The sequence below is a fragment of the Massilia sp. LXY-5 genome (genome assembly GCF_059801075.1).
Genome location: NZ_JBNNEH010000002.1, coordinates 57672 through 173014, shown reverse-complemented (window position 1 = coordinate 173014; position 115343 = coordinate 57672). Strand labels below are relative to the sequence as shown.

Here is a 115343-nt window from a genome sequence, read left to right as displayed (position 1 = left end):
CCAGCCGTTGCTCAGGCCCTTGCTCACCGTGGTCAGATCGGGCTTGAGTTCGAAACGGGCCTGCACCGACCCGGGGGCGGTACGAAATGCTGTCTTGACTTCATCGAGAATGAACAGCGCGCCGTGGCGATGCGTCAGGTCTTGCAGGGCCTGAAACCGTTCTCGCGTCGGCGGCAATACCATCTCCGGCGCCAGGATGACGCCGGAGATTTCGCCAGGAAAGACGCTGAACAGGGCCTCGAGCGAATGCGGATCGTTGGCGTTGAACTCCAGCACCTGTGCGTCGAGCCCGGCGGGAACTGAATTCTCGAGTGGCAGACACCAGTCGTGCCAGCCGTGATAACCCGCCCGTGCGACACGGCGGCGCCCCGTTGCGCGGCGGGCGATGCGCAGGGCGGCAGTCGTCGCTTCGCTCCCTGTCTTGAGTACCACGGCCATGTCGGCCGCGTCAAACTGCGCGACCAGCGCTTCAGCGAACAGCACGTGCTGCGGACGATTCATCGACAACAGCGAGCCGCGCTCGAGCTCCTCGCGCGCCGCCGCGTCCACTTCAGGGTCCGCGTAGCCGAGCAGAAACGCACCGAAGGCCATCAGATAGTCGATGTACTCGTGCCCGTCGACATCCGTGATCCGGCAACCAAAGCCGCGTTCGATATACATCGGCGAGCGCTCGGGCGTCGTGAGCACCCGCCCCGACAGGTGGTGGGCACCGGGAATGACGCACTGGGCGCGCCCGAGCCACGCCTGTGAAGAGGGAAAGCGTCCTTCAGTCATGTTTCTGCCTCAATATTGCCTGGCCTACGGTGCGGCCCTGCCCGCAGGCTTCCCTGTTACGAAGCGAAAGGGCCGGCATTGCGATGAGAAGACGCCGTCGCTCACTGGCGAAGTGACTCAGCCGATCGTCGAACATCGCAGGGCGTTGTGGTTTTGAGTCTGTTGTTCCTTGTAACTCTACCTCATCTTAATTTACATGAAATCACTATTCGTCGTTGCACGACAGCGGTGAGTTGGTCAAATCGGCGCAGTACAAGCTCAGATGTGGGGAGAGACCTGGACGGTGGAGGAAAGGAGAGCATGGATGAACCTTGCAATGTGCGTTGCCTTGCAACATACATTCCAAGGTGCGTGGTCGTGAGAGGGGATGGAAAACAAGCAGAGCCTTACCAGGCTTCCTGGCCAAAGATCAGGCAGGTCGTCGTCGCATGCGCATACAGCTTGCCGTCCGGCCCGACAATCCGTCCCTCGGCAGTGGCCACCTGGCGCCCTGCATGGATCACCTTGCCTTCGGCGCGCACGAAGGGCACGTCCTTGTTCAAGGCACGCACCATGTTCACCTTCAGTTCCAGCGTCGTGTAGCCCTTGCCGGCCGGGAGCGTCGTGTGCACGGCGCAGCCCACGGCAGAATCGAGCAGCGTGGCGAACCAGCCGCCATGCACCGTGCCGAGCGGGTTGTAATGCCTGAGCTGCGGACGGCCCTGGAAGACGGCGACGCCTGGCCCCATGTGGATCGGCACGAAGTCGAGCGTCTCGCCGATGGGCGGCGGCGGCAGCTCGCCGGCAAAGATGGCCTGGAACATCTCCATGCCCGACAGCTTCCGCACCTGTTCCTGCGCCGCGACACCGGGCGCGAGCAGGCGCGCACGCACGGACTGCTCTTCCCTCTCCCACGTAGCGATGACTTCGTCGAGCTCCATCCTTGACTCCCCTGTTGGTTTTATTGAACGATGAGATAGCGTACAGGAAGGGGCGACATTCTGCCGGCACCCGCCTGCGCTCGACGAATCAGCGGATCATCGACTCCCACACCTTCTGCAGCCGCTTGGCCGACACCGGCATCGGCGTGCGCAGCTCCTGGGCGAACAGCGAAACCCGCAGCTCTTCCAGCATCCAGCGGAACTCCGTCATGCGCGGGTCGTTCTGCTTGCCCGGCTGCTTGGAGATGCGCTGCCACTGGCTGGCGGCGTTCTGCCATTCAAGCATCAGTTGGCTGTCGCGCGACGGATTGCCGCGCAGTTTTTCCAGGCGCACGTTCATCGCTTTCAAATAACGCGGGAAGTGGGCCAGCTGGCTGTACTCGTTGTCGGCGATGAAGCGTTTGTGCACGAGGCCTGCCAGTTGCTCCTGCATGTCGGTCGCAACCGCCGGCGGCAGGCCTTTCAGGCGCTTCGGCATGCCGTGGAACTCGCTCAAGATCGCACCCACCAGGCGCGCGATCTCGTTGATCAGCAGGCCAATGCGGCCCTTGCCCTCGTCCTTGCGCTTGTTGAACGAGGCCGCATCCGTCGGCAGCGGGTCCTGCAGGCAGGCGATGTCGATCGCCTTCTGCACGATCTGGTCGCGCAGCTCTTCCTGCGAGCCGACCGTCATGAACTGCATGCCCATCCCCTGCAGGCCCGGGATGTTCTTCTCGGCGAATTTGAGCTGATCCTTCAGCTGCAGCGCGAACAGGCGGCGCAGGCCGATGCGGTGGGTGCGCGCGGCGACATTCGGGTCGTCGAACACTTCCAGGTCGCAGTGCGTGCCCTTGTCGACCAGGGCCGGGAAGCCGATCAGCGTCAGCTTGCCCTGCGTGATCTCGAGCAGCTCGGGCAGTTCGCCGAAGGTCCAGCTGGTCAGATTCGTGTGCTGGCTGACGGCCGGCGCGGCCGCTTGCGGGGCCGCTGCCGGCGCAGCGCCCTTGCCTTTGGCCGCCGGTGCCGCCACCGCGATGGGTGCGGCATTCCTGCCCGCGCCCCAGGCCGCAGGCGTCGCCACGTTCGTTCGTGCCGCGCCCAGTGCCGCCGGCGTGGCCTCCGCCATCTTCTGGAAGCTCTCGCGCGCCTGGCTGCCCAGTTCCGCCTGCAGGCTGGCCAGGTTGCGCCCCATCTCGAGCTGGCGCCCATGCTCGTCGATGATCTTGAAATTCATGAACAGGTGGGTCGGCAGCGTCTCCAGCTTGAAGTCGCCGGTCAGCACGTTCACGCCGGTCTCGGCGCGCACGTCCGCGATCAGCACGTCGACCAGGTCGCCGCGCCCGAAGGCCTTGGCCGCGTGGATGCGCTCGACGAAGCGCGCCGCGTAGTCCGGCAGCGGCACGCAATGGCGGCGCAGCTTTTGCGGCAGCGATTTCAACATCAAGTGCACTTTTTCCTTCAGCATGCCCGGCACCAGCCAGGCCGCGCGCTCTTGCGGGATCTGGTTCAGCGCGAACAGCGGTACCGACAGGGTCACGCCGTCGCGCGGGCTGCCCGGCTCGAAGTGGTACGAGAGCCCCATCTCGATGCCGGTGACGTTCATCGTCTTCGGGAACAGCTCCGTCGTCACGCCGGCCGCCTCGTGGCGCATCAGCTCTTCGCGGTTCAGGTACAACAGCTTCGGGTTGTCGCGCGCGGCGTCCTTGTACCACTTCTCGAAGCCGGCGCCGTTCACCACATCCTTCGGGATCTCGGCGTCATAAAACGCCGCGATCAGCTGCTCGTCGACCAGCACGTCCTGGCGCCGCGACTTGTGCTCGAGGTTCTCGATCTCTTTGACGAGCTTGTGGTTGTGCGCATAGAAGGGCTGGCGCGTTTCGTAGTCGCCCGCGACCAGCGCATCGCGAATGAAGATTTCGCGCGCTTCGTAGGGGTTATGCAGCGCGTGATTGATGCGCCGGCCGCTGTAGACGACGATGCCGTACAGGGTCGCGCGTTCCAGCGACGAGACCTGCGCCGGCTTCTTTTCCCAGCGCGGTTCGCCCCAGGATTTCTTCAGCAGGTGTCCGCCGATCTTCTCGATCCATTCGGGCTGGATCTGGGCGATGCAGCGCGCGTACAGGCGCGTGGTCTCGACCAGTTCGGCCGCCATGATCCAGCGGCCCGGTTTCTTGGTCAGCGAGGAACCCGGCCAGATGTGGAACTTGATGCCGCGTGCGCCGAGATAGGCGCCGCCCGGCTCGTCCTCGGCCTTGAAGCCGATATTCCCCAGCAGGCCGGTGAGCAGCGCCAGGTGCAGCTGCTCGTAGGTGGCCGCCGCCTCGTTCAGGCGCCAGCCCTGCTCGCGCACGATGGTGAGCAGTTGCGAATGCACGTCGCGCCACTCGCGCAGGCGCACCTGCGACAGGAAGTTGGCGCGGCAGTTCTCCTGCAGCAGGCGGTTGGTTTTCTTGTGCTCGATCGCGTCCTCGAACCAGTTCCAGATCTTGATAAAGCTGAGGAACTCGGACTTCTCGTCGGCGAATTTTTTATGCTTCTCGTCGGCCTGCTGCTGGTATTCCATCGGCCGGTCGCGCGGGTCCTGCACCGACAGGGCCGAGGCGATGATCAGCATCTCGGTCAGGCAGTTGTTGTCCAGCGCGGCCAGGATCATGCGGCCCACGCGCGGGTCGAGCGGCAATCGCGCCAGCTTGCGGCCGAGCGGCGTCAGTTCGTTGGTCTCGTCGACCGCACCGACTTCCTGCAGCAGCTGGTAGCCGTCGGCGATCGCGCGGCCCTGCGGCGGCTCGATGAAGGGGAAGGTCTCGACGTCCGTCAGGTGCAGGGACTTCATGCGCAGGATGACGGCGGCCAGCGAGGAGCGCAGGATCTCCGGGTCCGTGAACTTCGGACGCTGGAGGAAATCGTCTTCCTCGTACAGGCGGATGCAGACGCCGTCGGCCACGCGGCCGCAACGGCCGGCGCGCTGGTTCGCCGCCGACTGCGCGATCGGCTCGACCTGCAGCTGTTCGACCTTGTTGCGGAAGCTGTAGCGCTTGACGCGCGCGAGACCCGCGTCGACCACGTAGCGGATGCCGGGCACCGTCAACGACGTCTCGGCCACGTTCGTCGCCAGCACGATGCGGCGCGCGTTCGTCGTGCGGAAGACGCGGTCCTGCTCCTCGACCGACAGGCGCGCGAACAGCGGCAGGATCTCGACGTGCGGCGGATGGTGCTTGCGCAGCGCTTCGGCGCAGTCGCGGATCTCGCGCTCGCCCGGCAGGAAGACCAGCACGTCGCCCTGTCCCAGGCGGCACAGTTCATCGACGCCATCGACCACGGCGTCCATCAGGTCGCGCTTTTCACGTGCCTGCTGCGCCTTCGGTGCCGGCTTGTTGTCGACGCCGCCGCCCGCCATGACAGGGTCGCGGTCGACCGGGCGATAGCGGATTTCGACCTTGTACAGACGGCCCGAGACCTCGATCACCGGCGCCGGCTTGCCGTCGCTTGAAGCGAAGTGGCGCGCGAAGCGTTCGGCGTCGATGGTCGCCGAGGTGATGATCACCTTCAGGTCGGGACGTCGCGGCAGCAGCTGCTTCAGGTAGCCGAGCAGGAAGTCGATGTTCAGGCTGCGTTCGTGGGCCTCGTCGATGATGATCGTGTCGTAGGCTTTCAACAGCGGGTCGGTCTGGGTTTCGGCCAGCAGGATACCGTCGGTCATCAGCTTGATCGACGCGCCCGGCTGCAGCGTATCGTTGAAGCGCACCTTGTAGCCGACGTGTTCGCCCAGCGGCGTGCCGATCTCCTGCGCGATGCGTTTCGCGGTGGAGGACGCGGCGATACGGCGCGGCTGTGTGTGGCCGATCAGGCCCTTTTCGCCGCGGCCCAATTGCAGGCAGATCTTCGGCAACTGCGTGGTCTTGCCGGAACCGGTTTCGCCGGAGACGATGACGACCTGGTTCTCGACCAGCGCCTTGGCGATTTCCTCGCGGCGGCCGGAGACAGGTAAATCCTCGGGATAGGTAATTGGCGGCAGCGGCGTCTGTACGCGCGCTGCGCGCTGCGCTTTCGGCTCACGCGGTGGGCGTTCGCCCGGGGCACGCTCGCCTTGCGGCGCCTTGTCTTTTGGCGGCCGCTGGCCGCGTTGCGCACCCTGCCCGCCCTCGCCCGCATGCCGGCGTTCGCCCTTGGTCTGCAAAGCGCCGTCCGGCGTCTGCGTCATCGGTGCGCGCAACTCGCCGGCAGCACGCTCGCGCGGCTGCCTGGCTTCATTGCTTGGGACTGCTGCGCGCGCCGTATCCGGCTTAGGCTTGTTACTCTGTTCAGACATTGATTTTTACGAGGTATTTGGTGCGCAAGTCGCGCAGCGAATTATAATGCGGCAAATGGAAAACCCTACCCAATTCGTCCAGTGGCTGCGCTCTGTCGCGCCGTATATTCATGCCTTTGGCGGCAAGACCTTCGTCGTCGCCTTCCCCGGCGAACTGGTCGCCGCCGGCGCCTTGCCGGTACTGGCGCAAGACCTGTCTTTACTCGTCGCCCTCGGCATCCGCATCGTGCTGGTGCACGGCTCACGGCCGCAGGTGGCCGAGCAGCTCGGGCTGCGTAACGTCGAGGGGCGCTTCCACAACGGCGTGCGCATCACCGACACCGCGGCGATGGAATGCGCCAAGGAAGCCGCCGGCGAACTGCGCCTCGATATCGAAGCGGCCTTCAGCCAGGGCTTGCCGAACACGCCGATGTCGAATGCCCAGATCAGCATCGTCTCCGGTAACTTCGTCGTCGCCCGTCCGCTCGGCGTCATCGACGGCATCGACTTCGAGCTGACCGGCATGACGCGCAAGATCGCGGCCGACAAGATCGCCCCGATCCTGCAGACCGAAGACAACCTGGTGCTGCTCTCGCCGCTGGGCTTCTCGCCCACCGGCGAAGTATTCAACCTGACGATGGAAGACGTGGCCGCCACCGCCGCGATCGCCCTGCATGCCGACAAGCTGATCTACATTACCGAGACGCCGATGATGTCCGACGCCGCCGGCGAGGAAATCCGCGAGCTGTCCTCGCACCAGGCTGAAGCCGTGCTGCAGGCGAACTTCCTGCCGCCCGACGCCGCCTTCTACCTGCGGCATGCGATCAAAGCCTGCAACAGCGGCGTCGACCGCGCGCACATCGTGCCGTTCGAGATGGACGGTTCGGCCCTGCTCGAACTGTTCACCCACGACGGCGTGGGCACCATGATCAGCCACGAGAACCTGGAAAGCCTGCGCCAGGCCACAATTGAGGACGTCGGCGGAATTATCAAGCTCATTGAGCCTCTGGAAGCGGACGGCACCCTCGTCTACCGTGGACGCGAGCTGATCGAGCGCGAGATCGAGCAGTTCTCGGTCATCGAGCACGACGGCGTGATCTTCGGCTGCGCCGCCCTGTATCCCTTCCCGGATGCGAAGATGGGCGAGATGGCTTGTCTCACCGTCAATCCGGACGTGCAGGCCCAGGGCGACGGCGAGCGCATCCTGAAGCACATGGAAAACCGCGCGCGCGCCGCCGGACTGACGAAACTGTTCGTGCTGACCACGCGCACCGCGCACTGGTTCAAGAAGCGCGGCTTCCAGCCGGCGACCGTGGACGACCTGCCGAAGGACCGCCAGCACATGTATAACTGGCAGCGCAAGTCACAGGTTTTCATCAAGTCTTTATAATCGCGGTTTTATCTCATACCGAATCAGGAGCACTCACATGGCCCGCACCGTCCACTGCGTTAAATTGAACAAGGAAGCCGAAGGCCTCGATTTCCCGCCTGTCCCGGGCGAAATGGGCAAGAAGCTGTACCTGTCGGTCTCGAAGGAAGCCTGGCAGGGCTGGCTCAAGCACCAGACCATGCTGATCAACGAAAACCGCCTGAACCTGGCGGACGACCGCGCGCGCAAGTACCTGGCGACGCAAATGGAAAAGCATTTCTTCGGCGAAGGCGCCGACCAGGCGATGGGTTACGTGCCGCCGGCACCGTAAGCAGCATCCCTTCCGGAGCGGGCGGGGGTTTTCCCGCCCGCTCCGCCCACTCCTCCCCTTTTACCCGTCACCCGAGATCCAGCGCGATCTGCTCGCCCCCTTCGGGCGGATAGGTGATGCGCGTTCCATCCACCTTTGCAAATGGCGTCAGTGCGGCCGGCTTGCGCTTGCCCGGATTGATGATGTGCTCGACCGGGATCCCGCGCACCAGCAGCGCGTCGGCCACCAGCGAACGGTGGCAGCGCCAGGGTACCGATTCGGCGCACATCAGCACGCAGCGCTTGCTGCGGGCCAGGTCGATCACGGCGTCCACGTTCTTCGCGAATTCCGGGGTCTGCATGTAGTCGGCATAGCCCCGGAACGAGGTATTGCGCCAGCCGCTGTTGGGCGAATCCTTCCGGGGCCGACGCAGCCCGCCCAGGCCCGGCATCTGGCGGTATTCGATACCGGCTTCCTTCAAGGACAGCGGCAGCTGGTCCTGGCCGAACTGCGGGTTGTGGCGCGACTTCGGCACCGTGCGGATGTCGAGCAGGAGGGCGACCTCGTTTTGCCGCAGCAGGTCGATGAATTCCTCGATCGGCCGGTTCGAGTGGCCGATGGTGCAGACGATTTCCGTGTTCACGATACGACTCCCGATGACGAAATCGTATTCTCGCGCGGATGAGACTTGGCCGGCGCCGCGGAGCTCGTCGTAGAATGGGGCGTCGTCCCTAACGGTCCCACAAGAACATGAACATGCTCGCCGCCTTCGACAACCTGCTGATGGACGACCGCCCGCGCATGCTGGCCGGGCTGCGGCGCGGCCTGATCGAATTCCTCTACTTCGGTTTCAAGAACGCGCGTTCCTGCCTGTTCGTGTTCAGCTTCATGGCCATCGTCCTGCTGATGCCGCGCGCCGGGCTGTTCGGCATTCCACGCTACGATCTGCTGCTGCTCGTCGCCCTCGGCATCCAGTTCTGGATGGTGTACGCCAAACTCGAAACCTGGGACGAACTGAAGGCCGTCTGCCTGTTCCACATGGTCGGCTTTGCGCTGGAGGCGTTCAAGGTATCGGGCAGCATCCAGTCCTGGAGCTATCCGGATTTCGCGTACACCAAGCTCTTCGGCGTGCCGCTGTTCGCCGGCTTCATGTACGCCTCGATCGGCAGCTATATCGTGCAGGCCTGGCGCATGTTCGACCTGCGCATTCGCCATCACCCGCCCTACTGGATGGCGGCGACCATTGCCCTGCTCATCTACGCGAACTTCTTCACCCATCATTACATCGGCGACTACCGCTGGTACCTGGCCGCCTGTGCGCTGGGCCTGTATTCGCGCACCGTCGTCATCTACCGCCCGCTCGACCGCGACCGCCAGATGCCGCTGATGCTCGGCTTCGTCCTGATCGGCTTTTTCATCTGGCTGGCCGAAAACATCGGCACCTTCTGGGGCATGTGGCGCTACCCGAACCAGCTCGGCGCCTGGTCGATCGTCCACATCAGCAAATGGAGTTCGTGGTCGCTGCTGGTGATCATGAGCTTCACCATCGTGGCCAGCCTCAAGCACATCAAGAGCAAGATTCACATCGCGGAGGCGTGAGCATGAAAACCGTCAGCAGCAAGGCAGTCCGGATCGCGAAATGGGCGGCGATCGTCGTGATCGTGCTGTTCGTCGTAACCCGCATCATCCGTTTCGTGCTGCAGTAGGCGGCAGAAACAAAGCCCGCGCACTGCGAAGCAGATGCGCGGGCCGATGTGCTGCCGACCTTGCGGCGATACGGCTTACTTCTTCGAGGCGTCCTGCATCTTCTCGCCGGCACGCTCCAGGCCCTGGCCGGCCTTGTTGGTGACATGGGCTGCGCCGGCTTTGGCGTCGGCCGCGGCTTCGCGCGATTCCTGGCGCACTTCGGCACCGGCTTCCTTCATGTTCTGGTTGGCGCGCTCGGCGGCGTTTTCCATCTTGTCGCCGGCACGGTCGGCAGCGGCAGCGGTGTTTTCGGCAGCGCGTTCGGTTGCGTTACCGACAGCGCTGGCGGCTTCGCGGGTATTCGCGGCGGCGGCGGCAGCCGAGTTGTCGATGGCCTTGCCGGCTTCCTGTGCAGGACCGGTCGATGGATCGTGATCGGCTTTCTTGCAACCGGTGGCGGCGACAGCAACGGCGAACATCAGGGCGGTAATGGCGGTCTTGTTCATGGTTTTGCTCCTTATCAATTTGTTGTCATTAGATTACACGTTTCCATAAATACAGGCCGCACGTTACAGTTGTTACAAATACATCATCCATGTTGTGCCGTGCACGGATGCGCTGCGGGCGTGGCATGATGCGCGAATTACATGAACGGAAACGCCGTGGCAGCCACCATCCTCCCCTCCGAAGTCGAATTCATCGCCATCCGCGCCCAGGGTCCCGGCGGCCAGAACGTCAACAAGGTCTCGTGCGCGGTGCATGCGCGCTTCGATATCGGCGCCTCGTCCCTGCCGGCCTGGGTCAAGGAACGCCTGCTGGAGATGCGCGACACCCGCATCACGCGCGAAGGCGTGCTGGTGCTGAAAGCCCAGCAGTCGCGCAGCCTGGAACAGAACAAGGAAGATGCGCTGCAACGCCTGCAGGCGCTGGTCGATGCGGCGGCCGTGGTGCAGACCGTGCGCCGCCCGACGAAACCGACGCGCGGCTCGCAGCGGCGCCGGCTGGACGAGAAAACGCGCAGCGGCCAGGTCAAGGCGCTGCGCGGCAGGGTCAGCGAATGATCACATCTTGCGGCACTGTCTCAATTCGCAGCGCGCCATGAACACCTTGCCGTCGCCGCACTGCAGGCGGTACACCTCGACCGGCCCCGGCTCGGTCACCAGGCCCGCACCCTGCCCGACGCAGGCATGCTGGCGCGCCAGCTGCTCGACCGTGACGGACGAGACGCCGACGCGATAGGGTACGCGCTCGATCGGCACGCCGTTGGCGTCGACCAGCTGCGGCGCCGCCTTGACCGCGACCGCGCTACCCGGCGCAGACGGCGCCTTCGCCCCGAACATCGAACAGCCGCCCAGGACGGTTGCAATCGCCAGCGCCAGCAGTGCTTTCATCGTGTCTCCGAAAGGATCAGAAGCTCAGGGTCTTGACGCCGTCCGCCATGCCCAGCAGGCAGACGTTGGCGCCCTGCTTCGCGAACAGGCCGACCGCGATCACGCCGACGATGCCGTTGATCTCGGTCTCGAGTGCGACCGGATCGGCGATCTGCAGGCCGGCCACGTCGATGATCTCGCCGCCGTTGTCGGTGATGAAGGCTTCATCGCTGCCCGCTTTCGTGCGCAGTCGCGGCTGGCCGCCGAGTGCCGCCAGCTTGCGCATCACGACCGCGCGCGCCATCGGGATCACCTCCACCGGCAGCGGGAACTTGCCCAGCGTGCCGACCAGCTTCGAACCGTCGGCGATGCAGACAAAGCGCTTCGATACCGAGGCCACGATTTTCTCGCGCGTGAGCGCCGCGCCGCCGCCCTTGATCATCGCGCCCTGCTCGGTGATCTCGTCCGCGCCGTCGATGTAGACGGCAATCGACTCGACCTCGTTCAGGTCGAACACGGGAATGCCGTGGCCGCGCAGGCGCGCCGCGGTCGCTTCCGAGGAGGCGACGGTACCCTTGATACGGTCCTTGATCTTCGCCAGTTCGTCGATGAAGAAATTCGCCGTCGAGCCGGTGCCCACGCCGATGATTTCGCCGTCGACCACGTAATCGATGGCGGCGCGTGCCACGGCTTGCTTGAGTTCGTCTTGAGTCATGATGTCTGCAATGGAAAGATGGAATGGCGACATTTTAACGGATCGCCACCGCCATCTCGACGACCTGCGTGACCGGCGCCACATGCATATCCGATTTACCGCATGCATATCCGTTTTGCATTGCCGAGAAGACAAAAATCCCGGAGACTGGATTGATTGCTATTTGACATCTATTCAGACAGGCGGAACGATGAAGATCTTCACCAAAAAGCGCGCGCTGGTGGCTGGCGCCCTGCTCGTGGCGGGTGCGGCGGCCTTTGCGTATGCCAGGCACGGCAGCGAGCCGAAGACGCCGCCGCTGAAATACCGCGCCAGCGCGGTCGATACCGGCAGCATCACGCATACGGTCACGGCCACCGGCACCATCAATCCGGTGGCGCTGGTAAATGTCGGCTCGCAGGTTTCAGGCACCGTTGTCGAGCTCAATGCCGACTTCAACGACCGCGTGAGGAAGGGGCAGGTGCTGCTGAAACTCGATCCGACCATCTTCAATGCCCAGGTCGGCCAGGCACGTGCCAGCGTCGCCTCCGCGCAGGCCAACCTGCGCCTGGCCCTGGCCAGCTTCGAGCGCAACAAGCAGCTGGTGGCGCAGAATTTCGTGTCCAGCCTGGCGCTCGACCAGTCGCGCCGCGAGCTGGACGTGGCGCGCGCGAACCAGCAGCTGGCCGAGGCCCAGCTGGCGCGGGCGCTCGCGGACCTGAACAACAGCGTGATCCGCAGCCCGATCGACGGCGTCATCATCAAGCGCACGATCGACCTCGGGCAGACCGTGGCGGCCTCGTTCAACACGCCGAACCTGTTCCAGATCGCGAAGGACCTGACCAAGATGCAGATCGATACCAGCGTGTCGGAAGCCGACGTCGGCGCCCTGAAGGACGGCCTGCCGGCGCGCTTCGTGGTCGACGCCTACCCGAGCCGCGAGTTCAACGCCACCATGCGCCAGTTCCGCCTGGCGCCGAACGTGGTGCAGAACGTCGTCACCTATAACGTCGTGCTCGACGTCGACAACAATGACGAGCTGCTGAAACCCGGCATGACGGCGCAGGTGCGCCTGGTTGTCGACAACCGGCCAAAGGCCCTGCGCATCCCGACCGCGGCCCTGCGCTTCCGGCTGTCGGAAGAGGACCAGGAAAAGGAGCGCAAGGCGCTGGCCGCGGAGAAGGCGAACGGCGCCGCGAAGGAACCCGCGAACGCCGCGCCGCTCGACGACGACTTGGCCCTGCAGAACACGGGCGAAACGGCGCGCATGTTCAAGGTGTATAAACTCGATGCGAAGAACCAGCCGCATCCCGTGGACATCCGCATCGGCCTGTCCAACTTCCGCTATACGGAAGTCGTCAGCGGCGACCTGAAGGCGGGCGAGCGCGTGGTCACCCGTTCGGTCACGCCGGCCCAGGACATGTGATGACGGCCGCATCCTCCGACACCCTGATCGACATCCGCTCGGTTACCAAAGCCTATGTTTCCGGGAGCGTCGAGACGCCGGTGCTGTTCGGCGTCGACCTGCGCGTGGAGCGCGGCGATTTCATCGCGGTGATGGGCCAGTCGGGTTCCGGCAAATCGACCCTGATGAACATCCTCGGCTGCCTCGACCAGGCCAGCGGCGGCGATTACCTGCTCGACGGCCTCGATACGCGCGCCCTCTCGCGCCCGCAGCTGGCCGAGATCCGCAACCGCACCATCGGCTTCGTGTTCCAGAGCTTTAATCTCATCAAGCGCATGAGCGTGCTCGAGAACGTGGCGCTGCCGCTGATCTATGCGGGCGTGGCGCGCGGGCGGGCGCTGGCGAAGGCGAAGCAGGAACTCGAGCGCGTGGGACTGGGAGAACTCGGCAAGCGCACGCCGAACCAGCTCTCGGGAGGACAGCAGCAGCGCGTGGCGATCGCGCGCGCGCTGGTCGGCGACCCGCCCCTGATCCTGGCCGACGAACCGACCGGCAACCTCGACACCCAAACCAGCGACGACATCATGCGCGGCCTGCAAACGCTGAACACGCAGCGCGGCATCACCATCGTGCTGGTCACGCACGAACCGGACATCGCGGCCTGGAGCCGGCGCCTGGTGCGCCTGAAGGATGGGCGCGTGCTGTACGACGGCCCCGCCGCCGAGGGCCTGCGCCAGCTCGCAGCCAGCCACGAGCAGCTGCTTTCCGGGAGCCCGGCATGAAGCTGCTCCAGGTGATGGTCGAGGCCTTCCGCTCGATGGCGGCGAACCGCCTGCGCACCGCGCTGACGATGCTCGGCATCGTGATCGGCATCGCCTCGGTGGTGCTGATGCTGGCGCTGGGCGACACCATGCAGCGCTTCGTGAAGAAGGAAATGGAGGCGCTCGGCACCAACATGGTCTATGTATTCCCGGGCGGCGACCGCACCGAGGCACAGCGCATGCGCAGCGGCGCGGCGCCCTCGCTCACCCTGCTCGACGCGCAGGCGCTGGACCGCCTGCCCAGCCTGGCGGGCGCGGCGCCGGCGCTGCAGGGCAGCTTCAAGCTGGCGGCCGGGAACGAAACCTCGGGCAGCCTGGTGCACGGCGTGACGCCGGCCATGTTCAAGATCCGCAACTGGAAGGTCGAACAGGGCAGCATGTTTACCGACGACGATGTGCGCGCCGCCGCGCGCATGGTCGTCATCGGCCAGAAGGTCGCGGACCAGTTCTTCTACCGCCAGGACCCGCTCGGGCGCTACCTGCGCATCGAGAACGTCGCGTTCCAGGTGATCGGCGTGCTGCAGGGAGAAGGACGCCAGATCGACGGCGGCGACCTGTCGGAAATGGTGCTGGTGCCGATCACGGCGGCACGCGCCTACATGGTGCGCGGCCCCTTCCCCGACAACGTGCACTACATCGCGGCCCAGGGCAAGAGCGAAGGCGTGCTGGCCGATGCGGTCGAGGACATGAAGGAAACCCTGCGCGACCGCCACCGCATCAAGCTCGACGACCCGGACGACTTCCGCCTGCAGAACATGGCCAGTTTTGCCGCCACCGGCGCCAAGATCACCACCGGCATCGCCGCCCTGCTGGGCGTGATCGGCGGCATCTCCCTGGTGGTCGGCGGCATCGGCATCATGAACATCATGCTGGTCTCGGTGACGGAACGCACGCGCGAGATCGGCATCCGCATGGCGATCGGCGCCAAGCCGCGCGACATCCTGCTGCAGTTCCTGGTCGAGGCGGTGGTGATCTGCCTGGCCGGCGCCGCAGTCGGGATTGCGATCGCGGCGACCGGGGCGGCGGTGATCACGAAGCTGGCCGAGTTCGACGTGAAGGTGGGATTGAGCGCCGTGATCGTGGCCTGTGCGTTCGCGACGGCCGTGGGAGTGTTCTTCGGGTTTTATCCGGCACGAAGGGCGTCGCGCTTGCTGCCGGTGGATTGCCTGCGGCACGAGTAAGAGGCCGGGAAAGGACGGATGCATGAGGTGCGCGATGAATACGGCGGCGCTGGCAACCCTGGTCTGGCTCGGCGGACCGGCGACGGCGGCCGACTGGACGCTCAGGCTGGATGGCATCGGGCCGCTGCGAATCGGCATGCGTTTCGATGAAGCGAATGCCGCCGTGGGCAGCCGGCTCGCGGCAAGCGACCCGTCGCTGCAGGCTTCGCCAGGATGCGACGAGATCCCCCTTCCCATGCATCCCGGCGTCAGCCTGATGTTCATCGACGGGGTGCTCAAGCGCGTCGACGTATTTGCGGCAGGAACGAGGACGGCGAACGAGATCGCGGTCGGCGATCCTGTCGCCCGCGTCCACGCCATCTACCCGCGTGCCAGGCGCGAAGATCATTTCTACAATAGCGCTGAGCAGTACCTGACGGTCGACTCGGCCGACAGCCGCTATTCGCTCCGCTTCGAAACCGAGGGCGGCAAGATTGCGCATTTTTACGCCGGCGCCAGAGAACAAGTGCGCTATGTGGAAGGGTGCCTGTGAAAGAGCGCACCTAATTGATTCCAATAACAGATGCTTGCCTTCCGATAAGATTCATATCCCTGTTTTAAATATGTGATTCGTTTTAAATGGGGATTTAACTAATTTTCCAATGGGAATAAATATTCAAATAGTGAATGACTATTTATATTATTTTAACAGTATGCATAATTCATAATTTACCCCTGTATTTACACTAGAATTCATTCAGGCTCACTCTCGAGCCCGTCTGTAAAATATAGGGGATAATAATGAAAACCACACGAAAGCTGTCTCGTCTTTTCCAGTCTGCAATTCTAGTGGGAGCCTGTATTGCCACATACAATACAGCGCTTGCCCAAGGGAAAAACGGCACGACCCTGGCGGCCTACAAAACGATTGATATCTGCGCGGTGTCTGACGGCAACTGGCGTTATTCGGGGCTGATCACACTCTGGAACGAGGGCGCTGTGGATACCGTGGGCCTCGCCATCACGGACCAGATCCAGTACAAGACCGGAACCGACTGGGTCGGCGGTCCATATGTCAATCTAACCGTTCCAAGCTTCATCCCTGCCGCCACCACTGATGGCACCGCGACCGTCATCTCATATTCGGTTGACAACCTGCCTCTTCCGGGCACCATCCGGAACGTAGCCTCCATCACCATCATGAACCATTCCGGTGCGCTCGGCATACCCAAGGGACCGGAACCGAAAGCCACCTTCCTGGGCGAGGTGAAGCCTTGCGACTCCGTGGACACGGGCGGCTGCAGCTATACCCAGGGATACTGGGGAAGCAAGCCGAACGTTGTCTGGCCTTCTCCGTACGATCGCAGCGCGATGTTCTATTTGAGCGGAAAAACCTGGCAGGGAGTCATGGACAGCCCGGTAAAAAGCGCGCCGGGATATTATCAACTGGCGCAACAATATATTGCCGCGGTATTGAATGTCGCGAATAACGCATCTGCGCCACAAGGCGTCACATCCACCATCTCGTCCGCGGCGGCCTGGCTGACCGTTACCAGTCCCGCCGCTTGCAGTACCAAAGGAAGCTGCGGCATGCAAAAGGACTGGGCCGCCACACTGGCGCAATACAACGAAGGCAGTTACCCAGGCGGCCCTAAACACTGTGAGTAAGCTTTGCTTTCATACGCATCGCATGTTTAGCTAATTGGGCCTGGCGCCACACCCCGGTAGCAGGCGACTCTTTGCCAGGCAGAAGCGCGCGCGATAGTGGGTCGGTGTCGCCGCGCTTTTGCCGGGACGGGTTTCGATGTGTACGGTATAAGCAACCGCGCCTTCCAGCGTGGCCGCGGGCGTCTGCGGCAGTGCCGGCACCCGTCCGCCATACGGGATACACATGCTGAAACTGACGGGAAAGGTCCGCTCGCGCGGCATTGCCATCTGCCACAGGATGCGCCCCCCTGCGCTCACCCTGATAGCATGGAAGTCAGGTGTGCCGCCGCGTTCTTCCTCGCGTTCCGAGATCGTGAAGCACGGTAGCCCATTGGCATCCATCCGCACCTGTGCTTCGCCGACACGGCGCGTTGCCTGCGCGGGGAGCAGGAGCAGGCCGGCAAGGCACAGGGTCAGAGTTCGCTTCATCACGGGTTCGGAATGCAGGAGGGGTGGGCAGGAATAAGCCTAATTTGTTGCCGTAGCGCAGTATTGATGAGGATCAAACCTGGGAGGCCGGGCGGGCGAATGCGGCCGGCTCGACAAGGCTGTGCAAGGGATCGACAGCTGTTTGAACGTGTGGGCGGCGTTTCAGGCAGCCTGATCGCGCGCGGTCAGTTAGAGCCGCCCACCCTACGAAACGCGGCGACGCAGCGGCAGGTAAGCCAGGCGCCGGGCGAGACCGCGATGCAGGTTGGTGCGGCTGGCGGGGTCGGCCAGGAAATGCGAGAGGACCTGTTCGTACAGCGCCAGCTGTCCGGCATAGCGCCGCTGGCGCATCGCCTCCGGACGCTGCAGGAATTTCAGCACGAAGTAATCGGCCAGCAGGTCGCCCTGCGCTTCCATGTTGTAGTCGGCCAGCGTGGCGTCTTCATGCAGATCGTAGTGGTAAGGCAGCGCAATGCGCACCGCCCCGCGCAGGCGTACGGGGTAGCCCAGCTGGTGCTGCCAGACGTGCACCATCTCGTGCATGAACCAATGCTGGCCGGTGAGGCTGGCCTGCGCGTAGTCGTCGAGGAAGCAGGAATGGTGGAAGTACATGCTGCCGTTCGGCGTCATCGCGCAGTTCTTCGGCTGGAAGGGCATGTAGCGCCGGCCGTGGATGCGCACGCGCTCGTAGTCGACGGCATCGCGGAACAGCAGCGAGGCCATGGCGATTTCGCCTGCGGTGAGGGGACGCCACCGCTCTGAACGCGGGCGACGAAACGGTAGGGCATCCATTGCTTGCTTTTGTGAGATTGAGAAGCATGGCAATCTTAAAGCAGATCGCTCGAATGCCGTTTTAACACAGCTTCCTGGACACCAATGCCTCACAGTCGTCTGCCATTGGCGTCTGCCTGAAGCAATGCGCTCACAGGGCCGGTGCGCGAAGGTCGTGGCTGAAGCGCGCCGACAGCACGCGCAGGACTTTGTCGATGTCGACCGGCTTGGTAAGGTGGAGGTCGAAACCCGCCTCGAGGCTGCGCGCCTGATCGGCCTCGCTGCCCCAGCCGGTAAGCGCCACCAGCACGCGTGCCTGGGCGCCCGGCAAGGCCCGTAACAGCGATGCAGTCTCGTAGCCATTCATGCCCGGCATGCCGATGTCGAGGAACACCACCGCAGGGTCATGCCGCTTCACCATCTCTACCGCTGTCTGCCCGTCGTACGCGAGGAGTACCGCGTGGCCGCTCGTTTCCAGCACCATGGCCATGGTCTCGGCCGCGTCGCGGTTATCGTCGACGACCAGCACCCTGTAGCGCTCGATGGCGCCGGGACTCGCCGGCGGCGCGGCCCCGACCGGCTCCGGCGCGTCCGCACGCGGCAGCCAGATGCGGAACAGGCTGCCGGCGCCCGGGCCGGCGCTCTCGGCGACGACGCGGCCGCCGTGCATTTCGACCAGGCCCTTGACGACGCTCAGGCCGATGCCCAGCCCACCCTGTGCATGGCCCAGGTGCTGCTGCACCTGCGCAAACCGGTCGAACACGTGCTCGATCATATCGGGCGGGATGCCGATGCCGGTGTCGGCCACCTCGATGACCAGCATGCCCGGCTGGTCAGCCTCGCCTCCGCGCAGCGCCACGCAGCCTCCGCGCGGCGTGTACTTCGCCGCGTTGTTCAGCAGGTTGCCCACCACCTGGACCAGCCGGGTCGAGTCCCCCATGACCCATAGTGCAGGATCCACACCTTGCCAGATGACCCGATGGCCCTGCGCGTCGAGCAGAGCCTGCACGCCCTCCAGCGCTTGTTCGAGCACGGACTGCAGTGAAAGCGGATCCTGCCGCAACAGGATCTTGCCCTGCCGGATGCGCGCGATGTCGAGCAGGTCGTCGACCAGGTGCACCATGTGATCGAACTGGCGTTGCATGATGCCCAGCACCTGGTCCGCCTGGCTCGGCAGGCCGCCTTTGATATGCTGCAGCAAGTGCAGCCCGGTGCGCAGAGGTGCGAGCGGATTGCGCAACTCATGTGCGAGCGTGGCCAGGAATTCGTCCTTCTGGCGATCGGCTAGCTTGAGCGCCTCGCGCGTGCGTACGTAGTGGGTAATGTCGACACAAGCGCCGGTCATTGTCCGCGCGCGGCCAGTCGGGTCAAGGAAGGTCCGGCCACGATCGTACAGCCAGTGCACCGACCCATCCGGGTACACCACCCGGAGCTCCATCTCGAAATCGTCACCGTGATCGCGGCAGCGCTCGCACCGGCGGATCACCTCGGCGCGGTCGTCCGGGTGAACCAGCGCGATGAATTGGTCGAGGCTACGCACCGCCTCGCCGGGGCGCAGGCCGAACAGGCGGTCGAGCGCGCCATCCCAGGTGAGCCGGTTGTCCTGGATGTCCCAGTGGAAGGTGCCGGTGCGGCTGGCTTCCAGGGCCATCTCCATCGCCAGTTCGGTGGTCTTGCGGCTCGTGATGTCCATCGCCGTGCCGTTGGCGCGCACGCAGCGGCCGGCGGCGTCGAATAGTCCGCGTCCCTTGGCCGCAATCCAGCGTACCCGGCCGTCGTCGCGTCCCACCGCGCGGTACTCGACGTTGTAAAGCGCGCGCCGCTGCGGATCGCAGGCCGCCGCAAATGCGCCGGCCACTGTCGCCCGGTCGTCCGGATGCAGGCCCGCGTAGAAGTCGTCCAGCGACAGCGCTTCATCGGTCGTGATGCCGAACATGCTACGCAGCCCCGGCTGCCAGATCAGGCTGCCCTCGGGCACGTTCACATCCCAGAACGCGATTTCGGAAGCGTCCGTGGCCAGGCGCAGGCGTTCTTCGCTCTCGGCAAGGGCCTGCTGCGCTGCGCTCGCGGTGCGTGCATTGTCGGCGAGCATTACCGTCGAGGTGGTTTCGATCGCCGCGCAGAAGATGCCCGCGACCTGCCCGTCGTCATCCAGCAAGGGGGTGTAGGTGAAGCTGAAATAGTGCGGTCCGGGCGTCTCGCGGCTGGCCAGCCTGAACGGCCTGTTCTCGAATGACAGCGACTCGCCGCGCATGACGGCCTCGTTCAACAAACGTAGTTCGTCCCAGATCTCGCTCCAGACCTCGGCCATCGAATGGCCGAGCGCAGCGGGATGCTTGTCGCCGAGGATCGGGATGTAGCCGTCGTTGTAGAGCGAGATGTGGCCTGGCCCCCAGGCGATGAACATGGGCTGCTGCGCACGCAGCATCAGGCTCACGGCTGTCTTCAAGGACAGAGGCCATGATTCGCGTCGACCAAGCGGCGTTGTCGACCAGTCGTGGCTACGGATCAGTGCGCCCATAGCGCCGCCGCCGCGGAAGTGCGGCTGGTCATGGGGTTCGATCATTGGCAGGCTCGATATGTTGGCGGCGCAGGCGCGATTTGCACAAGTTGGTTGGGTTACGTCTGAATCTTCGGGACAAATGATAACACTCGACCCGGTCGCTCCCTGACTGCGGGACAGTGTAGCCGAGTAGTTGCCCGGTTCCAGTGGCCAGCGAACTAAAGAATGGCCACTACGGAAACCCACATCTCGAACCGCTGCACCGGTCACAACGATATGCTACTCCGGCCGATCCAGTCGCAACAACACTGCCGCCATCATCCTGGCAATATCCTTCCTTACCACGTTCGTTCCGATTATCCCCGGCACATCGAACTTCGGCACGATGGTCGCGTTGTATGCCACCCTGGTGCCGGTGGCGCCGGCCAAAGGACTCAGCTCCCAGCTGGCGCGGTAGACTTTCATGTCGCCGTCGACCAGACTGATGTCGATGCGATCCGGCGCCCGTTCATGCACCTGCACCACCAGGCGGATGGTCCGGCTGAAAAACAGAAAGCGGGCGGTGCCCAGCTGTTCGACAATGAGGCTGTCGCCATCGCGGGACACGACGCGCGCGCTTTTCAGATTGGGCAGGTAATCGGCAAAATGGTTGTAATCGGTGAGGACACGCCAGACAGCGGCCGGCGCGGCCGCCACCGTGCCGCTCGAAGCGATCTGGTAGACCTTGTTCCCTTCGGCGGCGTCGACGCGCTCCACGTTCAGTTCGAACCTGGGCGCGCCAGGCTGCGCTGCCACCGGGGCGGCGCTCCAGGCCCACAGGGCGCACCCGAGCAGGAGCATGTTTGCAATGCGATGTAGCATGCGCCGAGCGTAACATGTGGATGGGCTTGCGTCACACGATTGCAGCGCGCTGCGTTGGCGAATGGCCTTCAGCGCCGTGCGACGACCTGGTAGCGCACCTCGAGCTCGTCCTGTACCGACAGCAGTCCGCCCCCTACCGAAAACGGCGTGATGCCGAAATCCGTTTGCTTCAGGCGCGCCGTTCCGCTCGCGACGACCTGGGCCGGGTCGACCTGGACCGTGGCCGGCAGCGCCAGCCAGCGCGTGACGCCGTGCAGCGTGACGGCGACGCGTAGCCGGCCGTCGGCCTGCTGCTGCGCATGCAGCGTCACCAGCGGATAGCGCTGCGCCTCGAGCACCGGACCGAGCATGTTGGTGCGCGTGCCCTCGACCGCCGGTGCCGAGGGTTGCTTGTCGATGCCCGCGTCGCGCAGCAGTTGCGGCTCGTCGACGCTCATCTCGTCGAGACGGAAAGAAAGGTCGGCGCTGCCCGCGCCAGGTGCGACCTGGCCCGCCAGCGTGCGGCTGGCCACCACGTGGTCGTGTCCGAGCCGCGCCATCAGGCCTGCGCGGCGTACCGTGACGGCCACCAGCGAGGCACGCGGATCGACTGCGTAGACGGCGGCACCACCGGAAGCCGCCCCGGCGCGGTAGGGGCTCGAATCGGTTCCCGGGCCCGGCGCCGGCGGCGCCAGCTGCTGCCCGCAGGAGACCAGCAGCAGCAACGGGAGGAGGCGCAGCATGGCGACCGGCCCGGGTGCCATGATGCGCTTCATGCGGGCTTACTTGCGCAGGGCCGCTGCGGCTTTCGCCAGCTCGGTGATGCGGTTCCAGTCACCGGCCATGATCGCATCCTTCGGGGTCAGCCACGAACCGCCGACGCAGGCCACGTTTTTACACGCGAGGAAGGCGGGCGCGGTATCGATCGAGATGCCGCCGGTCGGGCAGAAGGTCACGTCCGACAGCGGACCGGCGATCGCGTTGAGCATGCCGACGCCGCCCGCCGGCACCGCCGGGAACAGCTTCAGTTCACGGAAACCGGCTTCGCGCGCCGCCATCACTTCCGACGGCGTCATCACGCCCGGCAGCAGCGGCAGGCCGCTCTTTTTCGCCGCTTCGATGAGGGCGGGCGTCAGGCCCGGCGAGACGCCGAACACGGCGCCGGCGTCGCGCGCGGCGGCGAATTCCTCGCCTTGCGTCAGGGTGCCGACGCCGACGATGGCGCCTTCAACCTGCGCCATGTCGCGAATGGCCTGCAGGCCGTGGGCGGTGCGCAGGGTCACTTCCAGCACGCGGATGCCGCCTGCCACCAGGGCTTTTGCCAGCGGCACGGCGTGGGATGGATCGTCGATGGCGATCACGGGGATCACGCTCGCCGAGCGCATGATGTCGAGTACGGTCATGGTCATGGTCATGCTCACTTCGGGGTTTTGAACAGGAAGTCTTCGTCGGAGCCGGGCATGATTTCGCCGCTGTCGGCGCCTTCATGCAACGGTACGGTGGTGTGGCGTGGCGAAGGCAGCGGGAAGGTCGCCGCGCCCTCTTCCGCCACGCTGCTGTGATGGCGGAACATGCCGAACAGGTCGCGGCCCATGCCGATGTGGCTGGCGGAGATGTCGGCCGTGACCTGCTTGCGCTGCTCCCAGACCTCGGCCGGGACCAATGCTTCCAGGGTGCCGGTGGCGGCGCAGACGCGGATGATGTCGCCGTCGCGCACCTTGCCGAGCGGACCGCCGGACAGGATCTCCGGCGACACGTGGATCGCCGCCGGCACCTTGCCCGACGCGCCCGACATGCGGCCGTCGGTGACCATCGCCACGCGGTGGCCGGCGTCCTGCAGGTTCGACAGCGCAGGCGTGAGCGCATGCAGTTCCGGCATGCCGTTCGCGCGCGGACCCTGGAAGCGGATCACGGCGACGAAGTCGCGGTTCAGGTGCCCCGCTTTATACGCATGCATGAAGTCTTCCTGCGAATTGAAGGTCAGTGCAGGCGCTTCCACGGTCTGGTGTTCCATCTTGACGGCCGAGACCTTCATCACGGCGCGGCCGAGGTTACCCTTGACCAGCACCATGCCGCCGTTGCTGCTGAACGGGTTCGAGGCCGGACGCAGCACGTCTTCGTCGCCGCTCTGCGCGGGCACGTCGCGGAACACGGCGTTGCCGGCTTCGTCCAGGAAGGGTTCCTTGCAATGCTTGCGCAGGCCGTGGCCGAGGATGGTGTTGACGTCTTCGTGCGCCAGGCCCGCATCCAGCAGTTCGCGGATCACGAAACCAGGGCCGCCTGCGGCCTGGAAGTGGTTCACGTCGGCGTCGCCGTTCGGGTAGATGCGGGTCAGCAGCGGCACCACTTTCGACAGTTCGTCGAAGTCGTTCCAGTCGATGACGATGCCGGCGGCGCGCGCGATGGCAACCAGGTGCATCGTGTGGTTGGTCGAGCCGCCGGTCGCGTGCAGCGCGGCGATGGCGTTGACGATGCTTTTTTCGTCGACGACGTGCCCGACCGGCATGTAATGGCCACCCTGCTGGGAAATCGCCACCGCCTGCTGCGAGGAGGCGCGCGTCAGCGCGTCGCGCAGCGGCGTGCCCGGCGTGATGAAGGCCGAACCCGGCAGGTGCAGGCCCATCATCTCCATCAGCATCTGGTTGCTGTTGGCGGTGCCGTAGAAGGTGCAGGTGCCGGCGCTGTGATAGGACTGCGATTCGCACTCGAGCAGCTCGTCGCGCGTGGCCTTGCCCTGCGCGTAGAGCTGGCGCACGCGCGCCTTCTCTTTATTCGACAGGCCGGTGGTCATCGGGCCGCCCGGCACGAACACGGCCGGGATATGGCCGAAGTGCAGCGCGCCGATGAGCAGGCCCGGGACGATCTTGTCGCAGATGCCGAGGTAGAGGGCGGCGTCGAACATGTTGTGCGAGAGCGCGACCGCGGTCGACATGGCGATGGTGTCGCGCGAGAACAGGGACAGTTCCATGCCCGGCTGGCCTTGCGTGACGCCGTCGCACATGGCCGGCACGCCGCCCGCGAACTGGGCCACGGCGCCGATGTCGCGCACGGCGTCCTTGATAATCTTGGGGAAGTATTCGAACGGGTGGTGCGCCGACAGCATGTCGTTGTACGAGGAGACGATCGCCACCGATGGCTTCTTCTGCTCGCGCAGTTTCAGTTTGTCGTTCTCGGGGAAGGCGGCGAAACCGTGGGCCAGGTTGGTGCAGGCGAGCGCGCTGCGCTGTACGCCGCCAATCCGCGCCGCCTCGAGGTGCGCCAGATAGGCCGCGCGCGAGACGCGGCTGCGCTCGATGATCCGGTTCGTTACCTTTTCAACTACGGGGTGCAGCGCCATAATCGTTCCTTCGAAATTGGATTCTGAAATTTTACTACGAAATGGGAATGGGATTGTGGCAAAGGCTCGCTTTTCGACTTGCCGCCGTGCGTAACGCGTGGGCTCGGGGAGCCCACCCTACGGTGCGCAACCTCCCGGGAAACAAAATTATCTTGTTGGCCGCTGTGTAACGTAGGGTGGGCTCCCGAGCCCACGCGTCAACACCGCCCGGTCAATGGCAATGCTATCAACACCGACAGCGTCCGCACGCCTCGACGTGTAGTGAATTTACTTCCCATTCCTGTATCATTCGATAATCTGTTCAAAACAACATCGCCCGCTCAACATGACCGCCATTCCACTGACCAGCACGCCCAGCTTCCAGGCCCTCGAAACCCACGCCGTCGAGGCCGAAGACTGGGAGATGCGGCATCTGTTCGCGGCCGATCTGCAGCGCTTCGAGCGCATGTCGATCGAGGCCGCCGGCCTGTTCCTAGACTATTCAAAAAACCGCCTTGACGGGCGCACGCTTGAACTGCTCGCAAGCCTTGCGCGCGAGCGCGGCGTCGAGGCGCGCCGCGACGCGATGTTCGCCGGCGAGAAGATCAACAACACCGAGAACCGCGCCGTCCTGCACACCGCCCTGCGCGCGCCGCGCGATGCGCAACTGAGCGTCGACGGCCAGGACGTCAGCGCCGACGTGCACGCCGTGCTGGCGCGCATCAAGACCTTCACCGATGCCGTGCGCAGCGGCGACTGGCTCGGCCACACGGGCAAGCCGATCACCGACATCATCAACATCGGCATCGGCGGCTCCGACCTCGGCCCGAAGATGGTCTGCCTGGCGCTGCGCCAGTACAGCCATCCGAGCCTGACCATGCACTTCGTCTCCAACGTCGACGGCCACGACATGGACGCGGCGCTCGAGAAAGTGAACCCGGAAACCACGCTCTTCATCATCGCCTCGAAAACGTTTACGACGGCCGAGACCATGATGAATGCGCAGACCGCGCGCATGTGGTTCCTGGCCCATGCGCAGGAAGAGGCGCTTGCGAAACACTTCGTCGCGGTCTCGACCAACGTGGAAGCCATTAAAAAATTCGGCATCGACCCGGCCAACATGTTCCCGTTCTGGGACTGGGTGGGCGGCCGCTATTCGGTGTGGTCGGCGATCGGCCTGCCGGTGGCGCTCGCCGTCGGCTTCGGTTATTTCTCGGACTTCCTGGCCGGCGCCCATGCGATGGACCAGCATTTCCGGACCGCGGCAGTGGAAGAAAACATGCCGATGCTGCTGGCCCTGGTCGGCTTCTGGAACCGCCAGTTCCTCGGCTGTACCTCGGTCTCGATCGCGCCCTACCACCAGGACCTGAACCGCTTCCCGGCCTACCTGCAGCAGCTCGACATGGAGAGCAACGGCAAGCGCGTGACGCGCGAGGGCGAGCCGGTCGATACCCCGACCTGTCCCGCCATCTGGGGCGAGCCGGGCACCAACGGCCAGCACGCCTATTTCCAGCTGCTGCACCAGGGCACGGACGTGACGCCGATCGATTTCATCGCCGCCCTCCGTCCGGCGCACGAGCTGCAGAACCACCACACCGCCCTGCTGGCGAACTGTTTCGCCCAGTCGGAAGCCTTCATGAAGGGCAAGACGATCGACGAAGTGCGCCTGGACCTGCAGGGACAAGGCCTGTCGCTGGGCGAGATCGAGCGCCTGGCGCCCCATAAGACCTTCCCCGGCAACCGGCCGAGCAACACGATCCTGATGGAATACCTGACGCCGGCCACGCTGGGCGCCCTGATCGCGCTCTACGAACATAAAACCTTCGTGCAGGGCGTACTGTGGGACCTGAACAGCTTCGACCAGTGGGGCGTCGAACTGGGCAAGGTGCTGGCCAAACAGGTCGAGGCAGAGCTCAAGGGCGAGCCGCGTCCGGAACAGCACGACAGCTCCACCAATGGCCTGATCGCCCGCGCCAAGGCCGCGGTTTGAGCACGAACGTGAGTGACACCATGAAAACCGTGAAAATCGACGTCATCCACGACGAAGCGATGCAGGTGGGCGAGTGCCCATTCTGGCACGACGTGGAATCGGCCCTGTACTGGGTCGACATCAATGGCATGACCGTGAACCGGGTGCACCCGGCGAGCGGCAAGTTCTCGTCCTGGACGATGGCCTCCGAACCCTCGGCGATTGCCGCCGACGGCGACAACAACCTGGTCGTCGCCACGCGCCTGGGCTTCGTGCGCCTGAACACGACCAGCGGCGAGATGACCGACATTTGCCCTGCCCCCTACGACACGGCAATCACGCGCTTCAACGACGGCCGCGTGGATCCTGCCGGGCGCTTCTGGGTCGGCACCATGTACGAACCGCGCGACAAGCCGGCCGCCGACATGTACGTGCTCGAGCGCGATAGGCTGCGCCTGGCCTGGTCGGGCAACATGACCAATTCGAACGGCCTGGCCTGGACGCCGGACGGGCGCACCATGTTCCATGCCGATACCACCAGCCACCGCATCGACGTCTACGATTTCGATGCCGCGACAGGAGAGGTGGCGAACGGGCGCAATCTCGTGACCTTCTCGACCGACAAGACCTCGCCGGACTATGGCGGGCGTCCGGACGGCGCCGCGGTCGATGCCGAGGGCAATTACTGGGTCGCGATGTTCGAGGGCGGGCGCTTGCTGAAGCTCTCGCCGACGGGCGAACTGCTGCGCGAGATCGAGCTGCCGCTGCGCTGCCCGACGGCCGTCGCCTTTGGCGGGGCCGACCTGCATACCCTGTACGTGACCAGCGCCAGCCATGGCCGCTCCGCCGCCGAGCTGGAACAGTATCCGCTGACGGGCAAGGTGCTGTGCATGCGCATGGATGTGGCCGGGCAGGTGCAGGCCGAATACAAGCGCTGATCGTTTCACATGGTGGGCGGCTCCACCCGCCGGCTTGCGCTTACGCGGCCTCGACGCCGCCCACGCGTTCAACCGGCCGAAAACTGTCGCGGTATTCATCCGTGCGTCGAACGCGTGGGCGGCGCAAATCTCTTCGCTGATCAGGCGGCATGGTGGAGCCGCCCACCCTACGCGAACGCGCCGTTCGCCACGCTTGTGGCACCATAAACCGCATTCACGTAGTAGAGTTTCTTGCCAAGAGCATATTCATGTAGTAAATTTACATGCACTGCCCTTCTCACTATCTGCGACTGACCACACTATGGCAATTTCCGATTTCGACCTCGTCCTCTTTGGTGGCAGCGGCGACCTTGCAATGCGCAAGCTGCTGCCTGCAATGTATGCACGCGATGTCGCCAGCGACCTGCCCGCCAGCGCACGCATCATCTGCGTGGGCCGCGACAAGATGCCGCAGGACGAATTCCTGAACTTCGTCGACAGCCACTCGAAGCAGCACATCAAGGACCAGGACAGCGTCGACGAGAACAAGTGGCAGCACTTCCTCGAGCGCATCACGTATATCGACCTGGACGCCACCGACGCCGATACCTTCGGCCCGCTGGTCGAAGTCCTCCGCAAGGACGACGCGATCACGCGCGTCTACTACCTGGCCACCCCGCCCCACCTGTTCGCCCAGATCTGCGACAACCTGGCCGCCACCGGCCTGGCGACCCCAAGCTCGCGCGTGGTGCTGGAAAAGCCGCTCGGGCGCGACCTGGAATCCGCCAAGCAGATCAACCTTGATGTGGGCAAGGTCTTCGCCGAATCGCAGATCTACCGGATCGACCACTACCTCGGCAAGGAGACCGTACAGAACCTGCTGGCGCTGCGCTTCGGGAACGTCCTGTTCGAGCCATTGTGGCGCCGCGAATGGATCTCCGACGTGCAGATCACGATCGCCGAGAAGATCGGCGTGGGCAACCGCCTCGGCTACTACGACAACTCGGGCGCCCTGCGCGACATGCTGCAGAACCACCTGCTGCAACTGCTGTGCATCGTCGCGATGGAGCCGCCGACCTCGATTTCTCCGGACGCCGTGCGCGACGCCAAGCTGCAGGTGCTGCGTTCGCTGAAACGCTTCACGCCGACCACGCTGGCGCAAAACATCGTGCGCGGCCAGTACCGCGGCGGTTTCGTGGACGGCAAGGCCGTGCCGAGCTACCGCGACGAGCCGGACGCGCCGAAGCAGTCGAAAACCGAGACCTTCGTCGCCATGAAGGCCGAGATCGACACCTGGCGCTGGGCCGGCGTGCCCTTCTACCTGCGCACCGGCAAACGCATGGCCGACCGCCTGGCCGAGATCGTCGTGCGCTTCAAGCAGATCCCGCATTCGATTTTCAATCAGCCGACGTCGAGCTTCCAGCCGAACAGCCTGGTGATCCGCCTGCAGCCGGACGAGGGTTTGTCGCTGAACCTGATGGCGAAGACCCCGGGCGACAGCATGCGCCTCAAACAGGCGGAACTCGAACTCGATTTCCGCGAGCAGTTCAAGGCGCCGCGCATGGAAGCCTACGAGCGCCTGCTGCTCGACGTCCTGCGCGGCCAGCTGACCCTGTTCATGCGCGGCGACGAGCTGGAAGCGGCCTGGGAATGGGTCGAACCCATCCTCGACCACTGGGAGCAGGACGACACCGCGCCCGTGCCGTATGCCTCCGGCACCTGGGGCCCTGCCGCATCCTCCGCTCTGATCGGCCGCGACGGCCTGCAGTGGCGCGAAGAAGCGCTGCCCGAGGACTGACCCGATGCTGCTCGACTCGATCCGCACCCAGCTCGATTCGCTCTCGAAGTCCGAGAGAAAAGTCGCGCTGGCCGTGCTGGAAGCGCCCGCCGCCACCGTCAGCCAGAACATCACGGCGCTGGCGAAAAGCGCGCAAGTGTCGGAGCCGACCGTCGTGCGCTTTTGCCGCACGCTCGGTTACGACGGCTGGCACGAGTTCAAGCTGAAACTGGCGCAGGGACTGGCGCTGGCTTTGCCGAGCGCGAACGAGCAGCCGGCCCAGGACGATCTCGCGGCGGACCTGGTGAACAAAATCTGCAGCCGCTCGATCAACACCCTGCTCGACCTGCGCAACAACCTGAATGCCGAGTCGGTGCAAAAGGCGCTCGACATCCTGTCGCGTGCCAAGAAAATCGAGTTCTACGGCCAGGGCACGTCCGGCATCGTCGCCGCCGACGCCCAGCACAAATTCTTCCGCTCGGGCGTGCCCACCGTCGCTTACGCCGACCCGGCGATCCATTCGATCGCGGCCGCCCTGCTGCGCGAAGGCGATGCGGTGGTGGCGATCTCGCAGCGCGGTAACAATCCGCAGCTGGTGCGCTCCGCCAAACTGGCGCGCCGCGGCGGGGCCGACGTGATCGTGCTGGCGCCGTCGGGCACCCCGCTGGCGGACATGGCGTCCGTGCTGATTCCGATCGACCTGGTGTTTAACATCGACCCCTACACGCCGATCTCTGCGCGCCTGGCCTACCTGGTCGTGATCGACGTGCTGGCCGTGGGCCTGGCGCTGCAGCGTGGGCCGGAATTCCGCAAGAAGATGCAGAACGCGCAGAAGGCGCTGCAGGAATTCGACATGCAGTTCGATTCGTTCATCGGCTAGGCAGGGTACTTAGCGGCCTGCTTCGGCCAGTGCCTGGCGTACCAGCGACTGGGCCGCCCAGATGCTCGCGGCCACGGCCTCTTCCCTCGATGCGCCCGCAACGTCGCGCATCGCCAATATCGCTTCCGTCCCCATCGTCATCGCCAGGGCCGTGCGCAAGCGCGACCTGGCGGCGTCATCGAGCCGGTCGGCGAGACTGGCCACAATCGGATCGATGTAGTTCATCCGCCTTGCCATCCGTGCGGGCCGCTCCTCCGAGGCATTGTCCAGCCACATCTGCATGAAGGCGCGCTCGACGATATGCACCCCCGCCTCGTCCCCCAGCAGCAGCCGGTTCATGGCGTCGGCAGCGCGCCCGGCCGCCTGCACCGGCTCGGCGCCGGGCGCCATCACTTCATCGAGCGGGACGACGCCGCGCCCAAAATAGGCTTCATGGATGAGTGCATCGACCGAAGGAAAGTAGCGGTAGGCGGTGGCGCGCGACACCATGGCCTTCCTGGCGATGTCCTGCAGCGTCGGCTGCTGCCCGGCCTCGCTTAAAACGAGTGCGGCATCGAGCAGCGCCTGGTAAGTGCGCTGTTTCTGGCTGGCCCGCCCCGCCTGGAGATTGGTGCGCGATACCGTGGAAGGCGGCTGGATGGCGCTTGACGTTTGGTTTGGCATGGTCTAAAAATAAGACAGGCGTCTCATATGAGACACCTGTTTATTATAGCCAAACGAGGCTTTTCTACACATATTCAGGAAAAAATCATGGCTGTGTTGACACAATCTCAATTCGATTCACTGATCGACCGGCATTTCCGCTATGAGGCGGAGGACGATGTCGACGGTGTGCTGTCCACGCTGGTAGACGATCTCACCCACGACCTGGTGGGCTGGCCGGCCGGCGTCTCGCGCGACAAGCAGGCAGCGCGGGCATTCTATGACCAGATGTTCGCAGACCTTGCGGGCGAAAAGGTAACGCCCGTCAAGCGCCTGTACGGGGAAGACTTCGTCGTGGACGAGAGTATCTGGCACGGGCGGGCCGTCGGCAACCCGATGGGCATTCCCGGCCACGGCAGGCCGCTCAGTTTCCGGATCCTGCACATTTTCGAAGTCGCCGCAGACGGCAGGATCAGGCGCGAAAATGTCTGGCTCGACCAGGCAGCGATTATCCGGCAGCTGTCGGCGCCGGTCGAGCCGGTCGCCGTCCCGGCCTGAACACGCTTGTCGTCTTTGCCTGGAGCTTGAAATGGCCATTACCAATGTAGCTGCCGGTACCAATGTTCATGAGATCGCCGACGGCGTCTATCGCATCAATACGCCGGTGGGCCTGGTACCGGGCGGGTTTTCATTCAACCAGTACCTGGTCGTGGATGACCAGCCGCTTCTGTTTCATACAGGGCCGAGAAAGATGTTTCCCCTGGTGAGGGAGGCGGTCGAAAGCGTCATTCCCGTCACCCAACTGCGGTTCATTGCCCTCTCGCATTTCGAAGCGGATGAATGCGGTTCGATCAACGAGTGGCTGGCGGCCGCTCCGCAATCCGTTCCCTTGTGTAGCCGGGTGGCGGCCATGGTCTCGGTCAACGATTTCGCGGACCGGCCCGCCCACGCAATGGGCGACGGCACCGAGCTCGTGCTGGGCAAACGTGCGGTCAAGTGGCTCGACGCACCGCATTTGCCCCATGGCTGGGAAACGGGCTTCCTGATGGATACCCGGACCAAAACGCTGTTCTGCGGCGATCTGTTCACCCAGGGCGGCACGGGTGTCGCCGCATTGACCGGCGACGACATCCTGGAGAACAGCGAAGCATTTCGCCAGCCCATGGATTATTTTTCGCATTCGACCAATACGCGGCAGCTGATCGAACACCTGGCCGCCGAATCGCCCGGCACCCTGGCATGCATGCACGGCAGCGCCTGGCACGGCGATGGCGCCAGCCTGCTGCGTGCGCTCGGTGAACGGCTCATGAGCAGCCCATCGCCGCAATGACGATGCCCTGCGGCCCCCGGCCTTTGCGCCGGCGGGCCTGCGCTGCCGCCGCTGTAAACAGATATTCCCCCGGTGCCTGAGGAAAGCCAGGCCCTGCTTTGACCGTATAATGCCTTTTTACCAAAAAGTCATGTCATGCGGTCGTCCCCTGGTTTGGCCCTCTCCTTGCGTCGACTGCTGGTCCTGCTCAGCGGGATCAGCCTGCTGCCGCTGGCCCTATTGGGCCTGTGGTCGGTCCACACGGCCAGCCAGTACCAGCAGCGCGAACAGGACCGGGCCATGCTCGACGTGGCGCGGGCCCTGTCGAGCGCGGTCGATGCGGAACTCGACGGTTCGATCGCGACGCTGGCCAGCCTGGCGCGTTCGCCGGCCATCGGCGCCGGCGACCTGCGGTCCTTCTACGATATCGCGCGCGACCAGGTCAAGGCCCAGCCCGAGTGGCTGGCGATCATCCTGGCCGATGCCAAGGGCAACATCCTGTTTCGCACCACCGATCCCTACGGCGCGGCCGCGGGCCACATAACCGATCCCGAAAGCCTGCGCCAGCTGCTCGCCGTGCAGCGGCCCCTGGTCGGGCAAGTCACGCGCGGCCAGCGCGGCCGCGTGGCCTTCCCGGTGCGGGTGCCGATCCGCGACGAGGCGGGCCGGCTGTATGCGCTGACCGCCGTCATCAAGCCCGACCGCATCCTGGGCGTCGTCAAGCGCCAGCAGGCACCCGCCGATTCCATCATCTCCATCATCGACGCCTTCGGCTCCATCGTGGCGCGCTCGAAAGAACAGGACAAGCGGGTCGCCACCGCGCCCGGTCCCGGGCTGGCAAAGCTCATGCGCGACAAGGGAGTCGAGGGCACCGGCGACACCGTCAACCTCGATGGCGCAAGCATGAGCAGCGCCTTCACGCGGATATCGCGTCATGGCTGGACGGTGGCGGTGAGCGTGCCGAAGCCCGCCATCGGCCCCGTTTCACTGAAGGGCATCACCCTGTACGGCTGGGGCCTGGCGGCCTCGCTGCTGGCCTGCATCGGCATCGCTTCCCTGCTCTCGACCCGCATCGCGCGCAGCTTCGCCAACCTCGAACGCGGGGCCGCCGCCCTCGGCGCCGGCAAGCAGGTCGAGGTCGCGCCCTCGCGCATCCGCGAGGTTGCGCTCATGGGCCGGGCGCTGGAGGCCGCCGCCGCGCAGCACGCGCGGCACGAGCAGGAGCGCTCGCGCCTGCTCGCCTCGCTCGAAGAAGCCCTGTCCGCCAGCCGCGGCGCCAGCCTGGTGAAGGACGAATTCCTCGCCGTGCTCGGGCACGAACTGCGCAACCCATTGAGCCCGATCGTCGCCTCGCTCGACCTGATGGACCTGCGCGCCGACGGCGCCAGCCTGCGCGAACGCACCATCATGCGGCGCCAGGTGAACCACCTGAAACGCCTGGTGGATGACCTGCTCGACGTGTCACGGATCACCTCCGGCAAGATGCAGCTCGACCTGCGCCCGCTGAACCTGGCCGACGTGGTGTATCACACCGCCACCAGCCGCCCGGGACGGCCGGTCGAGCTGACGGTGCCGGACACGCTCTGGGTGCAGGGCGACGAGAGCCGCCTGGCTCAGGTACTGAACAACCTGCTGTCGAACGCCGAGCGCTTCGGCGAGGGCGCGACCCGCGTCGTCCTGCGCGCCGACGGGCATACGGCGCGCCTGGAGGTAAGCGACGACGGCATCGGCATGGGGCCGGAACTGCTGGCGCGCGTGTTCGAGCCGTTTTACCAGGCGCCGCAACAGGTGGCCCGCATCACGGGCGGCCTGGGACTGGGTCTGGCCATCGTGCGCAAGATCGTCGAACTGCATGGCGGGCGCGTGTGGGCGCACAGCGACGGTCCCGGTACGGGCAGCCGCTTCGTCGTCGAGCTGCCGCTGATCGACGCCCAGGCGCCGCTGCCGGCAGCGGAGCCGGTGCAGGCCAGCAGCGGCAGGCAGGTGCTGGTGGTCGACGACAATGTCGACGCGGCCGCGACGACGGCGCATATCCTGGAACAGTTCGGCCACACGGTGCAGGTCGCGCACACGGCGGCGGCCGCGCTGGCGCTGTGCGCCAGCTACCGGCCGGCGGTCGCCATCCTCGACATCGGCCTGCCCGACATGGATGGCTATGCGCTCGCCGCCGCGATCCGCAGACTGGGCGGCGCGCCGCGCCTGGTGGCGCTGACCGGCTACGGCCAGAAGGCCGACGTCGAACGCGCGGCCGGCGCCGGCTTCGACCTGCACCTGACGAAACCGGCCTCGCTCGAGGACCTGGAACGCGCGGTGGCGGACAGCACTGCGGTGATGCCGTGAGCGGACGAAAAAAGCTGACGTTCTGGGGCGCCGACGCCGACGACGACAGCCTGGTGCGCGACGTGATCGCGGGCCGCAAGACCGTCACCGCCGACACGGTCGAGGATTACTACAAGGGCTATGGCGAACTCGGCGACGGCGGCTACGTCGCGGGCGACATCATCGACGTGTTCGACCTGCGGGGACGCCTGCGGTGCACGATCCGCGCGACGAAGGTGGAGATCATCCGCTTTGGCGACATACCGGAAGCCGTGTGGCGCGGCGAGACCTTTGCCAGCGCGGAGGAATTCCGGAAGGTGCACGTGCGCTGTTTGCCGCATCTGGAGCTGCATGACGACTTCGAGTTCGTGGCGCTGCATTTCGAATTGCTACATGGGTAACAGCGCTCGCGCCGGAGCGTCCAGCCCGGGCCGGGATATGGCAATGCGATGCGCGGTATATCCCAAGCCAGTACAAGGTCAGGCGTGCTGGCTGTAAAATAGCGGTTTTCGTCCAGCTCCACGACCCGTCCATGCACATCAATCCAGAACGCAGCACCCGTCCCGATTACGACCTGCTGGTACGCCAGGTAGTCAGCGTGCTGGAGGGCGAACGCGACCTGACCGCGAACGCTTCCCAGTTTTCCGCGCTCGTCTACGACACCCTCGCCGACCTGAACTGGGCCGGCTTTTACTTGACCGTACCGTCGAAAAAGGGAGAAGGCCAGGATCTGCTGGTCGGGCCCTTCCAGGGCAAGCCGGCCTGCGCGCGCATTCCGTTCGGGCGCGGCGTCTGCGGCACCACTGCCGTCGAGCGCAAAACCATCGTGGTGCCGGACGTGCATGCGTTTCCGGGGCATATCGCCTGCGATTCGGCCTCGAACTCGGAGATCGTGCTGCCGGTGATCAAGGATGGCAAGCTGGTCGGGGTGTTTGATATCGATAGTCCAGTGCTGGATCGGTTCAGCGAAGAAGACCGCGTGGGACTGGAGGCGATGGTGGCAGCCTTTACCGAGGCGACGGATTGCTGATTGGCGTTTCGGCCGTTCAGGCGCTGTACCGCGTGGGCACAAGTGCCCACCCTACGGTGCAAAGGACATTCGACATTATTAAAATTTAGGCAAATTATATGAACCAACTCGAACAACTGAAGCAATACACCACGGTCGTCGCCGACACCGGCGATTTCCAGTCCATCAAAGCCTATGCGCCGCAGGATGCGACGACGAATCCGTCGCTGATCCTGAAAGCCGTGCAGAAGCCGGAATACCTGCCGCTGCTGCAGAAGGCCGTGGCGGAATCGAACGGCGGCTCGACCGAAGAGATCGTCGATCGCCTCCTGATCGCCTTCGGCGTCGAGATCCTGAAATTCGTGCCGGGCCGCGTGTCGACCGAGATCGACGCCGCCCTCTCCTTCGATACCGAAGCGACCGTTGCCAAGGGCCGCGAACTGATCGCGCTGTACGAAGCGGCCGGCGTGTCGCGCGAGCGCGTGCTGATCAAGATCGCCTCGACCTGGGAAGGCATCCGCGCCGCCGAGATCCTGGAAAAGGACGGCATCCACTGCAACCTGACCCTGCTGTTCTCGCTGTGCCAGGCGGTTGCCTGCGCCGAAGCGGGCGTGCAGCTGATTTCGCCTTTCGTCGGCCGTATCTACGACTGGTACAAGAAATCGAGCGGCACGGATTACACCGGTGCCGACGATCCGGGCGTGCAGTCGGTCAAGCGCATTTACCAGTACTACCGTGCCTATGGCTACAAGACCGAAGTCATGGGCGCGAGCTTCCGCAACACGTCGCAGATCCTGGAGCTGGCCGGTTGCGACCTGCTGACCATCTCGCCGGACCTGCTGCAGAAGCTGGCCGACAGCGATGCGCCGGTCGAGCGCAAGCTGAGCCAGGAAAGCGACGCCCCGGTCGAGAAGATCGCGGTCGACGAGAAATCGTTCCGCTTCATGCTCAACGAAGACGCGATGGGCACCGAGAAGCTGGCCGAGGGCATTCGCGCCTTCGTCGCCGATTCGAAGAAGCTCAAGAAGATGATCGAAGAGATGCGTTGATCTCCAGCCGCCAGGCTTGGAGTCGATGAGGACGCCGGCGCAATGCCGGCGTTTGTTTTTTCGCCGGTGCGGAATCATTGGTTTGCAAGCGCTGCGGCCAGGACACGCGCATGCCCCAGGCTGATGCCGTACCGCGTGGACACAAGTGCCCACCCTACGGTGCGCCGCTGCCGACGTCTATCTTGATCGTTGGCCGATGTGTAACGTAGGGTGGGCTCCGGAGCCCACGCGTGCACCGGCCGCGCCGACGCGGTCGTGCCAAAGTCAGCGGGTGCGGATCCCGTCGAGCATGGTGCCGATCATGTTGCCGCCCAGGTCGATCAGGCTGAACGAGGTTGGTTCGAACATCCAGTTGCGGATCAGGCCATCCATCAGGGCCCATAGCCCGGTCGCCAGCAGCTGCGGATCGACGTCGGCCCTGATCTGTCCGCCGGCCTGGGCCAGCTTGAGGCGCTCGACCACCTGCTCCATCATTTCCCCCTTGCTCTGGCGGCGGCGCACGCGCACGGCGTCCATTTCGCTGACGAACTCGACTTTCAAGGAGGCGATCTCGAGCACCCGGCGGGCTTGCGGGTTGGTTTCCGTCACGCGGAAGATCTCAATGAAATACTGGCGCAGGTCGGCCAGCACCGTCGTCGCATCCGACTTCCCCAGGCTGCTCAGCGCACACTCGAAGGGCAGCGTCACCCTTTCCATCATGGCGTTGAAGAGCGCGCCCTTGTCGTCGAAATGCCAATAAATCGCGCCGCGCGTCACACCGGCCTGGGTTGCGATATGCTGCAAGGTCGTTCGCGAGACTCCTTGCTCAACAAATAATTTCTCCGCAGCATCCAAAATGCTGTCGCGTGTGGCCGCTGCTTCTTCTTTTGTCCTGCGGGCCATGTCTTCTCCGTTTTTTGGTGGTCCTGCACGTTAAACATACACTCGTGATAGTATATAAAAAAGTCCGTAAAAGCCAGTGATGCAACCGTGTGCGGGACCTGTGAGGTTCTGGGGCGGGTGCATCTTTTCCAAAAAACCAGAAGGAAGCACGTAATGCGCTCTGCCCACTCCTCTCACCTGACCCTCACCCGGATCGCCGCCTGCACGCTGATGGCCGTGACCCTGCTGTCGGCCTGCGGCAAGAAAGACGAAGCCCAGGCCGGTCCTGGCGCCGGCGCCAAGATGCCCGCGCCCGAAGTCGGCGTCATCACCACCAAATTCGAAACGGTCGCCCTGCAGACCGAACTGCCGGCCCGTGCCGAACCGGTCCGCGTGGCCCAGGTGCGCGCCCGCGTCAACGGCGTCGTGCTCAAGCGCCTGTTCACCGAGGGCGGCATGGTCAAGGAAGGACAGTCGCTGTTCCAGATCGACCCGGCTCCGTACCAGGCACAACTGGCCGCTACCCAGGCCGACCTCGGCCGTGCCCAGGCCACGCTGACCCAGGCGACTGCCCAGGCCGAGCGCTACAAGCCACTGGTCGAGGCCAACGCGATCAGCAAGCAGGAGTATACCAATGCGGTCGCCGCGCAGAAGCAGGCGGAGGCAGCCGTGGCCGCTTCGCGCGCCCAGGTGCGCATTGCCCAGATCAATTCCGGCTACGCCAACGTCAATGCGCCGATCTCGGGCCGCATCGGCCGCGCGCTGGTGACCGAAGGCGCGCTGGTGTCCGCCGCAGAGGCGACGCAAATGGCGCTGATCCAGCAGACCGACTCGATGTACCTGAACATCACCCAGTCGGCCGCGGAAGTGCAGCGCCTGCGCAAGCAGGCCGGTGGCGGCGCGAAAGACGCGTCCGTCACCGTGCTCCTCGACGACGGCAGCGAACTGCCGACCCGCGGCAAGCTGCTGTTCTCGGACGTGACCGTCGATCCGGGCACGGCCCAGGTCACGCTGCGCGCGACGGTGCCGAACCAGGATAACGCCCTGTTGCCGGGCCAGTACGTACGCGTGCGCATCGCCCAGGCCCAGCTGCCGAACGGCATCGTCGTGCCGCAGCAGGCCGTTACCCGCGGCGGCGCCCAGGGCGACACCCTGATGGTCGTCGGCGCCGACAACAAGCCGACGCCGCGCACCGTCAAGATCGCATCGGGGCAAGGCTCGAACTGGGTCGTCACCGAAGGCCTGAAGGAAGGCGAACGGGTGATGGTCGACGGCTTCCAGAAGCTGCAGATGCTGCCGCCGGGTACGCCGGTCAAGGCAGTGCCATGGCAGGCGAGCACGCAGACCACGGCAGCTGCTGGTTCGGCGCCAGCCGCACCAGCAGCTGCGCCATCTGTCACCAGTGCCGGCCAGGCCGCCGCCGCGACGGCGCGTCCGCTGCCTGCTTCGGCGCCGTCGGGTTCCACCGCGGGCGCGGCGCCTGCCACGGCGTCGACCCGCTAAGCACTCCAGGCACAGAACAGGACTATTGCAATGGCACGTTTCTTTATTGACCGCCCTATTTTCGCCTGGGTGATCGCGCTGTTTATCATGGTGGTCGGCGCGGTCTCGATCACCCAGCTGCCGATCGCCCAGTATCCGAACGTGGCCCCGCCATCGATCGTGATCAATGCCGCCTATCCGGGCGCGTCGGCACAGACCCTGGAAGACTCGGTCATCTCCGTCATCGAACGCGAGATGAACGGCTCGCCCGGCCTCGTCTACATGGAGTCGAGCAGCACCGCCAACGGCAGCGGCTCGATCACCCTGACTTTTGAAACCGGCACCAATCCGGAACTGGCCCAGGTGGACGTCCAGAACCGCCTGTCGCGCGCGGCGCCACGCCTGCCGGCGGCGGTGAACCAGCAGGGCGTGCGCGTCGACAAGGTGCGCGCGAACTTCCTGCTGTTTACCATCCTCTCCTCGGACGATCCGAAGTGGGACCCGGTCGCGCTGGGCGACTACGCCTCGCGCACCGTGCTGCCTGAAATCCAGCGCATCAAGGGCGTCGGTACCGCGCAGCTGTTCGGTACCGAGCGCGCCATGCGCATCTGGGTCGATCCGGCCAAGCTGGTGGGCTTCCGCCTGTCGCCGGCCGACGTCAACAACGCCATCCGCAGCCAGAACGCCCAGGTGGCCTCCGGTACCATCGGCGACCTGCCGCTGGCGCGAGGCCAGGAAATCACAGCGACCGTGGTCGTGACCGGCCAGCTCTCGACCGTCGAACAGTTCGGCAACATCGTGCTGCGCGCGAATCCGGACGGCTCGACCGTGCGCCTGCGCGACGTGGCCCGCATCGAGCTCGGCGCCCAGGCCTACAGCCCATCGGCACGCCTGAACGGCAAGCCATCCACCGGTATCGGCGTGCAGCTGGCGCCGTCGGGCAATGCGCTGGAAACGGCACGCCTGGTACGCCAGCGCGTGGACGAACTGTCGAAATTCTTCCCGAAGGGGATGAAGGCCACCGTGCCGTTCGACAGCTCGAAGTTCATCGACATCTCGATCGAGCAGGTGGTGCACACCCTGGTCGAAGCGCTGGTGCTGGTGTTCCTGGTGATGTATCTCTTCCTGCAGAACTTCCGCTATACGATCATCCCGACCATCGTCGTCCCGGTCGCGCTGCTCGGTTCCCTCGGCACATTATTGGCGCTGGGCTATTCGATCAACGTGCTGACCATGTTCGGCATGGTGCTCGTGATTGGTATCGTCGTCGACGATGCGATCGTGGTCGTCGAGAACGTCGAGCGCATCATGTCCGAAGAAGGCCTGCCGCCGCTGCAGGCGACCCGCAAGGCCATGGGCCAGATCTCGGGCGCCATCATCGGCGTGACCGTGGTCCTGATGTCGGTGTTCGTGCCGCTGGCCTTCTTCGCCGGCGCGGTCGGTAACATCTACCGCCAGTTCTCGGTCGTCATGGTGTCCTCGATCGCCTTCTCGGCCTTCCTGGCGCTGTCGCTGACGCCGGCCCTGTGCGCGCACCTGCTCAAACCCGTCGAAGCCGGCCACCACCACGAGAAGAAGGGTTTCTTCGGCTGGTTCAACCGCCGCTTCGCGCGTACCGCCAAGGGCTATGAGGGCTGGGTCGGCAAGCTGATCCGCGGCTCGGGCCGCGCGCTGGTCGCCTTCGTGCTGGTGATCGGCCTGGTGACGCTGCTGTTCACGCGCCTGCCGAACTCCTTCCTGCCGAACGAAGACCAGGGCTATGTGATCGCCAACATCCAGCTGCCGCCGGGTGCGACGGTCGAGCGTACCAACGAAGTGATGCGCACCGCCGAAGCCTTCATCATGAAGCAGCCGGAAGTGGCGAACATGGTCAGCGTGCTGGGCTTCTCGTTCTCGGGCTCCGGCCAGAACATGGCGCTGGCCTTCATTCCGCTCAAGGACTGGAGCGAGCGTAAAGGCGAAGGCTCGAGCGCGCAGGCAGTTGCCGGCCGCATCATCGGCGGCCTGTCGGGCGTGCGCGACGCATTCATCTTCGCATTGAGCCCGCCGCCGATCCCGGAACTGGGCCGCGGCACGGGCTTCAGCTTCCGCCTGCAGGACCGCGGCGGCAACGGCCACAACGCCCTGCTGGCAGCCCGTAACCAGCTGCTCGGCATGGCATCGCAAAGCAAGATCCTGACCGGCGTGCGTCCGGAAGGCCTGGAAGACGCGCCGCAGCTGATGCTCGACATCGACCGCGACAAGGCACAGGCGCTGGGCGTGACGTTTGACGCGATCAACACCGCGATCTCGACCTCGCTCGGTTCGAGCTATGTGAACGACTTCCCGAACGCCGGCCGCCTGCAGCGCGTGGTGGTGCAGGCCGATGCGAAGGACCGCATGCAGCCGGACGACCTGCTGCGCCTGAACGCCATGAACGTGCAGGGCAACCCGGTACCGCTGTCCTCGTTCGCGTCGACCAAGTGGGTGACCGGCCCGATGCAGACCCTGCGCTACAACGGCTATCCGGCGATGAGCATCTCGGGCGACGCCAAGCCGGGCTATTCGACCGGCGACGCGCTGGCCGAGATGGAAGCCTTGGCAGCCAAGCTGCCGCCCGGCTTCGCCTTCGAGTGGACCGGCCAGTCGCGCGAGGAACAGCTCTCCGGCGGCACGATGGGCATCCTGATGGCCTTCTCGCTGCTGGCGATCTTCCTGGCCCTGGCGGCCCTGTATGAAAGCTGGTCGATCCCGGTGGCGGTGCTGCTGGTCGTCCCGTTTGGTATCCTCGGCGCGGTGCTGGCGGCGATGCTGCGCAGCTATCCGAACGACGTGTACTTCAAGATCGGCCTGGTGACCATCATCGGCCTGGCGGCGAAGAACGCGGTGCTGATCATCGAGTTCGCGAAAGACCTGCAGGCGCAGGGACGCTCGCCGATGGAAGCGGCGATCGAGGCGGCGCACCTGCGCTTCCGTCCGATCATCATGACTTCGCTGGCCTTCATCCTCGGCGTGCTGCCGCTGGTGATCGCAGGCGGCGCCGGTTCGGCCTCGCAGCGCGCGATCGGTACCGGCGTGATGGGCGGCATGATGACGGCGTCGACGCTGGGCGTGCTGTTCGTCCCTATGTTCTTTGTCGTGGTGCGCAAGATCTTCAAGGGCAGCGAACGCCAGCGCAAGAAGTACGCCCACGAAGAAGACACCAGCAAGGTTATCGAGGAAAAAATCTAAATGAAGACACTGGAAAAAGCGCTCAAACTCATCGTTACTCCGCTCGCGCTGTCGATGGCGCTGGCAGGCTGCATGTCGCTGGCGCCGAAGTATGAGCGTCCGGCGGCCCCGGTGGCCCAGGCCTTCCCTGAACTGCCGAAGAGCGGCGGCACCACGCTGCCGACGGCCACCACGGAAGCCCCGGGCAAGCTGGAATGGCAGCGCTTCTTCGCCGACGCGCGCCTGCGCCAGCTGATCGGGCTGTCGCTGGCCAACAACCGCGACCTGCGCGTGGCGATCCTGAACATCGAGCAGGCACGCGCCCAGTACCGCATCACGCGCGCCGACCGCGTGCCGACCGTCTCGGCCATCGTCAACGGCAACCGCCAGACGACGGGCGAAGACAAGCCGATTTCGAGCGTCTACCAGGCCGGCTTCGGCGTCTCGGCCTTCGAACTCGATCTGTTCGGCCGCGTGCGCAACCTGTCGGAAGCGGCGCTGGCGCAATTCCTCGCCACCGAGGAAGCGCGCAAGACGACGCAGATCAGCCTCATCGCCCAGGTGGCCAACACCTACCTGACGATGCTGGCCGACGAGGAACTGCTGGCGATTACCGAGCAGACCCTCAAGACGCGCGAAGAGTCGGACCGGCTGACGCGCCTGCGTTTCGAGAACGGCGTCGTCTCCAAGCTCGAACTGCAGCAATCGGTCTCGCTGGTGGAAACGGCACGCGCGACCTATGCGCAGTTCCAGCGCCAGCGCGCCCAGGACGCGAACCTGCTGACCCTGCTGGTGGGCCAGCCGCTTCCTGAAAACCTGGCGCCGGCCACTACCCTGGCCGCCACCGAACTGCCCGACCTGCCGGCCGGCATGCCGTCCGACCTGCTGGCCGCCCGTCCCGACATCCGTGCGGCCGAGCAGCAGCTGATCGCGGCGAATGCCAACATCGGCGCGGCGCGCGCGAACTACTTCCCGCGCATCTCGCTGACCGGCTCCGTGGGCAGCGCGAGTACGGAACTGTCGGGCCTGTTCAAGAGCGGTTCCTTCGGCTGGACCTTCGCACCGCAGGCCGTGCTGCCGATCTTCGACCTGGGCCGCATCCGGGCCGGCGTCGACGCATCCAAGGCGGGCCGCGACATCGCCGTGGCCCAGTACGAGAAGTCGATCCAGACCGCGTTCCGCGAAGTGGCGGATGCACTGGCCGGCCAGGCGACCTTCAGCGAACAGCTGCGCGCCCAGCGCGCCGTGGCGCTCGCCGAGCAGGACCGCTACAACCTGTCCGACCTGCGCTACCGCAACGGCGCGGCCAGCTACCTGGACCTGCTGGACGCCCAGCGTTCGCTGTTCCAGGCGCAGCAGCTGGCGGTGCAGGCGAATTTGCAGCGCCTGCAGAACCAGGTCACGCTGTACCGCGTGCTCGGCGGCGGCTGGAGCGAACAGGCGTCAACGGCACAGGCGGCGCGCTGATTTTACGGCGCCGTTGCACAACGCAAACCGGGGCACCTGCCCCGGTTTTTTTATGCCGCCGAGCCCATTACCTCGGTCGGAACATGCGGAAATGCTGGGTCGCGTCGACCGAAAAATAGTCAGCCGGCCCGCCGCCGCGCAGCACGTGCCCGGCCGCGGCGGTGTCGTAGATCCCCTCCTTCAGCTGCGACTGCGCGATATGCACGCCGACGACTTCGCCCAGCACCAGCCAGGTCGGCACCTGGGCGCCGGCGGCGGTTTCCAGCTGCAGGATCTGGGACAGGCGGCATTCGAAGGACACCGGGCTCTCGGCCACGCGCGGCACCGAAATCAGGCGCGAGTCGGCCGGCGTCAATCCGGCCAGCACGAATTCATCGGTTTCCGGGGGCACCGGTGCGCAGGTCTGGTTCATGGCCTCGGCCAGGGGACGGGTGACCAGGCTCCATGCGAATTCGCCCGTCTCTTCGATATTGCGCACCGTGTCCTTGTAGCCGATGCTGGCGAAGCCGATGATCGGCGGCACGTAGTTGAAGGCATTGAAAAAGCTGTAGGGCGCGAGATTGAGCACGCCCGCGCTGCCGCGCGAGGAAATCCATCCGATCGGACGCGGACCGACGATAGCGTTGAAGGGGTCGTGCGGCAAGCCGTGGCCGTTGCGCGGTTCGTAGAAATGGATCGGGTCAGACATGGGGGACTCCGTTGGCTGGAGTCGCAACGATACCTGATCCGCGCCGGATCCGCCGGTGTACCTCGAGCGCCGGACGGGGCGCGCGCAAGCGTGATGTGCGCGCCTCCGCAACGAAACCTCAGCGCTGCGCCATCCGCGAGGACAGCACGACGACCTGCGCCAGGCGCGGATCGGGCACATAACTCATCGTCATGTCGTCGCCGTAGCTCCCCTGGTTGAATTCCATCGTCACGTTGCCGTCGCGCGAGACGAATTTGTCCGGCGACACCGCAAGCAGCCGGATCGGCTTCTGGTTGTCGATTTTCGCATCGATGTGACGCGTACCGGTACGTACCTGCATTCTCCAGCCGTTCGACATCGCATAGCTCCCGGCCACCCTCTCGGCTTCATCGGCAAAGAGCAGCACGGGCTTGATGGGCGCCGTCACCTGCACGGTCGAGGCCGGGACAGAGTCGGCTTGCGGATACGGCAGGTTCTGGGCACTTGCGCTCGCGGCCAGCACGAGCAGGGAGGCAGGAAGTAACAGGGAGAGGGGACGCATGATCATTCCTTCGCAGAGCGACGATAGGTCTTCGGGCCGGGCGCCGCGCCGTTCAGCGTGATGTCGGGGCCGTAGGATTACCGCAATGCGGACGCTACCCATTGCGGATATCTCAGTCTAGGGCGGCGTCTGCTTACAACAAGGGCCGCGTGCGCTGCATCACGAAACAATCTCGTTTGGCAGAAAATCGGATCGACAAGAAATGACACAGAACCGGCACCCGCATGCCGGTTTTCGTATCGTGATGGCGTCAACACAGCGGGGCGCGTCCGCCGCACCGGAGCTGGCGGAGCGCCTGCGCACGCAGGTGAGCATGCCTGGCTTATTGGCAGGATTGCAAGCGATGGACCGCACACGCAACAGCGCCACGTCCGCATCGGCCCTGCTTTTCGAGCTACTTCGTCTCGCCCAAAAACATTTCTTGCAAATCGTTGAGGAAGCGCTGCCCGAGTCCGGTCGGGCGGATCAGCTTGAAGTCGCGGGTGATGAGTCCCTTGGCCTCGGCGGCGTCGAGGGCGCGGCTGATCGCGGTGATGCTCATGCCGGTGCGCTCGCCGAACAGGTTCGGGTCGAAGCCGCCGGTGAGGCGCAAGGTGTTGAGCATGAATTCGAAGCCCATGTCGGCGCGGGCAATTTCGTGTTCTTCCTGGACCGGATTGCCGCGCTTCGCCGCTTCCATGAAGGAGGCCGGCTGCTTGTAGCGGGCCTGGCGCAGGATGCGGTGCGGGAAGGAAATCTTCGAGTGCGCGCCGGCGCCGATGCCGAGGTAGTCGCCGAAATTCCAGTAGTTCAAATTGTGGCGCGCCTGCCGGCCCGGCTGGGCGTAGGCCGACACTTCGTAGTGGTCGTAGCCAGCGGCTGACATGGTCTCCGCGATCATGTCCTGCATGTCGGCGCTGGTGTCGTCGTCCGGCAGCGCGGGCGGGTACTTGGCGAAGACCGTGTTCGGTTCCATCGTCAGGTGATACAGCGACAGGTGCGGCGGCGCGAACGAGAGCGCGGTTTTGATGTCGTGCTCGGCCTGGGCCAGGGTCTGCGAAGGCAGCGCATACATCAGGTCGAGGTTGAAATTCTCGAACGTCGAGGTCGCGATCTCGACCGCGCGCAGGGCTTCGCGCTCGTCATGGATGCGGCCCAGCGATTTCAGGTGTTCGCCGTTGAAACTCTGGATGCCGATCGACAGGCGGTTCACGCCGCTGTCGCGGTAGTGGCGGAATTTTTCGATCTCGAAGGTGCCGGGATTGGCCTCCATCGTGATCTCGGCGTTGATTTCCAGCGGCAGCAGCGTGCGCACGTCGGACAGCAAACGGTCCAGGCCCGCAGCCGACATCAGGCTCGGGGTGCCGCCGCCGATGAAGACCGTGTGGATCTTGCGGCCCCAGATCAGGGGCAGCGACTGCTCCAGGTCGAGGCGCACCGCGTCCAGGTATGCCTGCTCGGGCAGTTCGCCCTTCGCTTCGTGCGAATTGAAATCGCAGTAGGGGCACTTGCGCACGCACCAGGGGAAGTGGATGTAGAGCGACAATGGCGGCAAGGCCGTCAGGTTCAGTGCGCCCGGCTGCAGGTATTGCAGGGCCGCGGTGGCAGCATTACGCGGCTCGCCCGCTGTTGTACCTGCGACTTTAATCGGGATCATTTCAGTTTCTCGACCAGTGCGCGCAGGGCCTGGCCTCGGTGCGATCGCGCGTTCTTTTCCGCCGGGGTCAGCTCGGCCGTGGTCTTGCCCAGGGAAGGAATCAGGAAGTAGGGATCGTAACCAAAACCGTTCTCGCCGCGCGGCGTGTCGATGATTTCGCCGTCCCAGCGGCCGTCGGCGATGATCGGCTGCGGGTCGTCGGCATGGCGCACGTAGACCAGCACGCAGTAGTAATAGGCCGATTTATCCGCCTTGCCGGCCAGGTCCGCCACCAGTCTGGCATTGTTGCGCGCGTCCGATTTCGGCTCGCCCGCGAAGCGCGCCGAATACACGCCCGGTGCGCCGCCGAGCGCGTTGACGCAGACGCCGGAGTCGTCGGCCAGCGCCGGCAGCCCGGTCAGGCGGGCGGCGTGGCGCGCCTTTTCGAGTGCGTTTTCGACAAAGGTCGCGTGCGGCTCCTCGGCTTCCGGGACGTCGAATTCGCCTTGCGGGTGCAGGGTGAAGCCGATGGGGCCGAGGATTTGCTGGAATTCCTTCAGTTTGCCGGCGTTGTTGGAGGCGAGGATGAGGCGTTGGGTCATGGTGAGGGCTGGCGGAGAAACGAAGGGTGTATTTTACCCCCTTCGCCGAGCACGTAGGGTGGGCACTCTGTGCCCACGCGGTCGTGCAGATGCGTCTCGCACATCGATTTTCGGCCACGCCAGCACGAATCATACGGTGATACCCCGTGGGCACGAGTGCCCACCCTACACGATGCCGAGCGCGCCTTTCTGCAGCCGCACCAGCTCGGCGATTCCGCCCTGCGCGAGGTCCAGCAGGCGGTTCATGCCCGCGCGGTCAAAGGCGACGCCCTCGGCCGTGCCCTGTACTTCGATAAAGTGGCCGGCTTCCGTCATGACAACGTTCATATCGGTATCGCAGCCCGAATCTTCCACGTAATCGAGATCCAGCACCGGCATGCCCTGGTAGACGCCGACCGAGATCGCGGCCACGAAATGCTTCACTGGCACGGCAGGCAGCAAGCCGCGCGCGACCAGCGCATTGAAGGCGTCGTAGGCGGCGACCATGGCGCCGGTGATCGAGGCGGTGCGGGTGCCGCCGTCGGCCTGGATCACGTCGCAGTCGAGGTGCAGGGTGCGCTCCCCAAAAGCTTCCAGATCGAAGGCGGCGCGCAGCGAGCGGCCGATCAGGCGCTGGATCTCCTGGGTGCGGCCGGACTGCTTGCCGCGCGCGGCTTCGCGGTCCATGCGGGTGTGGGTCGAACGCGGCAGCATGCCGTATTCGGCCGTCAGCCAGCCCTGCCCTTTGCCCTTCAGGAAGCCCGGCACCTTCTCTTCGATGCTGGCGGTGCAGATCACCCTGGTGTCGCCGCATTCGATCAGCACCGAGCCTTCGGCGTGTTTCGTGTACTGGCGGGTGATGCGGATGCTGCGCAGCTGGTCGACGGCGCGGCCGCTTGGACGGGATGCAAAGGTCATGGGAGCTTTCGTTATTTGAGTAGTTGGGACGATTTTTCGATCGCCTGGTTGATTTCGGCGATCGCCTTTTCGATTTCGTCTTCGTCGAAGGGATCGGCATCATGGGCAACCGCGGCATTGCTGATCGTGCTGCTGACCTGGTCCTCGGGCAGCAGCTCGGTCGAGATCACGTCCGGGCCATTCGCCCCCGCATGATCGGCGCCCTGCCAGCTGATCGCCAGCGCGGTCGTGTTGTCGGCGCGCGGGCCGCCGATGGCCACCGCCATCGACACGAGCTCCGGCACCGCCTGCACCACGGTCTGGCTGGCGAGCTTCTGCACGATCTCGGCGTCCGGCACCATCGCCCATAAGCCGTCGGAACAGAGCAGCAGCACGTCGCCCGCTTCCAGGCTGGCCTGGCGCGACAGCTCGATGCGCGGCGCCGTGGATGCACCGATGCAGTTATACAGCTTGTTACGGTCGGGGTGGGTGGCGCGCTCGGCGGGACTGGCCAGGCCCTTGGCGATCAGGTATTCGAGGTGGGAATGGTCGCGCGTCTGCGCCAGCACCTGGTTACCCCGCACCCAGTACAGGCGCGAGTCGCCGCAGTGGGCCCAGACGGCGCAGTTGTGCTGCACCAGGCAGGCCACGACCGTGGTGCGCGGGCTTTCCGGCAGCTGGTGGCGCGCGGTGTAGGCGAGGATGTCGCGGTGCGCCTGTTGCAAGGCCTCCTCGAGGAAGCGCTCGGGTTTCCTGATATAGGGGCGGGCCTGCATCTGGAACATCATCGACAGGGTCTGCATGGCGATGGTCGCCGCGATCTCGCCATGCTGGTGGCCGCCCATGCCGTCGGCCAGCACCAGCAGCAGCGCGTCGCGCGTGAAGCAGTAGCCCATGCGGTCCTGGTTGACCTTGCGTCCCCCGATATGGCTGTGCTGGTAGACGGAAAACTGCATCGTGGGCTCCTGGTTGCCTTCGTAAATGGGACTACTTGCCTTGGCCGCCGGCGCGCTTGAGGCCAATGCGCCCGAGCAGGCCCCGCAGCCCCCCTTGTCCGCCGGGCGCGGGGGCGGCCACTTCCTCGGGCTCGGCCGCGAGCGGCCTGGCCGGCGCCGCCTGCAGCACCTTCTGCACGGCGAACACGCTCTGCGGACGCGCCATCGGGTCGAGCGCGAGGCAGGCGCGCACCATCGCCAGCAGTTCGGGCGAATAGCCGGCTGCCAGCTGGTCGAACTGCGCATCGAGCTTGTCCTCGAGCCTGCGCGCGTCGGCCGCTTGCGGCGGCACGCCCGTCATGCAGGCGTACATGGCGGCGCCGAGGCTGTAGATGTCGGACCAGGGCCCGAGCGGCGTGCCTTTCGCATACAGGTCGGGCGGCGCGAAACCGGGCGTGTACATGGGCGCGAGCATCGGCGCATCGCTCTTGATCGCCTGGCGCGCCGCGCCGAAGTCGAGCAGGATGGGCGAACCGTCGCTGCGCAGGTAGATGTTCGCCGGTTTCAAATCCAGGTGCAGCAGCTTGTTGGCATGGGTTTCGCGCAGGCCGCGGCAGACACCGTCGAAGGTTTTACGGATGAACCCTTCGCCGAGGCGGCTGCCTTTACCCACCGCGCGTGCAATCTGCTCCTGCAGCGACTGGCCGGACTCGTAGGCCATCACCATGTACACCGTGTCGTTGGCGCGGAAGAAGTTCACGATGCGCACCACGTTCGGATGGTTGATGCGCGCCAGCGCCCTTCCCTCCTCGAAGAAGCACTTCAGGCCGATGCGAAACAGCGGCTGGTTCGGCCTGGCGATGGCCGGCGCCAGTTCGCCCGGCTGGCGCAAGGCCAGCGCGCTCGGCAGGTACTCCTTGATGGCGACCGCACTGCCCTCGGCATCATATGCAAGATAGACAATACTGAACCCGCCAGACGCGATTTTCTTTACAATGCGATATCCCGCAATCTCCAGCCCTTCCGGCAAGGGTGCGTTATTTTGTGCGGCCATACTGAAGAGTTCCTTGCATAACACGGCGATTGTGTGGATAAATGTCGGACTTGTAAAGAATAAAAAACCGGGGACTTTAGTGAGCATTTCTAGCATGACAGGCTATGCGGTGGCCACCAGCGAAGGCGCGGCGGGCACCCTGACGATCGAAATCAAGAGCGTCAATTCGCGCTTCCTCGATCTTCAGTTCCGTATCAACGATGAATTGCGCGCGCTGGAACCGGACCTGCGCGCCGCCATCATGGCCGCGATCACGCGCGGCAAGGTCGAAGCGCGCCTCTCCTTCGGCCGCAAGGTCGCCGGCGGCGCCCAGGCACTGAACCAGGAATTGCTGGCCGACCTGGCACGGCTGCAAGCGGAAGTCTCGCAGCACTTCGCGCAAGCGCAGCCGATGTCGGTGGCCGAACTGCTGCGCTGGCCGGGCGTGGTCGAGGAATCGCATATCGGCCAGGAGTCGCTCCAGGCCGACGTCGCCGCCCTCACCGCCAAAACCATCGCCGCCTTCGTCGACAGCCGCCGCCGCGAAGGCGCGGCCCTCGAGCAGATGCTGCAGTCGCGGATCGATTCGATGGAAGCGATCGTCAAGCGCATCACGCCGCTGATCCCGCAAGTCATTGCGCAGTTCCAGCAAAAAGCGGTCGAGCGCATGCAGGACGCGCTGGGCCTGGCCGGCCACGGCAACCCATCGACGCTGACGCGCCAGGAAGTGTTCGAGCGGATTCGCCAGGAAGTCACCCTGTACGGCATCCGGATCGACGTGTCCGAGGAATTGTCGCGCCTGTCGGCGCACCTGAACGAGACCCGGCACATCCTGAAAAAAGGCGGCCAGGTCGGCAAGCGCCTCGACTTCATGATGCAGGAACTGAATCGCGAAGCGAATACGCTGGGCGCCAAGGCCTCGGTGAAAGAGCTGGCGGATGCGTCGATGGAACTCAAACTCCTGATCGAGCAGATGCGGGAGCAGGTGCAGAACCTGGAGTAATAACTATTTGACTACGCGGTGCGGGGATACCCGGGCCGCTTGAACGCGTGGGCGGGGGACCCGCCCACCCTACGGGTATATCAAACCTGTAGGGTGGGCGGGTTTCCCGCCCACGCGTTCAGCTATATGATGAACAATCGCGATTAGAAACAAAGGAACCACCCATGATCACCACCGCTTTCTCCGGCAGCCTGTTCGTCGTCGCCGCCCCTTCCGGCGCCGGCAAATCGACCCTGGTCAACGCGCTGCTGGCGCAGGAGCCGGGCATCCAGCTGTCGATCTCGACCACCACGCGTCCGCCGCGTCCGGGCGAGCAGGATGGCCGCGAATACCATTTCACGACCGCCGAAGATTTTGTTGCGCGCGCCGACCGCGGCGAGTTCCTGGAATGGGCCGAAGTGCACGGCAATTACTACGGCACCAGCCGCCTGACCGTGGAAGAGAAAATGAAGACCGGCACCGACATCCTGCTGGAAATCGACTGGCAGGGTGCGCGCCAGGTGAAGAAGCAGTTCCCCGATGCGTCCGGCATTTTCATCCTGCCGCCGTCGATCGAGGCGCTCGAGCAGCGCCTGCACAAGCGCGGCACCGACGAACCGCACATCATCACGCGTCGTTTGCTGGCCGCGGGAGGCGAGATCGCTCACGCTCCCGAGTTCGAATATGCTATCATCAACGAAGAGTTCAACGTCGCCTTGGCCCAACTGCAGGCGATCGTCCAGGCGACACGTTGCCGCTTCGCCCAACAGGCTGCCCGCAACGCCTCGCTGTTTGCCCAGCTGGGAATCCACGCGCAACAACCAAAGTAATCGCTAGCGTCGCCCTGCGGCGCTACCTTTATTGTCTATTCAGGAGCTACACATGGCCCGCATCACCATCGAAGATTGCCTCAAGAATATCCCTAACCGCTTCCAGCTGACCCTGGCCGCGACCTATCGCGCACGCCAGCTGCTGCAGGGCCATACCCCGAAAGTCGAAGCGAAAGACAAGCCGACCGTCGTCGCCCTGCGCGAAATCGCCGCCGGTAAGGTCGGCGTGGAAATGCTGAAAAAAGTACCAATGTAAGACCCGGGTTCAGCCTCTCCTGTACGCCAGACTGTGTCGACCCCTTATTCTGTTATTCTGTCACCACACTGCGGCTGATCGACATAACGTATGAACCTGTTCCCTCCGGACTCGACACATTCAGGCAACACCCCCACCCGGGCCAAGCGCCCGGGCAAGCCGCAAGAAGTCCCCGAACCGCCTGCCCCCGGCGTTGCCTCGGTCACCCAGCTGGTCAACCAGCTGTCGGAATACCTCACACCCGTCGAACTCAAGAAGGTCAAGGAAGCCTACCGCTTCTCGGACGAGATGCATCTCGGCCAGGTCCGCAAGTCGGGCGAGCCCTACATCTCCCATCCGATCGCCGTCGCCGAAATCTGCGCCGAGTGGAAGCTCGACGCCCAGGCGATCATGGCCGCCCTGCTGCACGACGTCATCGAAGACCAGGACGTCAAGAAGGAAGAGCTGATCGAGCGCTTCGGCCCGCAGGTGGCGAACCTGGTCGACGGCCTGTCCAAACTGGAAAAGATCGAATTCCAGAGCCTGGTCGAAGCGCAGGCGGAAAACTTCCGCAAGATGCTGCTGGCCATGGCCTCGGACGTGCGCGTCATCCTGATCAAGCTGGCCGACCGCCTGCACAACATGCGCACGCTGGGCGTGATGGCGCCGGCGAAAAAGCGCCGCATCGCCGGCGAGACGATGGAAGTGTATGTGCCGATCGCGCACCGTCTCGGCCTGAACAACATCTACCGCGAACTGCAGGACCTCGCCTTCTCGCACCTGTACCCGCTGCGCTACCGCACCCTCTCGAAGGCGGTGAAGGCGGCGCGCGGCAACCGGCGCGAAGTGGTCAAGAAGATCCTCGAGGCGGTGAAGAACACGCTGTCCATGGCCGGCATCCATGCCGAAGTCTACGGCCGCGAGAAGACCCTGTTCGGCATCTATAAAAAGATGCGCAACAAGCACCTGTCGTTCTCGCAGGTGCTGGACGTGTACGGCTTCCGCATCGTGGTCGATACGGTGCCCAACTGTTACGTGACCCTCGGCACCCTGCACGGCCTGTACAAGCCGATGCCGGGCAAGTTCAAGGATTACATCGCCATTCGCAAGCTGAACGGCTACCAGTCGCTGCACACCACCCTGATCGGCCCCTACGGCACCCCGGTCGAATTCCAGATCCGCACCCAGGACATGCACCGCACCGCGGAAAGCGGCGTGGCTGCGCACTGGCTGTACAAGACGGGCGACCAGAACATGTCTGACCTGCAGCAGCGTACCCACGCCTGGCTGCAGTCCCTGCTCGACATCCAGCAGCAGACCGGCGACTCGGCCGAATTCCTGGAGCACGTGAAGGTCGACCTGTTCCCGGATTCGGTCTACGTGTTCACGCCGAAGTCGAAGATCATTGCCCTGCCCAGAGGCGCGACGGCGCTCGATTTCGCCTACTCCATCCACACCGGCATCGGCGACCACACGGTGGCGGTCAAGATCAACAACGAGACCCAGCCGCTGCGCACCGAGCTGCACAACGGCGACATCGTCGAGATCGTCACCGACCCGGATTCGCGCCCGAGCCCGACCTGGCTCAGCTATGTACGCACGGGCAAGGCGCGTTCGGCGATCCGCCACTACCTGCGCACGATCAACGTCAACGAGTCCGTGGAACTGGGCCAGGAACTGCTGGCACAGGCGCTGGCCGCCCGCAGCATCGAGCCTGAGCTGGCGTCGAGCACAGTGGAAAAACTGCTGGCGGAATCCTCGGCCAAGTCGATGGACGAACTGTACGCCGACATCGGCATCGGCAAGCGCATGCCGGCGCTCGTCGCGCGCCATATCTTCGGCCTGATCGAAGGCGAGTCGGACACCGTGCCGTCGAACCTGCCACTGGCGGCCGACATCGACCCGGTCACGATCTACGGCAGCGAAGGCGTCTCGGTGCAGCTGGCGCCCTGCTGCCTGCCGATCCCGGGCGACCAGATCACCGGCCAGCTGCGGCGCGACCAGGGCCTGGTCGTGCACACCTGCGACTGCCTGCCTGCCAAGCGGCTGCGCGTCAAAGAGCCGGACCGCTGGATCGCCGTGCAATGGGGAGAGGAGCTGAACCGCCGCTTCGACTGCCGCATCCGCCTGTTGATCAACAACGAAAAAGGGATTTTGGCGCGCGTGGCGGCCGAGATCGGCGAATCGGACGGCAACATCACCTATGTCGGCATGGACGAGGACGACGAGAACATGATGACGCAGCTGCGCTTCACGATCCAGGTGAAGGACCGGGTACACCTGGCGCACCTGATCCGCAACCTGCGGCGCGTCGCCGGCGTCAACCGCGTCGAGCGCGAGCGGGCCTGACCCATCGCGGCCGCGCGCTCTGCGGAGCCGCCGCACCTGGCGCCGCCGACCTGGACGGCGCATCCCTTCCCTGCCCCGCAGAGCTCATCCTTTTGTTTCCTGTAACCAAAAGTGTAGTTTTTTTCTATACACGGTCGATGTTTGCGTACTTACGGCCTGAACAATGGTATATTTTTTATATCATATGCGGGTTGGATAATTCACCCGCCATCGATTCCAAAACTAGGGATGCACGACAGGTTGCGCGACTGTCGATGCGATGAATCGGTATAAGCACCAGAATCGAATGCGGCTGTGCCCCTGTCGGGCGGAATCGTTCACTTATACTAGCGCGGAGGCCATGTGGGCAACGCATACCGCGACGACACGTCCATTCTGGCGGACGTGGATGAATTGACGCTGGTTGCGAGGATGCGCGTCGTCCTCGCCATTGCAACACTGTTGACGATCAGCATTGATGCGGACGGTTTGGGTAATCCGCATCCGCTGACCTTGCTGGTGTTCTATGCCTATACGGCACAGAGCGCGGTCATCCTGATCCTGCGCGAAAGCGGGCGTGACATGCGCTATCCGAAGCTGGCGCACTGGCTCGACGTTCTCTGGTTCGGCATGCTGCTGGGCCTGACCGGACCGCTGTCGGGCTTCTTCTTCCTGTTTTTCTTCCCGATCGCCATCGCCGCCTTCCGCTGGGGGCACGACGAAGGGGCACGCGTCACCCTGGCCGGTACCGCGCTGTTCGTGCTGTCCACCCACGGCCAACCCGGCCATGCGATCCTGGCCAACGTCCTGCTGCGCGCCGCCTTCCTGCTCGGCCTGGGGCTGATGGTGTCGCGCTGGGGCGAAGTACTGCTCAACGGCCGACGCCGCATCGCCCTGCTGCGCGACGTCAGCCGCCTGTCGAATCCACGTTTCGGGGTCGACCATACGATCGCCTCGGTACTCGAACAGACCCGGGTCTTCTTCGGCGCCAGCAGCTGCCTCGTACTGGTCCGCGACGGCGCGACGGACGAGTGGCGCCTGCGCTCGGCGGGGCCGTCCTCCTCCGGCCAGGCCTGCGGCCACTGGCTGCTGGACAAGCAGATCGCGGCGGTGCTGGCGGCACTGCCGGCGCGCGTGAGCGCGGTGTACAACGCGCCCCTGCTGCCCGCCCTGCCCTGGCCGGCCGCGCTGCACACGCGCGACGAAGGCGCGGCCAGGTGGCAGCGGGCAGCGGCCGACGCCGGGATCGAGGTCGCCGACCTGCTGGGCGCGCGCAGCTTCATTTGCGCACCGGTCCCGTTGCGCCGCGACGAGGGCCGGATCTTCGTCGTCTCGCCGCGGCGCGACCTGTCGCAGGACGACGCGGACTTCCTCGGCCAGATCGCCGCCCAGGCGTTTCCGGTCATCGAAAACATCGAGCTGCTCGACCGCATGGCCTCGGACGCCGGCCGCCGCGAGCGCCAGAAATTCTCGAACGACCTGCATGACACGACGGTGCAGCCGTATATCGGCCTGTCGCATGCGCTGCAGGCGCTGGTGCGCAAATCCGACCAGGACAGCCCGATCGCCACCGAACTGCGCCAGGTCGCAGCCATGGCGGACAATTTCGTCCGCGACCTGCGCCAGTTCGCGCGCGTGGTGACCAGCAGCGCGCCGTCCGGCGAACGCGCCTTCGCGCTGGCCCTGCGTTCGCACGCGGCCGAGTTCAAGACCTGCTACGACCTCGATATCGCCCTGCACGGGCACGATACGCTCGACATCAACGACCGTCTCGGCGCCGAGGTATTCCAGCTGGTCTGCGAGGGAATGAGCAATATCCGCCGTCATACGCGCGCGGCCCGGGGCGCGGTGTACCTGCACCGCAACAGCGGCTGGCTGCATATCCGGATCGAGAACGAGTGCCCCGCGGGCCCGCCGCCCGCGTTCGTGCCGCGCTCGATCTCGGAGCGGGCGGCTTCGCTTGGCGGTTTCGCCTACGTGGGTGCAGCCCAGGGCGCCACCACGGTCCATATCGACATCCCGGTCTAGCCCACGATGCCGCTCACCGTACCCGCCCCCATCACCGTCCTGCTGGTCGACGACCACAAGACCATGCTGTGGGGCCTCGAGCGCCTGGTCGGCAGCGAGCGCAGCGGCATGAAGGTGGTCGCCACCGCCGGCAACCGCGAGGAAGCCCTGGCGCAGGCGGCCATGTACGGACCCGACGTCATCCTGCTCGACATCGACCTGAACGGCGAATGCTCGCTCGACTTCCTGCCGGCGCTGCTCGTGAGCGGCATCTCGCGTGCGCTCGTCTTCACCGGCATGCGCGACCAGGCCACGCTCGACCGCGCGATCCTGGCCGGGGCGCGCGGCGTGCTGCGCAAGGACGCGCCGGCGGAAGTGGTGCTGCGCGCGATCGAGAAGGTACACCAGGGAGAAATGTGGGTGGGCCAGGACATGATGGCGCGCATCTTCGGCGAACTGACCCGCGCACGCGCGCCGGCGCGGCGCGACCCACACCAGGAAAAACTCGATTCGCTGACCCCGAAGGAGCGCCGCATCGTCGACGCCATCGTGGCCGGCAGCGGTGTCACCAACCAGGCGCTGGCCGACAGCCTGTTCATCTCGGAACACACGCTGCGCAATTATCTGGTCACCATCTACAAGAAGCTCGGGGTGAGCAACCGCCTCGAACTCTACGTCTACGCCAGCAAGCACAGCGCCCCGCGCGCGGCCGGATAGCTGTCCGGCTAGTCCTACGCAACCCATGACATTTGTCACGGTTCCGCATTACAAAATCGATGCAAATGTCTGTCCTTTTCAAGGGCGATTGTGCGATGCGCCGGTGTCAGCCGTGACCTACAGTGTATCCATCAGCGCTGACTTCGAGCCTGAATGGAATCCGAACGATGGGCGGCAGACTGTGGACGGCAAACACATGGACCTTCTCGACAATCTTCCGCTCGCGTTCATCGATTTCATCCGGGCCGCAACAGGCAGTTCGCCTTACGAACATGCCCTGGTCTGGTCGCTCGTTACAGTGATTTGCATCCTCGTGGTCATCGCGGTGGTGTAGCACTGGGACGACGGTCCGGCGCGGCGCTGGTTTCAAAGCCTCTAACCAAACTAATCTTTACCCTGGGAGAAACATCATGGAAATGATCAAGAACTTCATGCAAGAAGAAGACGGTGTCACCGCTATCGAATATGGCCTGATCGCAGCGCTGATCGCGGTGGTGATCATCGGCTCCGTGACCCTGGTGGGCACTAAGCTCGATGGCATCTTTAACTACATCCAAAGCAAACTGACTGTCCCAGCAGCAGGAGCAGCGCCTTAAGACGCGCCCTGCCCCACCCCAGCCGGGGTGGGGCTTTAACTAGCCAAGCGAGCAGTTTATGCCAGCCCTAATCGAGATCACTACCGGTCAACTGCGTTTGTCCGGTTTGTATATTGTACCGATACAGATTGGCGTGCTCGTTCTGCTCCTGCTTATCGCCACTGCCGTCGACATACGCGAACGCCGAATTCCCAATTGGCTGGTCGCCACAGGTATGACTGGTGCTCTTGCCTTCCATTCCATTTCCTTGCAGGGCGAAGGCGCTGTTTTTGCGCTTTCAGGCCTCGCCGTGGGGATGGCAACCCTTCTTCCGATGTATGCGCTCGGTGTCATGGGCGCTGGCGATGTGAAACTGATGGGAATGATCGGCGCATTTCTCGGCATGGACGGGGTCTTTGGCGCCGTGCTGGCGAGCATGGCAGCTGGGGGTTTACTTGCCTTAGGGTTCGCGGCCTGCAAGCGGATGCTCCCGCAAATGTTCATCAACTTGTTAGACATTTTGCGGCACTTCCATATCAAACACATGACCCGATCGATCACTGCCCCAATGGCGCCAGTCGCTTCAATCGGAAAAATGCCCTATGCCGTGGCCATCACCGCCGGAACACTCGCGCAGCTCACCTTCCTGCATCTCTGACCATACGGATATCATGGATACCCTGGCCCTCGACTCCGAATCGCGTCCCGATATCAACGCGCCGTGCCCGGCCCCGGCCGTCCTGCCGCCTGCGCCGCTAACGGTGGCGCAGACCGGCCTGCCCTTCCTGTTCCTCGCCGAACTGGCCGTCAAGACCCTGTTCCTCGGCGGCCTGCTGCGCATCACCGAGCTCAGCGCACGCATGAAACTCGGCATCGGCGTGATCGAGCCGCTGATCGTTTACCTACGCGCCGAACGGCTGTGCGAGATCAGCCGCGCCGGCGCCACCGGGACCGACGCCGACGTCTGCTATAAGCTAACCGACCTGGGCCGCGCGCGCGGCGCCGAATTCCTGGCGCGCTGCGGCTACACCGGCCCAGCCCCGGTCACGCTGGAAAGCTACGGCGACGCGGTTGTCGCGCGCAGCGTGGCCGCGATGCACATCGGGCGCGCCGCCGTGCAGGCCGGCTTCGGCCAGGTAGTGGTGCCGCCTGCCATCCTCGACCAGCTCGGTACGGCCATGAACTCGGGCCGCGCGATGTTCATCCACGGTCCCGCCGGGAGCGGCAAGACCTTCCTCGCCGAGCGGCTGGCCGAGCTGCTGACGGGCGCGATCGCGGTGCCCTACGCCATCTACGCCGGCGGCGAAGTGATCCAGATGTACGACCCAGTCGTCCACCTGCCGGCCGAGACCGGTCCTGTGCCCGGCCTGCCCTTCCGCCGTGCCGCCGGCGATGCGCGCTGGGTCCATTGCCGCCGTCCGGCTGTGCTGACCGGCGGCGAGCTCTCGCTCGACATGCTGGACCTGAAGTTCGACCATGCCACCCGCTACTACCAGGCACCGCCGCACCTGAAGGCCAACAACGGCATTTTCATCATCGACGACCTGGGCCGCCAGCGCTGCGCGCCGGCCGACCTGCTCAACCGCTGGATCGTGCCGATGGACCGCCGGATCGATTTCCTGTCCCTGCACACCGGCTACAAGTTCGAGGTGCCCTTCGACGTGATCGTCGTGTTCTCCTCGAACCTGCCGCCGGCCGAACTCGGCGACGGCGCCTTCCTGCGCCGCATCGGCTACAAGATCCACGTCGGCCCGCTCGGCGAAGACCACTACCGCCGCATCTTCATCGAAGCCTGCGCGGGCCTGGGCATCGCCTGGAACGCGGAGGCCTTCGACTGGCTGCTGAAGGAGCGGCATGCGCGCGAAGACCGTCCGCTGCTGGCCTGCTATCCGCGCGACCTGCTGAGCCAGGTCCGCGACCGCGCCGCCTACGACGGCGTGCCGCCGGAGCTCACGCCGGATTCGCTCGACTGGGCATGGAACAATTTTTTTACCGGCGTCCAAGAAGCGCCGGCAACTGGCACCGAAGGTGAATGAGATGAAAAACACACGCGGCATCGTCATGCTGGGCATCGCCCTCATCCTCGCCCTGGCAGCGGTATTCGCCGCCGTCAGCTGGATCAACGGACGCGCAACGAACACATCCAAGGTCGCGGTGGCGATGGTCGACATCAGCCTGGGCGCGCGCATTGCGCCGGAAATGATCAGGATGGTCGACTGGCCGGCCGGCGCGCTGCCGCCGGGCGCCTTTTCCGACCCCAAGCTGCTCGGCGGGCGCGTGGCGCGCTCGACCCTGCAGCGCGGCGAGCCGATCATGGAAGCGAAACTCGCCCCGCCCGGCACCCAGGGCGGCCTGTCTGCGGTGGTCGCCAATGGCAAGCGCGCGATGACGGTGCGCGTGAACGACGTGGTCGGCGTCGCCGGCTTCGCCCTGCCCGGCAACTTCGTCGACATCCTGGTCAACACCCAGGGCGACACGGCCAAGGCCGGCCCCAACGGCGACGCCTCGATTTCGAAGATCGTCCTCGAACGCATCCTGGTGCTGGCGATCGCCCAGGACCCGAACCGCGACGACACCAAGCCGAAAGTCGTGAATGCGGTGACCCTCGAACTGTCGCCCGAGCAGACCGAAAAACTCGACCTAGCGCGCAGCGTCGGCACCCTGTCTCTGGTGCTGCGCAACCAGATCGATCCCGACCCGGTGGGCACCGGCGGCGCCACCAAGAACGCCCTGCTCGGCCTAGTGCGTCCCGCCGTCGTGCGCGCCCCCGTGGTGCGCAAGGCCGTGCTGGCGCAGGAACCGCGCTACAAGGTCGACGTCATCAAGGGCCTCGAGCGCAGCACCCAACAATTCTAATGAGAGCGACCATGCGAGCTACTGACAAGATGACGGGAAAATGCACCGGGCGCAGGGCACTGATGGCGCTGGCAGCGCTGGCCTGCTGCACGGGCATGACGGCGACGGAACCGGCCTTCGCCGCCACCGCGGCCAAGGCGCCTACCCGCGCACCGGTCCAGACGGGGCCGGCGCGCAGCAGCGGCGTGTCGACGCTGGCGCCCAAGGTGACCCTGTCCGAGGGCAAGTCGACCCTGATGCGCCTGCCCTTCGCGGCCACGCGCATGTCGGTCGGCGACGCCAAGGTGGCGGACGTTATTTTGCTCAACCCAAGCGAGCTCTACATGCTCGGCAAGTCGGTCGGCAGCACCAACCTGATCCTCTGGAACAAGGCCAACGAGGCCACGATCATCGACATCGCCGTCGACCTCGACACCAGCGGCCTGGCGGCCCGTTTCGAGCAGCTGCTGGCCGAGGAAAAGGAAGTCAAGATTACGACCGCGGCAGATACGCTGGTGCTCTCGGGGACCGTGTCGGACGTGACGAAGGTCGACCAGATGATGGCGCTGGCGAACGCCTATGTGCAGCGCGGAAAGGGCGGCGCAGGCGAGGCGGCCGGCGGCGCCGCCAGTGCCGGCGGTCAGCAGCCAACGATGAAAGTCATCAACATGACCTCAGTCGCCGCGCCCCAGCAGGTGATGCTCGAAGTAAGGGTCGCCGAAATCTCCAAGACCCTGGCCGACCAGCTCGGCGTCAGCATGGGTGCCAGCCGCACCAACGGCAGCTGGACCTACAGTTTTCTCTCCAACCTGCTGACCAGCAATCCAAGCCTGCTGGATGCTTTTAACGGCAAGAACGGCAACTTCCTTACCATCGACGCACAAAAGCGCGACGGCCTGGTCAAGGTGCTGGCCGAACCGACTGTGATGGCCATCAGCGGGCAGGAAGCGAGCTTCCTGGCCGGCGGCAAGATCTTCATCCCTGTGAGCCAGGCGAATAACAATGGCGTCCCCACCATTACCCTCGAGGAAAAGGAATTCGGGGTCGCCGTCAAGTTTACGCCGACGGTGCTGGCGGGCGGCCGCATCAACCTGAAGGTGGCGCCGGAAGTGTCGGACCTGAACAAGGAAGGCATCGGGATTACCGCGACCGGGATTAACGGCACGGCGATCCTGCCCTCGTTCACTACGCGCCGCGCCACGACGACCGTGCAGCTGTTCGACGGCCAGAGTTTCGCCATCGGGGGCCTGATCAAGAACAACGTCACCACCAACGTAAAGGCCTTCCCGGTACTGGGCGAGATACCCGTGCTGGGCGCGCTGTTTCGCAGCACCGACTTCCAGACCGACCGTTCGGAACTGGTCTTCGTCATCACGCCGCATCTGGTCAAGCCGCTGCCGGCAGATTACAAGCTGCCGACCGACAGCTATGTCGAGCCGAGCCGCAGCCAGCTTTTCCTTGGCGGGAAACTCGAAGGCAAACCTGTTGCCGAACCGGCCCGCACGGCGGCCGCGCCCGGCCCTACCGGCTTCGACCTGAAATAGGAACCGATCATGAACCTGCGCCATCCACTTCATGCCGGACTCGTTCTACTGGTCCTGCTCGTCCTGTCGGGCTGCGCCTCGCGGCGAGCCGCTCCTCCCTACGGCGAGCGCGTTGCGCTCACCATGGCCCAGCAGGTGCTTGATCCCCTGGCTGGGACGAAACACGACACCATCAACGGGATGGGCGGCCAGGAAGCGAAGAGCGCCTACGACGCCTACCAAAAAACCTTCCGCGCTCCGCAGCCGCAGCCGAACGTGTTTACGATCGGCGTCGGGGGCGCACGCTGACGAGGTGGCCGACATGAACAGCCCGCTCCCCCGTTCACCGCATACGCGCCGCCTTCCGGCACGCGAGGACGGCGTCGTCGCCATCATCGTCGCGGTGGTGCTGGCGATGCTGCTCGGCTTCGGCGGCATCGTGCTCGACCTCGGGCACCTGTTCGTCAACAAGACGGAGCTGCAGAACGCGGCCGACGCCTGCGCCCTGGCGGCGGCCGGCCAGCTGGCCTGCGATCCGGCTGGGGGGGCCGGTTGCCCGGCGTCTTTTCTGGCCGATGCAGAGGCTGCGGGCATCTTCGTCGGCAGCCGAAACGCCAGCAATTTCCAGAAGGGTGCCGTTGTGATCGCACCTGCTGACGTGCGCTTTTCTACCTCGATCGGACCGTTCGGATCCTTTCAGTCACGCGCGGACGGCGCTAACGTGAATTCGAAATTTGCTATGTGCATCGCGCGTTCGGCGGGCATCAAGCCCTGGCTGATGCAGGTACGTGGCAAGATCGATCCGGCCGTCGTGGAAGCGAGGGCCGTCGCCACCCTGGCCCCTGGCCAGACTGCCTGCAACGCCACGCCGATCGGCGTGTGCTCCAAGAACGCGACGCCGCCGAATTACGGCTACGGCACCATCGGCGAGTGGATCGTCAGCTCCTTTAATGGCAGCAGTAACGGCGACGATTCCAACCTGGCCGGGAATTTCCGCTGGGTCGACTTCACGCCCAGCGCGGGCGGCGCCAGCGAGGTGCGCGACCAGCTGCTGGGCAACAGCTCGGTATGCGGCCTCCAGGTCGGCAGCGACATCCGGGAAGAAGGCGTCAAGCAGGGCGCCAAGAGCGCCTGGAATACCCGGTTCGGTATCTATCCGAACGGGAATGGATACACTGCCGCCGTCGCGCCTCCCGACAAAACAGGCTATGCCTACCCCAGCAAGGCACCGGGAACCGTCATCGGCATCGGTCAGTCCGCCTACGCCGACTACCGCGCCAAGCAGGGCACGCATACACCCTTTACAACCGGCAGCTACGCACCGACGGGCTCGGCCGGCAATATCCCCGGCAAACCATCGACCCAGTCCGAACACCTTGCGTACGGCGCCGAGCGCCGCCTGATCCCGGTGCCTGTCCTGGAATGCAACAAGTCCCCGGCCAGCGTGAAGATCCTCGCGATGGGCTGCGTCCTGATGCTCAATCCAATGTCCAACGGTAGCTCGGGCGACCTTTATCTGGAATGGCGCGGCCTGGCCAATGCCCCGGGCAGTCCTTGCCGCAGCGCCGGCGTAGCGGGCGGCACCACCGGCCCGCTGGTGCCAACCCTGGTGCAGTAGGAGAGCGGCCATGCGCACCACGAAAAAAGAGTCTGGCGCCGTCGCCGTCGAAATGGCCCTGCTGCTGCCGCTGCTGGTGCTGCTGCTGTTCGGCGTTACCGAGTTCGGCCGCGCCACTTACCAGTACAACGCGCTGGCCAAAGCAGTGCGCGACAGTGCGCGCTACCTGTCCCAGTTCGCGCCGGGCGATGCTGTCCGCTCGCTGGAAGCGCGCTCGATGGTCGTATGCGGCGCCACCGATTGCAGCGGGAGGACGCCGCTGGTTCCCGGGATGTCGCTCAGTTATGTGCAGGTGCGCGACCGAACGACCGACCCCGGCAACTACAACCTGCAATCTACCGGACGCGGCGTACTGAATCTCGTTCGCGTCGAGGTGACCGGCTTTACCTTCCGTAGCCTGGCGAGCGGCTTCGTTCCCGACCTGGCGTTCTCGCCGATCCAGGCGACGATGGAGCAGGTGCCATGAACCTGCGTCCTTGCCCCCGCATCGAGCGCCAGCGCGGCCTTGCCGCGGTCGAGTTCTCGCTGATCGCCCTGTTCATCCTGTTTCCCCTGCTGTTCGGGATCATGGAGCTGGCGCGCATCGCCTTCTACTGGAACGCCGCGACCGAGGCCACGCGTCTCGGCGCCCGGCTAGCGGTGGTCTGCGACCTCGACGACAGCACCATCCGCAGCCGCATGGCCGCCCTGTTTCCGCTCGTGGCCACCACCGACATCGATATCGCCTATCAGCCCGCGGGATGCACGACGACGAGCTGCCTCGGGGTCGAAGTGTCGATCAGGCCGCCCGCCGTCAAGACATATATTCCGCGCATTCCGCTCACGTTCGCATTTCCGCCGTTTCGTACCACGCTGCCAAGGGAGAGCATGCAAAGTACGTTTGCCGGAGTGAGCAATCCGGTCTGCGAATGAGCAGCGCGCATCCATCGAAATAGACCGATCAAAGGAGTCACCGTGAAAATCGCCGTCGTATCTCGTAGTGAAAAACACCTGCTGGAGATCGCGCGGCTGCTGCGCGAGCGCAGCCCGGGCGATGAACTGAACCTGGTTTCCGGTTCGCTCGAACGTTTCAGCAGCAGCGCCGGCACCGCCATGCCCGACCTGCTGCTGCTCGACCAGCCGCAGGGCAGCGAACTGGCGCGCCTGGAAGGGCTGGGCGCGGCCCACCCGCGCATGACGACCATGGTGCTGTCGACGCTGCACACCGTGGAATTCATGGTCGACGCCATGCGCGCCGGCGTGCGCGAAGTGCTGCCCGCGCCGGTGGGGCCCGACACCCTGTATCCGGCGGTGGTACGGGTGCGCGAGAAGCTGTCGGCGCACGAGCACGCGAACGGCAAGGTGCTGGCCTTCGTCTCCTGCAAGGGCGGCAGCGGCGCGACCTTCCTGGCCACCAATATCGCCTACGCGCTGGCGACCGAATGCGGCCAGCGGGTCGCCCTGATCGACCTCAACCTGCAGTTCGGCGACGCCTCCCTGTTCCTGGCCGACCAGAAGCCGCTCGCCACCCTTTCCGACGTGGCGCTGCAGATGCACCGCATGGACGCCTCGCTGCTGGCCTCGAGCATGATGCCGGTGACCGCGACCTTCTCGGTGCTGGCCGCGCCCGACGACCCGGTGCACGCCGTCGACGTCAAGCCGGACCACATCGACACGCTGCTGAACCTGGCGCGCCGCCACTACGATTTCGTGGTCCTGGACGTGGGCCGCAGCCTCGACCCGGTCGGGGTGCGCGCGCTCGACCTGGCCGACACCATCTATCCGGTGCTGCAAACCACCCTGCCCTATGTGCGCGACGGCAAGCGCCTGCTGGAGGTGTTCCGTTCGCTCGGCTATCCGCCGGCCAAGGTACAGGTGATCGTCAACCGCCACGAGAAGAAGGCCCAGATCAAGCTGGAGGATCTCGAGAAGGCCTGCGCCACGCCGGTCTGGCGCCAGGTGCCGAACCATTACGAGGCGGCCGCCGCTTCGGTCAACCAGGGCATCCCGGTGCTCAAGCTGTCGCCGAAGAGCCCGATCGCGAAATCGCTGATGGCGCTCGCGCGCGGGATTGCCGGCGACGCCGCCCCGGCGCCCGCGGGCTGGCTGGCGCGCCTGCTGAAGAAACCGGCGAAAGAGGCACCGCCGGCCGCCGCGCAGCCGGTGGCACAGCCGGCCCTGCAGGCCGTACCTGCCATCAAACAACCGGCATTCGAGGAGAAACAGGCATGGATGCAGAAATCCTGACGCTACGCGACCGCCTGGCCGGCAGTGCCGGCCGCGGCCTCGCCCAGTCCGGCCCGCGCATGTCGCACAGCGCCGGTTACATGCAGCTCAAGGGACGGATCCACCAGGGCCTGCTCGACCGGGTCGACCTGGAAAGCCTGCAGCAGCTGGCGCCTGAGCAGATCCGCGACGAGCTGAAAATGATCGTCGAGCTCATGCTCGAAGAGGAAACCGTGCCGATCAACGAGGTCGAGCGGGCCAACCTGGTGCGCGACATCCAGAACGAGATGCTCGGTTTCGGCCCGCTCGAACTGCTGCTGGCCGATCCGTCCGTGTCGGACATCCTGGTCAACACCTGCAGCCAGGTGTACGTCGAGCGGCGCGGCAAGCTCGAGCTCACCGAGGTGCGCTTCACCGACGAGGCGCACCTGATGAAGATCATCGACAAGATCGTCTCCCGCGTGGGCCGGCGCATCGACGAATCCTGCCCGATGGTCGACGCGCGCCTGCCCGACGGCTCGCGCGTGAACGCGATCATCCCGCCGCTGGCGATCGACGGCGCCATCCTGTCGATCCGGCGTTTTTCCGCCGATCCGCTGCGCCTGTCGGACCTGATCGCCTATAAAAGCATGACGCCGGGGATGGGCGAGATCCTGCAGGGACTGGGCAAGGCCGAGGTCAACATCCTGATCTCGGGCGGCACGGGCTCGGGCAAGACCACGATGCTGAACGTGATCTCGGGCTTCATCAGCCCGGAGGAGCGGATCGTCACGATCGAGGACGCGGCCGAACTGCAGCTGCAGCAGCCGCACGTGGTGCGCCTCGAAACCCGGCCCGCCAACATCGAGGGGAATGGCGAGGTGACCCAGCGTGCGCTGGTGCGCAACGCCCTGCGGATGCGCCCCGACCGCATCATCCTCGGCGAGGTGCGCGGCGGCGAAGCGCTCGACATGCTGCAGGCGATGAACACCGGCCACGAAGGCTCGATGGCGACCATCCACGCGAACACGCCGCGCGACGCCCTCACCCGCCTGGAAAACATGATCAGCATGGCGGCCGCCTCGCTGCCGAGCAAGGCCATGCGCCAGCAGATCAGCTCCGCCGTCGGCGTGGTGCTGCAGGTGTCGCGCCTGACCGACGGCAAGCGCAAGCTGGTGTCGCTGCAGGAGATCACCGGCATGGAGGGCGACGTCATCACGATGCAGGAGATCTTCGCGTTCCGCCAGACGGGCCTGGGCGAGAACGGGGCCGTGCTCGGCCACTTCTGCGCCACCGGCATCCGCCCGCGCTTTCTCGACCGGCTGCGCAATTACGGGGTCAACATCCCGGAGAGCGTGTTCGATCCCTCCCGCCAGTTCGCCTGAGGAGCCGTCATGGACTACATGTTCTTCGTCTTCGCGATCCTGATCTTCGTCGCCGTGGTGTTCCTGATCGAGGGCGCCTACCTAGCCTGGAATGCGAGCCGCGGGCCGGAAGCGCAGCGCCTGACGCACCGCGTGCAGACGGCCGCCGCGCGCGACGCCGAGCGCAGCGTCGCCCTCGCCAAAAAGCGCAGCTTCAGCAACCATCCGGTCTTGCAGAAGCTGCTGGCGGCGCTGCCGCATGTGTCGACGCTCGACCGCCTGCTGATGCAGTCGGGGAAGCAGTGGACGGTGGCCGGCTTCGCGGCCGCCTCGCTCGCACTGGGCGTACTGGCCTGGGCGCTGGCCTGGTGGTTCGCACTGCCATTTCCGCTCCAGCTCGCAGCGGGCGCCGCCGCGGCGACCCTGCCGCTGCAGCTGGCGCTGCGCGCACGCAACAAGCGCCTGCACAGGATCGAAAACCAGTTGCCGGATGCGCTCGACCTGATGAGCCGGGCGCTACGTGCCGGCCACGCCTTCCCGAACGCGCTGAAGATGGTCGGCGAGGAGATGAAGGAACCGATCGCGGTCGAATTCGCCACTGTCTTCGATGAAGTCAATTTCGGGGTCTCGATGCCGGACGCGCTGATGAACATGGCCAACCGGGTGCCCAGCACCGACCTGCGCTATTTCGTGGTGGCCGTGCTGATCCAGCGCGATACGGGCGGCAACCTGTCTGAACTGCTCGGCAGCATCAGTAAGATCATCCGCGACCGCATCAAGCTGCTGGGCCAGGTCCGGGTGCTGTCGGCAGAAGGGAAGATGTCGGCGTGGGTGCTGGGGCTGCTGCCGTTCGGAGCGGCCTCGCTCATCCAGCTGACCAATCCGAAATTCCTCGGGGTGTTATTCACGGATCCGGCCGGACAAAAAATGGTGGGCTTCGCGCTGGGAATGATGGTGCTGGGCGTGTTCGCGATGCGCCGGATCGTAAAGATCCGCGTATGAGCGCCGCATACGCAAGGAGCATGCAATGACTATCCTCGAACTCGGTTTTGTCGGCCTAGTATTCGTGGCCGTATTCGGTGTCGCCCTGCTTGGGCTGCGCACCTTCGCCGGCACGCCGCTGCAGGAGCGGTTGGACGCGGTCGGTGTGAGCACCGAGACGTCGGGCTCCGGTCCACCGCAATGGCTGGAAAAGATCGTCGCAGCAGCGACGCCAGTCGCGCGCCTGTCGTTGCCCGACGACGAGGCGCAGACCTCGGCGGTACGGGTGCGCTTCATGAACGCGGGCTATCGCCATGCATGGGCGCCGGTGGTCTTCTTCGCCGCCAAGACGGTACTCTCGCTGGGTCTGCCGCTGGCGGTCTTCTTCGGCCTGAGCCTGAAAGCCACGACATCCAGCACGACAGCGATGCTTTTTTATGTGCTGACCGCCGCGGCGGCAGGCTATTACCTGCCGAACTTCGTGCTAAAAAAGATGATCGCGCGCCGCCAGCGCGAGATCTTCGAGAGTTTTCCCGATGCGCTCGACCTGATGACGATCTGCGTCGAAGCGGGCCTGGGCATGGACGCGGCGCTGGCGCGCGTGGCCGGCGAGATCGGCCTGAAAAGCCGGGTCCTGAGCGAGGAGCTGAACCTGGTGACGCTCGAACTGCGTGCCGGCAGTGGCAAGGACAAGGCCTTGCGCGGCCTGGCCACCCGGACCGGGGTCGAGGACGTCGACGCGCTGGTGGCGATGCTGATCCAGGCCGAACGCTTCGGCACCAGCATCGCCGACTCGCTGCGCGTGCAGTCGGAACAGCTGCGCACCAAGCGCCGCCAGCGCGCCGAGGAACAGGCTGCCAAGATCGCCCTGAAGCTGCTGTTCCCGCTGATCTTCTTCATCTTCCCGTCCCTGCTGGTGGTGCTGATGGGCCCCGCCTTCATCCAGATCTACCGCGTCCTGCTGCCGACCTTCAGCGGTGGCGCCGCCAACTGAAAGGAGACCGCCATGCCGATCCGTCCCCTCGCCCCTGCGCTCGTCGCTGCACTCCTGCTCTCGTCCTGCGCCGGCGTACCGCCGCAGCTGCGGATGATGTTCCAGCCTGCGGAACAGGTACGCCATGGCAGCAGCGACGTCGCTTCCGCCTACTACCGGCTGGGACGCTACCACCAGGACGCGGGTGACCTGGGGCTGGCCCTGACCGCCTACACCTATGCCAGCGCGCGCGACCCGAAGGCGCCCGAGCCGCGCATCGCCGCGGCCGCCATCCATGCCCAGCAGGGCCGGCTGGCGCAGGCCAGGGCAATGCTGCGCCAGGTCTGCGCCGAGTACCCGGCGCTGGCCCAGCCGCTCAACAACCTGGGCTACGTGTACTACCTGGAAGGCGACTACGAGGCCGCCACCCAGGCCTTCCGCGCCGCGCTGGCGCGCGAGCCAGGCAGCGAACGGGCCCGCAACAATCTGCGGCTGGCCGAAGGAGCGGCGGTGCGCGGCGTGGCGGCGCTCGAGACGATCGCAGCCTTGCCTGCACCGCCGGTACCGCCGGCGCCCGAGCCTGTACCGGCGCCAGCACCTGCCGCGGCGCCGGCGATGGCCGACAACGGCATGCAGCTGGTGCGCACGGCGCCGAACGTGTACGAATTGCGGGCGGCGCCGGCCGTCGCGGCATCCGCCCCGGTGCGCGCTGCGGCGCCCGCACCTGCAGCCGCGCAGTTCGAGATCGCCAACGGCCATGGCGCCGACGGGCTGGCGCGGCGCTTCCAGCAAAGCCTAGCGCTGCGCGGCATCGTCGCCACCAGGCTGACCAACATGACGCCGTTCAACCAGGCCGCGACCCGGATCGACTACGCGCCCGGCCAGGAAGCGGCGGCGCGCAGGCTGCAGGCGGCCTTGGGCGGCAAGCCGATCCTGCGCCTGGCGGACCGCGGTGCGGTCCCCGGCGGCATGCGTCTCGTGCTCGGCAAGGATGCCCCGCTCGCGCTCGCACAGGCAAAGCCGCTGCTGGCCACGTCCGCCGCACCCGTTTCCACCCATCCAATGCAATAGCCCTGGAGCGCCAATGAGAACAACGATAACCCGCGCAGTCGCCGCCACTTCCACCACCCTGCTTGCCTGCTTGCTGGCCGCGTGCGGCGGCGGAGGCAGTGGAAACGATACTTGCAAAACCCTCGACCCGAGCCGCGATCCGAGCCTGCCCGGGTGCACCGTTTCCTCGACGCCCGCCACCGGTTCGACGGCCGCGCTGGCGCCGCTGGTGGTGACGCTGGCCGACGCCAAAGGCGCGCCGACGACCATGGTGTCGCCGAAGACGCCCGGCGTGGCCAAGGCAGTGGTGAAGGATGGCGCCGGCAAGCCGGTGGCCGGCCTGGCAGTGACGTTCACGAGTACCGATACGAGTGCGGTGCTGGTGCCCGCCACCGGCAGCGCACTGACCGACGCCAACGGCGTGGCCAGCATCGGCGTCGCGGCGGGCAAGCAGGCCGGCGCCTTCACGCTGACCGCCAGCGCCACCCGCGACGGCACCAAGGCCAGCGGCAGCGCCAGCTATGCGGTGGGCTTCCCGCTCCTGACCATGAGCGCGTTGAGCATCGGACCCTCGCCGCTGCCGGCCGGCGGCACCGCGAGCCTGTCGGTGACCCTGCTCGACGGGGGCACGCCGTTCGCGCCCGCGCAGGAGGTGACGTTCACCTCGCCCTGCGCGGCAGCCGGGAAAGCGACGATCAGTTCGCCGGTCACGACGGTCGCCGGCGTTGCGTCGACCTCGTATATCGACAAAGGCTGCGGTGCCCCTGACGTGGTCACCGCCTCGACCGTGCTGGCGGGGGCGACGACCAGCGCTACCGGCACGGTCAATGTCGAAGCCGCGGTTCCTGGCCAGCTCGCCTTCGTCTCTGCGCTACCGCAGAATATCTCGCTTAAAGGCACCGGCGGCGCCGGGCGCCAGGAATCGTCAACGGTGGTGTTCAAGCTGCGAGACCGCAACGGCATTCCGGTGTCGGGCCAGCGCGTCGACTTCGCGCTGACGACCTATGTCGGCGATTTGAAACTGAATTTCACATCGGCCACAACTGGAGCCGACGGCTCGGTCAGCACCATCGTGTCGGCAGGCACGGTCAACACGCCCGTGCGCGTCATCGCCACCGTCGCCGGTAGCGGCATCACTACCATGTCCGATCAGTTGGTCATCTCCACCGGCGTACCCGACCAGAACAGCTTCAGCCTCTCGACAGAGATATTTAATGTAGAAGGCATGAACATCGACGGCTGTCCGGCACCCACCGGATCTAACGTCACGGTACGGCTGGCGGACCACTTCAACAATCCGGCGCCTGACGGGACGGCTGTCAGCTTCACTGCAGAAGGCGGCTCAATCGATGGCTCCTGCCTGACGGGACTCGTCAATACGACGCTGACCGACGGTACGGTAATCCAGCAAAAAGGCATTCCTGGCGCATGCACAGTCCGCTTCTGCGCAGCGAACCCGCGGCCTGCCGACGGGCGCGTGACCGTGCTCGCCTATGCGCTGGGCGAGGAAAGTTTTGTCGATACCAACGGCACCAATCTGTATTACGAGTCGACAGATGCTTTCCAGGACTTGGGCGAGCCCTTCCGTAACGACCGCGCTATCACCAGCCGCAACGCCCAGGCCAATTGGGGGGTAGATGCCAACTGGCTGCCGGCGCGCGCTGCCCTCTCGCCGGACGACGGCTGGTCGAGCGGGAATGCAGTGCGCACGCCGGGAGAAATCTTCATCGATTCGAACGCCAACGGCACTTGGAACAGCGCCGGCGACGGCATCTATAACGGCGTTTTGAAGCAAGGCAGCAGCGCCACGCGTCCGGTGACCCATGTGCGCGGTGCCCTGGTGCAAGTGATGTCGACCAGTACGGCTGCGATCACCTCGCTCGGGCCAGAGTCGATTGCGCTGAGCCATTGCGTGAACGGCACACCCTTCGTCAACACGGCGGTGACGTTGCAGCTGGCGATCCGCGACACCAACCCGACCGTGTTCACCCTGAACCGGGCCGGCGCCGCGCCGCTCAACCTTCCCTTCGATTTGCCGGGCAACATATTGGCAGCCGGGACCAAGATCGATTTCATCCCATCCAATGGCACGCTGCTGAGCCCACCTTCCTACATCGTTCCGAACACGAACGAACCGAGTGCCGCGGCGTGGATCTATACGCTCCAGATGCAGAGCGATGCGAGTCAGAGTTCGCCGGCAGATAGCCCGCCACTGTATTGCAGCAATCGGGTCAGCAGCGGTACGCTGACGGTGAAGGTGACCTCGCCGTCAGGCATCATTACGACCCGGGCTTACCCGGTCACGGACTGACTGCGGTCATTGCAAACCAAGGCGGCCGGGACTTCCCCGGCCGCAATTCCATAAGAGGTCACCATATGGGCGCGCAGGAACTGAACCACTGGGTTGGGGTCGAGCGGCACAAGCAGCAGAACAACCCCTTCACCTGCCGCATCCGCCTGCTGATCGACAGGCACAAAGGCATCCTCGGCCGCGTGGCGGCCGAGATCGACGATTCCGACAGCGCCCTCACCTATGCCGGCATGAGCGAAGAGGACGGCAGGACGATGACCGAAGTGCGCTTCACGCTACGGGTAAAGGACCGCTCTCACCTGGCGTATCTGTTACGCAGGCTGCGCAGGGTGGCAGGCGTCCATCGGGTCGAGCACGAGCGGCCCTGAAGCCTTGGTTCAGGGCCGCTCGAACGCCAGCGCCAGGATCCGGTCGAAGGCATCGCAAGCGCCGGAACAGGCCTCGGCCACCTCTTCCTCGCCCTGCACCTGCGCGCGCAGGGCCAGCATGAAGGCGCGCCAGCGCGGGCCGGGCCCGCCCTCGCCTGCCCCGGCAAGGTAGCGCAGCGGATGCGGCGCCAGCTGGTCCGCAAGCCGCTTGTGCAGCACCGCACCGCCCAGCTGCGAGCCTTCGACCACATAGGCGACGCCCCAGCGGTAGGCGGGACTGGCATGCGCCGGCCAGAGAGGTGTTGCGGCACGCGCGGCGCCGGCATACGGCGCCAGCGAGGGTTCGGCCAGGTCGGCGTCGATCAGCGCCAGGTGCGGGGCGGCGGCAAGACCGGCGGGACCTTGCGGGCCATCCGTAAAACCATGTTGCCAGGCCTCGAGCGGGGCCAGCCAGTCGCGCAGCAGTTGCAGGTGCTGGGCATAGTCGGCCAGGGTGGCATCGGGCGCCGAGAGCGGCAAGCCGCTGTCGAGGCGCTCGTGGCGCGAGCTCGTGGACTGCCGCAGCGCGGCCAGGACGTCGGACTCGCGTGCGGTGTCGGGGGAACGGTTCATAAAAAGCTTGTTGCGGCGAATCGGGCATCTTACCAGCCGCGGCCGGATCAGTCCGTGATGGGTTCCGGATACGAGACCGAAACGATTTCCAGCTCCTCCTCGCCCTGCGGCGTCTGCAGCGTGGCGACGTCGCCTTCGCGGCACTTGGTCAGCGCACGCGCCACCGGCGAGACCCAGCTGATGCGTCCGCGCAGCGGGTCGAGCTCGTCGATGCCGACGATGGTGACCGTGTGCTCTTCGCCGGCCTTGTTGACGTAAGTGACGGTGGCGCCGAAATAGACCTGGTCGTTCCCGTAATGCACGCTCGGGTCGACGATGAAGGCCGAATCCATGCGCTTGGTGAGAAAGCGGATGCGGCGGTCGATCTCGCGCAGGCGGCGCTTGCCGTAGATGTAGTCGCCGTTTTCCGAACGGTCGCCGTTGGACGCCGCCCAATGCACGATCCGCACCACTTCCGGACGGTCGACGTCGATCAGCTGCAACAGCTCGTCCTTGATGGCTTTATAGCCGGCAGGGGTGATGTAGTTCTTGGCGCCGGCGGGAATCGCCTGCGCCAGGGCGACGGCGTCTTCATCGTCGTCGTTGTCGGACTCTTTTACAAATGCCTTGTTCATTCGTCCATTGTAGCCCCAGATCGCGCGACCCGGGACACGCTAGCCGTGACGTGTCGACTTGCTCAGTTTCCCCTAAGGCTGGACGCCGCGGATACCGTATGATGCGCAAGATGACCTCCCCGAGACTCACAAGTCCGCCTTCCCCACGCAGCCGGCTGCTGGCGCCGTTGCTGTATGTAATCGCGCTGCTGCTGCTGTTCGAGGAATGGCTGTGGGAAGTCGCCGGCCGCCTGTCGGCCGCAATGGGCACCTGGCCGCCGCTGCGGATGCTGGAGCACGGCATCCGGCGCCTGCCGCCCTGGGCAGCGCTGCTGGCCTTCGCCCTGCCCGGCTTGCTGCTTGTTCCGGTCAAGTTGCTGGCCCTGCTGGCTATCGCCCACGGCCATCCCCTGATGGGCGTCGCGGTCTTTGTGGTCGCCAAACTGGGCGGGGCGATGGTGGTCGCGCGTATCTATGTCCTGACCCTGCCGTCCTTGCTGGCGCTCGTCTGGTTTGCGCGGTGGCACAATCGCTTCATCATGTTCAAGGACCAGCTCATCGCCCGCTTCCGGGCCAGCCCCACCTACCAGCAGGCGCGCCGTTCGGTGTCGGCCTTGCGCCGCATCCTGCGCCGCCTGCGCAGCCAGTTGCGGCCGTCGGTACCCTTCGGCAGCCGCCATGCCACGCGTAGCGCACGCGCGCTGCGCCGCTTCGTGTCGCTATGGCGCCGGCGCCGCAAACCGGGAAGCGAAAGACCATGACCACCACCATGACCACGACCGAAGCGCTGCTGGCCGCGCCGATGCACGCCGCCCCGGCCGAGATCCTGCTGATCGACGCCGCCACGCTGGCCCTCGTCGACATGAACGCCACCGCGCGCGCCAATCTCGGCTACGACGGGGCCGCATTGAGCGGCATGCGCGCGGTCGATATCGCGCCCGGCCTGGACGACGGCACACTCGGCGCCCTGCTTGCCGGCATGGGGGAAGACAAGGGCGATGAAACGATCAAGCAAGGCTGCCTGCGCACCGAACTGCGCCGCGCCGACGGCAGCACCTATCCGGCCAGGCTGACTTTCCTGCGCACCCAGCGCGACGGCCGTTCCCTGCTGCTGGCGATCGGCCACGATCTATCGCCCGAACAGGCGGCCTCGAACGCGCTGGCCCAGTACCAGACGCGCTTCAACGCCATCGTCAACCACACGCCGGGCCTGGTCTACCAGTTCACCCTCGGCGCTGACGGCCGCCATGCCTTTCCCTACCTCAGCGACGGTTGCGCGCCCTTGCTCGGGGTGCAGCCGGCCCAGCTGCAGGCCGATCCCGACCTGTTCCTGCGCCTGATCCTGCCCGAGGACCGCAAGGGTTACCTGGAAGCGATGGCGGTCTCGAAAATATCGCTCTCGAGCTGGAACTGGGAAGGCAGGATCTGGATCGATGCATGGAAAGACGTGAAATGGATCAACCTGCGCGCCACGCCCCACGCCGTTGCGGCGGGCGCGGTGCAGTGGGACGGCATCATGACCAACATCACCGAGAGCAAGGTCGAGCAGCAGGAAACCCTGCGTTCGCGCGCGCGCCTGGCCGAACTCACCGACCACATCGAGCAGGTGAAGGAGCAGGAACGGGCGCGCATCGCGCGCGAGATCCATGACGACCTGGGCGGCAACCTTACTGCGATCAAGATGGCCTTGTCGATGCTCAGTTCGCGGCTGCCGCCCGACCAGCCGGGCCTGCTGGAAAAGGCGACCTATCTCGACGACCTGGTCGACCGCACGATCGAGGCGGTGCACCGCATTTCGCTCGACCTGCGACCGTCGACGCTGGACTTGGGCATCGTCGCGGCGCTGGAATGGCAGGCGCGCGAATTCGAGAAGGGTTCCGGCATCGCCTGCATCTTCCGCAGCGCCGAACGTGAGATCGAGCTCGACCCGGACCATGCGGCCGCGCTGTTCCGCATTTTCCAGGAAGCGCTGACGAATGTCGCGAAACACGCCGGCGCGACCCGCGTGACGGTGACCCTGCGCCGCCAGCGCCAGCACCTGACGCTCGCCATCTGCGACAACGGCCGCGGCATCGCGCCCGCCGACCGCCTGAAACCCGCCTCCTTCGGCCTGCGCGGCATGAGCGAACGGGCGCGGGCGCTGGGGGGCACGTTGACCTTGTCGGCGGCGCCCGGAGGTGGCACGATGGTGACCATCAAAATTCGCCTGGCCCCGCCGCCAGTAAAAATCCCCGGGGAACAATGACCGACAAAGCCACCATCCGCGTATTCATCGCCGACGACCATGCCATCGTGCGCGAGGGCTTGAAACAGATCCTGGCCGAGCAGCGCGACATCGTCGTTGCCGGCGAGGCCGAGAACGGGCTCGATGCAATCAAGCTGTTCCGTAAATCGCGCTGCCACGTGATGCTGCTCGATATCTCCATGCCCGACCGCAATGGCATCGAGGTGCTGAAACAGATCAAGCAGGAGCGGCCCGAGCTGGCCGTGCTGATGCTGTCGATGCACCGCGAAGACCAGTACGCGATCCGCGCGCTGAAAGCGGGCGCGGCCGGCTATCTCACCAAGCAGAGCGCGCCGCGCGAACTGGTCACGGCGATCCGCCAGGTGGCCGGCGGCCAGAAATACGTCAGCGCCACGCTGGCCCAGGCGCTGGCGAGCCAGGTCGGCGCCGACCACGACGCGCCGCCGCATGACAGCCTGTCGGACCGCGAATTCCAGACGCTGACCATGATTGCTTCGGGCAAGACGGTGAGCGAGATCGCGCGCGAGCTCTCGCTGTCGGTCAAGACGGTCAGCGAATACCGGGCACGCCTGCTGGCGAAGATGAACCTGAAAACCAGCGCCGAGCTGACGCACTACGCGATCCGTAACCAGCTGGTCGAATAGATTTATGCATTGCTGTTAAGTAAGATACTTTCCAGCCTCTTTTCGGGCGATGACGAAAAGAAAAGGTGCTTATCATTGCTGCACAGCAAATACGTAAGCCTGCATCATGCCTAACCCTCCCGCCCCGCCCGCCCAGAACCCCGTCGATATCGCGCGCGAAGCCTTCCGGCGCCTCGCCACACGCCGCATCGCACCGACGCCCGACGCGTATCGGGACATCTACGACGAGATTGCCGGCATCCCGAAGCCCGCATTGGGACCCGCATCTGCCCCCGTTGCGCCGAGCACCGGCGCGGCCGAGGTGGTGCTGGTCGACTTTGCGACGCAGCTGACCGACACCCCGGGCGAACTGGCCGAATACGGCCGCCGCCTGAACCGCGCGGTGAAGGTGCGCGACTGGGAAGCCTATGCGCGCGCCCTGTCGCAGCTGGTCGAGAAGCACTTGCGGCGCGGCATTCCGCCGGGCGTGACCTATGGCATGGAAAGCAAGGACACCGTGCTGCTGCGCGAACTGCTGAGCCGCACGCTGGCGTTTGCCCTGGCGTCGCTGCTACCGGCCAGCCCCAAGCTGGCAAGCGAAGCCGAGTCGCTCGGCGCCGCCGTGAAAATCGCGCATGGCGAAGCGGCGCTGCAGGAAATCGCAACGCGCCTGAAGGAACTCTGCTTCCAGATCGAACTGCATAACGGCGATGCCGGCGAACAGCAGGAGCTGCTGCTGCGCCTGTTCAAGCTGCTGCTGGAGAACGTCAGCGAATTGCTGGACGACGACAGCTGGATGCGCGGTCAGATCGAGGCCGTGCAGGAACTCATCAGCGGCCCGATCGACACGCGCGCACTGGAAGATGTCACGCGCAGCCTGAAGGACGTGATCTACAAGCAGGGCCAGCTGAAGCACAACCTGTCCGACGTCAGGACCACCGTCAAGAACATGATGATGACCTTCATCGACCGCCTTGGTTCGGTGGCGGCCTCGACCGGCGACTACCACGACAAGCTGGGCGGCTTTTCGGAACGCATCCGCAATGCCGGCGACATCACGGAGCTGAACGAGGTACTCGACCAGGTCCTGAGCGAGACCAGGCAGGCGCAAGCGGAGGCCCTGGCCTCGCGCGACCGCATGCTGGCCGCGCACCGCGAGGTGCAGGAAGCTGAAAGCAGGATCAAGGAGCTGGAAGCGAAGCTGCAGCACATGAGCGAACTGGTGCGCGAAGACCAGCTGACCGGCACCCTCAACCGGCGCGGCCTGGACGACGTGTTCGAGCGCGAAAGCGCGCGCGCCGACCGCCGCAACACGCCGCTGTGCGTGGCCCTGCTCGACCTCGACAATTTCAAGAAGCTCAACGATACCTATGGCCACCTGGCCGGCGACAACGCCCTGCGCCACCTGGCCAAGGTGGTGAAGGCGACGCTACGCTCGATTGACGTGATCGCCCGTTTCGGTGGCGAGGAATTCCTGATCATGCTGCCGGAAACCCCGGTCGAGGCGGCCGTGCTGACCATGACGCGCCTGCAGCGCGAGCTGACCAGGCATTTCTTCATGCACGATAACGAGAAGCTGTTGATCACGTTCTCGGCCGGCGTGGCCTTGCGCCTGCCGAACGAGGACCAGGCGAGCTTGCTGGCACGGGTGGACCGGGCGATGTACAAGGCGAAACAGTCGGGAAAGAACCGGGTGGAAGTGGCCAGCGACAGCTGACCGGACCCTGGTATTCGCGACCATGACGCTTCCACATCTTGTGAGTGGAAACAGACAAACGCGCATCCAACCGGGCCGGAATGTGAATTTTTGGCCCAATCTTCTTGAAACGATTGTTTCCGCAAAGTACGATCAGACTTGCCCCCAGCCTACTACGGACAACCATGGCCATCCTTCACCCTTCCAAATCCCTTACCGCGCTCGTGCCCCAGTATGTCAGCCGTTTCAGCTGCATCGGCTCCAGCTGCGAGGACAGCTGCTGTGCAGGCTGGCGCGTGAACGTCGACAAAAAGACGTTCAACGCCTACCGCCAGTCGAATCATCCGGAACTCAAGCCTGTGTTCGAAAGCAGCGTCAGGCGCGTGCGCAGCCAGGAAAGCGATGCCAGTTACGCGCGCATCGAACTGCATCAGGAATCGGCGGCCTGTCCGCTCATGCAGGACAGCCTGTGCTCGGTGCAGAGACACCTCAACGAAAGCTATCTGTCCGACACCTGCTTCAGCTACCCTCGTTCGACGCGCCAGTTCGCAGGCGGTATTGAACAGAGCCTGACGCTGTCCTGTCCGGAAGCGGCGCGCCAGGCGTTGCTGAGTCCGGACGCCTTCGATTTTGTCGAGAGCAAGGTCGTCGTGCGTGACACCTCGGCCGGCAAGATCAAGCCCATGCACGGGCTGCGTCCGGAGACCATGAATGAAATCCGGATCTTCTGCTTCCAGCTGATGCGCACGCAAGGCCTGGAAGTGTGGGAAAAGCTGGCAGTGCTGGGCGTATTCTGCGAAAGCCTGACCAAGGCGATTCAGGCGCACAAGCAGCAAGCAGTCCCTGCCCTGATCGAAGAACTGGTTGCAGCACTCGAGACCGGGTCTATCACCGATGCCTTGAAGGACATGCCGCCCAATCATTACCAGCAAGCGGCGGTGTTCGCCACCATGTGGAACGTCCGGCATAAAACTACCCACTCCACCTCGCAGAATGCCATCCTGGACATGATCGCAAGGGGTATGCCAACGGACCCGGCCAGCGGGGAATCGGTCGAGCAGCAAATCGTTGCCAACTACCGCCGCGGCATCGAACGCCTGCCGGCCGCGCTGAGCGAAGCACCCTGGCTGATGGAGCATTATCTACTGAACGAAATGTTCAGCGCCCTGTTCCCGTTCGGCGACAGCACACCCTACGAACACTACCTGCGGCTGGTCTCGCGTTTCGGCATGGTCCGCTTCGTGCTGGCCGCCCAGTGCAACAGCGACGCCAGCTTGCCGACGCCGGCCCTGCTGGCCCAGACGGTCCAGGTGTTTTGCCGCCGCGTCCAGCACGATATGAAGCTGGCGCAGCAGATTAACCAGGCCCTGCAAAACACTGGCTGGGACAGGCTGGACCGGATCTTCGGCTTCCTCCGTTCCTGATCCGTCAAACGCGGGCATGAACGAAAACAGGGCTGTCCGAGATCGGACAGCCCTGTTTTTTACGTCGATACCGGTTGCTAGTGTATTGCTTAGTATCCGCTGTTGGCTGCCAGCGCCGCCAGCTGTTGCGTCATATAGCTGCTCATGCTTTGCATATTGACCATCATCGAGTCGAGCGAGGTGAACTGCGTGCGGTAGCGCTTCTCGGTCTGGGCCAATTGCAGCTCCATCCGGTCACTGCTTTTCTCCAGGCCCTTGATCGAGGCGTTCAGGCCATCCGTGCGGCTCTTGAACACTCCTTTCGAGCCCAGCATATCTTCCGTGACCTTGGCAAGGCGGGTAGCGACGCCGGACGCCGAGTTGAACAGATTCGACACGCCCTCGAAATTGGTGGCGATCGCTGTCTCCAGCTTGGCCGGCTTTTCCAGTTTCAGGGTACCGTCGCGCTGGAAGGCAATCCCGATGTCGGACAGCGACGACAGGCCCGTGGCGCCGCTGACTGCTTTGCCGAGTTCGGAGCGTATGCTGCCCAGGATCGAGCGCGCACCCGCGTCACCGTTGAGTACAGCGCCAGTTTTCGTGGCGGCATTGTAGGCGGTCTGCTTGTTGACCGCCGTAGCCAGCGCGTTGTAGGCGTCGACGAAGGCGGTGACCGACTTCGTCACCGTCGCCGCGTCTTTCGCGAGGGTGATCGTGGCCGGGCTGCCGATATTGGTCTGGGCCAGGTTCAGGGTCACACCCTTGATCGCATCGATCACGGTATTCGATGGTTTCGACACCGCGATGCCGTCAATCGTCATCTCGGCATTCTGCGCAGTCTGCGTCCGCGCCATATTCGGCTCCGTCGGCGGCACGGTGACCGGCGGGGGCGTGCTATCGAAACGCGCCAAGCTGCCCGTCGCAGCAATCGTCACGCCGTTGGCACTGCCGCTCTGGTTGCCCGTGATGACGAGACGATCTTGCGTGCCGTCGTTCAGGATGGTGGCAGTCACGCCGGCGTTGGCTTTGTTGATGGCACTCGAGACACTAGCCAGGGTGGCATCGGTCAGGTTCACAGTCGTGGGCTTGCCACCGATCGTGATTTCCATCGAACCGGGGCCGAGGAACTTTGCATCTGTTGCAATGCCGGACGACACCAGCTTATCGCTCTGCGCCAGTTTGCTTACCTCGATCGAATAGCTGCCGGCTGCCGCACCGCCGTCCTTGGTAGCGGACACACCGATCGCATCGGCTTTGGTGGACGTTGTCGTCAGCGCCCGCAGGGCGTCGCCCGACAGCGCCTTCACGGCTGCCTGGAAGGTGGACACCGCGCTCTTGAGCGTACCGAACGCGGACAGTTTGGAATTGAAGCTGGCTTGTTTCGCTTGCAGGTTCGCGAGCGGCTGCTTCTCGACCTCCATCAGGGACGTCACGAGACCGTTGACGTCCAACCCCGACAGCATGCCTGCGGCACTAATACCCATTGTTCGCTTCCTTCATATAAGACGGATGCAGATGCCCCGGCCTCAAGCCTTGTCGCGCAACATCACACCCTGCATCTGTTCGATCGAACGCCACAGCTTGAGCGCCTCGACGCTCGGGATCTGGCGCAGCACCGCGTCAGTCTGGGTGTCGACCACCTTGACCACGGTGCGGCCGCTGTCCTCGTCGACCGAAAAACGCACGCCTTGCGCATTGGCCTGCGCCACCTTGTTCAGGTCGGCAACGGCATTGCCCAGTTCGACACCGGCCAACTTGTTGTCCACATGTGCAAACGCCGCGACGGGCGCGGCAGAGGTAACTGGCTTGACGCCGTCCACCGACGGCCGCGCCGTATTGCCGGCGACGACCGATGGGCTTCCAGCTTGTATTGGTTGCAACATCGGAACACCTCTTTGAAAACAGCTGTGCGGGGCTTAACCCCGCACAGCTGGACCATCGATTATATCGGGGGATTAACCGCGCAGCAGCGACATCACGTTGTTCGGTGCCGAGTTGGCCTGGGCCAGCATCGCGGTACCTGCCTGCTGCAGGATCTGCGCGCGGCTCAGCTTGCTGGTTTCAGAAGCGTAGTCGGTATCCATGATGCGGCTCTTTGCGGCCGACTGGTTCTCGATCGAGCTCGACAGGTTGCTGATCGCATAGCCCATACGGTTCTGTGCGGTACCCAGCGACGCGCGCTCCGTGTTCAGGGCCTTCAGGGCGCCGTCGATCTTGGCGATGGTGGCGCCAGCGTTGGCAGGCGTATCAACCTTCAGGTCGGTCGCAGCGGTGAACTTAGCGTAGCCGTCGCTGTCGGCGATGGCGACCTTGATCGATTCGTCCTTGTTGGCGCCGACCTGGATGTCGACGGTGAGCGGAGCGCCCGACTTCATCAGGCTTTTGCCATTGAAGCTGGTCGTGTCGGCGATACGGGCGATTTCGTCATTCAGAGCCGACATCTCGGTGCCGATGTTGCCGGTTTCGTCGGCGCCGTTGGTGCCGTTGGCGGCCTGGACTGCCAGTTCACGCATACGCTGCAGTGCATCCGAAATGTTCGACATGGCGCCGTCGGCGGTCTGGATCATCGAGATGCCGTCGTTGGCGTTACGCGATGCCTGGGTCATGCCGCGGATCTGCGAGTCCATCTTGGTGGCGATCGACAGGCCGGCTGCGTCGTCCTTGGCGCTGTTGACGCGCAGGCCAGACGACAGGCGGGTCATCGATGTTTGCAGGTCGTTGCTCGACTTGGCCATGTTACGTTGCGCATTCAGCGACGACATGTTGGTGTTGATGATCGACATGGTAGTTCTCCAGTGGGCAGTTCAGTTAGGTGCTGCTATCAGGGGTTCGGTTTCTTGCTTGCTTTGCTGTTTCAGCTCGCTTGTATTCTTTAACGGAGACCTCTGCAAAACCTTGAGGATTTTTTTAAAAAAAATGTTTGTGAGCAACTTCGCACTGGTCGCTGACAGGTAGCGGGCGAATTGGCGAGGACTGCTACAAGGGCATTAACGGCGGTCTGGCTAAAATAATGAGACGGCGGCAGGCCGCTTTCCATGGATTTAACAATCGTGCGCTAATTGCAAAATTTCGATTGTTCTGGCGTAATACAGGCTGGACCACGAACCCGGCCGTATCGTCACGATGCGGCCCGCCCCGCACATGATGACACCCGCCATTCCGGTCGACGAAGCCCGGCGGCTCGCCGCCCTGCACGCAACGAGCCTGTTCGGCACGGGCCCCGAGGAAGCATTCGACCGGATCACGCGGATGACGGCCAAGCTGCTGGGGGTGCCGACCGCCCTGATCTCGCTGGTCGGCAGCGACACCCAATGGTTCAAGTCGCGCTGCGGCTTCGACGCCCAGACCACCTCGCGCGAAGTGTCCTTCTGCGGCCACGCGATCCTGACCGACCAGCCGCTGGTGGTCGAGGATGCCGCCAACGACCCGCGCTTTGCCGATAACCCGATCGTGGTCGGCGCACCGCACATTCGCTTTTATGCGGGGGTGCAGCTGTATTCTGTCGAGCGCGCCAAGCTCGGCACCCTGTGCATCATCGACAGTGCGCCGCGCGAACTGGACGCGGCCGAACTGGCTGAACTGCACGACCTGGCGCGCATGGTCGAGGAGCTGATCTACCACCGCCAGCTTGTCATGGCCGCGCAGCAACTGCACGACCAGCTGCAACAAAACGCCTCGCGTGCCCAGCTGGCCGCTTCCGCCGGCCAGGTCGAATTCCTGCTGACCCACGATACGCTCACCGGACTGGCCAACCGCCAGGCCCTGCTGGGGGCGATCCGCGACAGCGTGGCCGACTGGGGCCGGCGCACCAGCTCCGCCGCGGTGGCCTGCCTGAACATCGACCGTTTCAAACGCGTCAACGACGCGCTCGGCCATGCCGCCGGCGATGAAGTGCTGGTGGCCGTCACCCGCTGCCTGCAGGCCGGGCTGGCGGAGGACGACTTGCTGGCGCGCACCGGCAGCGACGAATTCGTGCTGCTGCTGAACCGGACCGGCGGCGAAGCGGCGCTGCTGGCGCGCCTGCGCGGCCTGCTGGAAAGCGTCAACAGCAGCGTTTCCTGGGCCGGGAAAGACATTTCCATCACCTGCAGCCTCGGGTTCGCCTGTTTCCCGCAGGACGGCGAGGATGCCGACACCCTGCTCAGCAATGCCAACACGGCGATGCGCCATGCCAAGGAAACGGGCGGCGCGCGCCTGCAGCACTTCGCACCGGCCCAGCGCCGCGAACTGGGACGGCGCATGGCGCTCGAACACCAGCTGCACCGCGCCATCGAACGCGAGGAATTGTTCCTGCAGTACCAGCCGAAGATCGATCTGCAGGGCGGCACCCTGGCCGGCTTCGAGGCCCTGCTGCGCTGGCGCCATCCGGAACACGGCATTGTCTCTCCAGAGGAATTCGTGCCGATTGCCGAGGAAACCGGCCTGATCGTGCCGATCGGCGACTGGCTCGTGCGCACGGCGGTCAAACAGATGGCGGCCTGGCACGCGGCCGGCCTGCCGCAGATTCCGGTGGCGGTGAACCTGTCGGCGCGCCAGTTCCTGCAAGGCGACGTGGTGGCGCTGGTCCGTGAACTGCTGGCGCAGGAGAAAATCGCACCGCACCTGCTGGAACTGGAACTGACGGAAAGCCTGTCGATGGCCGACCCCGAACGCAGCCTGGCGATCATGCGCGAGCTGCGCGCGCTCGGGGTCACGCTCAGCATCGACGATTTCGGCACCGGCTATTCGAGCTTCGCCTATCTCAAGCGGCTGCCGATCGACAAGCTCAAGATCGACAAGTCTTTTGTCCACGACATGGTGCACAGCTCGGATGCGCGCGCCATCGTGCAGGCGATCGTCGCCATGGCGCACCGCATGCACCTGCGCGTGGTGGCCGAAGGCGTCGAGGTGGCGGCCCAGGCCCTGGCGCTGCGCGACACCGGCTGCGACCAGGCCCAGGGCTATTATTATGCGCGTCCGCTCGACGCGCTCGAGGCCGGCGCTTTCCTCGCGCCCGGACCGTATGCGGAAGCGGCGCTTCCCATGCGGAAAGGCCAGCCCGGCGGTTCGCATGCCTGAGTCGTCTTTACAACAGAAACATTTTCTAACAATTCGACCACGTGCGCGGGGTCGACATGGATATCATTGTATTAACGCGACACGGAGGACGTATGCGACGTCCGGCTGGCTGTCGAGCGGGTTGATGGTGCGAGTTTCATGATGCAAAGAAGAACCGACGAGCAAACGGCGCTGACCGCCGAATATGCTCTTTATCTGGTGGACATTCGCGGAGTCGAATTCGCCCTGACCTATCTCGACACCTGCAATGTGCCGCGCTCGATCCTGACGCGTGCCCTGCAGAGTCCCGAAGCGCGGCGCCATCACGAGCGGCGCCAGCGGCCACGCAACGACTGACTTTTTTAAGCCTCGCGTGAGCGCTTCCTGCTGGCGCGCAATCTCCCTTCTTCACTCTTGTGCGCGGCCCGGCACGCCTGTCGAATCCATTATCGGGATGACAAAGCCTGAAAAAGCCGGGTATTCCCGCCTCTCAAGTCCGGTTAGAACCTGCCGTTAAGCCAGTAAACTACCCACGCTGAAGAATGGCAGGACGGCCTCGACGCCGCACCGACCAGCTCCAGCACGAACTTGGCGGAACGCCCCCTGGCGCGCTCCCCACACTTGAAGAAGTATTGGAGGTTCACGATGTTTGGATCGATGCAGCGCGGCGTCAACGCTTACGCCAAAGTAGGACTGGAAACCTCGGTGATTTCCGCTTCGCCCCATAAACTGATCGTCATGCTGTACGACGGCGCCCTGGCCGCGATCAAGAGTGCCTCCACGCACATGGCGGCTGGCAATATCGTCGAGAAAGGCGCGGCTGTCTCGAAAGCCCTCGACATCATCAACAACGGCCTGCGCGCCAGCCTCGACAAGAAGGCCGGCGGCGAGATCGCCAGCAACCTCGACGCCCTGTACGTGTACATGACCGAACGCCTCCTGACCGCCAGCCTGCAGAACAAGACGGCGCTGCTCGACGAAGTGCAGACCCTGCTGACCGACCTGCGCGACGCATGGACGCAGATCGGCGAAAAGCCGGTTCAGCCGGCCGCGATGTCGCACCACCCCGTGATGGCGAGCGCCTGATGATGACGGGCCAGGAAGTCCTGCTCGAGTACGCGGCGGTCGCCGACCTGACCGGGCAGATGCTCGCCGCCGCCGAAGCCGGCGACTGGGACCACCTGGTGGTCCTCGAGCGCGCATGCACGGCGCACGTCGACACCTTGAAACGCAGCGAAGCGGCGGTCGAACTCAATCCGTCGGGCCGCCAGGCAAAGATCGACTGCATCCGCCGCATCCTGGCCGATGACCGCAAGATCCGCGACCTGACCATGCCCTGGATGGCCCAGCTGTCCGCCCTGATCAACAACTCCGGTACCCAGCGCCGCCTCGTCAACGCCTACGGCAGTGTTTGACGCCGGGCGCGCCAGCGGCGGCCTGCTCCCTCCGACAGGTCCTTAGCTTTCCATGGTCGAGCGCATCCCCAGTCCCGGCCTCAGCGCCCCGCTACCGGCCCGGCCGGTAGCGCCGACCGAACGCACGGGCGATCCCCGCCTCGAAGCCTTCCAGCGTACCCTCGCCACCATGCTCGGCAGCCAGGTGCAAGCCGCGGTGCTGGCACGCCTCGGCGACGGCAGTTTCATGGTGCGCGTGGCGGATATGCCGGTGCGCATGATGCTGCCTCCGGGCATTCAGCCCGGCGCGCAGCTGACGATGACAGTGCTCGCCGCGTCTCCGCAGCCGACCTTCGGCCTCGGCGACGCCGCCCTGCACGGCACCCTGCTGCCCTTGAGCGCGAACGCCGCCTCGCTGGCGGCCAGCGTCGCCGCCGCCAGCTCGCGCCTGCTGCAGGCAGGCGGCCAGGGGCAGTCGGCTGAGCTCAGCCCGGCGGCGCGCCTGCTTGGCCAGGTCCTGAAAAGCGCCGCCGGCGCCCCGCCGCTGGCCAGCCTGAACCCCAGCACGCCGCTCTTGCCGCAGGGCGCCCCCGATCCGGCGCAGCTGGCGGGACAATTGCAGCAGGCCGTGGCCAAAAGCGGCCTGTTCTACGAATCGCACCTTGCGCAATGGGCGGAAGGCAAACGTCCGCTGGCCGAACTGATGGCGGAACCGCAGGCGCGGCAGGCGCCCGGCACCCTTCCCACCGATCCCTCGGCTTCGCAGCTGATCAACCAGCAGTTGGCGACGCACGAATCCGGCCAGCTCGTGTGGCAGGGTCAATTCGGCCCCGGCCAGCCGATGCGCTGGGAGATCACACGCAATGGCGACGATGGCGAGGATGCCGCCCAGGCGCGCGGCGGCAAGGACGACGGGGCCGGCTGGCACAGCGGCCTGCGCCTGCGTTTCGCCCTGCTGGGAGAAGTCGAAGCCAGCGTCAGCCTGCGTGGCGCGCGCCTGCATATCGAATTGGTGGCAGAATCGGGGAGCGCCAGCCTGCTGCGCGCGGAGGCGCCGCGCCTGCAGGAAGCGCTGGCGGCGGCCGGCAACGAACTGGCGGCGCTGCGCGTCAACGATCGGGAGGGCGCATGAGCGAAGTGCCGCAACGCCAGCAGCGCGCCGTCGCCCTCGCCTACGCTGCCGGATCGAGCGCGCCGACGGTGGTCGCCAAGGGCCGCGGGCTGGTGGCCGAACAGATCATCGAGCGGGCGAACGACGCCGGCGTGTTCGTCCACGAATCGAAGGAACTGGTCGCGCTGCTGATGGATATCGACCTCGACGGCCAGATTCCGCCGGCCCTCTACCGCGCAATTGCGGAACTGTTAGCATGGCTATATCATATTGAGTCAGCGCAACAACTCGGCAGGCCCACTCAGGCCCCGCCGGACAGCGCTCTCCATATCGACTCATCTGCAAACTCATTTGCAGACTTACCTGCAGACTCACCTGCAATATCGGCGGAACAAGATGCAAGCAATGCATGACGCAGAACTGGAAAACTGGCACGACTACGAGGTGCAGTCGCGCCGCGAGATCGTGGCGCTGCTGCGCCAGATCGGCGAAAAGAAGCAATTGATCCGGATGAAGATCAAGGGCGAGGCCGATGTCTGCGTCACCTCGATCCTCGAGGTCGATGCCGACGATGGCGTGTTCGTGCTGGATCGCTCGATCAACCGCGAGCAGAACGAGCGCATCGTGCAGGCCAGGAGCGTGCTCTGCGAAACCTACCTCGACAAGATCCGCATTTTGTTCAGCGTGAACGGCGTGCGCGAAGCCGAGTTCCGGGGCGCGAGCGCGCTGGCGGCCGAGATTCCGTCTTCCCTGATCCGCCTGCAGCGGCGCGAGTTTTATCGGATGCCGACGCCGGTGACCAATCCGGTACCGGCCCTGGTGCCGATGCCGCTCGACCTCGGGGGCGGCAACGCCACCTTCCCGCTGGCCGACATCAGCTGCGGCGGCGTCGCCCTGCTCGACAACAAGATGATGCTCAATTCGACGATCGGCCAGACCTTCACCAATTGCCGCATCGAGCTGCCCGAGATCGGCACCGTCACCACCTCGCTCCAGGTGCGCAATGCGCTGGACGTGACGATGCTGAACAACAAAACCAGCCGCCGCATCGGCTGCATGTTCGTCGATATTTCGCGCGGGAACATGGCTGCTGTGCAACGCTATATCACCAGGCTGGAGCGTGAGCGCAATGCGAAGCTCGCCGGCCTGAACTGACGCCGCTTCACCGGCGCCGGCCCTGGCCGGTTTGCAGACGGTGGATCGTCAGGAATCCTTCTCCTCGGTCGACAGCTCCAGCCGCGCCTCGCCGATACCGATCGTCGCGCCGCGCGGGCTGTTGTCGCCATCGACCCGGATGAAGGAGATCGATGCGATACCGACGCGCAGCTCCTGATTCCGCACCAGCCCCCGCGCAACCGTGTAACTCAGCCGTGCCGGGCCGCCATGATGGGATGCGCCGTTGATCTGGAAGGCGCCCAGGGTCCCGAGCAGCACCGACGTCTGGCCGTTGGCCGTGCCATCGGCAGACGGTGTATTCAGGTAGACCTGGTAAAAATATCCACCGTTCATGCCCTCATCGGTCAGCTCGAGATTATCGAGTACGACCTGCACCGATCTGTATTTCCTGGCGCTGCCCCGAACCGTCCCCGGGTTGCCGCGCATGATCTCCTGTACCGCGGCCCAGTCTTCCGGCAAGACCGGGAACTGTGCGCTGACGGAGCGCTGGTCCAGCCCGATCGCAAGCGCCCCGCCAATCGAAAAAGTCGTGTCGCCGGTCGGCTTGCGCCCGCCCGGCTTGAATGGCCCCGCCGGTGGAATGGGCAGCAGACGCTCGTTCCCATGCGCCTGCACCTGGTGTACCTCGCCGCGCGGCAGCTGGGCGACCGGCATGGTGGTCGGCATGAACTCGTTCTGATAGTAATACTGCAGGTTGGTGCGCGTGTCGTAGGTGAAGCTTCTTTGCATCGTCAACGTGCTGGTATAGGTATGGCTTCCCAGCCAGTAGGAGTTGGTCGTCGCCGGCATTTTCCGTCCCCCGCCGGCAGCCACCCAGGCAACCCAGAGCCGGTCGACGTTCGCGTGGTGGAGCCAGAAAATCGGGTCGTTCGGCGAATTCATCGTTGCCATCACATTGCCGATGATGTCGTGCACCGGATTGTGCGGGGCCCCTTCCAGGCTGGGCTCGAAGGCGTTGTACAGGCCGCGCTGGAAGTTCGTCACCGTCGCGGCAAAAGGAGCAAGGGTCAGGGCTTGCCGCACGTTGGTATTGACCCGCGGCACATACAGGGGATTGGTACTGCTTGCATTCGTGAATTCGGCAGGCAATGTCGCGTTGGAATAGTAATCCCAATAGGGAAGGACAAGCTTGCTGTCGCCGGAGACGATACGCAGCTGGCGCTCGAAATAACAGAGGTAACCGCGATGCCAGGCGTAAAAATAAGCGACGCCGTGGGGGCAGCGATTGAGGTGGATATTCGTCCAATACGCCCAACTGTTCGGATCAGCTGCATTCGTGTTTGCCTTCATCCGGCGTATTGCCGTGAGCAGCGATCCGTATTGCGGCGTGACCTTGAAGCTCTGCCATTCCTGGCGTTTCTGAAGGACCGTTTGCGCCCAGGCCCCCATCGGAATGGCAGGCGCAGCAAGCGCAATGACCGAGTCGCGGAGAAAACGTCTCCGCATCATTTCTTGATTAGTCATCATATCCCCTAAGGAAGTGCCTTACGTATTCGCCGGCTTATCCCATTCGATCGGGATCGGCGATATTCGACGCTACGCACATTCGAGAGGGGGCGCTTGACAAATATCAGAGCTACTCGGACGCACATTTGTGCCTCCTGGATCCATAGCGCATCGCAAAAATACGGGTACGAATATCAGGAAATTTCTCTAATCAAAGTACGCCTCAGATACAAACGGATTCGGTTTTTTAATAAAAAGCCGCTACTACTTATCTGCATCAAGTCCGGTCGCTGAAGTACCGATAAACTTGATGACGGAACTGTTTCCATTTTTTTAACCCCACCAGGGGAACTGGGATGGCCTGCATGAAACATTCGCCCTGGCACTACGGCGCCGCTTTCACGAATCAAGTGTTCGGTGCGTGGCAATGATGACTTCCACATCGCCCTCCCCCAATCTCGACGTGCTGCGCTCGCTGGCGGTCAGTTTCGTCGTGATCAGCCATCTTCTGCTGGATAACTCGCTGGCAAATCCTGGCGGCTTCGACACCCATATCCTGGGCACGCTGGGTGTGATGATCTTCTTCGTGCACACCTGCCTGGTGCTGATGTTTTCGCTGGATCGGCAAACGAGGGTCCTCGGCGGTCCTCCCACGACGATATCCTTTCTTGTAGTCCGGGCCTTCCGGATCTATCCCCTGAGCATCGTGGTCGTCGTTGTGCTTTCCGTGATCGAACGGATGCACTCCGGGACGCAGCCGAACCTGTCTACCTTCCTCAGCAATGTGTTCCTGATACAGAACCTGACCGGGAGTGCCAACGTCACGCCGGTACTGTGGAGTTTGCCCTACGAATTCCAGATGTATTTCTTCCTGCCTGTGCTGTTCATCTGGTCACGCTACAGTGGCAGATATTCATCCGGCGGCATCGCTGCGCTATGGTGTGCGTCCGTTGCGCTCGTACTTGCTTTCTGGCGGCTCGGGATCGATTTCAGCCTGGTCAAGTTCTTCCCCTGCTTTCTGCCGGGGGTGCTGGCGTTTTGCCGGCGGCGCACGCCTCGCAGCTATTCACCGGGCGTCTTGTTCGCCTATGTCGGGGCGGTCGCCATCCTCTATCCTTCGCTGGTCGGACACGGCGCGAATGCCACCGTGCTTTCCTGGCTCATTTGTTTGCTGCTCGGCATGTTGATTCCGAAATGCGGGGAAATTAAATCAAACCTGATCCGGAATGTCGGCAGCGTGATTGCCCGTTACTCCTACGGAATCTATCTCGTCCACGACCCCATCCGTTATTTTTCGTTTCATTACCTGAAGGGGATATCGCCGTTCGTCCAATGGTCGGTCTTTGTTGTCGCCGTGGCCGGCCTTTCTTATTTTGCTTACCATTTCATCGAAAAGCCTTGCATCGATTTGGGGCGGGCTGCCGTCAACCGCTTCAATTTCAACCGCACGCGGACCGCGCCGGATCTCTGAACGCCAGCGACAGCCAAAAAAAGGGCCGCTTCCAATTGGAAAGCGGCCCGTGTGCATTAAAGGCAATGTTAGTCGTCCAGAAAACTCAAACCTGCATATTCATGATCTCGTGATACGCCGACACCAGCTTGTTGCGCACCTGCACCGTCGCCTGGAATGCAATCGTGGATTTTTGCATCGCGATCATCGTGTCCGAAAGGCTGACGCTGTCGTCGCCCATGGCGAAGCGGTTGCCCAGGTCCTCGGCCGTTTTCTGTGAATTGCTGACCTGCTCCAGCGAATTCTTGAGGGCATCTGAAAAGCTGACCTTCGACGGACCTTCGTTGACCGGGGCGGCATTGCCGATCCCGCCGAGTCCGCCCAGGGCGCCAGGCCCACCGGTGCCGAGCGAAGGCGCGGCCGGCTTCGTGGCCGCGGCCTTGAGCTGGGCCATCATCGCCTCGATCCGGCTGCTGTCGATTCCGCCTACGTTCATGGGTTCTCCTGTTCAATCTCTTGCGTGCCCCGGTACAAACCGTACGGGAGCAATGTCAGGCTTGCAGGTTACCAGCGTCCACGCAAGCCGCTGAGTCGAGCAGGAGGGGAAAGCGCCTCCTATTCCCCCGTTTGAATGTTGCCCCAAGGCTTCATAATTCGGCTCTGATCTCCTTTCTCCCCTGGACAACAACATGGCTGCAACCGCCGACGACCTGCTCGACACCCCTGCTGCTCCACAACCGTTCCTGAAAACCCCCATGGGCCGCAACGTGCTCATCGGCGGTGGCGTGGCGGCGGTGCTGGCTGCTGTGTTGGCGATCTGGATGTGGAGCAAGTCCCCCGATTACCGCGTGCTGTACGCCAACTACAGCGACAAGGACGGCGGCGCCATCACGGCCTCGCTCGACCAGATGGGCGTGAAATACAAGTTTTCCGAGGGCGGCACCGCCATCCTGGTGCCGGCCGAGCAGGTGCCGGACCTTCGCCTGAAGCTTGCCTCGCAGGGCTTGCCGAAAGGCGGCAATGTCGGCTTCGAGCTGATGGAAAACCAGAAGCTGGGCGTGTCTCAGTTCCTGGAGCAAGTCAATTACCAGCGTTCGCTCGAAGGCGAGCTGGCGCGCTCGATCCAGTCGCTCGGCTCGGTGGCCGGCGCGCGCGTCCACCTGGCGCTGCCGAAACCGTCCGTATTCGTGCGCGACCAGCAAAAGCCGACGGCCTCCGTCCTGCTGAACCTGCAATCTGGCCGTGCCCTCGATCCGGGCCAGGTCAGCGCCATCGTGCACCTGGTGGCGTCCAGCATTCCTGAACTGACGATCGGCAACGTCACCGTCGTCGACCAGAACGGCAACCTGTTGTCCGAGCAGCCGAAGGCGAATGCGCTCGGCAAGCAGCTCGATGCGACACAATTAAAATATGTCGAGCAGGTCCAGCAGAACATCATCAAGCAGGTCGAATCGCTGATCACCCCGATCGTCGGCAAGGGCAATGTGCGCGCCGAAGCGACCGCCGACATCGATTTCGCCCAGGTCGACACCGCCGCCGAGATGTACAAGCCGAACTCGCCGCCGGAGCCGCAGGCGATCCGCAGCCAGCAGACCTCGGAGCAGACTGGCGCCACCACTGGCCCGGCCAATGGCATTCCCGGCGCGCTGTCGAACCAGCCGCCCGGCGTGGCCACCGCCCCATTGGAAGGTGGCGCACCCGGCGCCGCGCCGCAGACGACGACCGGCCCTTCAGCCAGGAACGCGACCACGAATTACGAGCTCGACAAGACGATCCGCTATGAGCAGCGTCCGATGGGCGGCATCAAGCGCCTGACGGTCGGTGTCGTCGTGAACTACCGCCGCACGGTCGACCCGGCTACCGGCAAGGTCACCGTGAAACCGCTGCCGGCGGCGGAAGTGGCGCAGATCAATGAACTGGTGAAGCAGGCGATGGGTTACTCCCAAAGCCGCGGCGACACGATGAACGTGGCGAATGCCCCCTTCGACGGCGTCGACCGTCCGGACGAGAACGGCCCCGACTGGTACAAGGATCCGTCCAACCTGCCGCTGGCCATGGAAATCGGAAAATACCTGCTGATCGCGGCTGTCATCGCCTTCCTCTACTTCCGCATCCTGCGCCCGCTGCTGCGTCCGGTGGTACGCAAGTTCGACGAAGCGACCGCGATCCCGGACGAGGAAAAGAAGGAAGGGCAGGACGAGGACGCCATCGTCGACCTCGAAGGCAAGCCGCTGCTGGGACCGGACGGCATGCCGATCGAGGAAGAGGAAGCACCGCGGGAGCGCAGTTATCGCGCCAACCTGGCGATGGCAAAGGAAATGGCGCAGAACGATCCGCGCATCGTGGCTAACGTAATCAAGGCATGGGTAGGTTCGGAATGAGCGACAAGGATAAAGACGGCATCACCAAGGCAGCCATCCTGATGCTGGCATTGGGCGAATCGGAAGCGGCCGAAGTGATGAAATTCCTCGGACCGCGCGAGGTGCTGAAGCTGGGCGCGGCCATGGCCGCCATGAAATCGGTGCAGCACGAGCAAGTGGTGAATGTGCTGGAAGCCTTCCGCGACGAAGCCGATGCGCACTCGACCGTGGGCCTGGATTCGGACGAATACATCCGCGAAGTGCTGACCAAGGCGCTGGGCGACGACAAGGCCGCCGTGCTCCTGAACCGCATCCTGGGCGGCAAGGACGCCTCTGGCATCGAAAGCCTGAAGTGGATGGATGCGCAATCGGTGTCGGAACTGATCCGCAACGAGCACCCGCAGATCATCGCCACCATCCTGGTGCACCTCGAGCGCGACCAGGCCTGCGAGATCCTCAGCCATTTCACGGACCGCCTGCGCAACGACGTCGTGCTGCGCATCGCCACCCTGGACGGCGTGCAGCCGGCCGCATTGCGCGAACTGAACGACGTGCTGACCAAGCTGCTGTCGGGTAACGAGCATATTAAAAAATCGTCGCTGGGCGGCGTGCGTACCGCGGCCGAGATCCTGAACTTCATGGCCGGGGAGCAGGAAAGTTCGGTGATGGAAAACATCAAGAACTACGACAACGACATGGCGCAGAAGATCATGGACGAGATGTTCGTGTTCGACAACATCATCGACATCGACGACCGCGGCATCCAGCTGCTGCTGCGCGAAGTGCAGTCGGACATGCTGATCATCGCCCTGAAAGGCGCCTCGCAGGACCTGCGCGAAAAGATCTTCCGCAACATGAGCCAGCGCGCCAGCGAAATGATGCGCGAAGACCTCGAGTCGAAAGGTCCGGTTCGTTTGTCGGAAGTGGAGGCGCAGCAGAAGCAGATTCTGCAGATCGTGCGCCGCCTCGCGGACGAAGGGCAGATCGTGTTGGGCGGCAAGGGCGAAGATTCCTTCGTCTGATCGGTAAATCGACGGGTAATGATGAGCAAAGACACGCAGGGCGCCTTCAAGCGCTGGGAAATGACCTCCTTCGGCGACGAGCGCCCCAGCTCGCTTGCGGCGCGCATCCAGGCCGAAGAACGTGCGGCAGCCGCTGCGGCCGCGTCAGCGGCGGCAGCGGCTGCCGCGGTCTTGCCTTCTCCCCATCCGGCAATGCAATTGCCGACCGCGGCCGAACTGGAGGCGCTGCGCGAAGGCGCGCGCGCCGAGGGTTACGAAGAGGGTCTGCAGGAAGGCCGCGCGGCCGGCCGCGCGGAAGCCTATGAAGCGGGCCGCGCCGAGTTGGCGCTGGAACAGGAAAACCTGCGCGCGATCGCGGCCACCTTCAGCCAGGCCGTCACCGCCGCCGACGAAACCATCGCCTCCGACGTGCTCGACCTCGCCCTGCACCTGGCGCGCTCGATGGTGCGCACCGCGTTGACGGTCCGCCCCGAGCTGATCATCCCGATCGTGCGCGAAGCGATCGATTATCTGCCCGTGCTGCAGGCGCCGGCGATCCTGGCCCTGCATCCCGAAGACATCGAGATCGTGCGCACCGCCCTCTCCGACGAACTGGACAAGGGCGGCTGGCGCGTCGTCGCCGATCCGCAGGTCGGGCGCGGCGGCTGCAAGGTCGATACCGCCAGCAACCAGATCGATGCCCAGGCCGCCGCGCGCTGGGCCCGCCTGACGCATGCGCTGGGCAAGAACGTCGAGTGGCTGGCTTAGTGGACACCACCCTGGGGGCGCCCGACCGCCACACGGCGCGCTGGAAATCCTACCTCGGCGACTGTCATTCCCTGATTGGCTTCGTCGAGCCGATGCAGGTCTCGGGCCGCGTCACGCGCGTGGCCGGGCTGGTAATGGAATGCGTGGGCCTGCGCCTGGCGGTCGGCAGCGCCTGCACCATCCCCCTGCCGAACGGCGCGAAGATCGAGGCGGAAGTCGTCGGCTTCGAGGGCGAGCGCCTGTTCCTGATGCCGCAATCGGACGTCGAAGGCGTGGTACCCGGCGCGCGCGTGTTTCCGGTCGAAACACCGGTGCCGCGTCCGGGCAGCGTCGCGCATCCGCGCCGCCGTCCGAGCGATCGCGCGCGCCACCTGCCGGTCGGCATGAAATTGCTGGGCCGCGTCGTCGACGGCGCCGGCCGCCCGCTCGACGGCAAGGGTCCGCTCGAAACCAGCGAGGTTGCGCCGATCAACGCCCGCCCCGTCAACCCGCTGGACCGCGCGCCGATCAAGGAAACCCTGGACGTGGGCGTGCGCGCCATCAATTCCATGCTGACCGTTGGCCGCGGCCAGCGTCTCGGCCTGTTCGCGGGTACCGGCGTCGGCAAATCGGTGCTACTCGGCATGATCGCGCGCTACACGACGGCGGACGTGATCGTCGTCGGCCTGATCGGCGAACGGGGCCGGGAGGTGAAAGAATTCATCGAGCAGATCCTGGGCGAGGAAGGCATGGCGCGCTCGGCCGTGGTCGCGGCACCGGCCGACAGCCCGCCCCTGATGCGCCTGCAGGGCGCCGCCTATGCGACCGCAATTGCCGAGCACTTCCGCGACCAGGGCAAGAACGTACTGTTGATCATGGATTCGCTGACCCGCTACGCGATGGCCCAGCGCGAAATCGCACTGGCCATCGGCGAGCCGCCGGCCACCAAGGGTTATCCGCCCTCGGTGTTCGCCAAGCTGCCGGTGCTGGTCGAGCGCGCCGGCAACGGCCTCGAGGGCGGCGGCTCGATCACGGCCTTCTATACCGTGCTCTCCGAGGGCGACGATCAACAAGACCCGATTGCGGATGCCGCACGCGGTATCCTCGACGGCCACATCGTCCTGAACCGCCACTTGGCCGAAGCCGGCCACTATCCGGCGATCGACATCGAGCAATCGATCAGCCGTGCCATGCACGGCATCACCTCGCACGCGCACCAGCTGGCGGCAAGAAAGCTGAAACAGCTGTATTCGCGCTACCAGCGCTCGCGCGACCTGATCAGCGTAGGCGCCTACGCCCCGGGCAGCGATCCGGTGCTGGACCAGGCGATCGCGCTCAACACACAGATCGAGGAGTTCCTGTGCCAGGAAATCCACGAAAACACGAATATGGGCCAGAGCTTGGGGCAATTAACCTCTCTGTTCAGCTGATCGGCTTGATGTTGCCGCCGGTATACTTTCTTCATCATGGCAAATCCTTCCGCACTTGAAACCCTGATCGAGCTGGCCCAGCGCGATTCCGACGACGCCGCCAAGCGTCTCGGCGCCGCCCTGAAAGCGGTCGAGGAAGCGGAACAAAAATTAAAAATGCTGCTGGGCTACCGCGACGATTACGCAAACAAGCTCGACCAGGCGCAGATGAACGGCATCACGCCCTTCGCCTACGCCAACTTCGTTGCCTTTGTCGGCAAGCTCGATAACGCGATCAACGGCCAGCAGGAAGTACTGAAGCACGCGAACTACAAGAGCGACCTGGAAAAGGCTGCCTGGCAGGAAAGCGAACGCAAGCGCCTTTCCTACCGCACCCTGAACGACCGCGCCGCCGCCGAAGCCCTCAGGATCGAAAACAAGCGCGACCAGAAAATGATGGATGACCACGCGGCGCGTACCGTCCGCGGCAACCAGTAACTCACGATGACGATGCACACGACCTCCCTCCCGATCCAGTTCAACGCCGCCGCCCCGCTCCCTGGCCAGCGCGCCAATACGAATGCGAATGCGAACACCGACGGCGTGAACTTCGGTGCGGCGCTGACCCAACAGCTGAACCTTCAACAGCTGAACCTTCAACAGATGAACCAGCGCCAGACCGAGCAGCGCCAGCTCGAGCAACGCCAGGCGCCGGTGCAGCCGCAGGCGACCATGCCGCAGCCGGTCGCCGCCGGTCCGAAACCGCAAGCGCCGGCCAAACCGGCCTCGAACGAAGCCAAACCTGCGCCGCGCGAGACCGTGAAACAGGCCGCGAAGGAAACCGGGCATCCGGCCGTGAGCAAGCAGGGCGAGAGCGCAAGCGCCGAGGAAAAGACGGCTGCCACCGAGGGCGAAGGCGGCGACGAGGCCGCCACCTCGGCCGACGCCAGGGCGGCGGACTCGGTCGTCGACATGCTGGCCCTGGTCGCGAGCTTCAATCAGGCGCAGCAAGCGCCCCCGATCCCGGCCGCAGCCCAGACGCCCGCAGCGCAGCCGGACGCGCTGCTGTCCGGCATGAAAAAATCGCTGGGCGAGGGCACCGAGCCGCTCGTCAAGCTGGAAGGCGATGCGCCCCTGGCTTCGATGACGGACGCGCCGCAGGACAAGGCCCAGCCGGGCATCGACCTGCGCGCCCTCGATCTCGGCAAGGCGGCCGAGACGGCCAAGCTGCCGGTCGAGGCTGGCGACTTCGCCGCCAGGCTGCGCGACAGCGCTGCCCATACCGCCGCCAGGGAAGGCGCGCCGGGCGCCGAGGCGCTCACCAGCCTCACGGCCCAGGCCACTGCCCTGCAGACTGCGCAAGCCGCCACCAGCGCACCGACCGACCGCCTCAGCGCACGCGTCGGCACGCCGGCCTGGGACAACCAGGTGGGCCAGAAAGTGATCTGGATGGTGGGAGGCGAAGACCAGAGCGCGACGCTGGAGCTCAATCCGCCGGACCTCGGCCCCGTGCAGGTGGTGCTGAACGTGAGCAACGACCTGGCCAGCGTGACCTTCTCTTCGCAGCAACTGGAAGTACGCCAGGCCCTGGAGAATGCCCTGCCACGCCTGCGTGAAATGATGAGCGAAAACGGCATTGCGCTCGGCAACGCGACCGTGAATGCCGGCGCCGAGGGGCGCCAGGGCCAGGAAGGCCAGGGCACTGGCGGTTCGGGCCCCGGCCGTGGCGGGAATGGCGGGGGCGACAGCGATGTGGCGGACGTCATGCCGCGTCCACGCACTCGCGTGATCGGCGGTGCGGGGGCGGTCGATACCTTCGCGTAAGCAGCAACGAATTCCGTTTACGGCCGCCGCGTGCGGCCGTTTTTTGTGGGTGCGCTTCGGGCCGCGATATACGCGAACGCAGCACTCTGGGCTCGAGAGCCCAGGGTACAAGACGGAAGAAACCTTGAGATGATGCACCTTCCCCCCTCTTTTCAAAGCTTGCCTCGGCGCACTTTTTCTCGATAATGACATAATTACGCAACCCCTATCAGGCACCAGAGGCAACTTGAAAGCGAATCCGAAAATGAAGGCTGACCCGAAGGCCGATGCAGCACCGGCGGCAGGCTCGAAGAAGAAGCTCATGATCATGGCGATCGCGGGTGTGCTCGTGCTGGGCGGTGGCGCCGGCGCAGGCTGGTTCTTCCTGCACGGCAGCGGCGATGCCGAGGCGGCCCATGCCGACGAGGCCCCGGCCAAGAAGAAGAAAAAGAAGGACAAGGAGCACATGAAAGCCGAATATGTGCCGATCGAAGCCTTTACGGTGAACCTGCAGCCCGAGAATGGCGACCAATACCTGCAGGTGCAGTTTACACTGCAGGTCGAGGGCCCGGAACAGGTCACCCTGCTCAAGGACCACATGGCCAAGGTGCGCAGCCGCGTCCTGCTCCTGCTATCGGGCAAGAAAGCTTCGGAAATCAATACGGTGGAAGGCAAGCAGCAGCTCGCGGGCGAGATCAAGGCCGCGGTCCAGGTGCCGTTCGATGAGGGCGGCAGCGAGCAGGACGTATCCGACGTGCTGTTCACCTCGTTTATTATCCAATGAGCATTCAGTAAAGAAATAACATGGCCGATAATTTCCTCTCACAGGAAGAAGTCGATGCCCTCTTAAAAGGGGTCAACGGCGATCAGGACGACATTGCCGCGCCTGAAGACACCTCGGGAGTCCGCACCTACAACCTGGCGACCCAGGAGCGGATCGTGCGCGGCCGTATGCCGACGCTCGAGATCATCAACGAGCGCTTCGCGCGCTTGCTGCGCATCGGCCTGTTCAACTTCCTGCGCCGCAGCGCCGAAGTCTCGGTGGGCTCGGTGCGGGTCTCGAAGTACAGCGAATTCATCCGCAACCTGGTGGTCCCGACCAACCTGAACCTGATCCACATGAAGCCCCTGCGCGGCACCGCGCTGATGGTTTTCGATCCGGGCCTGGTGTTCCTGCTGGTGGACAACCTGTTCGGCGGCGACGGCCGCTTCCATACCCGCGTCGAGGGCCGCGACTTCACCCAGACCGAGCAGCGCATCATCATGCGCATCCTGGACGTCGTGTTCGAGGCCTATACCAAGTCGTGGGAACCGGTCTATCCGATCGAGTTCGAGTACGTGCGTTCCGAGATGAACACCCAGTTCGCGAACATCGCGACGCCGAACGAAGTCGTGGTATCGTCCACTTTCACGATCGAGCTCGGTCCGGTATCGGGCCAGATCCACTTCTGCATGCCGTATTCGATGATCGAGCCGATCCGCGATGCGCTGACCTCGAGCCTGCAGGGCGAGGCGCTCGAAGTCGATAAACGCTGGATCCGCCTGATGACGCAGCAGATCCAGGTGGCCGAAGTCGAACTCGTGGCCGAACTCGGCCACGGCAAGGCGAACTTCGACGAAATCCTCAACATGAAAATCGGCGACGTGATCCCGATCACCGTTCCCGAAGCGATCCAGGCCACCGTCGACGGTGTGCCGGTGATGGAATGCTCTTACGGCGTCTTCAACGGCCAGTACGCGCTGAAGGTCGAGAAATTGCTGGCCAACAGCGACAGCTTCAAGTAATTCAGGAGAAACACCATGTCCGATACCCAAGACGACCAGATCCTCGACGACGACTGGGGCGCCGCGATTGCCGAGCAGGCCGCGGCCGAGGCCGCCGCGCTGCAGAAGCAGCAGACCGCCAGCGCCGCCGTGTTCCAGGACTTCGGCACGAAGAACGTGCGTCCGGATACCCCGAACGACATCGATTTCATTCTCGACATCCCGGTGCAATTGACCGTGGAACTGGGCCGCACCAAGATCGCCATTAAAAACCTGCTGCAGCTGGCGCAGGGCTCGGTCGTCGAGCTCGATGGCCTGGCCGGCGAGCCGATGGACGTGCTGGTCAACGGCTGCCTGATCGCCCAGGGCGAGGTGGTGGTCGTGAACGACAAGTTCGGTATCCGCCTGACTGATATCATCACGCCTTCGGAACGGATCAGAAAATTGAATAAATGATGTCGACGCGCGCCCCCGCCTGCCCTCCCGCAATCCAGTACGACACCATTGGCCAGGCGATCGCGCCTGCCCGGTTATCGACCTGCCTGCGCAGGGGCGGCGCGAGCGCGTTGCTGGCGGCATCCTTCCTGATGCCGCTGGCCGCCACGGCCCAGCCGGCGGCTGCGCCTGCGACTGCTCCCGCAACTGCTCCCGCAACGGCGCCGACAACTGCGCCGGCCACGCCTGCCGCCGAACCAGCCACCACCGTCGGTGAAGTCCCGACCGTCCTCGCTACGACGCCGACGCCGGCGCCCGGCGCGGCCACCATGCCCGCTGCCCCTGCCGCCATTCCCGCCGTTCCCGCCAATCCGGTCACGCTGCCGCAGGCGACGCCCGGCCCCTCCGCAGGCAGCCTGCTGCAAACCATCCTCGCCCTGGTGCTGGTGCTGGCCCTGCTGGCCGGCCTGGCCTGGGCCGCCAAGCGCTACGCGCCGCGCATGGCCGGCAACTCGGCCAACCTGCGCATGGTAGGTGCATTGAACATCGGCGGGCGCGAACGCATCATGGTGATCGAAGTGGGCGATCAGTGGATCGTGGTGGGCGCGTCGCCGGGCCGCGTGAACGCGCTGGCGACGATGCCGAAAGGCGATGCCGGCGCGACCGCCGCCCTCGCCGGCCATGCGCCGTCGGCCTCGAATTTCGGCGACTGGCTGAAACAGACGATAGACAAACGTAATGCGAAATAAAAAGAAACTCCTGCTGGCGGCGGGACTCGCCCTGCTGCCGCTGGCCGTACTCGCCGCGCCCGGCGTGCCCGCCTTCACCACCGCCCCTAGCCCCGGCGGCGGCACCACGTATACGCTGCCGGTGCAGACGCTGCTCTTGATGACGGCGTTTACTTTCCTGCCGGCCGCGCTGCTGATGATGACGAGTTTTACCCGCATCATCATCGTGCTGTCCCTGCTGCGCCAGGCGATCGGCACGCAAACGGCGCCGCCGAACCAGGTGATGGTCGGTCTCGCCCTGTTCCTGACCCTGTTCGTGATGGGCCCGACCTTCGACAAGATCTATACGCAAGCCTATCTTCCTTTGCAGGAAAACCAGATCCAGATGACGGAAGCGATGAGCCGCGGCGCCCAGCCCCTGAAGGACTTCATGGTCAAGCAGACGCGCCAGTCGGACCTCGCCATGTTCGTGAAAATCTCGCGCACCCCGGCCCTGCAGGGTCCGGAAGACATTCCGCTGCGCGTCCTGATTCCGGCCTTCGTGACGAGCGAACTGAAGACGGCCTTCCAGATCGGCTTCGCGATCTTCATCCCGTTTTTGATCATCGACATGGTCGTGGCCTCGGTCCTGATGTCGATGGGCATGATGATGATGTCGCCGGCCGTGATTTCGCTGCCGTTCAAGATGATGCTGTTCGTGCTGGTCGACGGCTGGCAACTGCTGCTGGGCTCGCTGTCCCAGAGTTTCAATTAGGGAGCGCGCGATGACGCCGGAAACCGTTATGACGATGGGCCGCACGGCCATGGAAATCACGCTGCTGGTGTCGGCGCCGCTGCTGCTGGTCGCCCTGATTATCGGTTTGATCGTCAGTATTTTCCAGGCTGCCACCCAGATCAACGAAGCGACCCTCTCCTTCATCCCGAAACTGGTCGGCGTGTTCGTGGCCCTGGTGGTTGCCGGTCCCTGGATGCTGTCCGTGATGCTCGATTACATGCGGCAAGTGTTCACCGGCATCCCGAACATGGTCGGCTAATCGGCTCCTCGCTGTGCTGACGCTCACCTCGGTCGAGATCAACGCCTGGATCGCAGGCCTGCTGTGGCCGCTCACGCGCATCCTCGGCATGATCGCGTCCGCCCCGCTGTTCGGCCACGCCAGCGTGCCGAACCAGGTCAAGCTTATCCTCGGCGTGCTGCTGGCGCTGATCATCGCGCCCACCGTGCCCGCCGTGCCCGCAGTCGACCCGATGTCGTATGCGGGCTTGCTGATCCTGGTGCAGGAAATGCTGGTCGGCGCCGCGATGGGCTTTTCGATGCGCCTCGTGTTCGCGGCCATCGAGTATGCCGGCGAACTGGCCAGTTCGACCATGGGTTTCGGTTTCGCTTCCTTCTTCGACCCCACTACCCAAGGCCGCTCGGCCGCAATCAGCCAGTTCCTGTCGATGGTGGCGACGATGGCTTTTCTTGCCGTCAACGCCCACCTGGTGCTGCTGGCGGCGCTGTCGGAAAGCTTTATCAGCCTGCCGATCTCCGCCACGCCGATCTCGCTCGCCGCACCGCTCGAACTGGCGCGCCTGGGCAGCCGCATCTTCTCGGCCGGCCTGCAGATTTCGCTGCCGATCATCGCCGCCCTGCTCATCACCAACGTCGCGCTCGGCATCCTGACGCGCGCCGCGCCCCAGCTGAACATCTTCGGCATCGGCTTTCCGATCACGCTCGGCGTCGGCATGCTGACCCTGAGCGTTGCATTACCCTACCTGAACACGCCGATCCAGAACCTGTTCAACGAGGGCATCGAGGCCGGGCGCCGGATTCCGCGCGCTGCCGCGGAACGCGTGCCGCCCGCGCTCGCGCCGCAGCGGCCGGTGCCCGCTTCGCAGTAAGTTCGCGCCTCGCGGCTTTGCACAGGATCACGTTTTCCTGTGCTAAATCTCCAAGTGAATTTCGCTCGCTCATGATCGCGCACTGGACTATCATGCATGCAGGATGCCTGATTTTTCAGCTACGCAAGTCATGGCAAGCCACGTCCGGAGAACGCGTTGAATCTTTCACCGTTACCACTCGCCGTCTTCGTCGTCGACGCCGACGGCGCCATCGCCAGCTGGAACAAGGCCTGCGAAAAGCTCGCGGGCTATACCGCGGCGGACATCCGTAGCAAGACGCTGGGCGAGATCGTCGAGTTCGACTTCATCGGCGAGCCGCCGCTGACGATCGCCGCGCGGGTCGAGTTCGATTCGACTGGCCAGCTGTGCTGCGCCGACGGCCGCCGCCTGCCGGTACGCATCACGATCGCTCCGCAATCGCTCGATCCGGACCAGCCCGGCACCTTCAGCGTGATCGTCATTCCGCGCGCCGGCCTGGTCCCGCCGCGCTATGCGCTGATCCAGGATTTGCAGACGGCCGACATCATCGAAGGCCTGCCCTGCGTGTTCTACGTCATCGACCAGAGCGGTCATTTGCTCCTGTGGAACCACCAGCTGGAAAACGCGCTGGAAATGACGAGCGAGGAATTGCCGACCTGCGATGTTCAGTACTTCTTCGACGAAAAGCAAAGGCCCGAGATCGTGCGGAAGATGCTCGATGCCTTCGAACAAGGCCACTCCTCGCATGAGGCGGAGTTGATCGGCAAGCACGGCAAACGCACGAGCCTGCTGTTCCACTGCGCTCGCACTAGCCTGGGCGAACTGCCCGTCATCTTCGGCACGGGTCTCGACATCACCGCCCGCAAGCAGACCGAGCAAGGCTTGCGGGTGCGCGAGCGCGCCATCTATTCGAGCGTGAACGCCATCGTCATCACCTGCTGCGAGCACGGCAAGAACGCAATCGAATACGTGAACCCGGCCTTCGAGCAGATGACCGGCTATACGCTGGCCGAAATCAAGGGCCGCGACCCGAGCTTCATGCGCATCGAAGGCTGCGACGTGCACGAACACCAGCGCATCCAGGAGGCGCTGAGGAAAAAGGAAAGCGTGCAGGTCATCCTGCGCAATGCGAGAAAGAATGGCGAAGTGTTCTGGAACGATCTGCGGATCGATCCGGTCAGCAATATCGATGGCGAAGTGACCCATTTCGTCGGCGTCATCAACGACATCACCGAAGCGCGCCATTATGAGCGCCGCCTGCACCACATGGCCCACCACGATCCGCTGACGGGCCTGGCGAACCGCACGCTGCTACAGGACGAACTGAAATTCTCGATCGACTTCGCCGTGCGCAACAATGTGCTGGGCGCGCTGGCCTTTCTCGACCTCGACAACTTCAAGCACATCAACGACAACTTCGGCCATGATGCCGGCGACGCCGTGCTGCGCGCCACCGCCAGCCGCCTCAAGGAAAGCGTGCGCGACAACGACACCGTGGCGCGCGTCGGGGGCGATGAATTCGTGCTGGTCATCAATAATCAGCCGGGCAACGAACAGCTGGCCGACCTCATCGAGCGCATCCGCCAGCACGTCAATGCGCCGATTACCGTGGCCGGGCGCGACATCCTGCCCAGTACCAGCATCGGCGTCTCCCGCTTCCCGCACGACGGCGACACGGTCGACCGCGTCATGCGCGCGGCCGACGCGGCGATGTACCACGCCAAGGCCATGGGCAAGAACAATTGCCAGTTTTATTCCGTCGAACTCAACCAGGCCGTGCACCAGCACCTGATGCTCGAAGCCAGCCTGTCGCGGGCCATCGGCAACCATGAAATGGTACTCGGCTACCAGCCGAAGGTCGACCTGCGCACCGGCAAAGTGGTCGGCGCGGAAGCGCTGGTGCGCTGGAACCATCCGGAAAACGGAATGGTGCCGCCGGATGAATTCATCCCGGTCGCCGAAGAAACCGGCCTCATCGTGCCTCTGGGCGAATGGGTGATCGTGGAAGCCTGCGGCGCCCTCAAGGCGCTCGACAAGCTCGGCGTCCGCGATTTCGTGATCTCCGTGAACCTGTCGGCGCGCCAATTGCGGCAGCGTCAGTTCGCAGCAGGGCTGGCGCGCACGCTCAAGCGCATGGAGGTCGATCCGCGCAACCTGGAACTGGAAGTGACGGAAAGCCAGCTGATGGACCAGCCCGAGGAAGCGATGGAAGCGCTGGCCGAACTGAAAGCCCTGGGCGTGCGCCTGTCGATCGACGACTTCGGCACCGGCTATTCGAGCCTGTCCCACCTGCAGAAATTCCCGGTCGACTACATCAAGATCGACCGTTCCTTCCTAGGCGAAGTCAGCCACGACGGCCACGCCGTGATTACGCGCGCGATCATCGCGCTGGGGCACAGCCTGAAGCTCAAGGTCATTGCCGAGGGTGTGGAAACGCTGGAACAACTGACCTTCCTGCGCGCCCACGAATGCGACCAGATGCAGGGCTATTATTTCAGCCCGGCCCTGTCGCAGCACTCGCTCGAGGAACTGGTCTGCAGCGATGCGCGGCTGCGGGGCTAGCGCCGCGTTCAACTTCTGTATGCACAAGGCTTGGGCGCCATGCTACGATCCCGGATCGCTTCCGTCTGACAATATTTTCACTTTTGCGTCGGTAGAAAACGGAGACATCACAGCATTTAAAAAAAACACATGAACTTCGGCACCCGCTTCTTCACCCGCTACATCACCCGCTACGTCGCTGCAATTCAGTGGTTCATTCCCCCGGAGGTCCGCAAGGACGCCGCGACCCTGACCCGCGCGCAGAACGTGATCAATGCCGTCGTCATGGCTGCCCTCTCGGGTCCCCTGTATGCCTACACCTACGATGCGCTGGGCTACAGCGCGGCGGCCAGGGTCATCCTGACCTGTTGCCTGGGCATGTTTGCCGCGCCTTTCCTGATGCGCGCCACCAAAAGCATCGTGGTCGGGCGCGAAGTCTTCCTGTGCGCGGTGTTCTTCAATTTCAGCTGGCTGACCTATGCGATGGGCGGCGTGTCGGCGCCGACCGCCGGCTGGATGGTCATTCCGCCGATGGTCGCCATCTTCCTCGGCGGCTTCGCCACCGGCATGTTCTGGCTCGGCCTTACCTGCACCACGATCGTTTTCATCTATGCCTTGCCGCTGCTGGGCATCCCGCTGCCGACACACCCGATCCAGGACATGGAGCTGTTGTACGTCCTGTGCGACTTCGGCCTGTACATCGTCATCGTGTTCTTCGCGCTGTTGCTCGACGTGACCAGGGTCGAGGGTTTCGTCAAGCTCCAGCATGCACTCGATTTCGTGCGCGCAGTCGCGGTCCGGGATGGCGTTACCGGCAGCCACAAGCGCGGCCACACGATGCGGCTGCTCCAGGAAGAACGGCAGATCGCGGCCGCCAAGGGGTCGACCTTCAGCCTGTGCCTGCTCGAGATCGACCATTTCAGGGCCATCAACGCGGCCCATGGCCAGGCCGCGGGCGATCTGGTCCTGCATGAGGTCGCGTCTTGCGCCCGCGGCCACCTGCGCGACACCGACTCCTTCGGCCGCTACGGCGCCGCGCAACTGCTGCTGATACTGCCGGGGACGACGCAGGAAGCCGCGCTTGTGCTGGCCGAACAGGTACGCCAGTGCGTGCAGGGGCTGCGCTTCACGGGTTTCGCAGGCATCGCGCCGGAGCTCGCCGTCACGGTCTCGGCCGGCGTTGCCGAGCTGCGGCCGGGCGAATCGATCGGCCAGACGCTGGCGCGCGCCGACGAAGCCCTGTACCAGGCCACATGCGGGGCACGTAACCGCGTGGTTGGATATGGGCAGCGTCCCGAGCCCAGCGAGTACAGCGCGGCACCCGAGCTGTTCGACAGCACCCGGATCGACGCCCTGACGGGCCTGCTCAGCCGGCGCGTCCTGCGCGACCGCCTCGGCCATGCGATGGCGCGTGCCTTGCGCAACGGGCGCCCGGTCGGCCTGATGCTGCTGAACCTGAACGAGCTCGGGGAGATCAACGCCGGCTTCGGCGTCGAAGGAGGCGATGCGGCGCTGGTGCAGGTTGCCGCGCAGGTGCGCTCCTGCCTGCACGCGGCGGACACGCTGGTCCGCTGGAGCGGCGACCAGTTCATCATCATCCTGGAGGACCTGAACAATGCGGGGGAAGCGCAGCAGGCGGCGCAGAGGATCCTGAACCGCTTCGCCTTCCCGCTGCTCGTGGGCGAGCGCGAATGTGCTGTCAGCCTGAGCATCGGCATCGCCATGTTCCCTGCGCCGGGCTGCGACATGGACGCGCTGCTCGAGCGTGCCGGGCTCGCCATGACCCGTGCGCGCAACTGGGGCGGCAACAAGTTCCAGATGTATGTGCTGGATGCCATCCCGGCGCCCGACGAGCGGCAAACCCTGAAGGACGGCCTGCGCGAGGCACTCGGCGCGCAGCAGCTGCAACTCGCCTACCAGCCGCAGGTCGACCTCGGCAGCGGCGAAGTCGTGGGCGTCGAAGCCCTGGTCCGCTGGGCGCACCCGCAGCTGGGCCCGCTCGAGGCGGCGCGGTTCATGCCGCTCGCCGAGGAAACCGGCCTGGCCGATCCGATCGGCGAATGGGCCTTGCGCAGCGCCTGCATGCAGAACGCCGCCTGGCGCGCGGCCGGCCTGCCGCCTGTGCGGACCGCGCTGAAGCTGTCGGTCCGGCAGCTCGCGCATCCGGGCGTGGCCGAGCGCATCCTGGCGATCGTCAGGGACACCGGCATCGATCCTCCCTGCCTCGAACTGCAGATCGGCGAAGCCGCGCTGGCCGGCGAGCAGTTGTTGCACGAGGCCGTCCTGGGCAGGGTGCGCCGCGCCGGCGTGCGCGTCTGCATCGACGACTTCGGGCTCGGCGCCGCCCGCCTGCGCTACCTGGCGGCGCTGCCGGTGGACGCGCTCAAGCTGGGCAGCGCCTGCGTCGAGCGGCTCGGACAGCCGCAGCGCGACGACGCTGCCTGGGCCCTGGCCGAATCGATCGTCCACCTGGCCCACCGGCTGCACCTGCGCGTCATCGCCGAAGCGGTCGACACGCAGGAACGGCTGGCCGATTTGCAGGCCATGGGCTGCGATGCCGCGCAGGGCGACGTCTTTGGTCGTCCGTCCGCCGCCGACGAGATTGCGCAATTGCTGGAGCGGCCGTTGAGCATGCCGCTTGCGGCCTGCCCTGGCTGAAGCGACCCGAGCGGCAATGACGCCCATCCACGAAGTCATCAACCGCATCGTCTGGGATACCGAATTCGGCAACGCCCACTTCGTCATCGGCTATTACGACCGGGTCTGTCAGCGCGTGGTGCGCGTCTCGTTCGAACGCATCCGGCTGGAACGCGGCCAGCATTTCGGATTCGACCTGATCGGCGGCGACGGCGAGGCGCGCATGGTGCCGTATCACCGGGTGCGGGAAGTAGTGCGCAACGGGGTGCTGGTGTGGAGCCGGCCCGGACCAGTTTGAGCCTGACTGGCTGGCATGAGGCCATTGGCCTCAACGCCACCTGCGACAATCAGCCGATGTAATTGAACAGCGACAAACCCGACATCGTCTTGAACGACTTCTGCGCCGCCTCCAGGGTCGTCTGCTGGGTCGCATACTGCGAAATCGCCTTCACGATATCGAGGTCCTGCAGCTTCGACAGCGTGCCGTCGTACTGGATGCCGAGGTCGGAACCCGAGCTGTCGAGGTAGTCGAGTTCCTTCATGCGCGAACCCACCGAGGCGCGCACCGTCAGGATGTTGTCGAGCGAGGATTTCAGGCCTTCGCTGGCGGTGTTGAGCTTGTTCGACAGCGTGGCGCGGGAGGTGGTGTCGTCGCCGGAATCGCGCAGCGCCTTGACCAATGTGGTCATGGTGGTGAAGATCGATTCCTTTTCGCTTGGCTTGACCTCGAACTTGTCGCCGTTGGCCGGCTCGCCATGGATCGAGAACGAGGTGCCGTCGAAGGTGATCTGCTTGCCGCTCACGTAAGGTTCGTCGGAAAGGACTGCGCTGGCCGGCGAGGTGCTGGTGTCGGTGACGGAATACGTGGTCACGGCCGGGGTGCCGGCGACCTTGAATTCGAGCGTGTAGTTGTGGCCGGTGAGCTTGGTGGGGTCGGAGACCGCGCCGGTGGCGGCGATCGCCCCGCCCTGGTTGCCGTCGACCATCACGGTCTGGTAGCTGCCGTTGCCGGTGCGGTTGTTCTCGAAGATCGCGCTGCCCGAGTCGCTGATCGCGATCGAACGCGAGGAGCCGACCTGCAGCTTGCGCTGGCCCTGGTCACCCTGGTAAGTCGCGCCGGTGTCGGTCTGGATGAACGGGATCGTGGTGCCGCGGTAGCCCGAAAACAGGTAGCCGCCCGTACCGTCGGCCGTGTTCGCGACGCCGAGCAGGTCATGCATGCGCGCCTCGATCTCGGTGGCGATCATGTTGCGGTCTTCCTTCGAGAGCGAGCCGTTGCCGGCCTGCACCACCAGCGTCTGCACGTCCATCAGCAGGTCGCCGCCGTCGTTGAGCGCGCCCTCGACCAGCGCCAGCGAGCTGTTCGCATTCGCGCGGTTGGTCGCGTACTGGGTGTTGAGCGTTTTCGATTGCGTCACTTCCAGCGCGCGCGCCGAGGCGATCGGATCGTCGGCGGCGGTCAGCATGCGCTTGTTCGTCGCCAGCTGGGTCTGGGTTCGCGCCATGCCGGACTGCAGCGTGTTGAGCTGGGTCGTCGCGTTTTCGTAGATGCTTTTCGTGCTGATACGCATTTCTTATTCTCCAGGGGCCGCGTTAGCGTCCGATCGACAACAGCGTGTCGAAGATGGTGTTGGCGATCTGCATGACCTTGCCGGCGGCCTGGTAGGCCTGCTGGTATTTCAGCAAATTGGTCGCTTCCTCGTCCAGGTTCACGCCCGAGACGTCCGACGCCGCGCCCTGCACCTGTTTCAGCAAGGCTTCGCCGGCGCTGGCGTTCACCTGCACTTCGCGCGTCTTGTTGCCGACCGCACTCACGGTCTGGGCAAAGGCCGACTGGTAAGTCGCGCTGCCGCCGTTGAAGATGTTTTTGGTCTGCAGGGCGCCGAGCGCCTGGATGTTGCGGGTGTCGGCGGTGCCGGCGACGTTGGCGTTGATGCTGAAGCTGTCGCCGTTCGAGGGCACGCCCGACATCGTGATGTTAACGCCGGAAAAACTGTAGCTGGCGCCGGCCTTGAAAGGCGCGCTGCCGCCGGTGTGCGTGGTGGTCGTGCCGTTCAGGGTCATCGTGACCGTGGCGCCTGCCGGGAAGCCGGTCAGCTGGCCGCCCGCGCTGCTGTCATAGCTCAGCGAGACCGGCAGCGCTGGCGGCGCCGCGAAATAACTGGCGCTGACGCTGCCGGCGCTGATCAGGCCGGTACCCTTGTTGGCGATCGGGGCGCTGGTGGCGATCGGAGTGCCGGCGGCGATCTGGCCGACGTCGGTCAAGGCCAGCTGGAAGCCCGAGGCGCCGTACGCGGTCGGGCGCACCAGGTAGTTGTCGCCCGAGGCGGCAGTGCCGGAAATCGTGAAGTCGACGCCGTCGATGGTGCGGGTGGTGCCGTTCGCGTCATACGGGTCGACCTTGGTGCGCTTGTTGTCGGACAGGCGGGTCACGTAAAAGCTGCTGCCGTCGGACTCGACCTTGTAGTCGCTGTCGGTCAGCTGGGTCGGGTCGCTGACGACCGCCCCGACCTTGGCCGTGCTGGTGCTGGCGTTGTCGACGGCCGCGGCGACATAGGCCGGTGCCTGCACGAAGAAATCCTTGCCCTGCTGGCCGCCGCCGTCGATGCCGAGCTTGTGCTGGGCATTGACGGTGAAGGCCATGCCGATGGCGAGGCGGCCGATGGAATTCTGCACGCGGTCGAGGGTGCCGTTGCGGAACTCGAGCAGGCCGCCCAGTTCGCCGCCGGAGACCGCGTTTTCCGGCAGCGCGGTCACCTTGTCGCCGGTGACATAGCCGACCGTTACGCGCGTGAGGTCGGTCGGCGTCTTGATGGTCGCGAGCTGAAACGCCTGCTGGCCGACGACCAGCGGCTGGCCGTTGCCGATCGAGACGTTCAGCGCATTGTTGGTGCCGACCGTGACGGTCGCCTTGACGTGCTTGTTCAGCTCCATGACGAGCTGGTCGCGCTGGTCGAGCAGGTCGTTCGGCTGGCGCTGCTCGATCGAGCCGTAGGAGCCGATCTTCGAATTGATTTCGGCGATCTGCTTGGCGTAGGTGTTGATCAGGTTGACGTTGGTTTCGATCTGGCTGTTGACGCCGTCGCCGATTTCTTCCAGGCGCGCGTCGATCTGCTGGAAGCTCGCCGCCAGCGTTTCCGAGGAGGACAGCAGCGCCTGGCGCGACGGGATCGAGGCGCCGTTGCCGGTCACGTCCTGCACGGCCGAGAAGAAATTCTGGATCGCCGGCGACAGGCCCGACTCGGTGTCGGCCAGCAGGTTGTCGATCTGGCTGATCTGGGCGTAATAGGCGTTCAGCGAGGAGCCCGACGCGGTGGCGGTGCGCACCTGGTTATTCAGGAAATCGTCGCTGTAGCGCTTGATCTCGGCGACCTTGGTGCCGGTGCCGGTGAAACCGACGCCGGTCTCCATCGCCGTCGAGGTGGCCTGCACCACGCCCTGGCGGCTGTAGCCTTCCACGTTGGCATTGGTGATGTTGTGGCCGGTCGTGCTCAGGGCCGTTTGCGCCGCGAACAAGCCACTTTTACCGATGCTGAGGAGGTTTCCGGACATGTGTTTTCTCGAGAGTTATGTTCTTCTACGGCAGGCTGCGGCAAAACTTGAATAGCTTGCCACCTCCGTTATCAGATCGTCATGCCAGTGAATTCTTGATAATCTTCGACAGCTTGGTCCCGTAGTGCGGGTCGGTCGCGTAACCGGCGCGCTGCAGGCCGTGGGCGAAAGCCGCGGCGTCGCCGGCGTGGTTCAGCACTTTCTCGTAGCGCGGGTTACTCGCCAGCATGCGCGCGTAATCCTTGAACGAATCGGCCGGCGTGTCGTAGGCGCGGAATTTTTCGACGCGCTGGCGCGCGTGGCCGTTTACGTATTCGGTCGTCACGGCGGTCGCGATCTTGCCCTTCCAGTTCGGGCCGGCCTTGATGCCGAACAAGTTGTTGGCGTTGCTCCCGTCGCTGTTGCGGATCATGCGCTTGCCCCAGCCGGTTTCCAGTGCGGCCTGGCCGAGCATGAATTTGGCGGGAACGCCGGTCGCGGCTTCCGCTTCGGCCGCGTGCGAACCGAGCTTTTCCTGGAAGGCGCGTACGTGCGGCGCCTGGGTGCGGCCGCTGGCACTGATGCCATTCGTCTGGACAGCAGCTTCCAGGCCTTTCAGGGCAGCGGCTTTGTTCGGCAGCATCGGGATGTCGATCGCGCTGGCGGCGCCGTTGGTTCCGGCCGCGCCGTCGACGCCGCCGATGGCCAGCGCCTTGGCGTCGTTCTGGGCCGAGAGCTGGCGCACCAGCACGTCGGCCAGGCCCATGCCGCGCTTGGCCATATTCTGGCTCAGCTGCTGGTCGAGCATCCCGGTAAACATCTTCGTTTGCTGGTTGTCGGTCAGGCCGTCCTGCGGCGTGGCGTCGCGCATGGTCTTCATCATCTGGTTGATGAACAGCGCCTCGAACTGCTGGGCCGCACCGCGGGTGGCTTCCTGCGCGCCGGCCTTGGCCGAGCGCTTCAGGTCGCCGAGGCCCTGGGTGTCGAGTGCGAAGGCGCTGGTGACCTTGTTTTGGGATGGGAGCATCGCCGCGTCCTTAGATGATTTCGAGTTCGGCGCGCAGCGAACCGGCAGCCTTCAGAGCCTGCAGGATCGCCAGCAGGTCTTGCGGGGTGGCGCCGATCGAATTCATCGCCTTCACCACTTCGGCCAGCGAGGCGCCGCCCTTGACCAGCACCACCTTGCCCGGATCCTTCTTGATTTCGACGCTAGGCGTTTGCGTGACCACCGTCTGGCCGCGCGAACCCGGCGCCGGCTGGCTGACGTTCGTATCGGCGCCGATCGTCACCGACAGGTTGCCGTGCGAGATGGCGCAGGTGTCGAGCGTGACGGCCTGGTTCATCACGACGGAACCGGTGCGGGCGTTCAGGATGACTTTCGCGCTGGCCGCGGCCGGCTTGACGTCGATGTTTTCCATCAGGCCGATGAAGCTGACGCGCGCATCCGAGGAGGCCGGGGTGCGCACGCGGATCACGCGTCCGTCCAGGGCGGTCGCGGTGCCGACGCCGAACTGGTCGTTCAGGGCCGTCACCACGCGGCTCGCGGTGGCGAAATCGGTCTGGTTCAGTTCCAGGCGGATCTGGTTGTTTTCGCCGAGGTTCGAGGCGACCGCTTTCTCGACGGTGGCGCCGCTCGAGATCTTGCCGACCGACAGGTGATTCACTTGCGTCTGGGCGCCGCCGGCGGAGGCGCCGGCGCCGCCGACCAGCACGTTACCCTGGGCCATCGCATACACCTGGCCGTCGGCGCCGTGCAGCGGCGTCATCAGCAAAGTACCGCCGCGCAGGCTTTTGGCGTTACCGATCGAGGACACCGTGATGTCGATCGTCTGGCCCGGCTGGGCAAAGGCCGGCAGCGAGGTCGTGACCATCACGGCGGCGACGTTTTTCAGTTGCAGCTGGCCGGTCGGCGGCAGGTTCACGCCCTTCTGCTGGAGCATGGCGATGATCGACTGCACGGTGAACGGCGTCTGGCTGGTCTGGTCGCCGGTGCCGTCGAGGCCGACCACGAGACCGTAGCCCGACAACTGGTTCTGGCGCACGCCGGCGATGCTGGCCATGTCCTTCAGGCGCTCGGCGTGAACGGCTGGAGCAGCGGCAACGAGGGCGGCGCAGAGGGCCAGCAGCGGGAACTTGAAACGCATGACGAATCCTTGATTTAGAACGGCAGCAACGACTGGAAGAAACGCGACATCATCGAATTGACTTCGGCGCGGTCGATACGGCTGTTGGTGCGGTACTCGACGCGCGCATCGGCGACAACCGTCGAGGACACGATATTGCCGTTCTGGATCGTGTCGGGGCTGACCATGCCGGAGAAGCGGATGAACTCGATGCCCTTGTTCATCGCGACCTGCTTCTCGCCGGCGACGATCAGGTTGCCGTTCGAGAGCACCTCGGTGACGGTGACGCCGATGGTGCCGGTGAAGGCGTTGCTGGCGCTCTGGTTGTCGCCGTCGGCAAACTTGATGCCGCCTTCGGTGGCGACGTTCGCGCCCAGCTTCGACTGCAGCGGGCCCGGCAAACCGAACTTGGCGCTGCCCGACTTGTTGCCCGAGCTGGTGCCGGCCTTGTTGGCCGAGGTCTTTTCGACGATGTTGATGGTCAAGAGGTCGCCGATCTGGCGCGCGCGGCGGTCTTCGAACATGGGACGGTATTTCGCCGCGTTGTAGATGGCGCCGTCGGTCGGCGGCGCGACTTCGGCCAGGGCCGGACGCGCGCTGCGCGTTTCCTGCACGATGGTGCTCGGCGTGACGGCGCAGCCGCCAAGAATGGACGCCAACCCGGCCACGATCAGCGAGAAAAGAAGCGTTTTCATAACTGGGACAATTTCTGCAGCATCTGGTCGGAGGTCGTGATCGCCTTGCTGTTGATCTCGTAGGCGCGCTGGGTCTGGATCATGTTGACCATTTCCTCGACCACGTTGACGTTCGAGGTTTCCACAAAGCCCTGCATCAGGACGCCGGCGCCGTTGGTGCCCGGGGTGTTCGCGTTCGGGTTGCCGGAGGCGGTCGTTTCCATGTACAGGTTCTCGCCTTTCGACTCCAGCCCGGCCGGGTTGATGAAGGTCATCAGCTGCAGGTTGCCGATCTGGGTCGTCGCGGTGCTGCCGGCGGTCTTGATGGACACGGTGCCGTCGCGGCCGACCGTGATCGACTCGGCGTTCGCCGGCACGGTGATCGGCGGCTGCACCGGATAGCCGCTGGACGTCACGAGCGTGCCGTTGGCATCGGTCTGGAAGGAGCCGTCGCGGGTATAGGCCTGGGTGCCGTCGGGCAGGAGAACCGGGAAGAAACCGGCGCCGTTGACCATCACGTCCTTCGAGTTGCCCGTCTGCTGGGGATTACCCTGGGTGAAG

General features: G+C 64.7%; 110 protein-coding genes (2 of these 110 cut by a window edge). 74 read left to right on the top strand and 36 right to left on the bottom strand.

All coding sequences use genetic code 11. The annotated features are described in order from the left end of the window. From ACI48I_RS04265 to hrpA, 3 genes are all read right to left on the bottom strand, one after another. On the bottom strand, positions 1–774 hold the 5' portion of the coding sequence (locus tag ACI48I_RS04265) for an aminotransferase class III-fold pyridoxal phosphate-dependent enzyme (RefSeq protein WP_193688791.1). 456 nt of this gene lie to the left of the window's left edge; 774 of the gene's 1230 nt are visible here — the first part of the coding sequence; the start codon lies at positions 772–774; its stop codon lies beyond the left edge, outside the window. 386 nt (positions 775–1160) lie between these two features. Beyond that, positions 1161–1694 (bottom strand): PaaI family thioesterase, encoded by a 534-nt coding sequence (locus ACI48I_RS04260; protein WP_193688790.1) that lies wholly within the window; start codon positions 1692–1694, stop codon positions 1161–1163. 88 nt (positions 1695–1782) lie between these two features. Continuing rightward, positions 1783–5982 carry an ATP-dependent RNA helicase HrpA gene (gene hrpA, locus ACI48I_RS04255; RefSeq protein WP_498573423.1) on the bottom strand — a complete coding sequence of 1400 codons (4200 nt, stop codon included), beginning with the start codon at positions 5980–5982 and terminating at the stop codon, positions 1783–1785. Positions 5983–6037: 55 nt separating this feature from the next. On the opposite strand from hrpA, the gene argA reads away from it, so the two are divergent. After that, positions 6038–7351: an amino-acid N-acetyltransferase gene (gene argA / locus ACI48I_RS04250; protein WP_193688789.1), complete on the top strand. Its 1314-nt coding sequence runs from the start codon at positions 6038–6040 to the stop codon at positions 7349–7351. 37 nt (positions 7352–7388) lie between these two features. After that, entirely contained in the window at positions 7389–7661 is a 273-nt protein-coding gene (locus ACI48I_RS04245) for an oxidative damage protection protein (protein ID WP_193688788.1), read from the top strand. Positions 7662–7728: 67 nt separating this feature from the next. On the opposite strand, the gene ACI48I_RS04240 is transcribed toward ACI48I_RS04245, so the two are convergent. Further along, entirely contained in the window at positions 7729–8283 is a 555-nt protein-coding gene (locus tag ACI48I_RS04240) for a DUF488 domain-containing protein (protein ID WP_498573422.1), read from the bottom strand. Between the two features lie 140 nt (positions 8284–8423). On the opposite strand from ACI48I_RS04240, the gene ACI48I_RS04235 reads away from it, so the two are divergent. Next, the gene (locus tag ACI48I_RS04235; RefSeq protein ID WP_498573964.1) at positions 8424–9239 is read left to right on the top strand and encodes a DUF817 domain-containing protein; all 816 of its coding nucleotides are present in this window, start codon (positions 8424–8426) and stop codon (positions 9237–9239) included. Positions 9240–9421: 182 nt separating this feature from the next. On the opposite strand, the gene ACI48I_RS04230 is transcribed toward ACI48I_RS04235, so the two are convergent. Beyond that, positions 9422–9832 (bottom strand): hypothetical protein, encoded by a 411-nt coding sequence (locus ACI48I_RS04230; protein ID WP_498573421.1) that lies wholly within the window; start codon positions 9830–9832, stop codon positions 9422–9424. A gap of 156 nt (positions 9833–9988) precedes the next feature. Here ACI48I_RS04230 and arfB point away from each other — a divergent pair, with 156 nt between their 5' ends. Then, positions 9989–10387, top strand: coding sequence for an alternative ribosome rescue aminoacyl-tRNA hydrolase ArfB (arfB, locus tag ACI48I_RS04225; protein WP_498573420.1), 399 nt, complete (start codon positions 9989–9991; stop codon positions 10385–10387). On the opposite strand, the gene ACI48I_RS04220 is transcribed toward arfB, so the two are convergent. Both ACI48I_RS04220 and rpiA read right to left on the bottom strand, forming a co-directional pair. After that, positions 10388–10717 carry a hypothetical protein gene (locus ACI48I_RS04220; RefSeq protein ID WP_498573419.1) on the bottom strand — a complete coding sequence of 110 codons (330 nt, stop codon included), beginning with the start codon at positions 10715–10717 and terminating at the stop codon, positions 10388–10390. Between the two features lie 16 nt (positions 10718–10733). Continuing rightward, positions 10734–11411: a ribose-5-phosphate isomerase RpiA gene (gene rpiA, locus ACI48I_RS04215; protein WP_193688782.1), complete on the bottom strand. Its 678-nt coding sequence runs from the start codon at positions 11409–11411 to the stop codon at positions 10734–10736. A gap of 190 nt (positions 11412–11601) precedes the next feature. Here rpiA and ACI48I_RS04210 point away from each other — a divergent pair, with 190 nt between their 5' ends. The 5 genes from ACI48I_RS04210 (at position 11602) to ACI48I_RS04190 (ending at position 16444) form a co-directional block, all read left to right on the top strand. Further along, positions 11602–12816, top strand: coding sequence for an efflux RND transporter periplasmic adaptor subunit (locus ACI48I_RS04210; protein ID WP_498573418.1), 1215 nt, complete (start codon positions 11602–11604; stop codon positions 12814–12816). Further along, positions 12816–13577, top strand: coding sequence for an ABC transporter ATP-binding protein (locus ACI48I_RS04205; protein ID WP_193688780.1), 762 nt, complete (start codon positions 12816–12818; stop codon positions 13575–13577). Before ACI48I_RS04210 ends, ACI48I_RS04205 begins: the two co-directional genes overlap by 1 nt. Further along, entirely contained in the window at positions 13574–14797 is a 1224-nt protein-coding gene (locus ACI48I_RS04200) for an ABC transporter permease (protein WP_227496719.1), read from the top strand. The genes ACI48I_RS04205 and ACI48I_RS04200 overlap by 4 nt, the downstream gene beginning before the upstream one ends. Before the next feature lie 34 nt (positions 14798–14831). After that, positions 14832–15329, top strand: a complete 498-nt coding sequence (locus ACI48I_RS04195) for a hypothetical protein (RefSeq protein ID WP_498573417.1) — start codon at positions 14832–14834, stop codon at positions 15327–15329. Positions 15330–15577: 248 nt separating this feature from the next. Continuing rightward, positions 15578–16444, top strand: coding sequence for a hypothetical protein (locus ACI48I_RS04190; protein ID WP_498573416.1), 867 nt, complete (start codon positions 15578–15580; stop codon positions 16442–16444). Between the two features lie 30 nt (positions 16445–16474). On the opposite strand, the gene ACI48I_RS04185 is transcribed toward ACI48I_RS04190, so the two are convergent. The 7 genes from ACI48I_RS04185 to edd form a co-directional block, all read right to left on the bottom strand. After that, positions 16475–16912, bottom strand: a complete 438-nt coding sequence (locus tag ACI48I_RS04185; protein ID WP_498573415.1) for a hypothetical protein — start codon at positions 16910–16912, stop codon at positions 16475–16477. 204 nt (positions 16913–17116) lie between these two features. Then, positions 17117–17635: a Rhs element Vgr protein gene (locus ACI48I_RS04180; RefSeq protein WP_193688776.1), complete on the bottom strand. Its 519-nt coding sequence runs from the start codon at positions 17633–17635 to the stop codon at positions 17117–17119. Between the two features lie 199 nt (positions 17636–17834). Continuing rightward, positions 17835–20132, bottom strand: a complete 2298-nt coding sequence (locus tag ACI48I_RS04175; RefSeq protein WP_498573414.1) for a hybrid sensor histidine kinase/response regulator — start codon at positions 20130–20132, stop codon at positions 17835–17837. A 333-nt stretch (positions 20133–20465) separates the two neighbouring features. Then, positions 20466–21026 carry an SRPBCC family protein gene (locus tag ACI48I_RS04170; protein WP_227496718.1) on the bottom strand — a complete coding sequence of 187 codons (561 nt, stop codon included), beginning with the start codon at positions 21024–21026 and terminating at the stop codon, positions 20466–20468. 89 nt (positions 21027–21115) lie between these two features. Beyond that, positions 21116–21802 (bottom strand): YceI family protein, encoded by a 687-nt coding sequence (locus tag ACI48I_RS04165; protein ID WP_498573413.1) that lies wholly within the window; start codon positions 21800–21802, stop codon positions 21116–21118. A 6-nt stretch (positions 21803–21808) separates the two neighbouring features. Further along, on the bottom strand, positions 21809–22435 hold the full coding sequence (gene eda / locus ACI48I_RS04160; protein ID WP_498573412.1) for a bifunctional 4-hydroxy-2-oxoglutarate aldolase/2-dehydro-3-deoxy-phosphogluconate aldolase: 627 nt from the start codon (positions 22433–22435) through the stop codon (positions 21809–21811). An 8-nt stretch (positions 22436–22443) separates the two neighbouring features. Further along, positions 22444–24363: a phosphogluconate dehydratase gene (gene edd, locus ACI48I_RS04155; RefSeq protein ID WP_193688772.1), complete on the bottom strand. Its 1920-nt coding sequence runs from the start codon at positions 24361–24363 to the stop codon at positions 22444–22446. Between the two features lie 325 nt (positions 24364–24688). Between edd and pgi the strand changes: the two genes are divergently transcribed. The 4 genes from pgi (at position 24689) to ACI48I_RS04135 (ending at position 29885) form a co-directional block, all read left to right on the top strand. Next, entirely contained in the window at positions 24689–26332 is a 1644-nt protein-coding gene (pgi, locus tag ACI48I_RS04150; protein WP_498573411.1) for a glucose-6-phosphate isomerase, read from the top strand. A gap of 20 nt (positions 26333–26352) precedes the next feature. Then, positions 26353–27249, top strand: coding sequence for an SMP-30/gluconolactonase/LRE family protein (locus ACI48I_RS04145; RefSeq protein ID WP_498573410.1), 897 nt, complete (start codon positions 26353–26355; stop codon positions 27247–27249). 301 nt (positions 27250–27550) lie between these two features. Further along, on the top strand, positions 27551–29026 hold the full coding sequence (zwf, locus tag ACI48I_RS04140; protein WP_193688770.1) for a glucose-6-phosphate dehydrogenase: 1476 nt from the start codon (positions 27551–27553) through the stop codon (positions 29024–29026). 4 nt (positions 29027–29030) lie between these two features. After that, positions 29031–29885, top strand: a complete 855-nt coding sequence (locus ACI48I_RS04135) for an SIS domain-containing protein (protein ID WP_193688769.1) — start codon at positions 29031–29033, stop codon at positions 29883–29885. Between the two features lie 9 nt (positions 29886–29894). Here ACI48I_RS04135 and ACI48I_RS04130 read toward each other — a convergent pair whose 3' ends face one another. Next, complete coding sequence (locus tag ACI48I_RS04130; RefSeq protein WP_193688768.1) at positions 29895–30548, bottom strand: TetR/AcrR family transcriptional regulator; 654 nt, start codon at positions 30546–30548, stop codon at positions 29895–29897. 27 nt (positions 30549–30575) lie between these two features. Between ACI48I_RS04130 and ACI48I_RS04125 the strand changes: the two genes are divergently transcribed. The 6 genes from ACI48I_RS04125 to tal all read left to right on the top strand — a co-directional run bounded on the left by ACI48I_RS04125 (position 30576) and on the right by tal (position 36213). Beyond that, complete coding sequence (locus ACI48I_RS04125; RefSeq protein ID WP_227496716.1) at positions 30576–31085, top strand: ester cyclase; 510 nt, start codon at positions 30576–30578, stop codon at positions 31083–31085. Between the two features lie 31 nt (positions 31086–31116). Further along, a complete protein-coding gene (locus ACI48I_RS04120) occupies positions 31117–31857 on the top strand; it encodes an oxygen-binding di-iron domain-containing protein (protein ID WP_193688767.1) in 741 nt (246 codons plus the stop codon). Between the two features lie 165 nt (positions 31858–32022). Beyond that, complete coding sequence (locus ACI48I_RS04115; protein ID WP_498573409.1) at positions 32023–34176, top strand: hybrid sensor histidine kinase/response regulator; 2154 nt, start codon at positions 32023–32025, stop codon at positions 34174–34176. Then, on the top strand, positions 34173–34556 hold the full coding sequence (locus tag ACI48I_RS04110; protein WP_498573408.1) for an ASCH domain-containing protein: 384 nt from the start codon (positions 34173–34175) through the stop codon (positions 34554–34556). The genes ACI48I_RS04115 and ACI48I_RS04110 overlap by 4 nt, the downstream gene beginning before the upstream one ends. A gap of 131 nt (positions 34557–34687) precedes the next feature. After that, positions 34688–35185 carry a GAF domain-containing protein gene (locus tag ACI48I_RS04105; RefSeq protein WP_498573407.1) on the top strand — a complete coding sequence of 166 codons (498 nt, stop codon included), beginning with the start codon at positions 34688–34690 and terminating at the stop codon, positions 35183–35185. Between the two features lie 98 nt (positions 35186–35283). Beyond that, positions 35284–36213: a transaldolase gene (gene tal, locus ACI48I_RS04100; RefSeq protein WP_498573406.1), complete on the top strand. Its 930-nt coding sequence runs from the start codon at positions 35284–35286 to the stop codon at positions 36211–36213. A gap of 264 nt (positions 36214–36477) precedes the next feature. On the opposite strand, the gene ACI48I_RS04095 is transcribed toward tal, so the two are convergent. Then, positions 36478–36996 (bottom strand): TetR family transcriptional regulator, encoded by a 519-nt coding sequence (locus tag ACI48I_RS04095; protein ID WP_407943891.1) that lies wholly within the window; start codon positions 36994–36996, stop codon positions 36478–36480. A gap of 252 nt (positions 36997–37248) precedes the next feature. Here ACI48I_RS04095 and ACI48I_RS04090 point away from each other — a divergent pair, with 252 nt between their 5' ends. The 3 genes from ACI48I_RS04090 to ACI48I_RS04080 are packed head-to-tail and all read left to right on the top strand — an operon-like array spanning position 37249 to position 43212. Further along, a complete protein-coding gene (locus ACI48I_RS04090) occupies positions 37249–38577 on the top strand; it encodes an efflux RND transporter periplasmic adaptor subunit (RefSeq protein ID WP_498573405.1) in 1329 nt (442 codons plus the stop codon). Positions 38578–38607: 30 nt separating this feature from the next. Then, positions 38608–41766, top strand: a complete 3159-nt coding sequence (locus ACI48I_RS04085; protein ID WP_193688761.1) for an efflux RND transporter permease subunit — start codon at positions 38608–38610, stop codon at positions 41764–41766. Then, on the top strand, positions 41767–43212 hold the full coding sequence (locus ACI48I_RS04080; RefSeq protein WP_498573404.1) for an efflux transporter outer membrane subunit: 1446 nt from the start codon (positions 41767–41769) through the stop codon (positions 43210–43212). Between the two features lie 67 nt (positions 43213–43279). Here the strand turns inward: ACI48I_RS04080 and ACI48I_RS04075 are convergent, their stop codons facing one another. From ACI48I_RS04075 to ACI48I_RS04045, 7 genes are all read right to left on the bottom strand, one after another. Next, the gene (locus ACI48I_RS04075) at positions 43280–43900 is read right to left on the bottom strand and encodes a flavin reductase family protein (protein ID WP_193688759.1); all 621 of its coding nucleotides are present in this window, start codon (positions 43898–43900) and stop codon (positions 43280–43282) included. Positions 43901–44018: 118 nt separating this feature from the next. Then, positions 44019–44441, bottom strand: a complete 423-nt coding sequence (locus tag ACI48I_RS04070; protein ID WP_193688758.1) for a hypothetical protein — start codon at positions 44439–44441, stop codon at positions 44019–44021. Between the two features lie 394 nt (positions 44442–44835). After that, positions 44836–46077 carry a radical SAM family heme chaperone HemW gene (gene hemW, locus ACI48I_RS04065; RefSeq protein ID WP_498573403.1) on the bottom strand — a complete coding sequence of 414 codons (1242 nt, stop codon included), beginning with the start codon at positions 46075–46077 and terminating at the stop codon, positions 44836–44838. After that, positions 46074–46658, bottom strand: a complete 585-nt coding sequence (rdgB, locus tag ACI48I_RS04060; protein ID WP_193688756.1) for an RdgB/HAM1 family non-canonical purine NTP pyrophosphatase — start codon at positions 46656–46658, stop codon at positions 46074–46076. The genes hemW and rdgB overlap by 4 nt, the downstream gene beginning before the upstream one ends. A 165-nt stretch (positions 46659–46823) precedes the next feature. Further along, positions 46824–47555 (bottom strand): ribonuclease PH, encoded by a 732-nt coding sequence (gene rph, locus ACI48I_RS04055; protein ID WP_498573402.1) that lies wholly within the window; start codon positions 47553–47555, stop codon positions 46824–46826. Positions 47556–47566: 11 nt separating this feature from the next. Continuing rightward, on the bottom strand, positions 47567–48490 hold the full coding sequence (locus tag ACI48I_RS04050; protein ID WP_193688754.1) for a PP2C family protein-serine/threonine phosphatase: 924 nt from the start codon (positions 48488–48490) through the stop codon (positions 47567–47569). Positions 48491–48521: 31 nt separating this feature from the next. After that, positions 48522–49523, bottom strand: a complete 1002-nt coding sequence (locus ACI48I_RS04045; RefSeq protein WP_193688753.1) for a serine/threonine-protein kinase — start codon at positions 49521–49523, stop codon at positions 48522–48524. Between the two features lie 94 nt (positions 49524–49617). Between ACI48I_RS04045 and ACI48I_RS04040 the strand changes: the two genes are divergently transcribed. The 23 genes from ACI48I_RS04040 to ACI48I_RS03930 all read left to right on the top strand — a co-directional run bounded on the left by ACI48I_RS04040 (position 49618) and on the right by ACI48I_RS03930 (position 72383). After that, entirely contained in the window at positions 49618–50505 is an 888-nt protein-coding gene (locus ACI48I_RS04040; protein WP_193688752.1) for a YicC/YloC family endoribonuclease, read from the top strand. Positions 50506–50669: 164 nt separating this feature from the next. Next, positions 50670–51314: a guanylate kinase gene (gmk, locus tag ACI48I_RS04035; RefSeq protein ID WP_193688751.1), complete on the top strand. Its 645-nt coding sequence runs from the start codon at positions 50670–50672 to the stop codon at positions 51312–51314. A 52-nt stretch (positions 51315–51366) separates the two neighbouring features. Then, a complete protein-coding gene (gene rpoZ / locus ACI48I_RS04030; RefSeq protein WP_193688750.1) occupies positions 51367–51570 on the top strand; it encodes a DNA-directed RNA polymerase subunit omega in 204 nt (67 codons plus the stop codon). A 90-nt stretch (positions 51571–51660) separates the two neighbouring features. Next, positions 51661–53898: a RelA/SpoT family protein gene (locus ACI48I_RS04025; protein WP_193688749.1), complete on the top strand. Its 2238-nt coding sequence runs from the start codon at positions 51661–51663 to the stop codon at positions 53896–53898. A 342-nt stretch (positions 53899–54240) separates the two neighbouring features. Next, complete coding sequence (locus ACI48I_RS04020) at positions 54241–55905, top strand: sensor histidine kinase (RefSeq protein WP_498573401.1); 1665 nt, start codon at positions 54241–54243, stop codon at positions 55903–55905. A 6-nt stretch (positions 55906–55911) separates the two neighbouring features. After that, positions 55912–56601 (top strand): response regulator, encoded by a 690-nt coding sequence (locus ACI48I_RS04015; RefSeq protein ID WP_498573400.1) that lies wholly within the window; start codon positions 55912–55914, stop codon positions 56599–56601. Positions 56602–56626: 25 nt separating this feature from the next. Further along, positions 56627–56935 carry a hypothetical protein gene (locus tag ACI48I_RS04010; protein WP_498573399.1) on the top strand — a complete coding sequence of 103 codons (309 nt, stop codon included), beginning with the start codon at positions 56627–56629 and terminating at the stop codon, positions 56933–56935. Positions 56936–57011: 76 nt separating this feature from the next. Next, the gene (locus tag ACI48I_RS04005) at positions 57012–57197 is read left to right on the top strand and encodes a Flp family type IVb pilin (protein WP_193688745.1); all 186 of its coding nucleotides are present in this window, start codon (positions 57012–57014) and stop codon (positions 57195–57197) included. A 58-nt stretch (positions 57198–57255) separates the two neighbouring features. Further along, a complete protein-coding gene (locus ACI48I_RS04000) occupies positions 57256–57834 on the top strand; it encodes an A24 family peptidase (RefSeq protein WP_193688744.1) in 579 nt (192 codons plus the stop codon). 13 nt (positions 57835–57847) lie between these two features. After that, positions 57848–59212 carry an ATP-binding protein gene (locus ACI48I_RS03995; protein ID WP_498573398.1) on the top strand — a complete coding sequence of 455 codons (1365 nt, stop codon included), beginning with the start codon at positions 57848–57850 and terminating at the stop codon, positions 59210–59212. Between the two features lies 1 nt (position 59213). Then, entirely contained in the window at positions 59214–60032 is an 819-nt protein-coding gene (gene cpaB, locus ACI48I_RS03990; protein WP_498573397.1) for a Flp pilus assembly protein CpaB, read from the top strand. A gap of 11 nt (positions 60033–60043) precedes the next feature. Further along, a complete protein-coding gene (locus ACI48I_RS03985) occupies positions 60044–61555 on the top strand; it encodes a type II and III secretion system protein family protein (protein WP_498573396.1) in 1512 nt (503 codons plus the stop codon). 9 nt (positions 61556–61564) lie between these two features. After that, complete coding sequence (locus tag ACI48I_RS03980) at positions 61565–61843, top strand: hypothetical protein (RefSeq protein WP_498573395.1); 279 nt, start codon at positions 61565–61567, stop codon at positions 61841–61843. 13 nt (positions 61844–61856) lie between these two features. Continuing rightward, a complete protein-coding gene (locus ACI48I_RS03975) occupies positions 61857–63152 on the top strand; it encodes a pilus assembly protein TadG-related protein (RefSeq protein WP_498573394.1) in 1296 nt (431 codons plus the stop codon). Between the two features lie 10 nt (positions 63153–63162). Continuing rightward, the gene (locus ACI48I_RS03970) at positions 63163–63618 is read left to right on the top strand and encodes a TadE/TadG family type IV pilus assembly protein (RefSeq protein WP_498573393.1); all 456 of its coding nucleotides are present in this window, start codon (positions 63163–63165) and stop codon (positions 63616–63618) included. Next, positions 63615–64064, top strand: a complete 450-nt coding sequence (locus ACI48I_RS03965; protein WP_498573392.1) for a TadE/TadG family type IV pilus assembly protein — start codon at positions 63615–63617, stop codon at positions 64062–64064. The genes ACI48I_RS03970 and ACI48I_RS03965 overlap by 4 nt, the downstream gene beginning before the upstream one ends. 42 nt (positions 64065–64106) lie before the next feature. Next, positions 64107–65378 carry a CpaE/TadZ family protein gene (locus ACI48I_RS03960; protein ID WP_498573391.1) on the top strand — a complete coding sequence of 424 codons (1272 nt, stop codon included), beginning with the start codon at positions 64107–64109 and terminating at the stop codon, positions 65376–65378. Beyond that, a complete protein-coding gene (locus tag ACI48I_RS03955; RefSeq protein WP_193688737.1) occupies positions 65360–66721 on the top strand; it encodes a TadA family conjugal transfer-associated ATPase in 1362 nt (453 codons plus the stop codon). The genes ACI48I_RS03960 and ACI48I_RS03955 overlap by 19 nt, the downstream gene beginning before the upstream one ends. 9 nt (positions 66722–66730) lie before the next feature. Further along, a complete protein-coding gene (locus ACI48I_RS03950; protein WP_193688736.1) occupies positions 66731–67702 on the top strand; it encodes a type II secretion system F family protein in 972 nt (323 codons plus the stop codon). Between the two features lie 25 nt (positions 67703–67727). Next, positions 67728–68675, top strand: a complete 948-nt coding sequence (locus ACI48I_RS03945) for a type II secretion system F family protein (protein WP_193688735.1) — start codon at positions 67728–67730, stop codon at positions 68673–68675. 12 nt (positions 68676–68687) lie between these two features. Next, positions 68688–69725, top strand: a complete 1038-nt coding sequence (locus ACI48I_RS03940) for a LytR C-terminal domain-containing protein (RefSeq protein WP_193688734.1) — start codon at positions 68688–68690, stop codon at positions 69723–69725. 13 nt (positions 69726–69738) lie between these two features. Then, positions 69739–72015, top strand: coding sequence for an Ig-like domain-containing protein (locus ACI48I_RS03935; protein WP_498573390.1), 2277 nt, complete (start codon positions 69739–69741; stop codon positions 72013–72015). Between the two features lie 65 nt (positions 72016–72080). Next, positions 72081–72383 carry an ACT domain-containing protein gene (locus ACI48I_RS03930; protein WP_498573389.1) on the top strand — a complete coding sequence of 101 codons (303 nt, stop codon included), beginning with the start codon at positions 72081–72083 and terminating at the stop codon, positions 72381–72383. A gap of 9 nt (positions 72384–72392) precedes the next feature. Here the strand turns inward: ACI48I_RS03930 and ACI48I_RS03925 are convergent, their stop codons facing one another. Then, entirely contained in the window at positions 72393–72995 is a 603-nt protein-coding gene (locus ACI48I_RS03925; protein WP_193688731.1) for a biliverdin-producing heme oxygenase, read from the bottom strand. Between the two features lie 47 nt (positions 72996–73042). Next, entirely contained in the window at positions 73043–73609 is a 567-nt protein-coding gene (gene greB, locus ACI48I_RS03920; protein ID WP_193688730.1) for a transcription elongation factor GreB, read from the bottom strand. Between the two features lie 110 nt (positions 73610–73719). On the opposite strand from greB, the gene ACI48I_RS03915 reads away from it, so the two are divergent. The 5 genes from ACI48I_RS03915 (at position 73720) to fliB (ending at position 79576) form a co-directional block, all read left to right on the top strand. Continuing rightward, positions 73720–74349: a hypothetical protein gene (locus ACI48I_RS03915; protein WP_193688956.1), complete on the top strand. Its 630-nt coding sequence runs from the start codon at positions 73720–73722 to the stop codon at positions 74347–74349. Continuing rightward, positions 74346–75833 (top strand): sensor histidine kinase, encoded by a 1488-nt coding sequence (locus ACI48I_RS03910; protein WP_498573388.1) that lies wholly within the window; start codon positions 74346–74348, stop codon positions 75831–75833. The genes ACI48I_RS03915 and ACI48I_RS03910 overlap by 4 nt, the downstream gene beginning before the upstream one ends. After that, a complete protein-coding gene (locus tag ACI48I_RS03905; protein WP_498573387.1) occupies positions 75830–76477 on the top strand; it encodes a response regulator in 648 nt (215 codons plus the stop codon). Before ACI48I_RS03910 ends, ACI48I_RS03905 begins: the two co-directional genes overlap by 4 nt. A gap of 106 nt (positions 76478–76583) precedes the next feature. After that, entirely contained in the window at positions 76584–78173 is a 1590-nt protein-coding gene (locus tag ACI48I_RS03900; protein ID WP_498573386.1) for a GGDEF domain-containing protein, read from the top strand. 164 nt (positions 78174–78337) lie between these two features. Then, the gene (gene fliB / locus ACI48I_RS03895; protein WP_498573385.1) at positions 78338–79576 is read left to right on the top strand and encodes a flagellin lysine-N-methylase; all 1239 of its coding nucleotides are present in this window, start codon (positions 78338–78340) and stop codon (positions 79574–79576) included. Positions 79577–79665: 89 nt separating this feature from the next. Here the strand turns inward: fliB and fliD are convergent, their stop codons facing one another. The 3 genes from fliD to ACI48I_RS03880 form a co-directional block, all read right to left on the bottom strand. Beyond that, positions 79666–81039 (bottom strand): flagellar filament capping protein FliD, encoded by a 1374-nt coding sequence (fliD, locus tag ACI48I_RS03890; protein WP_193688726.1) that lies wholly within the window; start codon positions 81037–81039, stop codon positions 79666–79668. Positions 81040–81081: 42 nt separating this feature from the next. Continuing rightward, on the bottom strand, positions 81082–81438 hold the full coding sequence (locus ACI48I_RS03885; RefSeq protein ID WP_193688725.1) for a flagellar protein FlaG: 357 nt from the start codon (positions 81436–81438) through the stop codon (positions 81082–81084). Positions 81439–81510: 72 nt separating this feature from the next. Then, entirely contained in the window at positions 81511–82338 is an 828-nt protein-coding gene (locus ACI48I_RS03880) for a flagellin N-terminal helical domain-containing protein (protein ID WP_193688724.1), read from the bottom strand. A gap of 358 nt (positions 82339–82696) precedes the next feature. Between ACI48I_RS03880 and ACI48I_RS03875 the strand changes: the two genes are divergently transcribed. From ACI48I_RS03875 to ACI48I_RS03845, 7 genes are all read left to right on the top strand, one after another. After that, a complete protein-coding gene (locus ACI48I_RS03875) occupies positions 82697–84613 on the top strand; it encodes a putative bifunctional diguanylate cyclase/phosphodiesterase (protein WP_498573384.1) in 1917 nt (638 codons plus the stop codon). Positions 84614–84751: 138 nt separating this feature from the next. Next, entirely contained in the window at positions 84752–84949 is a 198-nt protein-coding gene (locus ACI48I_RS03870; protein WP_193688722.1) for a hypothetical protein, read from the top strand. A 288-nt stretch (positions 84950–85237) separates the two neighbouring features. After that, positions 85238–85678 carry a flagellar export chaperone FliS gene (fliS, locus tag ACI48I_RS03865; RefSeq protein WP_498573383.1) on the top strand — a complete coding sequence of 147 codons (441 nt, stop codon included), beginning with the start codon at positions 85238–85240 and terminating at the stop codon, positions 85676–85678. Continuing rightward, a complete protein-coding gene (locus ACI48I_RS03860) occupies positions 85678–86007 on the top strand; it encodes a flagellar protein FliT (RefSeq protein WP_193688720.1) in 330 nt (109 codons plus the stop codon). The genes fliS and ACI48I_RS03860 overlap by 1 nt, the downstream gene beginning before the upstream one ends. A 52-nt stretch (positions 86008–86059) precedes the next feature. Continuing rightward, the gene (fliK, locus tag ACI48I_RS03855) at positions 86060–87118 is read left to right on the top strand and encodes a flagellar hook-length control protein FliK (RefSeq protein ID WP_193688719.1); all 1059 of its coding nucleotides are present in this window, start codon (positions 86060–86062) and stop codon (positions 87116–87118) included. Beyond that, entirely contained in the window at positions 87115–87510 is a 396-nt protein-coding gene (locus ACI48I_RS03850) for an EscU/YscU/HrcU family type III secretion system export apparatus switch protein (RefSeq protein WP_498573382.1), read from the top strand. Before fliK ends, ACI48I_RS03850 begins: the two co-directional genes overlap by 4 nt. Further along, entirely contained in the window at positions 87503–88252 is a 750-nt protein-coding gene (locus tag ACI48I_RS03845; protein WP_193688717.1) for a flagellar brake protein, read from the top strand. The genes ACI48I_RS03850 and ACI48I_RS03845 overlap by 8 nt, the downstream gene beginning before the upstream one ends. A gap of 48 nt (positions 88253–88300) precedes the next feature. Here ACI48I_RS03845 and ACI48I_RS03840 read toward each other — a convergent pair whose 3' ends face one another. Beyond that, positions 88301–89740, bottom strand: a complete 1440-nt coding sequence (locus ACI48I_RS03840) for a tyrosinase family protein (RefSeq protein WP_498573381.1) — start codon at positions 89738–89740, stop codon at positions 88301–88303. Positions 89741–90146: 406 nt separating this feature from the next. Between ACI48I_RS03840 and ACI48I_RS03835 the strand changes: the two genes are divergently transcribed. Further along, entirely contained in the window at positions 90147–91190 is a 1044-nt protein-coding gene (locus ACI48I_RS03835; protein WP_498573380.1) for an acyltransferase family protein, read from the top strand. 85 nt (positions 91191–91275) lie between these two features. On the opposite strand, the gene fliE is transcribed toward ACI48I_RS03835, so the two are convergent. Beyond that, positions 91276–91665 carry a flagellar hook-basal body complex protein FliE gene (fliE, locus tag ACI48I_RS03830; protein ID WP_193688715.1) on the bottom strand — a complete coding sequence of 130 codons (390 nt, stop codon included), beginning with the start codon at positions 91663–91665 and terminating at the stop codon, positions 91276–91278. A gap of 193 nt (positions 91666–91858) precedes the next feature. Here fliE and fliF point away from each other — a divergent pair, with 193 nt between their 5' ends. The 16 genes from fliF to ACI48I_RS03750 all read left to right on the top strand — a co-directional run bounded on the left by fliF (position 91859) and on the right by ACI48I_RS03750 (position 108752). Next, positions 91859–93550 carry a flagellar basal-body MS-ring/collar protein FliF gene (fliF, locus tag ACI48I_RS03825; RefSeq protein WP_498573379.1) on the top strand — a complete coding sequence of 564 codons (1692 nt, stop codon included), beginning with the start codon at positions 91859–91861 and terminating at the stop codon, positions 93548–93550. After that, positions 93547–94551 carry a flagellar motor switch protein FliG gene (gene fliG, locus ACI48I_RS03820; protein WP_193688713.1) on the top strand — a complete coding sequence of 335 codons (1005 nt, stop codon included), beginning with the start codon at positions 93547–93549 and terminating at the stop codon, positions 94549–94551. The genes fliF and fliG overlap by 4 nt, the downstream gene beginning before the upstream one ends. Positions 94552–94569: 18 nt before the next feature. Beyond that, a complete protein-coding gene (locus tag ACI48I_RS03815) occupies positions 94570–95298 on the top strand; it encodes a flagellar assembly protein FliH (RefSeq protein WP_498573378.1) in 729 nt (242 codons plus the stop codon). Between the two features lie 92 nt (positions 95299–95390). Next, positions 95391–96707: a flagellar protein export ATPase FliI gene (fliI, locus tag ACI48I_RS03810; RefSeq protein ID WP_498573963.1), complete on the top strand. Its 1317-nt coding sequence runs from the start codon at positions 95391–95393 to the stop codon at positions 96705–96707. Between the two features lie 36 nt (positions 96708–96743). Next, positions 96744–97184 (top strand): flagellar export protein FliJ, encoded by a 441-nt coding sequence (gene fliJ, locus ACI48I_RS03805; protein ID WP_498573377.1) that lies wholly within the window; start codon positions 96744–96746, stop codon positions 97182–97184. Positions 97185–97196: 12 nt separating this feature from the next. Next, on the top strand, positions 97197–98510 hold the full coding sequence (locus tag ACI48I_RS03800) for a flagellar hook-length control protein FliK (RefSeq protein WP_498573376.1): 1314 nt from the start codon (positions 97197–97199) through the stop codon (positions 98508–98510). Between the two features lie 244 nt (positions 98511–98754). After that, positions 98755–99273, top strand: coding sequence for a flagellar basal body-associated protein FliL (fliL, locus tag ACI48I_RS03795; protein ID WP_498573962.1), 519 nt, complete (start codon positions 98755–98757; stop codon positions 99271–99273). A 20-nt stretch (positions 99274–99293) separates the two neighbouring features. Then, on the top strand, positions 99294–100274 hold the full coding sequence (gene fliM / locus ACI48I_RS03790; protein WP_193688710.1) for a flagellar motor switch protein FliM: 981 nt from the start codon (positions 99294–99296) through the stop codon (positions 100272–100274). Between the two features lie 15 nt (positions 100275–100289). Further along, positions 100290–100709, top strand: coding sequence for a flagellar motor switch protein FliN (gene fliN, locus ACI48I_RS03785; protein ID WP_193688709.1), 420 nt, complete (start codon positions 100290–100292; stop codon positions 100707–100709). Next, positions 100706–101437, top strand: coding sequence for a flagellar biosynthetic protein FliO (fliO, locus tag ACI48I_RS03780; protein ID WP_498573375.1), 732 nt, complete (start codon positions 100706–100708; stop codon positions 101435–101437). The genes fliN and fliO overlap by 4 nt, the downstream gene beginning before the upstream one ends. Further along, positions 101427–102170 (top strand): flagellar type III secretion system pore protein FliP, encoded by a 744-nt coding sequence (gene fliP, locus ACI48I_RS03775; protein WP_498573374.1) that lies wholly within the window; start codon positions 101427–101429, stop codon positions 102168–102170. Before fliO ends, fliP begins: the two co-directional genes overlap by 11 nt. Positions 102171–102180: 10 nt before the next feature. After that, positions 102181–102450: a flagellar biosynthesis protein FliQ gene (fliQ, locus tag ACI48I_RS03770; protein WP_193688707.1), complete on the top strand. Its 270-nt coding sequence runs from the start codon at positions 102181–102183 to the stop codon at positions 102448–102450. 13 nt (positions 102451–102463) lie between these two features. After that, on the top strand, positions 102464–103297 hold the full coding sequence (fliR, locus tag ACI48I_RS03765) for a flagellar biosynthetic protein FliR (RefSeq protein ID WP_193688706.1): 834 nt from the start codon (positions 102464–102466) through the stop codon (positions 103295–103297). A 156-nt stretch (positions 103298–103453) separates the two neighbouring features. Beyond that, complete coding sequence (locus ACI48I_RS03760; RefSeq protein ID WP_498573373.1) at positions 103454–105838, top strand: sensor domain-containing protein; 2385 nt, start codon at positions 103454–103456, stop codon at positions 105836–105838. A 129-nt stretch (positions 105839–105967) separates the two neighbouring features. Continuing rightward, the gene (locus ACI48I_RS03755; RefSeq protein ID WP_498573372.1) at positions 105968–108475 is read left to right on the top strand and encodes a diguanylate cyclase domain-containing protein; all 2508 of its coding nucleotides are present in this window, start codon (positions 105968–105970) and stop codon (positions 108473–108475) included. A gap of 16 nt (positions 108476–108491) precedes the next feature. Next, positions 108492–108752: a DUF504 domain-containing protein gene (locus ACI48I_RS03750; RefSeq protein WP_193688703.1), complete on the top strand. Its 261-nt coding sequence runs from the start codon at positions 108492–108494 to the stop codon at positions 108750–108752. 49 nt (positions 108753–108801) lie between these two features. Here the strand turns inward: ACI48I_RS03750 and flgL are convergent, their stop codons facing one another. The 6 genes from flgL to flgG form a co-directional block, all read right to left on the bottom strand. Continuing rightward, a complete protein-coding gene (gene flgL / locus ACI48I_RS03745) occupies positions 108802–110025 on the bottom strand; it encodes a flagellar hook-associated protein FlgL (RefSeq protein WP_193688702.1) in 1224 nt (407 codons plus the stop codon). 22 nt (positions 110026–110047) lie between these two features. After that, complete coding sequence (flgK, locus tag ACI48I_RS03740) at positions 110048–112006, bottom strand: flagellar hook-associated protein FlgK (protein ID WP_498573371.1); 1959 nt, start codon at positions 112004–112006, stop codon at positions 110048–110050. 79 nt (positions 112007–112085) lie between these two features. After that, entirely contained in the window at positions 112086–113012 is a 927-nt protein-coding gene (flgJ, locus tag ACI48I_RS03735; protein ID WP_498573370.1) for a flagellar assembly peptidoglycan hydrolase FlgJ, read from the bottom strand. A gap of 10 nt (positions 113013–113022) precedes the next feature. After that, positions 113023–114129, bottom strand: coding sequence for a flagellar basal body P-ring protein FlgI (locus tag ACI48I_RS03730; RefSeq protein ID WP_498573369.1), 1107 nt, complete (start codon positions 114127–114129; stop codon positions 113023–113025). Positions 114130–114143: 14 nt separating this feature from the next. Continuing rightward, entirely contained in the window at positions 114144–114803 is a 660-nt protein-coding gene (locus ACI48I_RS03725; protein WP_498573368.1) for a flagellar basal body L-ring protein FlgH, read from the bottom strand. Further along, on the bottom strand, positions 114800–115343 hold the 3' portion of the coding sequence (gene flgG / locus ACI48I_RS03720; protein ID WP_193688697.1) for a flagellar basal-body rod protein FlgG. The gene runs 239 nt beyond the window's last position; 544 of the gene's 783 nt are visible here — the last part of the coding sequence; its start codon lies beyond the right edge, outside the window; its stop codon occupies positions 114800–114802. The genes ACI48I_RS03725 and flgG overlap by 4 nt, the downstream gene beginning before the upstream one ends.

Coding starts and splice junctions, on each gene's coding strand:
- zwf (WP_193688770.1), top strand. CDS start 27,551: ATGGCAATTTCCGATTTCGACCTCGTCCTCTTTGGTGGCAGCGGCGAC.
- ACI48I_RS03975 (WP_498573394.1), top strand. CDS start 61,857: ATGAACAGCCCGCTCCCCCGTTCACCGCATACGCGCCGCCTTCCGGCA.
- ACI48I_RS03755 (WP_498573372.1), top strand. CDS start 105,968: ATGAACTTCGGCACCCGCTTCTTCACCCGCTACATCACCCGCTACGTC.
- ACI48I_RS04045 (WP_193688753.1), bottom strand. CDS start 49,523: ATGGCCGCACAAAATAACGCACCCTTGCCGGAAGGGCTGGAGATTGCG.
- fliO (WP_498573375.1), top strand. CDS start 100,706: ATGATGTCGACGCGCGCCCCCGCCTGCCCTCCCGCAATCCAGTACGAC.
- ACI48I_RS03800 (WP_498573376.1), top strand. CDS start 97,197: ATGCACACGACCTCCCTCCCGATCCAGTTCAACGCCGCCGCCCCGCTC.
- rpoZ (WP_193688750.1), top strand. CDS start 51,367: ATGGCCCGCATCACCATCGAAGATTGCCTCAAGAATATCCCTAACCGC.
- ACI48I_RS04230 (WP_498573421.1), bottom strand. CDS start 9,832: ATGAACAAGACCGCCATTACCGCCCTGATGTTCGCCGTTGCTGTCGCC.
- ACI48I_RS03940 (WP_193688734.1), top strand. CDS start 68,688: ATGCCGATCCGTCCCCTCGCCCCTGCGCTCGTCGCTGCACTCCTGCTC.
- ACI48I_RS04010 (WP_498573399.1), top strand. CDS start 56,627: ATGACATTTGTCACGGTTCCGCATTACAAAATCGATGCAAATGTCTGT.
- ACI48I_RS04015 (WP_498573400.1), top strand. CDS start 55,912: ATGCCGCTCACCGTACCCGCCCCCATCACCGTCCTGCTGGTCGACGAC.
- ACI48I_RS04235 (WP_498573964.1), top strand. CDS start 8,424: ATGGACGACCGCCCGCGCATGCTGGCCGGGCTGCGGCGCGGCCTGATC.
- ACI48I_RS04180 (WP_193688776.1), bottom strand. CDS start 17,635: ATGGCCTCGCTGCTGTTCCGCGATGCCGTCGACTACGAGCGCGTGCGC.
- hrpA (WP_498573423.1), bottom strand. CDS start 5,982: ATGTCTGAACAGAGTAACAAGCCTAAGCCGGATACGGCGCGCGCAGCA.
- edd (WP_193688772.1), bottom strand. CDS start 24,363: ATGGCGCTGCACCCCGTAGTTGAAAAGGTAACGAACCGGATCATCGAG.
- ACI48I_RS03725 (WP_498573368.1), bottom strand. CDS start 114,803: ATGAAAACGCTTCTTTTCTCGCTGATCGTGGCCGGGTTGGCGTCCATT.
- ACI48I_RS03930 (WP_498573389.1), top strand. CDS start 72,081: ATGGGCGCGCAGGAACTGAACCACTGGGTTGGGGTCGAGCGGCACAAG.
- fliQ (WP_193688707.1), top strand. CDS start 102,181: ATGACGCCGGAAACCGTTATGACGATGGGCCGCACGGCCATGGAAATC.
- ACI48I_RS03730 (WP_498573369.1), bottom strand. CDS start 114,129: ATGCGTTTCAAGTTCCCGCTGCTGGCCCTCTGCGCCGCCCTCGTTGCC.
- eda (WP_498573412.1), bottom strand. CDS start 22,435: ATGACCATGACCGTACTCGACATCATGCGCTCGGCGAGCGTGATCCCC.
- ACI48I_RS04135 (WP_193688769.1), top strand. CDS start 29,031: ATGCTGCTCGACTCGATCCGCACCCAGCTCGATTCGCTCTCGAAGTCC.
- flgL (WP_193688702.1), bottom strand. CDS start 110,025: ATGCGTATCAGCACGAAAAGCATCTACGAAAACGCGACGACCCAGCTC.
- ACI48I_RS03970 (WP_498573393.1), top strand. CDS start 63,163: ATGCGCACCACGAAAAAAGAGTCTGGCGCCGTCGCCGTCGAAATGGCC.
- ACI48I_RS03950 (WP_193688736.1), top strand. CDS start 66,731: ATGGACTACATGTTCTTCGTCTTCGCGATCCTGATCTTCGTCGCCGTG.
- tal (WP_498573406.1), top strand. CDS start 35,284: ATGAACCAACTCGAACAACTGAAGCAATACACCACGGTCGTCGCCGAC.
- ACI48I_RS04040 (WP_193688752.1), top strand. CDS start 49,618: ATGACAGGCTATGCGGTGGCCACCAGCGAAGGCGCGGCGGGCACCCTG.
- pgi (WP_498573411.1), top strand. CDS start 24,689: ATGACCGCCATTCCACTGACCAGCACGCCCAGCTTCCAGGCCCTCGAA.
- fliB (WP_498573385.1), top strand. CDS start 78,338: ATGGCCATCCTTCACCCTTCCAAATCCCTTACCGCGCTCGTGCCCCAG.
- ACI48I_RS03905 (WP_498573387.1), top strand. CDS start 75,830: ATGACCGACAAAGCCACCATCCGCGTATTCATCGCCGACGACCATGCC.
- ACI48I_RS04185 (WP_498573415.1), bottom strand. CDS start 16,912: ATGAAGCGAACTCTGACCCTGTGCCTTGCCGGCCTGCTCCTGCTCCCC.
- ACI48I_RS04260 (WP_193688790.1), bottom strand. CDS start 1,694: ATGGAGCTCGACGAAGTCATCGCTACGTGGGAGAGGGAAGAGCAGTCC.
- ACI48I_RS04165 (WP_498573413.1), bottom strand. CDS start 21,802: ATGAAGCGCATCATGGCACCCGGGCCGGTCGCCATGCTGCGCCTCCTC.
- ACI48I_RS03915 (WP_193688956.1), top strand. CDS start 73,720: ATGACCTCCCCGAGACTCACAAGTCCGCCTTCCCCACGCAGCCGGCTG.
- ACI48I_RS04145 (WP_498573410.1), top strand. CDS start 26,353: ATGAAAACCGTGAAAATCGACGTCATCCACGACGAAGCGATGCAGGTG.
- rpiA (WP_193688782.1), bottom strand. CDS start 11,411: ATGACTCAAGACGAACTCAAGCAAGCCGTGGCACGCGCCGCCATCGAT.
- ACI48I_RS04000 (WP_193688744.1), top strand. CDS start 57,256: ATGCCAGCCCTAATCGAGATCACTACCGGTCAACTGCGTTTGTCCGGT.
- fliE (WP_193688715.1), bottom strand. CDS start 91,665: ATGAACGTAGGCGGAATCGACAGCAGCCGGATCGAGGCGATGATGGCC.
- ACI48I_RS03935 (WP_498573390.1), top strand. CDS start 69,739: ATGAGAACAACGATAACCCGCGCAGTCGCCGCCACTTCCACCACCCTG.
- hemW (WP_498573403.1), bottom strand. CDS start 46,077: ATGATCCCGATTAAAGTCGCAGGTACAACAGCGGGCGAGCCGCGTAAT.
- ACI48I_RS03870 (WP_193688722.1), top strand. CDS start 84,752: ATGATGCAAAGAAGAACCGACGAGCAAACGGCGCTGACCGCCGAATAT.
- fliJ (WP_498573377.1), top strand. CDS start 96,744: ATGGCAAATCCTTCCGCACTTGAAACCCTGATCGAGCTGGCCCAGCGC.
- ACI48I_RS03750 (WP_193688703.1), top strand. CDS start 108,492: ATGACGCCCATCCACGAAGTCATCAACCGCATCGTCTGGGATACCGAA.
- ACI48I_RS04195 (WP_498573417.1), top strand. CDS start 14,832: ATGAATACGGCGGCGCTGGCAACCCTGGTCTGGCTCGGCGGACCGGCG.
- ACI48I_RS04200 (WP_227496719.1), top strand. CDS start 13,574: ATGAAGCTGCTCCAGGTGATGGTCGAGGCCTTCCGCTCGATGGCGGCG.
- ACI48I_RS03835 (WP_498573380.1), top strand. CDS start 90,147: ATGATGACTTCCACATCGCCCTCCCCCAATCTCGACGTGCTGCGCTCG.
- fliI (WP_498573963.1), top strand. CDS start 95,391: ATGCAGGTCTCGGGCCGCGTCACGCGCGTGGCCGGGCTGGTAATGGAA.
- ACI48I_RS03980 (WP_498573395.1), top strand. CDS start 61,565: ATGAACCTGCGCCATCCACTTCATGCCGGACTCGTTCTACTGGTCCTG.
- fliN (WP_193688709.1), top strand. CDS start 100,290: ATGTCCGATACCCAAGACGACCAGATCCTCGACGACGACTGGGGCGCC.
- flgK (WP_498573371.1), bottom strand. CDS start 112,006: ATGTCCGGAAACCTCCTCAGCATCGGTAAAAGTGGCTTGTTCGCGGCG.
- rph (WP_498573402.1), bottom strand. CDS start 47,555: ATGACCTTTGCATCCCGTCCAAGCGGCCGCGCCGTCGACCAGCTGCGC.
- ACI48I_RS03815 (WP_498573378.1), top strand. CDS start 94,570: ATGATGAGCAAAGACACGCAGGGCGCCTTCAAGCGCTGGGAAATGACC.
- ACI48I_RS04075 (WP_193688759.1), bottom strand. CDS start 43,900: ATGTCTGACCCGATCCATTTCTACGAACCGCGCAACGGCCACGGCTTG.
- fliM (WP_193688710.1), top strand. CDS start 99,294: ATGGCCGATAATTTCCTCTCACAGGAAGAAGTCGATGCCCTCTTAAAA.
- greB (WP_193688730.1), bottom strand. CDS start 73,609: ATGAACAAGGCATTTGTAAAAGAGTCCGACAACGACGACGATGAAGAC.
- ACI48I_RS03885 (WP_193688725.1), bottom strand. CDS start 81,438: ATGTTGCAACCAATACAAGCTGGAAGCCCATCGGTCGTCGCCGGCAAT.
- fliS (WP_498573383.1), top strand. CDS start 85,238: ATGTTTGGATCGATGCAGCGCGGCGTCAACGCTTACGCCAAAGTAGGA.
- fliK (WP_193688719.1), top strand. CDS start 86,060: ATGGTCGAGCGCATCCCCAGTCCCGGCCTCAGCGCCCCGCTACCGGCC.
- ACI48I_RS03900 (WP_498573386.1), top strand. CDS start 76,584: ATGCCTAACCCTCCCGCCCCGCCCGCCCAGAACCCCGTCGATATCGCG.
- argA (WP_193688789.1), top strand. CDS start 6,038: ATGGAAAACCCTACCCAATTCGTCCAGTGGCTGCGCTCTGTCGCGCCG.
- ACI48I_RS04170 (WP_227496718.1), bottom strand. CDS start 21,026: ATGCTCCTGCTCGGGTGCGCCCTGTGGGCCTGGAGCGCCGCCCCGGTG.
- ACI48I_RS03955 (WP_193688737.1), top strand. CDS start 65,360: ATGGATGCAGAAATCCTGACGCTACGCGACCGCCTGGCCGGCAGTGCC.
- ACI48I_RS04205 (WP_193688780.1), top strand. CDS start 12,816: ATGACGGCCGCATCCTCCGACACCCTGATCGACATCCGCTCGGTTACC.
- ACI48I_RS03880 (WP_193688724.1), bottom strand. CDS start 82,338: ATGTCGATCATCAACACCAACATGTCGTCGCTGAATGCGCAACGTAAC.
- ACI48I_RS04050 (WP_193688754.1), bottom strand. CDS start 48,490: ATGCAGTTTTCCGTCTACCAGCACAGCCATATCGGGGGACGCAAGGTC.
- ACI48I_RS04130 (WP_193688768.1), bottom strand. CDS start 30,548: ATGCCAAACCAAACGTCAAGCGCCATCCAGCCGCCTTCCACGGTATCG.
- ACI48I_RS03875 (WP_498573384.1), top strand. CDS start 82,697: ATGATGACACCCGCCATTCCGGTCGACGAAGCCCGGCGGCTCGCCGCC.
- ACI48I_RS03845 (WP_193688717.1), top strand. CDS start 87,503: ATGCATGACGCAGAACTGGAAAACTGGCACGACTACGAGGTGCAGTCG.
- ACI48I_RS03840 (WP_498573381.1), bottom strand. CDS start 89,740: ATGATGACTAATCAAGAAATGATGCGGAGACGTTTTCTCCGCGACTCG.
- fliF (WP_498573379.1), top strand. CDS start 91,859: ATGGCTGCAACCGCCGACGACCTGCTCGACACCCCTGCTGCTCCACAA.
- rdgB (WP_193688756.1), bottom strand. CDS start 46,658: ATGACCCAACGCCTCATCCTCGCCTCCAACAACGCCGGCAAACTGAAG.
- ACI48I_RS04105 (WP_498573407.1), top strand. CDS start 34,688: ATGCACATCAATCCAGAACGCAGCACCCGTCCCGATTACGACCTGCTG.
- ACI48I_RS03985 (WP_498573396.1), top strand. CDS start 60,044: ATGCGAGCTACTGACAAGATGACGGGAAAATGCACCGGGCGCAGGGCA.
- ACI48I_RS03925 (WP_193688731.1), bottom strand. CDS start 72,995: ATGAACCGTTCCCCCGACACCGCACGCGAGTCCGACGTCCTGGCCGCG.
- ACI48I_RS04125 (WP_227496716.1), top strand. CDS start 30,576: ATGAGACACCTGTTTATTATAGCCAAACGAGGCTTTTCTACACATATT.
- gmk (WP_193688751.1), top strand. CDS start 50,670: ATGATCACCACCGCTTTCTCCGGCAGCCTGTTCGTCGTCGCCGCCCCT.
- ACI48I_RS04005 (WP_193688745.1), top strand. CDS start 57,012: ATGGAAATGATCAAGAACTTCATGCAAGAAGAAGACGGTGTCACCGCT.
- ACI48I_RS04070 (WP_193688758.1), bottom strand. CDS start 44,441: ATGCGTCCCCTCTCCCTGTTACTTCCTGCCTCCCTGCTCGTGCTGGCC.
- ACI48I_RS04245 (WP_193688788.1), top strand. CDS start 7,389: ATGGCCCGCACCGTCCACTGCGTTAAATTGAACAAGGAAGCCGAAGGC.
- ACI48I_RS04120 (WP_193688767.1), top strand. CDS start 31,117: ATGGCCATTACCAATGTAGCTGCCGGTACCAATGTTCATGAGATCGCC.
- fliG (WP_193688713.1), top strand. CDS start 93,547: ATGAGCGACAAGGATAAAGACGGCATCACCAAGGCAGCCATCCTGATG.
- ACI48I_RS04085 (WP_193688761.1), top strand. CDS start 38,608: ATGGCACGTTTCTTTATTGACCGCCCTATTTTCGCCTGGGTGATCGCG.
- ACI48I_RS04025 (WP_193688749.1), top strand. CDS start 51,661: ATGAACCTGTTCCCTCCGGACTCGACACATTCAGGCAACACCCCCACC.
- ACI48I_RS04210 (WP_498573418.1), top strand. CDS start 11,602: ATGAAGATCTTCACCAAAAAGCGCGCGCTGGTGGCTGGCGCCCTGCTC.
- cpaB (WP_498573397.1), top strand. CDS start 59,214: ATGAAAAACACACGCGGCATCGTCATGCTGGGCATCGCCCTCATCCTC.
- flgJ (WP_498573370.1), bottom strand. CDS start 113,012: ATGCTCCCATCCCAAAACAAGGTCACCAGCGCCTTCGCACTCGACACC.
- fliD (WP_193688726.1), bottom strand. CDS start 81,039: ATGGGTATTAGTGCCGCAGGCATGCTGTCGGGGTTGGACGTCAACGGT.
- ACI48I_RS04090 (WP_498573405.1), top strand. CDS start 37,249: ATGCGCTCTGCCCACTCCTCTCACCTGACCCTCACCCGGATCGCCGCC.
- ACI48I_RS04220 (WP_498573419.1), bottom strand. CDS start 10,717: ATGAAAGCACTGCTGGCGCTGGCGATTGCAACCGTCCTGGGCGGCTGT.
- fliL (WP_498573962.1), top strand. CDS start 98,755: ATGAAGGCTGACCCGAAGGCCGATGCAGCACCGGCGGCAGGCTCGAAG.
- ACI48I_RS03945 (WP_193688735.1), top strand. CDS start 67,728: ATGACTATCCTCGAACTCGGTTTTGTCGGCCTAGTATTCGTGGCCGTA.
- ACI48I_RS03965 (WP_498573392.1), top strand. CDS start 63,615: ATGAACCTGCGTCCTTGCCCCCGCATCGAGCGCCAGCGCGGCCTTGCC.
- ACI48I_RS03910 (WP_498573388.1), top strand. CDS start 74,346: ATGACCACCACCATGACCACGACCGAAGCGCTGCTGGCCGCGCCGATG.
- ACI48I_RS03860 (WP_193688720.1), top strand. CDS start 85,678: ATGATGACGGGCCAGGAAGTCCTGCTCGAGTACGCGGCGGTCGCCGAC.
- ACI48I_RS04190 (WP_498573416.1), top strand. CDS start 15,578: ATGAAAACCACACGAAAGCTGTCTCGTCTTTTCCAGTCTGCAATTCTA.
- fliP (WP_498573374.1), top strand. CDS start 101,427: ATGCGAAATAAAAAGAAACTCCTGCTGGCGGCGGGACTCGCCCTGCTG.
- ACI48I_RS04080 (WP_498573404.1), top strand. CDS start 41,767: ATGAAGACACTGGAAAAAGCGCTCAAACTCATCGTTACTCCGCTCGCG.
- ACI48I_RS03995 (WP_498573398.1), top strand. CDS start 57,848: ATGGATACCCTGGCCCTCGACTCCGAATCGCGTCCCGATATCAACGCG.
- ACI48I_RS03850 (WP_498573382.1), top strand. CDS start 87,115: ATGAGCGAAGTGCCGCAACGCCAGCAGCGCGCCGTCGCCCTCGCCTAC.